Below are 113159 nucleotides of genomic sequence, written 5' to 3'. Positions count from 1 at the left end.
GAATGGTCGCGCCACCGAGGCCCGGCCGGCCGCGGGAGCCTCGGCCGCGGTCGGCATGACACCCTGCGCGTGCGATTGCGTGTGGTGGATCAACTCGTCGGCATCCTGGTGGTCGGTCGCATGATCCTGCACCGCCGTCGACGGCATGGCGTGCGCGACGGGACCCGTCGCCTCGTGCCGGCCATGGGCGAGCAGCGGCAGCACCGTCACCGCCGACAGCAGCAACGCCACGGCCATCGTCATGAGACGCCGCCCGAATGACACCCGATCCAATCTCCCCGTCGAGCCGTGGTCCGACCGACGCGTCAAATACCCTTCCCTTATCCTATCCAGGAGGATAGCATGTCAACATGGAACACGTGCACGCCTCCCACCCGGACATCGTCAAGCGCCTCAAGCGCGCACACGGCCACCTCGCCGGTGTCATCGCGATGATCGACGAGGGCCGGCCCTGCCTCGACCTCGCCCAGCAACTCCAAGCGGTCGAGAGCGCCATCGCCAACGCGAAGCGCACCCTGATCGAGGACCACATGGAGCACTGCATCGGCGACGGCGTCGCCGACGGCGGCAAAACGGCCAGGGCCGCGCTCGCCGAGTTCAAGGCGCTGGCGAAGTACCTGTGAGGGGTGCCCGATGCTGAGCGTCCTCGCAAACCGGACCTACCGCCACCTGTTCGCCGCGCAGGTCGTCGCCCTGATCGGCACCGGCCTGCTGACGGTCGCCCTCGGGCTCCTGGCCTATCGCCTCGCCAAGGCCGAGGCCGGTGCGGTGCTCGGCACGGCGCTGGCCATCAAGATGGTCGCCTACGTGCTGGTCGCGCCGGTGGCGAACGCCTTCACCGGGCAGTTGCCGCGCCGCGCCTTCCTGGTGACGACCGACCTTGTGAGGGCCGCCGTCGCCCTGATCCTGCCCTTCGTCGACCAGATCTGGCAGGTCTACGTCCTCGTCTTCGTGCTCCAGTCCTGCTCGGCCGCCTTCACCCCGACCTTCCAGGCAACCATTCCCGACATCCTGCCGGAGGAGCGCGACTACACCCGGGCGCTCTCCCTCTCGCGGCTGGCCTACGACCTGGAGAACCTGCTCAGCCCGGCGCTCGCCGCCATCCTTCTGACGGTGATCAACTTCCACTGGCTGTTCGGCGGCACGGTCGTCGGTTTCCTATGCTCGGCGGCGCTCGTCGTGTCTGTCGGCCTACCGAGCCCGAAGCCGACCGAGCGCCGCGGGATCTACGAACGGACCACCCGCGGCCTCCGCATCTACCTCGCGACGCCGCGCCTGCGGGGCCTCCTCGCCCTGAACCTCGCGGTGTCGGCGGCCGGCTCTATGGTCATCGTCAACACGGTCGTGATCGTGCAGGCCATCCTGCACCGGCCCCAGAACGACGTCGCGGTCGCGCTCGGCCTGTTCGGCGGTGGCTCGATGGTCGCGGCTCTTCTGCTGCCGCGGGTGCTCGACCGGCTGCCGGACCGGACCGTGATGCTGCCGGCGGCGGCCCTCCTCGGCGTCGTGCTGCTCGCCTTCGCCGCAACGACCTGGGGCGGCGTGATCGGCTGGCCGATGCTGCTCGCCACATGGCTGGTTCTCGGGATCGGTTACTCGGCCGCTCAGACCCCGACCGGGCGGCTCCTCCGGCGCTCGGCCACGACCGAGGACCGGCCCGCGGTGTTCGCGGCTCAGTTCGCCCTGTCGCACGTCGCCTGGCTCGTCACCTATCCGCTGGCGGGCTGGCTTGGAGCCGAGGCCGGCATGCCGGTCACGCTCGCGGTGCTGGGCGTGCTCACCCTAGCGGCCATCGCGGCGGCGGCCGTGCTGTGGCCCGCCTCGGACCCGGACGTCGTCGAGCATGCACACGCCGACCTCGGGCCAGACCATCCGCACCTGGACGGCGCCGCGGCACGGCGGCACGCCCACGCCTTCGTCATCGACGACCTGCACCAGCGCTGGCCGGCGCACCGCCCTGGATAAGGATGGCGAGGCGCCTGACCGCCCTGCTCCCGTTCGCATTTGGGTGGGGGCCGTCCGCTTATCCGACGAAGCGGCTCGGAAGCGGACCAGCCGGTCACGGCCATTTCCAGTCAATTGCCGAGCGTCTGCTTTTGTCGGACCTGCTCCCTAAACCGGAACAGCTGCAATCCACCCGATTTAGCCGTCCGATTATCGTTTGGAAGGTCCGCTGCGAAGCCGCGTATCTGACATGACAATAGCCCACCAAGGAATTCGCAAAATTTTCACATAAACGAGCCGGCCTAGTTTCTGTAGAAGCCGTGTGGAAGGTCGCTGCATAGCCAAAACAGCGTGCCGATTTCATTTTCAGGCAGTCAGTTGCCGTCGAGTATCAGATACCCGATGTGGTTCGCCGGTGCGCGCGGCCTCGGTCATTTTCTCGATGTTAATTGGTAAGATGAGACGATCAATAACGTCTTTAAGTTTGATCAAGGCCTGACCTTTGTAATAACGCTCCATTTCAGACCGTCTGGTCTTGCTCTCGTGGCCAATCACCTCCTCCACAAAGTTCGGCTGAGCACCTGCGTTTATGATGAGCGTGGTCGCCGAATGTCGAAATGAGTGGAACGTGACGTCAGCACGTACACCGTGGTACGATTTAAAGCGCTGAAACCACTTCCCGAAGGCGCTGCCGTATGGCGAGTTCTCTCCATCATTGAGAGTATCCGTCTTCTCGGCGCCAGCCTCACCCTCAGGGAGGAGCAATTCATTCTCTTCTCGTCCCTCCACCAATGCCTCAATCAACCCGAGACTCAGCAGATTCTGATGGAGAGGGACCCATCGGGCGCTTCCTCCGGCTTTCAGGTCAAGAGTCGGATCCTTGAGATTGAAATGCCAGATTCCTGTCTCCTTGTGTCGTACGACGTGTCGTACCCGGAGTTGGAATATTTCACCGCGTCGCATGCCGCTGTGGCAGCCGATGAGGATGCCCCAGTAGCGTTCGTCACGTAGGACGTGCGGACCCGGCTTCTTCCAGCTTCGGCGACTGCGAATTCCGAAAAACAAATCTGCATTCAGCACGGCCGCGAGTTCGTCACTGTTCCACGCCGGCCGCTCGTCCCGAGCGCTGTGATGCCGACCTCGGACGCGGCTCATGTTGATGTGCAGACCGTCGAAGATCGACGGCGTACCCTTGGGAACGACTTCGTTGACCTGAGCCCATGGCCAGATGCCCGACAAGGCCGCAAGGTGCCGGTTGAAGGTCTGAGGCTTCAGGCGATCGATGTCCGCCTTACCGTTGCAATGCTCGATCAGGCCGCGGATGCCGCTTCGGCGCTGAATGTCACGCCACTCAACGCACTTGTCGTATTTCCCAGGAAGGCTGAGCAGAGCACGCCTGAACTCTGCGGCATCGGCGGGTCCATAGGCCTCGAGCGGCTTGTCGCCACATATCTCGACGAAAAGACGCCCTGTCGACTGGGCTTGGCGAGCAATAGCCTCTTTCCATTCGTTGTGTCTGACGCGATCGTCGCTATAGGCGGTCCAAATCTCGCTGAACAATCTCTCAGATTGATGCGCCATCTTTTTCGTTGGCGCATCGGACCGAGTGGGCGGGTTAGGAACAATCGGACGATGGGCGACCGCGTGCAGGGGGTGATGAGGCCTGACGACGTCGCGCAGATAGGCCAGTTTCTGCTCAGCGATCGTGATTTCGGCGTCGAGTAGCGCGCGGCAGAGCGCGTATTCCTGAGTGGGGGTGTCGAGGTCGATCTCGTTGCGTAAGGCGAGTTCCTGTGCCGCGCTGCGAACGGATGTGAATTTGTTGAGTGACCGGTCGCGCTTTAGGCCGTCCAGTCGGCACTGATAGAGGAACTCCCATTCGGCCGGATCATTGAGGGTCCCCCTCGGACAGTCTCCGACGAAATCGCTGCCATCGGCTATTCCGTCTTCAAGCATCGCGCTGTCGACACCAGGAAGGTCGTCGATCTTGGGGTAGTGCCCGATAGCCGTTATGAGGCCTTCGTGCTTCAGAGATTCGGAGTCTAAGTACTGCTCCGCGAGCCGGGCGATATCGGCGCGCGTGAGCGATCGGTTGAAACGGACGAGGGTGAACAAGGTCTCTGTCCCATCCCACAAGCGTTGCGCCATCCGTCGGGCCTCGCCCGGCGTGGCTTGGCCGAGCGAGCGCAGGATCTCGCGCTGACCGAACCTCTGACGCAGGTCATGGGGGATGATACGGCGAAAAAAGACCGTTTGTCGGCGACGGCGGAGGTGGGTGCGGGGCAAGGCAGGAATCCCTGCCGTCCAGACAAGTGGACCTCCCGAGTGGACCTGGACGGAGCGGTCGGCCCGGGCGGGTCCGAAAACAGCCGGAGAATCAACGGTCGGCTGAGAATCTTGAGACTTTGGCTGGGGCGCCAGGATTCGAACCTGGGAATGGCGGTACCAAAAACCGCTGCCTTACCGCTTGGCGACGCCCCAACGCGCGGCTGGCGCTTCCATAGCCGGGTGGGGCGGTGCTGGCAACCGGTGGCTTGCGGTTCGGTGCACGGGCAGCGGTTGGAGGGGCTTTCGGGCTCGTGTATGCCGGGCCTGCGAACGGCACGAAGAGCCGCAACCATCAACGACAGGGGGAGGAGAGGCGAAATGAGCACGCAGAAGGTCGCGCTGGTGACCGGGGCCGGCTCGGGGGTGGGGCGCGCGGTGGCGCTCGGGCTCGCGGGGGCCGGCTACGACGTGGTGCTGTCGGGGCGCCGCCCCGAGCCGCTGCAGGCGGTGGCGGGGGAGATCGAGGCCAAGGGACGGCGGGCGCTGGCGCAGCCGACCGATATCGGCGACGAGGCCTCGGTGGCCGAACTCTTTCGCCGCGTCGAGGAGACGTTCGGCCGCCTCGACGTGCTGTTCAACAATGCCGGCATCGGCGCGCCACCGGTGGAGCTCGACGAACTGCCCGTCGCGACCTGGAAGGCGGTGGTCGACACCAACCTCACCGGCGCCTTCCTGTGCACCCAGGGGGCGTTCCGGCTGATGAAGAAGCAGCAGCCGCGCGGCGGGCGCATCATCAACAACGGCTCGATCTCGGCCCACGTGCCGCGGCCGTTCTCGGCGCCCTACACCGCCACCAAGCATGCCATCACGGGCCTGACCCGCTCGACCTCCCTCGACGGGCGTGCCCACGACATCGCCTGCGGTCAGGTCGACATCGGCAACGCCGCCACCGACATGACCGTGCGCATGCAAGCGGGCGTGCCCCAGCCCGACGGCTCGACCCGCCCCGAGCCGACCATGGACGCCAAGCACGTGGCCGACGCGGTCGTCTACATGGCGAGCCTGCCGCTCGACGCCAACGTGCAGTTCATGACCGTGATGGCGACCAAGATGCCGTTCATCGGCCGCGGCTGAGGGAGCTCCCTCTGGCCCTCCGGCGCTGGCTTGGGTAGAGACGGCGCGGGCGCCGACGCGGTGCCCGCGCCTCCCCATATGGGGATTGTTCTCCCTCATCGACGGACGGGCCCCGACGGACCCGCGACAGAAACCCGGGTCCGGGCTAGACACCTCCCATGCTGATGCAGACAGACGCCCCGCGCGCCCCCGCCGATCCGGTCGCCCGGCGCCGCACCTTCGCGATCATTTCGCACCCGGATGCCGGCAAGACCACGCTGACCGAGAAGCTCCTGCTGTTCGGCGGCGCGATCCAGCTCGCCGGCGAGGTCAAGGCCAAGCGCAACCGCGTCTCGACCCGCTCGGACTGGATGGGCATCGAGAAGGAGCGCGGCATCTCGGTCGTCACCTCGGTGATGACCTTCGAGTACGGCGACTGCGTCTTCAACCTGCTCGATACGCCGGGCCACGAGGACTTCTCGGAGGACACCTACCGGACGCTGACCGCGGTCGATTCCGCCGTGATGGTGATCGACGCCGCCAAGGGCATCGAGGCGCGCACCCGCAAGCTGTTCGAGGTCTGCCGCCTGCGCGACATCCCGATCGTCACCTTCGTCAACAAGCTCGACCGCGAATCCCGCGACCCGTTCGACCTCCTCGACGAGATCGAGAAGACGCTCGCCCTCGACGTCGCGCCCGTCACCTGGCCGATCGGGCGCGGCCGGAGCTTCGCCGGCACCTACGACCTCCTGCGCCGACGGGTGCGCCGCCTCGACGCGGCCGACGATGCCGGCACGGTGCCGGTCTCAGGGACCGACGATCCGCTCTTCGACACCCTGCTGCCGGAGGCCGGCGACGCGGCCACCTGGCGCGAGGAGGCGGATCTGGCCGAGGGCGGCTGCAAGCCGTTCGACCTCGAGGCCTTTCGCGAGGGCCACCTGACCCCGGTCTTCTTCGGCTCGGCGCTGCGCAATTTCGGGGTGCGCGACCTGATCGACGGGCTGGCCGAGGTGGCGCCGCCGCCGCGGGGCCAGGATGCCGACACCCGCGCGGTCTCGCCGACCGAGCCGAAGATGACCGGCTTCGTGTTCAAGATCCAGGCGAACATGGACCCGAACCACCGGGACCGCATCGCCTTCATGCGGGTCTGCTCGGGCAAGCTCAGCCGCGGCATGAAAGCGAAGCTCGTGCGCACCGGCAAGCCGATCTCGCTCTCGGCGCCGCAATTCTTCTTCGCCCAGGACCGCGCCATCGCCGACGAAGCCTATGCGGGCGACGTGGTCGGCATTCCCAACCATGGGACCCTGCGCATCGGCGACACGCTGACCGAGGGCGAGGAACTGGTCTTCCGCGGCGTACCGAGCTTCGCCCCCGAGCTCCTGCGCCGGATCAAGCTCACCGACGCGATGAAGGCCAAGAAGCTGCGCGAGGCCCTGCAGCAGATGGCGGAGGAGGGGGTGGTGCAGCTCTTCCTGCCGCAGGACGGCTCGAGCGCGATCGTCGGCGTGGTCGGGGCGCTGCAGCTCGACGTGCTGAAGGAGCGCCTCCAGGCCGAGTACGGCCTGCCGATCGACTACGAGCCGACCCGTTTCACCATCTGCCGCTGGATCGAATCGGAGGACCAGGCCGAGCTCGACAAGTTCGTCGGTTCGCACGGCTCGTCGATGGCGAGCGATCTCGACGGGGCGCCGGTCTTCATGGCGACCACCGGATTTTCGCTGCGCTACGAGGAGGAGCGGGCGCCCGCGATCCGCTTCACCGACGTCAAGGACTATCAGAAGCGGCGGGCGTAAGACCTGCGGCGACGATCCCGGGTCCGGCGCCGTGGCGGCGCCGGGCGCTAGAACTTACCGAGCAGCGGGAAATCGACGTTGAGCGCCGAGACCGGGCCGACCGGCGTCTCGCGCTTGCGCGGCCGACCGTTGAGCACCTGCTTCAGCTTGGTCTTCAACAGCGAGAGGTCGAAAGGCTTGAGGATGAAGGCGTCGGCGCCGGCGAGGTGCGCGACGTTGATGTCCTCGAAGCTGAACGAGGTCTCGGTCAGGATGAACGGCGTGTTCATCAGCGCGTCGTCGGCCCGGATCTCGCGCAGGAGCTGGATGCCGTCCATCGGCTCCATGTCGAGGTCGGAGATCACCAGGCCGTAGCGCTTGGCGCGCAACTGCTCGAGCGCCTGCGCCCCGTCGGTCACGCCCTCGACCTCCGGGAAACCGAGGCGATTCATCAGCTCGGTCACCAAGCGGACGAGTTTGACCTGGTCGTCGACGATCAGGATCGGAGGTGCTTCGCTCATCGGAACCAGCCAGGGGTTTCAAGTTTCATGACGGATCACCGGGGACTCCCGGCTGGTTCTAGGGTGGCGTCCGCTCGCGTTGCGATGGACGCCACCCTAGATCTTTGATGGTGCCGCATTTCCCGCGACGAACCAGTATCCACTTCGTCGGAAAATGCCCTACACGAACAGGTGGTCGATGCCTTGCTTGGCCATCGTGTCGGCCTGGAGCGCCTGGGCGAGGGCGTAGATCGTGCTGGCCTTCGGGGTGCCGCGCTGGAGCATCGGCCCCAGATTGGCCTTCTGGAACAGCGGGTCGTTGGTCGGCGTGCGCAGGACCGCGGCGAACGAGGTCACGAATTCGCGCTTCGCGATCTCCCGCCACTCGACGATGTGCACGTCGCGGTGCCGGCTGTCCCCGGAGATCCGCTGGAACGTCTCCTGCACCGACATCCTTTCCCCCTCGAGGACCTGGATGAAATAGCCCTGATCGACGATCAGCAGGCTGGTGATCACCGAGAACTCGTTCTTCTTCTGCGCGTGCCGGGCGATGTCGTTGATCTGCTGCATGCGGACCACCGGCTCGGCGGAGAGCTGCGCCCGCGAGAAGTAGATCAGGTGGATGAGGCTGCTTCGCTTGCTCGTGCGCATATCCTGGGGGTCCAGCGCCGGTCCAGGAGTGCAGCTAACGGCAAGAGGTTCAACACCACGTAAACGTCATCCCGCTCCGCAGGGCAGATTTTGCCGCGCGATTCCCGCCGCAACCCGGCGGGATTTGCCGCTCCGGTTGGCCGGCCACCAGCAAAATCAAGGACTTGGCCCTGGCACGCGGTTTGCGGACCTCAATCCCGAATGATCCGGTTCGAGATGGAGTCCCAGGGAAGATGGACGTTTTCAGCGCGCTGCAGACCTCGGTCTCGGGTCTCAAGGCCCAGGCCTTCAGCCTCGAGAACATCTCGGGCAACATCGCGAACTCGCAGACCGTCGGCTACAAGCGGATCGACACCGACTTCGTCGACATGCTGGCCGAGCAGCCGGCCAAGCAGCAGCCGGCCGGCGGAGTCGCGGCCTTCTCGCAGCTGACCAACAGCCTGCAGGGCAACGTCGCGGCGACCGGTATCGCCACGAACATGGCACTCAGCGGCAACGGCTTCTTCACGGTACAGACCAAGGGGGGCGACAGCGGCGGCGCTCCGGTCTTCTCGGGCACCAACCTCTATACCCGTCGCGGCGACTTCTCGGTCGACCGGGACGGCTACCTCGTCAACGGTGCGGGCGCCTACCTCACCGGGCAGAGCCTCGACCCGGTCTCCGGCCAGACGACCGGATCCGGGCCGATCAAGGTCTCCGCCGCAACACTGCCGGCGAAGCCCACGACCAGCATCTCCTACGCGGCGAACCTGCCGAGCAGCCCGATCACCGCCTCGGGGACGACGCTCCTCGGTACGCTTCCCGGGGGCGATGCCCGGGTACTCTCCGGCACCGCGACGCCTCCCCCGGCGGTGGCGGCCGCCGATTCGACCGCCTTCGGCAATGCCAGCGTCGCCGGCGGCGAGCTCACGGCCTATTCGGGCACCGGTACGCCGGTGAGCGTGCAGCTGCGCTGGGCCAAGGTGGCGAACGCGGATGCCGCCGCCGACACCAAGGACACCTGGAACCTGTTCTACGCCAACCAGACCGCCACCGGGACCTCGGCGGCGACCTGGCAGAATGTCGGCACTGCCTTCACCTTCAACGGCAGCGGCCAGCTCACCGCGCCGACCGGCACCAGCCTCAGCCTCCCGAATGTGACGGTGAACGGGACCGATCTCGGGGCGATCGCCCTGAACATCGGTCCCGGCGGCCTGACCCAGTACGGCTCGTCCGGCGGCCAGGTCACCACCACCACGCTGCAGCAGAACGGCTTCGCCGCCGGCAGCCTCAACTCGCTCGCCGTGACGAATGACGGCAAGCTCACCGGTACCTATTCCAACGGCAACAGCGTCGCCCTGGCCCAGGTCGGCGTGGCGCGGTTCAACGCGCCCGACGCGCTCAAGGCGGTCTCGGGCGGCAACTACGCCCAGACGGCGGAATCCGGCGAGCCGCTCGCCGGCCTCTCCGGCGGCACGATCATCGGCGGCAACATCGAGCAGTCGAACACCGATACGGCCGGCGAGTTCTCGAAGCTCATCGTCACCCAGCAGGCCTACTCGGCCAATACGCGGGTGATGTCGACCGCCCAGCAGATGATGTCCGACCTCATCAACGTGATCCGCTAGCGGATCGCGCCGTCCGGGACCGGTCCGCCGACAGACGGCGGACCGGTCCCGGCCCATCCCGAGACGCCTGAGCGCGACGCGGCCCTTGGACGGGCGCGGCAGCACGGCCCTCACCCGCCTCACCCGGATCCGCCCGATGTCCCTCAACGCCCTCAACACCGCGACCGCCGGCCTGCAGGTGACGCAGGCGGCGATCGGCCTCGTCTCGCAGAACGTCGCCAATGCGGGCAGCGCCGGCTACGTCAAGCGCGTCCTCACCCCGGTGGCGCAGCTCGGCAATTCGGGAGTCGCGACCGGCACGATCACCCGGACCCTCGACGCGGTCTCGCTCAAGCAATTGCGGCTCGAGACGGCGGGCGCGTCCTATACCGGGCTCACCGCCAAGGTGCAGGGCCAGCTCGATGCGCTCTACGGCAATCCGGGCAGCGCGTCCGCCCTCGACGGGGTGATGAACGGCTTCACCCAGGCGCTGCAGGGGCTGACGAGCGACCCGACCTCCGCCGCCTCGCGGGCGAGCGCGGTGAGCGCGGCCCGGACCGTCGCCACGACGATCTCCGGCATCGCGAACGGCGTGCAGACCCTGCGCACCGGCCTCGAAGCGCAGCTCGGCAGCGACGTGACCTCGGCCAGCACGCTCCTGTCGCAGATCGCCGCGCTCAACACCAAGGTCGTCGGCGCCACCGGCAATTCGAGCGGCGATACCCGCGTGGCCGAGCTCCTCGACCAGCGCGACCAGGCGATCAACACGCTGTCGCACTATCTCGACGTCCAGGTGAGCGAGCAGCATGACGGCTCGGTCACCCTGCTCACCGCCTCGGGCGCGACGCTGGTCGACCACGGCGCGGCGGCGAGCCTCGCCTTCGACGGCCGCGGCGCCCTGAACGCTGCGGTGCAGTACACGACCGACCCGGACACCCGCGGCGTCGGCACGGTGACGGCGACGACGCCGGCCGGCGCCAGGATCGACCTGATCGCCACCGGGGCGATCCGCTCGGGCTCGATCGCCGCCGCGGTGAGCTTGCGCGACGACACCCTGGTCCAGGCGCAGCGCCAGCTCGACGACCTCGCGTCCGGCCTGTCGCGGGCGATCAGCGACCGCCCGGCGACCGGCACCGCGGCCTCGGCGAACGGGCTCGCCGGGTTCGACATCGACCTCACCGGGCTCCAGGCCGGCAACGCTGTGACGCTCGGCGTGCGCAACGCCGCGGGCGCCGGGCGCAACCTGATCCTGATGCCGACGAACGGGGCGGCGCCGAACCCGATCGACCCTGCGCTCACCGACGACCCGACCGCCCTCGTGGTGCCGATCGACATCTCGGGCGGGCCCTCGACCTTCGCGGGCAAGATCGGCGCGGCGCTCGGCGCCGGCTTCACCGTCTCGGCGACGCCGAACGGGGCGGCGGGCGCGGTGCGGCTCCTGACCGATCCCGCGACCCTGGCGCTCACCGGCGCCTCCGCCTCGGTCACCGTGCCGACGGGCGCCGCCGACACCCAGACCGGCAGCGGCCCGCTCGCGCTGTTCGTCGATGGCGGGAACGGCAACGCCGTGTTCACCGGCTCGTTCGAGGGCGGCTCGCACCTGACGGGCTTCTCCCAGCGCCTCGCCGTCAACCCGGCGGTGATCGCCGACACGACGGCCCTGGTGACCTACGCCGCCGGGACCGAATCCGGCGACACCGCCCGGCCGCGCTTCCTCACCGACGCGCTCACCGGCCGCACCCTGACCTTCTCGGCGGGCAGCGGCATCGGCGGCGTCAGCGCGCCCCGCTCCGCCACGGTGATCGGCTTTGCCCAGTCGGTGATCGACGCGCGCGGCGCGGCGAGCGCCGAGGCGCAGCAGCTCGACGAGGGCCAGAGCATCGCCCTGTCCTCGGCCCAGAGCCGGTTCGGCCAGGAATCCGGCGTCAGCGTGGACGAGGAGATGTCCAAGCTGATCCAGCTCCAGACCGCCTACAGCGCCAATGCCCGGGTGCTGACCGCCGCCCGCGACATGCTCGACACCCTCCTGAGGCTTTGAGAGGACCGCCCGCGATGACCATCGCCCCCTGGGCGGCCGGGACGGCCGCGTTCGCGGCAGGAACCGCCGCCGCCGACCTGAACACCCGCCGCCTCGTCGACATGAAGGCGACGCTCGGCACGCTCTCGAACCAGATCGCCAGCGGCCGCACCGCCGACACCTATGGCGGCCTCGGCGCCGGGCGCACTCAGAGCCTCGCCGCGCACGCCCAGATCAGCGCGCTGGACGGCTGGATCGCGGCGGCCGGCACCGGCACGACCCGGGTGACGCTGGCCTCGGCCAGCGTGCAGCAGGTCGCGACCCTGTCCTCCTCGGCCTGGGGCAGCCTCGTCAGCGCCCGCACCGGCACCGGCACCCTCGCCCGCTCCACCCTGCAGCAGGGCGCGGTGGGCCAGCTCGGCGGTGCGATCGATGCCCTCAACCAGAGCACCGGCGGCCAGTACATCCTGGGCGGCCGGGTGACCGACCGGGCGCCGGTGGAGACCATCGACCGCATCCTCGACGGCGATCCCGCCTCCGGCCTCGACGGGGTGCGCAGCGTGATCGCCGAGCGCCAGGCCGCCGATCTCGGCATCGCGACGCCGCGGACCGGACGGCTCGACCTCGCGGCCTCGGGTGCGGGCGTCAGCCTGTCGGAGAGCGCGTCGCCCGGCGTGCGGGCGAATTTCGGCTTCACGATCGCCAACGCCGTCAGCTCGAACCCGGCCGGCCTCGCGGTCGCGTTCCAGGCCGGCACGCCGCCCGCCGCCACCCCGTCCTTTGCCAGCCCGCCGAAGGACGGCGACATCGTACGGGTGACGGTGCAGAATTCCGACGGCAGCCAGGGCTTCGTCGACCTCACCGCCCGGAATGCGGGGACCGGCGGGACCGGCACCTTCGCGATCGGCGCCGACGCGGCGGCGAGCGCGCAGAACCTCACCGCCGCGCTCGCGGGCAAGACCGTGCTCGGCGTCCAGAGCGCGAGCCCGCCCGGCGCGACGGCGACGCTCGCCGGCGGCAATCCGGCGTCCATGGCCGTGACGGTCGGGGCGGGGCTCGCCGCCGGCGACAGCCTTCAGGTCACGGTGGGCCTGCGCGACGGCACCAGCAAGACCCTGAGCCTGAAGGCCGCCGCGGACGGAAAGACCGCCGGCACCTTCGCGATCGGCGCGAGCCCGGCCGAGACCGCCGCCAACCTGAGAAACGCCCTCGCGACGGCGCTCGACACCACCGCCTCCACCGACCTCGCGGCGAGCTCCGCCGTGAGAGCGGCAAGCGACTTTTTCGCGGGCTCGTCGTCGCCGGGGCTGAGCCCACGCCGGGTCGCCAGTGATGCGAGCGGCAACGCCACCGGCTACGTCGCCGACCCGGGCGGCCGCACCCTGATCTGGTACCGGGGCGACGACACCTCCGCCGACCCGCGCCAGACCGCGACCGTGCCGGTCTCCCGCGATCAGTCGGTGGCGATCGGCGTCCAGGCCAACGAGACGCCGTTCCGGGCGGTGCTGAGCGGCCTCGCGGTCCTCGCCGCGACGCCGTTCGACGCCACGGATACCGACAGCACCCGCTTCGACGCCTATTCGAGCCGGATCCAGACCCTGCTGAAGCCCGCCGACGGCCAGCCCTCGGTGCAGGGCGTCGCCGCCGAGCTCAGCCTCGCCTCGGCCCAGATCGCCACGCAGAAGAGCCAGAACACCGCCACCAAGGCGATGCTCCAGAAGACGGTCGACGGCGTCGAAACGGTCTCGACCGAGGAGGCGGCGGCCAAGCTGCTGACCCTTCAGAACCAGTTGCAGGCGAGCTACCAGACGACCTCGATGCTCTCGAAGCTGTCGCTGACGAACTACATGTGATCGCGGCGCGCACCGGCGCGCTCACTCTCCGCCGCCCCGCACCCGCGCCAGCACCAGATCCGTGAAGATCCGCGCATGCGGCATCTCCGGGGCCGGATGGCGCACCAGGGTCATCGGGGCGACCGGGGCCGGGCCGCCGATCTCGCGGTAGCGCACGCCCTCGGTGGCGAGCCGCGCCATCGAGCGCGGCACGATGGCGAGCGCGATGCCGGTGGCGACGAGGTTGACCACCGAGGCGAGCTGCGGCGCGTTCTGGGCGATGTGGGGCGAGAACCCGGCCGCCGCGCAGGCCGCCATGATGCCGTCGTAGAGCGCCCGCCCGTTGCGGCGCGGATAGACGATGAAACCCTCGTCCGAGAGGGCGGCGAGGCCCACCGGCCCCGCCTCGGCGGCCAGGCGGTGGGTGGCCGGCAGCGCCACCACCATCGGCTCGTCGAACAGGTGGCGGGCCCACAGGTCGTCGACCTCGCCCTCGTCCGGGCGCATGAAGGCGACGTCGACCCGGCCGGCCCGGAAGGCGGCGAGAAGGCTCGCGGTCGTCTCTTCGAGAAGCTCGACCTGCACGTCCGGATAGGCGCTGCGGTAGTCGCGGATCGCCCCGGTCACCAGGGGGTGGAACGAGGCCGAGGAGGTGAAGCCGATGCGGATCTGGCCGACATCGCCGGTCGCGATGCGCCGGGCCCGGCTCTTGGCTGCATCGACCGCGGCGAGCACGGCGCGGGCATCGTCCGCGAAGGCGCGGCCCGGCTCGGTCAGCGCCACCCCGCGCGACAGGCGCTGGAGCAGGGCGGTGCCGACCTCGGTCTCCAGGCTCTTGATCTGGTGGCTGAGCGCCGGCTGCGCGATGTTCAGCCGCTCCGCCGCCCGCGTGATGCTGAGATCGTCGGCCACCGCGACGAAGTAACGAAGATGGCGAAGCTCCATCGCGCCGGTTCCCCCTGATCCCCGGCCTTCGCCGCAACCGCCGGATCCATGTCCGTCAGCCCTACGATAGCCGAGGTTCGGGGGGAGCGCATGGCTGCGATGGGGGAGGGCTTATCCGCGCGGCACGGTGTCCCGCACCGAGGGGCGATCCGCCTGCGCGTCGCGGAAGGCCGCGACCGTCGGGCAGAGGCTTCGCCAGTCGTGGTCGGGGAAGCGGAACACCAGGTAGTCCAATGCCGTGACCGCGGCGATGGCCGGCAGGCCGAAGGGCTCCTGAACGAAGGGCTCGCCGACGACGGGCTTCCGGACTTGTGCGAACGCCGCGTCGAGGCGGCGCAGGCCCTCCCGCATGGTGCGGAACCGCTTGGTGCCGACGAGGCCGGTATCGAAGCCGGGCGCCGACTTGCGGCCGATGATGACCGCAACCGCGGCGTCGAACACCCCGATCGCGATCCCGGCGGCCGAGAGCGCGGCGGGCCCGCCCGCCAGCACCGCCGGCGTCGACCCGGTCGCGTCGAGGTGGCTGAGGATCAGCAGCGCTTCCGTCAGCCGCACGCCGTCGTCGGTGACCAGCGTCGGCACGCGGCCGGCCGGGTTGGCGTCGAGGAAGGCCGGGTCGTCGGCCCAGGCATCGACGAAGGCGGTGTCGACGCTCTCGTTCAGGCCCTTCTCGATCAGGGCCATGCGGACGATGCGCACGAAGGGCGAGGTCGGGTTGGCGAAGAGCTTCATCAGGCGGGCTCCGGTTCAGCCGGCGGTGGTCAGGGGGCAGCCGCTCTTGTCGGCGGGGGTGAACAGCGTGGCGCCCGGGATCGTTTCGATGACGCGGTAGAGATCGGCCTTGCCCTTCGACTCCTTCGGGCTCCTCACCTCGACCAGCATCATGTCCATCACCACCCGGCCGTTCGCCTGGATGCGAGGGTTGCCGTAGAAGCCGTCGTCGATGGGCAGGTCCTTCATCGCCTTGTTGACGGCGCCGGCCTCGTCGGTGCCGGCCTTCTCGACGGCCCGCAGGTAGTGGCGCACCGAGGAATAGGCGGCGGCATGGCCCATGGTCGGGACGACGTTGCCGTTGCGGGCCATCAGGCGCCGGGCCCAGGCGCGGCTGGCGTCGTTGGCGTCCCAGTAGAAGTTCACCGCCATGCGGATGCCCTGCGCGGCATCGAGGCCGAGCGCCACGGTGTTGTTGGTGAAGACCAGCATCGCCACCACCTTCGAGGTGATGCCGAATTCCCGCGCCTGCTTGATGGTGTTGACGAGGTCCGGCCCGGCATTGGCGAGCCCGATCACGTCGGCGCCCGAGGACTGGGCCTGGATCAGCTGCGACGAGATGTCGGTGGCCCCCAACGGATGGCGGATCTCGCCGACCACCGTGCCGCCGGCGGCCTTCACGGCCTTGCCGGCATCCGCCGCCAGCCCGTGGCCGAACACGTAGTCGGCGGTGATGAAATACCACGTCTTGCCGCCGCCCTGCACCACGGCGCCCGCCACCGCGTTGGCGAGCTCGCCGGTCGAGGGCACCCATTGCGTGCCGTAGGGCGAGCAGCCGGGGCCGGAGAACTGCGAGGCGTAGCCGCCGGTCACCATCGTGGTGATCTTGCGCTCCCTGGCGTAGGCCTGCACGCCCAGGCCCACCGAGCTGGCGCCGCCGAGCACGAAGGCGGTGACGCCGCGCTGGTCGACGAGCTGGCGCGCCAGTCCCGAGCCGATATCGGGCTTGTTCTGATGGTCGACGCCGATCACCTCGATCGGCCGGCCCAGCACCTTGCCGCCGAAATCCTCCGCCGCCATCGTGGCGGCCAGCACCATGTTCGGCCCGCCATTGCCGGAATACATCCCCGACAGGTCCTCGATCACGCCGATGCGCAAGGGCGTCTCGGCGGCGAAGGCGGAAGCGGTCAGCGTCGTGGCGAGCAGGCCGGCGACGGCGGCGCGTCGCGTCCAGGCGGTGCGGGACATGGGCGTTTCCTCGGAATCGGCACCGGCCTTTCCCGCGCCCGTTCTCGGGCGTCGTGGCGATGCGTGACGGGTGCGATGGTATTGCGGAACCCACCAATCGCCGTCCAATAGTTTGCGCGGGGCTCCGTCATCGTTTCCCGGTATGGCAGCCGGGCGCTTCCGGCTGCGGCGCCCCGCCATCGTCGCCGGCTATGGCTCGCGCCCGATCTTTGTATTGGACGGTGCGCCTGTCACCGGGCGACACCGCCGGCACGATCGCGAGGGCCCGACGAGACAGGCGCCCCGCTCCCCGAGGAGATGCCCGCATGATCACCAGCTTCTACATGCCGACCCGGATCGTCGCGGGCGCCGGCGCCCTCGCCACCATCGGCACGCTCGCCCGCGACCTCAAGATGACCCGGGTGCTGGTGGTGTCCGATCCGGTGATCTCGGCGCAGGGGTTCCACGCCGACGCGCTGGCGGTCCTCGCCGACGCCGGGATCGCGGTCTCGCGCTTCGACGAGTGCGGGATCGACGCCCGCTGCTCGCACATCGACGACCAGGGCGACCGGGTGCGCCGCGACGGGCTCGACGGCGTGGTGTGCATCGGCGGCGGCTCGGTGATGTGCACCGGCAAGGGCATCGCCATCGTGGCGACGAACCACAAGCCGATGGTGGACTGCACCGGCGTCGGCCGGTTCGACCGCAAGGCGCTGCCGATGATCATGGTGCCGACCACCGCCGGGTCCGGCTCGGAGGTCTCGCAATGGACCATCGTCAAGGACGAGGTGCGCCACCTCAAGCTCCTGGGCGGCGGGCCCTTGAGCTTCCCCGACGCGGCGATCCTCGATCCCGTCACCCTGCGCTCGCTGCCGATGCACGTCGCGGCCCTGCCGGCGGTCGACGCGCTGACCCACGGCGTCGAGGCCTATCTGAGCGGCATCGCCTCGCCGCTCACCGACGCGGTGGCCCTCGCCGCCGTGCGCCTCCAGGCCGCGTCCTTACGCGCCTCGATCAATTCCGACGACGACCGTGCGCGGGAGGACAACCTCGTCGCCTCCTGCATGGCCAACATCGCCTGCGGCAATGCCCGCCTCGGCCACGGCCATGCCCTGTCGCTGCCGCTCGAAGGCCATCTCGACCTGCCCCACCCCTACGGCGTCGGGGTGCTGCTGCCGCACGTCGTCGCGTTCAACCTCGCGGTGCTGCCCGCCAAGGTGAAGCCGCTGGCCGACGCGCTGGAGGTCGAGACGGCCGGGCTGTCGCGCCAGGAGACGATCGCGGCGTGCGCCGACGCCGTCCGGGCGCTCTACGCCGATATCGGCTTTCCCGCCCGCTTCACCCCCGAGCAATTGCCCCGCGAGCGCGTGCGCGAGATGGCGCTCCGGGCCGTGCCCGGCCTCTATGCCGGCATCGCCGCCAAGGACTTCGACCCAGCCACCGCCAACGACCGCACGATCATCGCGAGCCCCGCGGCGCGCAGGATGACGGTCAGGCAGGCGGAGGAGATCTTCGAGCGGTGCCTGGGGTGAGGCGTCCGCCGAGGCGCATTCTGTAAAGGAGCGCGCGGGATCCCTCCTTTTCCCCCACGGGGAGAGGGGAACGCCCGCGCTGCATCTGGCGACGTTCCTGCTGCGTCCCGCGCGAGATCGCGCGAAACCCCGTCCCCCACGCCCTGGCGCTCCCGCCCCCGCCATGCTTCTCTCGACACCCGAAGAGGAGGGCCGGCCTTGCGCACGACATCGATGATCCTGGCGGCTGCCGCCCTGCTCGCTGCTCTGCCGGCCCACGCCCTCGACGTCCGCGACCTTCCCATCGCCAGGGCGCCCGAGACCTGCCCGCACGAGGGGCCGGGCTTCGTCCGCTTCACGCCCGGCGGGCCCTGCACGCGGATCAGCGGCCGGGTGCGGGCCGAGGCCGGCACGCCGGTCCCCGCCCGGCCCGGGGCTTCGCTCGACGGGGCGGCGCGGGGCGTGGTCAGCGGCTCCGGCCGGGTCGCGATCGATACCCGGACGCAGACCGAGTACGGACCGGCCCGGGCCTATATCCGGCTCGGCACCGGGCACTGAGCTACAGGCTGCGCGACAGCACCAGCGGCGCGCTGCGGCGCTGGCCGTAGGGGGAGGGGGCCGGGCGGCCGCCGTAGCCGGTGCCGTAGCCTTTGGGCTCGGCGCTGCGGGTGATCTCCGCCGAGAGGCTGCGCAGCAGCCCTTCCGAGACCGACCGGGCGGTCGCCAGCACCGCCTGGTTGGCGGCGACCGCTTCCGAGAAGCGGCCATGGGCCTCGCGGAGCGCCGCGATCCCCTCGGGGGCGAAGCGGGCGAGCGCCACGGCATTCGCCTTCACCGCCTGCAGGCCCTGCAGGTAGGCGCCGGCGAGCGCGGTCTTCTGCGGTGCCTCGGCCAGGCCCTCGGCGAGACGCCCGACCCGGATGTGGTCGCTCTCGCGCCCGAGCAGGGCCTCGAGGTCGCGCATGGTGGTCAGGGTCTCGGCGACCAGGCGCTCGGCGGCGTCGGCATCCGCGACCGGGGCGGGGCGGACGACCTCAGCCATTGGCGCCTCCCTGGAGCCGCAGCATCTCGCGCATCACCTGATCGCCGATGCCGACGCCGCCGCTCTGCACGATCGACTGGGCGTATTCCTTGTTGAGCATCGAGCGGTAGACGCCGCCGCCGGTACCGTTCTCGCCGAGCGGCCCGTCGGTGCCTTCCGAGCGGTTGAGCACGTCGAGGCTCTGCTCCAGGAACATCGATTCGAAGTCCTTGGCGGTCTTCTGCATCTTGGCCTTGTCGGCGCTCGCCGGGCCGGACGAGACTGCCCCGGCGAGGGCCTGGCCGACCGCCAGGCCGGCGGAGGCCGCGAGGGAAGCGAGGGGAAGCATCGGCGTGGACCTCGTAACGGGGGAAGGGCAGGGAAGAGGGGGGCGAGCCGGGCTCACATCACCTCGATGTCGGCCTGGAGCGCACCGGCGGTCTTGATCGCCTGGAGGATCGAGATCAGGTCGCGCGGGCCGATGCCGAGCGCGTTGAGCCCGTCGACCAGCTCGCGCAGGGTCACGCCCTCCTTGACCAGGGCGAGCTTGTTCTTCTCGCCGGCATCGACCTTGAGGGCGGTGCGCGGCACCACCACGGTCTCGCCGTTGGAGAGCGGCGCCGGCTGGCTCACCTGCGGCTGCTCGGTGATGGTGACGGTGAGGTTGCCCTGCGCCACCGCCACGGTGGAGACCCGCACGTCGCGGCCCATCACGATGATGCCGGAGCGCTCGTCGATCACCACCCGGGCGGTCTGGTCGGGCTCGACCTTCAGCTGCTCGATCTCGGTGAGCAGCCGGATCATGTTGCCCTGGTAGCGCGGCGGCACCTGCAGCGTGACGGTGGAGGGATCGGTCGGCTCGGCGGTGTCGGCGCCCATGAAGTCGTTGATCGCCGCGGCGATCCGCTTCGAGGTGGTGAAGTCCGGGTTGCGCAGGGACAGGCGCAGGCACTTCTGCTCGTTGAGCTTGAAGGCGATCTCGCGCTCGATCACCGCGCCGTTGGCGATGCGGCCGTTGGTCGGCACGCCGCGGGTGATCTTGGCCGCGTCGCCCTCGGCCTGGAAGCCCGCGATGGCGAGCGAGCCCTGCGCCACCGCGTAGGCCTCGCCGTCGGCGCCGAGCAGCGGCGTCACGAGCAGCGTGCCGCCCTGGAGCGACTTGGCGTCGCCCAGCGACGACACCGTGACGTCGATCCGGGTCCCTTGCGCGGCGAAGGGGGGCAAGTTCGCCGTCACCATCACGGCGGCGAGGTTGGCGGTACGCATGGTGGCGCCGCGGGTGTTGACCCCGAGGCGCTCCAGCATCGCCTGCACCGACTGCTTGGTGAAGGGCGCGTTGTTCAGCGTGTCGCCGGTGCCGTTGAGCCCGACCACGATGCCGTAGCCGATGAGCTGGTTGGTCCGCATCCCCTCGACGCTGGCGAGATCCTTCACCCGCGACAGGGCGAGGGCCGGGGAGGCGGAGAGGAAGGCCAGAAAGGCCGAGCAGCAGGCGAGGACGAGGAGGCGAAGGCGCATGACGGGGTCCCGAAACTCAAGGGACCGGTGTGCCAGGACCGTGCCAGCCCGTCCGACCGGCGTAAGTCTCTGGTAAGGTTACCGCTTCGTTTCAGGGCCGGGGATGGGCGGGGCGAACCGGGCCCGGTCGTTTTCGCCCCGCGGCAAGTTCTGCCGCCTCGTTTACGACGCATTCACCATACTCGGGCGAGGTTGTCAGGGCGAACAGCGAACCCTGTGACCCGGACCCGATCCCATGCGCGTCGACACCCGCCTCGCGGCCACCCCCCTGTCGGGGGCCGGACCGCGCTCCCTGCCGGCAGGCGGCGTGTTCACCCTGGGGACCGAGGCGGCGCGCGGGCCGGTGAGCGCCGGCAGCGCGATGCCGCTCGCGAATCTGAGCGCGATCCTCACCCTCCAGAGCCAGGACGAGATCTCCGCCGATCGCCGCCGCCGGGCGACCAAGCGCGGCCACGACCTCCTCGACGCCCTCGACCGCCTCAAGGCCGCACTCCTCGGCGGCCGCGTTGCCGCGAGCGAACTGAAGGCCATCGCCGGCCGCCTCGCCGAGCGCAACGGCAGCACCGGCGACCCGCGCCTCGACGATCTCCTCGGCCATATCGAGCTGCGGGCGCAGGTGGAGCTGGCAAAGCTCGGGATGGCGGGGGCCGCGCACGGGGCCCATTCCTGAGCGCCCGTTCGACGTGCCGTGGCCGATTACTTGCCATGACCGATTACTTGCTATGGGCGATTGCTTGCCATGGCCGAGTGGCACCCTCCCGGTCGATCCGGGGCCGCGCGGCGGAGCCCGGGATCCAGACGTTCGGCTCGTGAAGAACGAGGCGGAACGCAGTTCGCCTCCCTCTCGAAACACCCGCGTGCCTGGATCCCGGGCTCTCGCCTCCGGCGAGCCCCGGGACGACCCTGCGACGCCTATTGCGTCAGCGGGCAGCCGCTCGCCTTGGCCGACAGGAACGCCTTGTCGCCCGGAATCGTGGCGAGCAGCTTGTAATAGTCCCACGGCGCCTTCGACTCGGCCGGCGACTTGACCTGGAACAGGTACATGTCGTGGACCATGCGGCCGTTGGCCTGCACCTTGCCGCCGCGGCCGAAGAAGTCGTCGACCGGGAGTTCGCGCATCTTGGCCGCCACCGCGTCGGTGTCGTCGGTGCCGGCGGCCTTCACGGCCTTGAGGTATTGCAGCACCGACGAGTAGGTGCCGGCCTGGATCATGTTCGGCATCTTGCCGGTGCGGGCCATGTAGCGCTTGGCGAAAGCCCGGGCCTGGTCGTCGAGGTCCCAGTAATAGCCTTCGGTCAGCACGATGCCCTGCGCCGCCTTGAGGCCGAGGCCGTGCACTTCCGCCAGCGTGAACAGCAGGGCCGCGAGGCGCTGGCCGCCCTGGACGATGCCGAATTCCGCCGCCTGCTTGATCGCGTTCGCGGTGTCGAGCCCGGCATTGGCCAGCCCGATGATCTTGGCGCCCGAGCCTTGCGCCTGGAGCAGGAACGAGGAGAAGTCCTGGGCGCTCAGGGGGTGGCGCACCGCGCCCACGACCTTGCCGCCCTTCTGGGTGACATATTGCGTCACGTCGGCCTGGAGCGCCGAGCCGAAGGCGTAGTCGGCGGTGAGGAAGAACCAGGTGTCGCCGCCGGTCTCGACCAGCGAGCCGCCGGTGCCGACCGCGAGCGCGTGGGTGTCGTAGGCCCAGTGGAAGCCGTACGGCGTGCACTGCTTGCCGGTGAGGTCCGAGGTCGCGGCCCCGTCGACGATGGTGATCTTGCGCTTCTCCTTCGACAGGCCCTGCACGGCGAGCGCCACCGAGGAGGTGGTCAGCTCCATGATCGCGTCGACCTTGTCGGTGTCGTACCATTGCCGGGCGATGTTCGAGGCGATGTCCGGCTTGTTCTGGTGGTCGGCGTCGACGATCTGCACCGGCGCGTCGAGGACCTTGCCCCCGAAATCCTCGACCGCCATCTTCGCCGCCTCGACCGAGCCGCGGCCGCCGAAATCGGCGTAGACGCCGGACTGGTCGTTGAGGATGCCGATCTTCACCACGCCGTCGGACGCGCCCTTCTGGGCGGTCTGGGCTTGGGCTGCCACCGCGAGGCAGAGGCCGGCGGCAAGCGCGGTGGTGCGGGCGAGCGCCCGGCTCAAACGTGTCATGGTGTTCCTCCCCGGCCGACGTTGCGGCCGCATCCCGAATGCCCGGCCAGATGCCTGGACCGAACGGCAGCACGGCAGCTAGGGCGGTGCCGGGGCGGGAATCAAGCGGCGGCGGCGCGCCCTGCCCCCCGTCTTTCGCCGCACGGCCAAGTTTGGGCTGGCGCGCCCGCTGCCTTTTGGGTGCACGGCTCCCTATATGGGCCTATAAGGCGCCCGCGGCGCGCGCCACTACCGCTACGATCGATCGCAGGTTCACGATGCTGGGTTCCCTTGCCAAGAAGATCTTCGGGTCGTCCAACGACCGCCGGGTGAAGGGATACCGACCCCGCGTCCAGGCCATCAACGCCCTCGAGCCCGAACTGGCGGCCCTGTCCGACGACGCGCTCCGCGCCCGCACCGACATGCTCAAGGCCGAGCTCGCCGCCGGCAAGACCCTCGACGACATCCTGGTCCCGGCCTTCGCCACGGTACGCGAGGCGGCCAAGCGCGTGCTCGGCCAGCGCCACTTCGACGTGCAGATGATCGGCGGCATGGTGCTGCACGAGAGCGGCATCGCCGAGATGAAGACCGGCGAGGGCAAGACCCTGGTGGCGACGCTCGCCACCTACCTCAACGCCCTGTCGGGCAAGGGCGTCCACGTCGTCACGGTCAACGACTACCTCGCCCGCCGCGACGCGGAGTGGATGGGCCGGGTCTACCGCTTCCTCGGCCTGACCACCGGCATCATCGTCCACGGCCTCGACGACGTCGAGCGCAAGGCGGCCTATGCCTGCGATATCACCTACGGCACCAACAACGAGTACGGCTTCGACTACCTGCGCGACAACATGAAGTACGAGCTGGGCCAGATGGTCCAGCGCGGCCACAACTTCGCGATCGTCGACGAGGTCGACTCGATCCTGATCGACGAGGCGCGCACGCCGCTCATCATCTCCGGCCCGATCGACGACCGCTCCGACCTCTACGTCTCCATCGACGCGGTGATGCCGCGCCTGGTGCGCGAGGATTACGATCTCGACGAGAAGCAGCGCACCGTCTCGCTGACCGAGGCCGGCAACGAGCACATCGAGGAGGTGCTGCGCGAGGCCGGCATCCTCAAGGAGGGCGACCTCTACGACGCCCACAACGTGACGCTGGTCCACCACGTCAACCAGGCGCTCCGGGCCCATACCCTGTTCACCCGCGACAAGGACTACATCGTCCGCAACGACGAGGTGGTGATCATCGACGAGTTCACCGGCCGCATGATGCCCGGCCGGCGCTACTCGGAAGGCCTGCACCAGGCGCTCGAGGCCAAGGAGCGAGTCGAGATCCAGCCCGAGAACCAGACGCTGGCCTCGATTACCTTCCAGAACTACTTCCGCCTCTACAAGAAGCTCGCCGGCATGACCGGCACCGCCTCGACCGAGGCCGACGAGTTCCAGGAGATCTACAACCTCGAAGTGGTCGAGATCCCGACCAACAAGGAGGTCGAGCGCGTCGACGAGGACGACGAGGTCTACCGCACCGTCGACGAGAAATACGCCGCGATCATCAAGGAGATCGATCGGGCGCATTCGCGCCTGCAGCCGGTGCTGGTCGGCACCGGGTCGATCGAGCGCTCGGAGCACCTCGCCGGCCTCCTCGTCAAGCACGGCTACAAGCCGCTCGACTACAGCGACCCGTCGGCGCTGGAGGACGTCTACGCGGCGGCGCGCGAGGGCCGGGTGACCAAGCGCTTCGCGGTGCTGAACGCCCGCTTCCACGAGCAGGAGGCCTACATCGTCGCCGAGGCGGGCGTGCCGGGCGCGATCACCATCGCCACCAACATGGCCGGCCGCGGTACCGACATCAAGCTCGGCGGCAACCTCGACATGCGCATCGAGCAGGAGCTCGCCAACGTCCCCGAGGGGCCGGAGCGCGACGCCCGCATCGCGACGCTGAAGGCCGAGATCGAGCAGAACCGCGCGCGTGTGCTGGCCTCGGGCGAGCCCGCCGATCCGGCGGCCGGACGCAAGCATGCGCTGCCCGGCGGCCTCTACATCGTCGGCACCGAGCGCAACGAGAGCCGGCGCATCGACAACCAGCTGCGCGGCCGCTCCGGCCGCCAGGGCGATCCCGGCCGCTCGAAGTTCTACCTCTCGCTTCAGGACGACCTGATGCGGATCTTCGGCTCCGACCGCATGGACGGCATGCTCCAGCGCCTCGGGCTCGAGGAGGGCGAGGCGATCATCCATCCCTGGATCAACAAGGCGATCGCCAAGGCGCAGCAGAAGGTCGAAGCGCGCAACTTCGACATGCGCAAGAACGTGCTCAAGTACGACAACGTTATGAACGACCAGCGCAAGGTCGTGTTCGAGCAGCGCCGCGAGTTCATGGCGCAGGACAGCGTGCGCGAGACCGTCGACGAGATGCGCCAGGGCGTGATCGACGACGTGGTGGCGCGCCACGTGCCGGAGGATGCCTATCCGGAGCAGTGGGACATCGCCGGGCTTCGCGAGAGCGTGACCCGCGACCTCAACCTCGACGTGCCGGTCGAGGAGTGGGCGAAGGAAGAGGGCATCGCCGACGAGGAGATCCGCGAGCGCCTGCGCAAGGCCGCCGACGAGGCCTATGCCGAGCGCACCGCGCGCAACACCCCCGAGGTGATGGCCTATGTCGAGAAGCAGGTGCTGCTCCAGAGCCTCGACCATCTCTGGCGCGAGCACCTCGTCACCCTCGACCACCTGCGCCAGGTGATCGGCTGGCGCGGCATCGCCCAGCGCGATCCGCTCAACGAGTACAAGTCGGAGGCGTTCGACCTGTTCAACAGCCTCGTGGGTTCCCTGCGTGAGCAGGTGACCGGCCAGCTGATGCGGGTCGAGATCATGTACCAGGAGCCGGAGCCCCAGGGCCTGCCGCCGATGTTCGCCCAGCACCTCGACCCCGTCACCGGCGAGAACGAGTTCGCCTATGCGGAGGGGGCGGCCGGGGGAGGGGGCGGCGCCTACGAGTTCGCCGGCCAGGCGCTCGACCCCGACGCCCCCGTGCTGGAGCGCAACCCCGACGACGCCGCCACCTGGGGCCGCGTCGGCCGCAATGAGCCCTGCCCCTGCGGCTCGGGCAAGAAGTACAAGCACTGCCACGGGCGGTTCGCGGCGGACGATGCGACGTCCGCTTGAGGCGTTCGAATAAGGATACGGCGCGCCTCCCCTCTCTCACACCTTGCAGCGATACCGGGCAAGCCCGGCATCGCCTGGAGAAGGGATCCCGCGCTGATCGGTCGTCGAAACGAACCCGGCGAGGACCGGGATCAGTCTGCCACCCCGCGCCGAACGAGAAAGGGGAGGCCGTTTGGCCTCCCCTTTCTCGTTCCCGTAAAATAAGGCTGCCGGCCTCGGCAGAACGGTCGGCTCCCCCTCACGCCGTCCGGCGCAGCGGGTAGGCCGGCATCGCGACCGCGGCGGCGGCCCGATCCTGGGCCACGATGACCTCCGGCACGCCGGCCGCCTCGGCGGTGTCGAACAGGCCGACGAGGCGCGGGTCGTCGGCTTCGGCGTTCGAGGCGATCACCACCGCGTCCATCCAGGCCGAGAGCGCGCTCACCAGCGGCCGGGTCCCGGCATCGAAGCCGTCGCCAAGGCAGGTGATGACCCAGTCATAGGCCTCGCCGAGAGCGTCGAAGGTGAGCCCGAGGGCATCGCCCCCGGCGATCAGCGTCGCCGGCGCGCCGTGGCCGCGGTCGATCAGGTTCAGGCGCGGGCCGGCATCGGCCTGGATCACCGTGGTGAAGTCGGCATTGCCGGCGACGAGGTCGGTCAGGCCCGGACGCGATCCCTGAGGGCCGTCGAGGCGCACCATCAGGGCGCGGCCGTGAAGGGCGGCGGCGCGGCCGAGGCTGCGGGCGAGGCCGTCGAGATCCGTCGCATCGCCGGTGCCGATCAGCAGGACCCGCCGGCCGCCCCCCGCGGTCTCGACCGCGTCGAGCCGCGCCACCAGCACGTCGAGATCGTAGCGGGACGCCGCCGGTGCCGCCGCGACCGGATTCGCCACGATCGCTTCGGCGACGGCCGGCTCATGAAGCACAGGCTCGGCCTCGGCGGCGGGCGGCGCGGGGGGCGCCACCGCCGGCTCGGCCGCGCTCGCGGCGGAGGCGGCGACCGGCAGGGGAGCCGAGGCCGCGGGCGCCGCCACGAAGGGCGAGGTCGCCGCCGGCTCGCTGTCCGGCCGACGCAGGGGCGGGCGGCCCCGGCCGCGGCCGGGCGGGTCGCCGGCGAGCAGCGCCTTCGCCACCACGGCGCCGATGGCGAACAGGAAGGCGATGACGGTCGCGAAGAGGACGATCGGCAGCTTCTTGGGGAAGGACGGCAGGTCGGGCACCACCGCCCGCGACACCACGCGGGCATCGGCCGGCGCGGCGCTCGCCGCATCCCGGGCCGCCGCCTCGCGGAAGCGGCCGAGATAGGATTCGAGCTGCTCGCGCTGCGCCTTCGCCTCGCGCTCGAGCGCCCGCAGCTCGACCTCGTCGCCGTTGGCCTTCGCGACGACGCCGCGCTGCCCGTCCACCGCCGCCTGCAGGCTCTCGACCCGGCTGCCGGCGATGCGGGCATCGTTCTCCAGCGTCCGCACCGCGCGGTCGGCGGCGGCGCGGATCTGCGTTTCCAGGCCCTCGAGCTGGGCACGCAGCTCCTTCATGCGGGGATGCTGCGGCAGAAGCGTGCGCGCCTCCAGGGCGAGCTGGGCCCTGAGCCCGATGCGCTGCTCGACGAGGCGGCGGATCAGCTCGTTGTTGGCGACGTCCGGGATCTCGAAGCCGCGGCCGTCCCGCAGCATCTCGCGGATCAGCTTGGCCTTGGCGCCGGCATCGGCCTGGGCGGCGCGGGCCTGGGTCAGCTGGGTCGACAGCTCGGCGAGCTGCTGGGCGGCGAGCGGCTGGTTGGCGGTGCCGCCGCTGCCGATCAGCCCGTTGCGGGCGCGGAAGGCCTCGACCTTCGCCTCCGCTTCCGAGACCCGGCTGCGCAGGCTCTCGATGTTCGAGCCGAGCCAGGTCGAGGCGTAGCGCGCGGTGTCGACCTTCACGGCGGCGAGCGACGACAGGTAGAGATCCGAGATCAGGTTGGCGGCCTTCGCCGCCAGCTCCGGGTCCTTCGAGCGGAACTCGACCGTCAGGATGCGCGACTTGCCGGCCGGGTAGACCAGGAGCCGCTCGTAGTACTTCTCCAGCACCCGGTCGACGGGCTCGCGGTCGAGGGGGTTCTGGGCCAGCCCGAGCATCACCAGCACCTGCTGGAGCCCGCCGACGCCCTGGACCATGGGATCGAATTCGGGGTTGCCGACGAGGCCGAGCTGCTTGATCGCCTCGCGGGCGAGGTCGCGCGACATCACCACCTGGACTTGGCTCGCCACCGCCTGCTCGTCGATCGGCAGGGGCAACTCGCCGCGGTCCTGCTGCAGCCGCGTGAGCGCGCTGTCGCGACTCTCCAGGAGCAGCTTGGCCTCGGCGGTATAGCGCGGCGTGACCACCTGCACGAAGGCCACCGAGAGCCCGAAGGCGGCCAGTGTCGGCAGCAGGATGACGGCCCAGCGCCGCCGCAGCAGCCGGCCGACATCGCCGAGGCTCAGGCCGTCCTCGGACATCCGCTCCCGACCCGAATCGGGTCGGACGGTGCGGGCGCCCTTGCGGCCCTTGCCGGCGATGCGGTCGGGCAGGCGGGCATGCGACCGCTCGGCGAAGGGGAAGACGCGGGGCATGGGGGACCGTCGGTCGGGACGCGGGAGAGAGCGGGCCCGGACGAGGCCCTGCCGCGAGAACATCCGATTAAGGTTGCGGGCGAGTTAAGGGTCCGCCGCGACTGACGCGCCGCGTCAGGACGGGCGACGACGGGTGAGAAATCCTTAACCATGACGGTCTAGAGCTGGGGACAACCAGGGGACGACACCCCGCCGCGACACTCTGGACTGGCCGGAAGCGATGAACCGACGCGCCCTCCTCACAGGCATGGCGACGACCGTGGCGACGACGTTCGCCCTCGGAGGCTGCCTGCGGCCGGAATACCGCACCGCGCTTCTCGACGAGACTGCCAGCACCGGCTCGATCGGCGGCGCCTACTCGCTCGCCGCCGGCGACAAGCTGCGGGTGATCGTGTTCGGGCAGGACAACCTGTCGAACATTTACGCGGTGGACGGCGCCGGGCGCATCGCCATGCCGCTGATCGGCCCGGTCAAGGTCGCCGGCGGCTCAACCGCGCAGGCCGCCCGCGCCATCGAGGCGCGCCTGCGCGAGGGCTACGTCCGCGAGCCCCACGTCACGGTCGAGGTCGAGGTCTACCGGCCGTTCTTCATCCTCGGCGAGGTCACCACCTCGGGCCAGTACCCCTTCGTGAGCGGCATGACGGTCGAGACGGCGGTGGCCATCGCGGCCGGCTTCGGCCCCCGCGCCGCCCGCGACTACGCCGTGCTCACCCGCGAGGGTCCGACCGGCCTCGTCTCCGGCATCGTGCCGATGACCTATCCGGTCCGGCCCGGCGACACGATCGTCGTCAAGGAGCGCTGGTTCTGACGCCGGTCCTCGACTTGCGCTGACCGGCGGTTAACCACGCGATCAGCGCGTCCGGCCCGGACTGGACTTCGATCCCGGCCCTTAACCTCCCGGCCACGGGCTCGAGGCGAGATGGTGGCGGCCGCACGACGCGGCGCCGTCATCCGCCTTGAGGATCAAGCCCGTGGCCGCCTCCCAGCTCCGCCTCGCCGCAGACCCCGCGCCGCCGGACGACGCCCCTGCGTCCCGGCCGGCGGACGCCCCGCGCGAGCGGATCCTGCACGTGTTCCGCGCGCCCGTCGGCGGCCTGTTCCGCCACGTCCTCGACGTCGCGCGCCTGCAGGCGGCGGCCGGCCACGCGGTCGGGCTGTTCTGCGACGCGAGCACCGGCGGCGCCCGGGCGGAGGCGACCCTCGCCGAGCTGGCGCCGCACCTGTCCCTCGGCATCACCCGGCTGCCGATGCGCCGCAACCCGCATCCGAGCGACCTCGCGGCCCTGTCCGCCCTGTCCGCCCTGGTGAGCCGCACCGGCCCGACCGTGCTGCACGGGCACGGCTCGAAGGGCGGCCTGTTCGCCCGGCTTGCGCCCACGGGCAAGCGCGCCCGTCCGGTGCGGGCCTACACGCCGCATGGCGGCAGCTTCAACTACCGGCCCGGGACGCCGCTGCACCGCCTCTACATGCGGGCGGAGGGCCTGCTGACCCACCGTACCGACGTCTTCCTGTTCGAGAGCGAGTACATCGCCGGGCGCTATCGCGCCTATGTCGGGCCGACCGACCGGCTGACGCGGGTGGTCCACAACGGCATCGGTGCCGAGGAATTCGCCCCGATCATGCCGGCCGCCGACCCGCTCGACCTCGTCTATATCGGCGAGTTGCGCGAGGCGAAGGGCGTGCCGGTGCTGTTCGAGGCGCTGGCGCGCCTGCGCCGGGAGCACGGGCGGCGCCTGACCCTGCTGGTGGTCGGATCGGGCCCGGACGAGGCCGCCCTGCGCGAGCGCGTGGCCGCCCTCGGCCTGGCGCAGGACGTGCAGTTCGAGCCGCCCCAGCCGATCCGGGCCGCGTTGAGCCGCGCCACCGTGATGGTGGTCCCCTCCCTCGCCGAGTCGCTGCCCTACGTGATCCTCGAGGCGGCGGCGGGCGCCCAGCCCCTGGTCTCGACCGATGTCGGCGGCATCCCGGAGATCTTCGGCCCCGCCGCTCCCGCCCTGGTGCCGCCGCGCGACGCCGCGGTGCTCGCCGCCGCGATCCTGCGCAAGGTCGACCAGGATCCTGCCGAGCGCCGCGGCGAGGCGGCGGCGCTCAGCGCCTTCGTCCGCTGCCGCTTCTCCATGACCAAGATGGCCGAGGACGGGCTCGCCGGCTACGCCGCCGCGCGGGACAAGCGCGATCGGGCCCGAGGCTGAGCCGCGTCGGGCGCCCCGGGCGCCCGGATGCGGTCGATTTTCGACAATCCTGTCGGGGTCGCCTTAAGCCTTCCCTCAAGGCTCCCGGGCAGGCTCGCGACCCCACCCTCGACCGACGCGGTGCCCCCCCGCGAACCGAGACCGGAAGCCGTGCCCATGAGTGCGTTCGACGTCCGCGACATCCTGAAGACCGTGGCGGCCGACCCGCGGGGTCGCGAGGCCGTGCCCCCCGCCGAGACGGTGGCGCCGGTGCGGCCGGACCCCGGCGTCTCGCCGGTGGTGTTCACCGGCTGCGTCCGGGCGGTCGAGTTCACCCTCGTGGCGCTCGCCGGCCTGTGCGCGCAGCGCTGGCTGCTCGCCGGGGTGGTGCCGCTGCATCTCGGCTACATCGCGGCGATCCTCGGTCTGGCCGCCCTCACCGTGCTGGTGCTGCAGGCGCTCGGCGCCTACGGCATCCGGGCGTTCCGGGCCTTCTTCAGCGTCGGCGCCCGGGTCGTGCTCGGCTGGTCGCTGGTGATGCTGCTGGCCGCGACGGCCCTGTTCCTCGCCAAGCTCGGTGACAACTACTCGCGGCTGTGGCTGGTCAGCGTCTATGGCGGCGGCCTCGCCCTGCTGATGGTCGAGCGACTGGTCCTGTCGCTGGTGGTGAGCGCGCAGATGCGGCGCGGCCGCTTCGACCGGCGCGTCGCCGTCGTCGGCGGGGGCGAGCCGGCCGAGGCGCTGATCCGGGCGATCGAGGCGCAGAGCGATTCCGGCCTCAAGGTCGTGGGCCTGTTCGACGACCGCAACGACGGCCGCTCGGCCGACGTGGTCGCCGGCTACCCGAAGCTCGGCACCGTCAGCGACCTCGTCACCTTCGCCCGGCGCACCAAGGTCGACCTGATCGTGTTCACCCTGCCGATCTCGGCGGAGGCGCGCATCCTGCAGATGCTGGCCAAGCTCTGGGTGCTGCCGGTCGACATCCGCCTCTCGGCCCACGCCTCGAAGCTGCGCCTGCGTCCGCGCAGCTACTCCTATCTCGGCTCGGTGCCGGTGCTCGACGTGTTCGACCGGCCGATCGCCGACTGGGACGTGGTGGTGAAGGGCGTGTTCGACCGCGTCGTCGGCGCCGTGCTGCTGGTGCTGCTCTCGCCGGTGATGCTGGCCGTCGGCCTCGCCGTGAAGCTCACCTCGCCGGGCCCGGTCTTCTTCCGCCAGAAGCGCCACGGCTTCAACAACGAGGTGATCGACGTCTACAAGTTCCGGTCGATGTATACCGACCAATGCGACTACACCGCCGCCAAGGTGGTCACGAAGGGCGACCCGCGGGTGACCCCGGTCGGCCGCTTCATCCGCAAGAGTTCGCTCGACGAGCTGCCCCAGCTCATCAACGTGGTGAAGGGCGACCTCTCCCTCGTGGGGCCGCGCCCGCACGCCCTGCAGGCCAAGGCCGCCAACACTCTCTACGATCAGGTCGTCGACGGCTATTTCGCCCGCCACAAGGTGAAGCCCGGCATCACCGGCTGGGCCCAGATCAACGGCTGGCGCGGCGAGACCGACACCAACGAGAAGATCCAGCGCCGCGTCGAGCACGACCTGTACTACATCGAGAACTGGTCGGTGTTCTTCGACCTGCAGATCCTGGCGATGACCCCGCTGGCCCTGTTCAAGACCGAGAACGCGTATTGAGCGGCGGGATCGGGGGAGGGGCCGCCTTTCCGCCTTCGAGGCCCCGGTCGGCCTTCTGAATCCACGCGGGATCGGCCGGGGTCAGCCGATATGGGGTCAGCCGATATACGGCCACGCGCGTAAGGGGCAGGTGCTCCCGGGAGAGGGGGCGGCATTCGCGACGTCGCTCGCCCGGTCGATCGGCACGATGTGGGCCGGCCGGGCCGGCGACAGGTGGCTCCCGCCGACCAGGATGATCCCCGCGCACACAATGCGAATGACGCTCGGCATCCTCGTTCCTCCACTTCGGCCGCATCGAGCCGTCGTTGGAGGGGCGTTTAGGCCGTAGCGATTGCAGCGTGATTGCGTGCCGTGTTGCGAGCGGGGCCGTCGCTCGATGCTGTCCCCACGGCCTCGCCGTGAAAGGCCGCCCGGCTGTTCTCGACGGGACCGACCCCCGCAACCGCCTCCCGGGTCGCGCTGCGAGCGAGAACCCGGGATGACGGGAGGTCTGCGGGCCAGCCCCACAGCCTACGAGACGAGGCGATCCGCCCCTCGTACGATCTCCGCGTCACTCCGCGGTCGCGTCCACCGTCAGGCGGTCGAAGATCTTGCCCGGGCTGGGGGCGGTGCTGAAATCCATCAGGCCGAGCCCGCCGGGATCCTTGGCGGCGGCGCTGACCGAGAGGCGGCCGGGCTTGACGACGAAGCGCGACACCGCCTGACCCAAAGCCTTGGCGGAGGGCGAGCCGCCGAGCACGGCCGGAATTCCCAGCATCGCGGCGGTGCCGTATTCGCGCTGCAACTCCTCGGGCTTCAGGCTCTGGGCCTTGGCCTGCTGGTCGACGAAGCGCTGGAACAGCCCGCCATTGTCCAAGGTGAGGCCTAAGGACTTGGCGCTGGCGCCGAGCAGCGCCAGGGACGAGACCATCGGCTCGGGGTCGAACACCTCCTTGCCGATCCCGCCGATCGTCCCGGTGATCCGGGCGGTGCCCATGTCCTTGCCGGAGAGCGTCACGTCGCGGAAGGTCACCTCCCGGGCCGCCTCGTCCCAGCGGGCATCGACCACGCCGGAGAGGTCGAGAGTGGTGTAGCCGAGGCCCGCGAGGTCGGACAGGACGGGCGCCGTGGTGCCGGGCGGCACCGCGCAGGTGAAGCCGTCGACGGCGAGGCGCGAGGCGGTCGGCACGCCATCGCGCGGCTCGCTCATCGTGAGCGTGCCGCTGCGCACGGCGAAGCGCAGCGGGCCCGAGGCTTGGAGCGGGTCTTGGAGCGGGTCCGGACCCGGGCCTTGCGCCGGCAGGTCGACATCGAGGCTCTGCACCGCGATCGTGCCGAGGGACGGGGCGTAGCGGCGCATTTCGGCCGGGTCGAGCGGCCCGGCGGCGGCGCGGCGCAGGCCCTCCAGCACCGGCTTGAGCGACAGGCCGGACAGGGACAGCTCCTTGAGGGCGACGCGGCCGGCCGGGGACGCGACCACCAGGCCTTCGGCCTTCATCTGGCCTTCCGCCTTACCCTGGCCGTCGGGCGCGTAGGTCACGCGGGCGAGGCTCGCCTGGACCGGGGTCGGCTTCGGCCCGCCGCCGGGCGCCGCCAGGGTGATGCCGCTGATCTCGAGCCCGCCGAGGCTGATCCCGTCGAGGAGGTCGGCGGCGAGGCCCGCCATCCGCGCCCGCTCCGGCCCCTCGGCTCTGGCCCCCCCCTTGGCGCCAGGCCCGGCTCCCTGCGCCAGAGCCCGCACCGTCTCGCCCCACGGGATCGTGGTCGGCCGGCCCGACAGGTCGCGGGCATCGATGCGGGCGATGCGGAGGGCCGCTCCGTCGGGGCCGGTCAGCGCGATGTCCTCGGCGGTGATGCCGCCATAGAGCCGGATCGGCGCCGCATCCGGGCCGCCGGCCTCGGTGAACAGGCGGGCGAGACCGGGCAGGTCGATCTCGCGGGCGCTCAGGCGGCCATAGGCGCCGGCGGCGTCCGGACCCGGCCCCTCGACCGTCAGGGTGGCGCCGCCGGCCTCCAGTGTGCCGATCCGGCCCGCCGTCACGTCCCGGGCGACCACGTCGTGATAGACCGCGACCTGGATGCGGTCGCCGGCCGGCTGCTCGACGCGCAGGACCGGGATCACGATCTCGCGGGCGGAGAGCGTGTCCAGGCGGGTCCGCCACGGGGCGGGGCCGGCCGGATCGAGGATTGCCCGCGCCTCGTCCCGGGACAGGCCGGTGCCGCGCAATTCGAGCTTCGGCGCCTTCAGGGTCACCGGACCCAGCGGCACCACCACGTCGTCGAGGGCGACCGTCGCGTCTTGGGCGGGAGACCCTTGCGCAAGAGGTCCCTGGCTCAGAGGTCTTTGGCTCAGAGATCCTTGGGCCAGCGCCGGTCCGGCGAGGAGCGGCACGGCCGCCGGCAGGCCGGCGGCGACCGTCGCGCAGGCGAAGACACCGAGCGCGGCCCGGGCCACGCCCGTTGGGAGTGAGCGGGTCATGGCGGAACGTCCCGGGATAGAGAGAGGCAGAAAAAAGTGCCTAGGCAGACTTGCGTTGGCGGGCCACCGCTTCGTCCGCTCAGACTCTCGTGCTGTCGCAGATTTTTGTCGCAAAACCGGCAGCCACTTTTGCGACATCCGCCTAGAGGGAGAACGAGGTGCCGCAGCCGCAGGAGGCGGTGGCCTGCGGGTTCTCGATCTTGAACGACTGGCCGATGAGGTCGTTGACGAAGTCGATCGTCGCGCCTTCCATGTACGGCAGCGAGGTCGGGTCGACCAGCACCGTGGCGCCGTCCTGCTCCACCGCCAGGTCGTCCGCGGCGCGGTCCTGCGCGATGTCGAAGGCGTACTGGAACCCGGAGCAGCCGCCGCCATTCACGCTGATGCGCAGCATCGAGCCGGGCGGCTCGGAGCCCATGATCTCGGTGATGCGGCGGGCGGCGCGGGACGTCAGGGTGATCGGGGTCATCGACGGCTTCTCGGGTGGGGGTCCGGCGTGCGATGGCAACATAAGAATTGAGGCCGTGCACCGCAACAGCGGCGCACGAATGGCAGGGACGCCCTGCGCCGCACCCGCGGCGCAGGCATGCAGGCGGGGGGCCGGAACGTGAGACGGACAGGCGAGCGCTGGCGGGCCCCCTACGGCAGCGACCCGTTCGCGTCGCGCGGGCGGCTGATCCCCGAGGCGGCCTCGCCGACCCGCACCGATTTCCAGCGCGACCGCGACCGGATCGTGCATTCCGCCGCCTTCCGGCGGCTCAAGCACAAGACGCAGGTCTTCGTCCACCACGAGGGCGACCATTATCGCACCCGCCTGACCCACACCCTGGAGGTGAGCCAGATCGCCCGCGCGCTCGCCCGGGCGCTCGGCCTCGACGAGGACCTGGCCGAGGCCCTGGCCCTGGCCCACGACCTCGGCCATACCTGCTTCGGCCATACCGGCGAGGACGCGCTGCATGCCTGCATGGCCCGGCATGGCGGCTTCGACCACAACGCCCAGGCCCTGCGCCTGGTGACCCGGCTGGAGCGCCGCTACGCCACCTTCGACGGGCTCAACCTGACCTGGGAGACCCTCGAAGGCCTCGTCAAGCATAACGGCCCGCTCCTGACGCAGGGTGGTGCGCCGACGCCGCATTACGCGACGAGCGGCATCCCGGTGGCGATCACCGAGTACAACGCGGTCAACGACCTCGAACTCGCGACCTTCGCCGGACCCGAGGCCCAGGTCGCGGCGCTCGCCGACGACATTGCCTACGACGCCCACGACCTCGACGACGGGTTGCGCGCCGATCTTTTCTCCCTCGACGATCTGACGGAGGTGCCGTTCCTCGCCGGCCTCCTCGACGAGATCCGCCGCACCTATCCGGGGCTCGAGCGCTCGCGGGTGGTGCACGAGCTCGCCCGCCGGGTCATCACCCGCTTCGTCGAGGACGTGATCGCCGAGGCCGAGCGGCGCCTCGCCGCCCTGCAGCCGGCCGACGCCGCGGCGATCCGCCATGCCTCGGCCCCGGTCATCGCCTTCTCGGAGCCGATCGCGACGGCCGACCGGGACATCAAGACCTTCCTGTTCGCCCGGATGTACCGCCATCCCGGCGTGATGGCCGTGCGCCGCCGCGCCGCCGCGATCGTCGAGGACCTGTTCGCCGCCTTCCGCCAGGACCCGACCCGGATGCCCGAAGAGTGGAGCGCCGGCCTCACCGGCCCCGACGATCCCCGCACCCCGCGCCGCGTCGCCGACTTCATCGCCGGCATGACCGACAATTACGCGGTGAGCCAGCACCGCCGGCTGTTCGCGCAGACGCCGGACCTGCACTGGGTGATCTGGCCGGGCGGGGAGGGGTGAGGGCCGTGTCGCCGCTTCGTCGACGGCCACGACGGGCCTGATACCCACCCTGTCGTCCTGGGTTTCGCTGCGCGGCCCCAGGATGACGCGGCGTGTGATTGACCGAGGCGGTGATAAGATCTTCCTCGACGGCGGCCTCGATCACGATCCCGTCGAGATCACCTTCTGCAGGCACACGGCCGTCGTGTCGCGATAGCCCAAGTGATCGTAGAACCCGAGCACCCCTTCGTTCTCCCGCCGCACCAGCAGCTGAACCTTCCACACGCCCCGCGCGGCAAGCCAGGCCTCCCCCGCCTCGACCATCCTGCGCCCGAGCCCGCCGCCCTGATGCGCCGGGTCCACCGCCACGTAGTAGAGCCAGCCGCGATGCCCGTCCTCGCCGGCCATGGCGCTCGCGACGACGCGGCCCTCGAGCTCCGCCACCAGCACGGTCCCGTGCGGTCCGCGTCGGGCGAAGGCGATGTCGGTGGCCGGGTCGTTCCAGGGCCGCGCCACCCCGGCGGCATGCCACAGGGCGATCACCGCCGGCACGTCGGCATCCTCGATTTCGCGAATCGTCGGCGTCATGGTGGGCTCTCGTGTCCTGGCTCTGATGCCTTGGCTCTGATGTCCTGGCTCTCGCGTCCTGGCCGGCCGGCTTGCCAGGGCCGTCCGGCGGGGCGATTCAGGCCGCTATACCAATCGAAGGAGCCACCGGAATGCCCCGATTGATCGACCTCTCGATCGCGATCGAGAACGACGTTCCGGCGGATCCGCCGTTCCAGCGCCCGACCGTCACCTACATGGACCACGCCGCCTCGGCCCCGATGGTGGCCGGACTGTTCCCGGGCCTGAAGCCCGAGGAGCTGCCGGACGGCCAGGGCTGGGCGGTCGAGAGCGTGCAGCTCACCACCCATAACGGCACCCATCTCGACGCGCCCTGGCACTACCACCCGACCATGGATGGCGGTGCCCGGGCGATCACCATCGACGAGGTGCCCCTCGACTGGTGCTACCGTCCGGGCGTGAAGCTCGATTTCCGCCACCTGCCGGATGGTCACGTGGTGATGCCGGACGAGATCGACCGGGAGCTCGCCCGGATCGGCCACGTGCTCCAGCCCCTCGACATCGTGCTGGTCAACACCCGGGCCGGCTCCCGCTACGGGCAGGCCGACTACGTCGATACCGGCTGCGGCATGGGCCGGGCCGCGACCCTGCACCTGACGGGCCAGGGCGTGAAGATCGTCGGCACCGATGCCTGGAGCTGGGACGCGCCGTTCTCCCACACCGCCCGGCGCTACGCCGAGACCCGCGATGCCAGCCTGATCTGGGAGGGCCACAAGGCCGGCGCCGAGGCCGGCTATTGCCAGATCGAGAAGCTCGCCAATCTCGAGGCCCTGCCGGCGACCGGCTTCACGGTCGCGTGCTTCCCGGTGAAGATTAAGGCCGCCTCGGCGGGCTGGACCCGGGCGGTGGCGATCCTGCCCGACTGACCCTCGTCACCCGGCGGCGAGGCGCTTGCGCTGCACCTTGCCGTTCGGCGTGCGCGGCAGCGCCTCCACGAACACGATCTCCCGCGGGCACTTGTAGGCGGCCAGCCGCTCGCCGCACCAGGCGATGAGCGCGTCCCGCGCCGGCTCCGCGCCGGCCTTCGGCACCACGAAGGCGGCGATGACGCGCACGTCGTCGCGGACCGGCAGCTCGGTCACCGCCACCTCCTGCACGTCGGGATGGGCGATCAGCGCGCTCTCGACCTCGTTCGGCGAGACCCGGTAGCCGAAGGCGTTCATGATGTCGTCGTTGCGGCCTTCGAACCAGACGTAGCCGTCGGCATCGAGGGCGGCGAGGTCGCCGCCGACGAACCAGTCGCCGCGCATCACCGCAGCCTCCTCCTCGGGCCGGTTCCAGTAGCCGAGCATCAGGGCCGGGTCCGAGCGGTGGATGGCGAGAAGCCCGACCTCGCCCGCCGGCAGCGGCTCCGGCTCGCCCTCGACGGGCAGGATCGCGACCCGCCGTCCCGGCTGCGGCTTGCCGGGCGAGCCGGGCTTGATGGCGACGCGCGGGCTCGTCGAGATGTAGGTCGAGATCTCGCTCATCCCGAGCGCCTCGTAGAGCGGCGTCCCGGTGGCCACCCGCCACTCGGCCAGCAGCTGAGGCGACAGGGCCTCGCCCGCCGTGATGCCGTGGCGCAGGGACGAGAGGTCATGAGCCGGGAGATCGGCGTATTTGAGGATCTGCCGGTAGAGGCTCGGCACCGCGGCGAACAGGGTGGCACGGTAGCGGGCGATCAGCGCCGGCCACAGGGCCGGATCCCGCCGACCATTATACAGCACCGTGGTGGCGCCCCGGGCCCAGGGATCCTGGATGCCGACGCCGAGGGTGTAGGTCCAGTTCATGGTGCCGGCATGCAGCACCACGTCGTCCTCGCGCAGGCCGAGCCAGTCATCGTGCATCGGCCGCCGGCCCCAGATGGTGCGGTGGGCGTGCAGCACTCCCTTCGGCCGGCTGGTGGTGCCGGAGGTGTAGACCAGCGTCGCCGGGTCGTCGGCGGCGGTGTCGGCATATGCCTCGATCGGCGGTCCGGCCCGCAGGCGGGCGACGTCGTCGCGGCGCAGCACGATCCGGCCGCGGCAGGCCTCCGGATCGAGGGGACATTCGTCGGCCGCCGCGATCACCGCAGCGTCGGAATCCTGCATCAGGAACGCCGCCTCGGCCGTCGTGAGCTGCGGCGAGGAGGGCTGGGCCACGAGTCCGGCGGCGAGCGCCGCGAAGTAGGTGACGACGTAATCCGCATCGTTGCCCATGCGGATCATCACCCGGGCCCCCGCCGGGAGGCCGAGATCGCGCAATCCCGCCGCGACGCCGCGCACCGCCCGGTCGACCTCGGCGAAGGTCATGACGTCGGTCCGGCCGTGATCGCCGACCATGATCAGCGCCGGCTTGTCGCCGCGCTCCCGGGCATTGGCCTCCAGGCAGTAGCGGGCGCCGTTGAAGCGGGGCGGCGGCTGGCGGTCGTCGAGCAAGGCGCAGGCTCCGAGGAAGGGGAGGGAGCCTGTGCTAGCGCGGGGGTGGGGGCGTGGCCAGGGGTGCCCTCTCGCTTCCCGGGCGATCCTGGAAGTGTCCCGGTCGCCGGGGAAGGGGGGAGAGTGCTGGAGGCGATTTATGCCAGCGCTGGCTGTCGTCGATTCGTATCCTGAGGGCCTGTTCGACCTGGTCGACAGTATTTACACCCTCCTCGTCGTTCCGGAGCTGCGTAGCGGAGCCCAGAAGCCAGAATCGCGGATGCTTTGGAACAAAGCGGCTCTCCTGCCGCTCCATCTTCTACCAATTGAATATCTGAATTTCGGGCTTCGCTGCGCGGCCCCGAAATGACACGGTGAATTGAATATATTTAAAGATCAATCACACAGGCTCTCAGGCTCTGCATCGCCGCAAGGAAGAGCGGCCGCGCGTCGGGCCTGTGGGGTGACCTTTTCGCGTTGCCGCCCCGCATCGGCGGCACGGCGATCGAGGCCGCCAAGCTGGCCTCCGCGGTGATCGTGCTGTTCGCCATCCCGGCTGTGGTCGGCCCGATGCGCGGCCCGCGTCCCGCGCGTCCAATGTAGTCCTTTTCCCCCAAGCAGCAGGATCGGTCCAATGAGCGGCGCTGCCGACAAGATCAAGGGCCTCGCCAACGAGACGGTCGGCAACGTCAAGCAAGGCATCGGCAGCGCGACCGGTCCGCAAAGCTGCAAGCCGGGGGCGAGGCACAGAAGGCCACCGGCGACGTCGAGGACGGCATCGAGATTGCTCCGACATGGTGAAGAGCAGGCTTCAAACCTCACCCTGGGACGGTATCGGGCAGACCGCCCCGCGCGGTGAGGCTGTGTCGTGGAATAACTCTCCGGGCCCCATCTCCACGTGCTCGCTGGGCGACGCCACTGAGAGACGGTGCAGGATCGTGAAATTATTGGCCTGCATGTCAGAATAAAGACAATCCGGATCTTGGGAAAACATGCCCGGACAATGTCTCCCGAGCTGTCGGTCCAGTTGGCGCCGGCTGCTCGACCCTGCACGGATTTTGCTGACCGGAGCGCGGTTCTCCCGTATGGCATGAGCTGACGAAGCTCATGATCCATGCCTCCTGCTCCACTTCCCGTTCTCGTCACTGACCCCAGGCGGCTGGCTGCGTTGGCCAGCTACGCGATTCTCGACACACCGGCTGAGGCGGGGTTTGATGGCATCGTGCAGCTGGCCTGTCGGCTCTGTCGCGTCCCGGTCGCGCTGGTCAGCCTGGTTGCCGGCGACCGGCAGTGGTTCAAGGCTCGTCAGGGCTTCCCGCCGTGCCAGACCGACCTCAACAGCTCGGTCTGCGCCTACGCCGTGGACCATCCCGGCCAGCTGCTCATCATCCCGGACCTAGCCGCCGACCCCCGCACCAGCGCCAACCCCCTGGTCACCGGCGAACCCTTCATCCGCTTCTATGCCGGCGCGCCGCTGGTTTCGCCGGAAGGCCACGTGCTCGGCTCGCTCTGCGTGATCGATCACGCCCCCCGGCCCGACGGACTCACGCCGCAGCAGCAGGACGACCTGCGCGCGCTCGCCCACCAGGTGGTCAGCCAGCTCGAGCTGCGCCGGGCCATCGTGTTCCGCGACGCGGTGCGCGCCGATGAAGGCCGGGCCTATCGGGCGCGCGACGCCTTGCGGGACACCCAGGCCGCGCTGACCGGTGCGAACACCGACCTGTCTGTCGCCCTTCGTGCCGTGGTACTCGGAGCGATGCAGGCCATCCCGGCGGCCGAAGGGGGAACGGTCGAGGTGTTGGTCGGCGACCATCTCGAATACCAAGCCGTTGCCGGCACCCTGGCGGCTCATGCCGGCCTGCGCATGCCGCTGGCCGGCAGCTGCGCGGGTTACTGCGCGCAGACCAGCAAGCCGTACCGGATGACCGATGCGGCCACCGATCCGTACGTGAAGCGTGATCTCATCGCCCATCTGCAGCTCAGCTCGGCCATCTTCGCGCCGATCCTGCACGATGGCGCCGTGCTCGGCGTGCTCAAGCTGCAATCCGCACGGCCGGATGTGTTCAGCAGCGACGACCTCACGCTGCTCAACCTGTTTGCCGGCGCGACCACTGCCAGCCTGGCTGCCGCCGAAACCCGCTCGGTGCTGCGCGCCAAGGACGATTATTGGCGGGGTCTGTTCAATCGCCTGAGCGAGGGCTTCACCATCGGCGAGGTCATCCGCGACGCCGAGGGTCGGATCGCCGACTGGCGCTACGTCGAAGTCAACCCGGCCTGGGGGGCGCTGGTGGGCGTCGATGCGGCGACGGTTGCCGGACGGACCATCCGCGAGGTGTTTCCCGGCATCGAGGATGCGTGGGTGACGGATTTCGCCAGCGTCGTCGAAACCGGCCAAGCCAGTTCGTTCACCCGGCAGATCGGCGTCCTGCGGCGCTGGTACGAGGGCCGCGCATTCCCGCTGGGCGGCGACCGCTTCGGGGTGATCGTCCTCGAAGTGACCGACCGGATCGAAGCCGAGGCACGTCGCAACGCTCTGCTGCAACTCGGCGACGGCCTTCGCGACGTCACCAGCGTCGGCGCGATGACCAGGGTCGCGGCCGAGATCGTCGGCCGGACCCTGAATGCGACCCGGGCGGGGTTCGGGCGCATCATCGGCGACGCCGAGCACGTCGACGTCGAGCCCGACTGGACCGCACCGGGGCAGGTCAGCATCGCCGGACGCCACCGCCTCGCCCGCTACGGCAATATCGGTGCCGGCCTCGCTCTCGGGGAGGCACTCGTCATCGACGATGTGACCACCGATCCGCGCACCGGGGCCGATCCCCACCCGCTGCTGGCAATCGGCGTCGCAGCGCTGGTCAACATGCCGGTGCGCGAGCGCGATCGCGCCGTCGCGGTGCTCATCGTCCACGATGTCCGGCCGCGCGTCTGGACGGTGGAGGAGCTCGAATTCCTGCGCAACGTCGCCGACCGGCTCGAGGCCGGGGTGGCCCGCGTCCGCGCCGAGGAGCTTCAGGCGGTCCTCAACCACGAGCTCGCTCACCGGCTCAAGAACACCCTCGCGATCGTCCAGTCCATCGCCACCCAGACCCTTCGCGGCGTGACCGAGCGCGATCTAGTCGATGTCTTCGAGCGCCGGGTGCTGGCGTTGTCGCGCGCCCACGACGTCTTGATGCAGAAGAGCTGGTCGGCCGCCAAGCTGCGCGCAGTGATGGAGAGCGTGTTGAGCATGCAGGTCGATCTGGGCCGGTTCGCTCTCGACGGTGCTGACATGGACATCAATCCACAGGCCGCGCTGTCGCTCTCGCTGCTGCTGCACGAGCTGGCGACCAACGCGCTCAAGTACGGTGCGCTGTCGGCCGAGGCCGGCACGGTGCGGATGGCCTGGCGTACGGAAGCCGACGGCATGCCGACCCTGGTGCTCGACTGGACCGAGAGCGGCGGCCCGGCGGTGACCCCGCCGCGCGGCAGGGGCGGATTCGGATCCAGGCTCATCCGCATGGGCCTGCTCGGAACCCGCAGCGCCGCCCTCGATTACCAGCCGTCGGGTCTCAGAGCCGAGTTCCGCGCCCCACTCGCCGACGTCCAGGTTCAGGTCCACTAATCCGATGGGTCAGGTTCAGCCCCCCGTGCTGCCGTGCGTGCTCGTCGTCGAGGATGATCCGATTCTCATGATGGCGCTGGTCGAATTCGTCGAGAATGCCGGTGGCGAAGCGGTCGAGGTCACCAGCATTCCCGAGGCGATCCAGATCCTGGAAACCCGCACGGACATCCGCACGGTTTTCACCGACCTCGACATGCGCGGCTCGACTGCCGGGATGGAGCTGGCTCTGCTGATCCGCGACCGTTGGCCGCCGATCGAGCTCCTGATGATCTCATCGCATCCGTGGGACGAAGCCCAGATCCCGGCGCGTGGGATCGTGCTCGGCAAACCGTTCGACCGTCGCAGGATCGAAGCGGCTCTCAGGCGCTTCACGTCCTGATGGACGGGGCCGTCGCTCGATCGCCATCGAGGGCGACGCGCGCGTGGCTCGAGCCACGACGCCGGCGATATCCGGGCGTCGAACGCCCACGTCGGCGCGGTCCCATGCGCCGTCGTGGATGTCGCGGCAGCGATCCTGCCGTCAATCGGCGTGCCGATGCCGCTTCGCCGCCCGCACCGGCGCAAGAGCATCTTACGCCGGCTCAACCAGCCACGTGGTCGTCAAGGTGAGAGTCGCCGCGAAGAGGTTGTGTCCCGCCGAGTCGCGCATCAGCACCGACACCTCCCGGCTCTGACCGGTGCCCATATGGACCCGCGCGATGTCCGGGAGAACCCTGATCGCAGCATCGCGGGCCGCACGAGCGTTCGGAAATTCGCTGCCCACATCATCGACGATCAAGTGGCCGTCTTGGATGTCGAAGTAAAAACATGCCATTGCGCGATCCACAACGTGTGCCGGGAGCGCGCATGTCTCACAAGCGCCGACGGGCGTGAATCGGTGCCGACGATCCTGCGTTGGTAGGCTGACAAGGGGCGAGGCGCAACACCATTGCTCGGGATCCATCGATCCGCCTCACGCTCGGGGCCTTTCGTTCAGGCTCGAACGGGCAGGGCGGTCGCGACGCGCTCTACGCCGGCCGTCCCGGCTGCGACCTCGAGCCCTTGCAGGTCCGCATGGGCTCTGGGCCGACATTCGCCAGGGCGCTACGCTCACGCCGGCTCTCGGCGCCGTGGGTGAGCGGCGCGGTCGAGCAGGCCTTCAGCTTCCTGCCGTTCGCCCGGATATCCCTGCCGGCGACGCGGGCCCGGCCCTGACGAGTGGTCGAGGCCGAACCGATCCCGATGGGAGGGCGGCTTGCGACAACCTCGGGGCGGCATGCCATTTCTTCACGCATGCAGCGGAGCGTGTTCGCTGAGGCACGGACCTTGAGAGCGACGTCATGCCCGTCGGCACGCAGGCGGGCAGACTCCGCTCGAACGCCCTTCGCCGCGTCGATGGCCTCCTGGACTCGCTGGAGAAGCGCGGAAGTGTGGTTGTCGGCGTACATATTGCTCAGCTTCGACGACCGGCAGCTTTAGGGTCTGGGACATTCTCGCGGCTCACAATTCCATCGAACGCGCCGCAAATTTCTCGAGTATTTTCGGATTCGAGTTGCTATCCGCTCATCGCGAGCCATATACGTATAAGTGTCGTGGCGATGGGCCGGGACTACACCGGAGGGCGCCATGCCCACCGATCTTCCTTCTCGCCGACAGTATTCCCAAGCTTACGGTTTATCGACCCTGCGTGTCGCCATCAACGGCCTGCGGCTGCGCCTGCTCGGCTGGCGCATCGAGCAGGCCCTCGAGGAACGCGACCACATCAAGTTCCTGCGGTATCTGAATGCCTGGGCCGAGCTGCATCGTCGCGCTTCCGAAGGATCAGGTCCTGGAGCATTCCCAAGCGCGACTGAAACAAGCGCGACCGAAGGCAGAAACCTGTTCTGCGATCGCGCCCGTGACATCGTGTCGAAGATTGCGCGCGAGGAGCGACGTCTTGCCAGGATCGTCGGCCGGTTGAAACTGGCACGCCTGCGAGGAAGCCGGCGCGATTACGAGCGGTCCTATGCTGTCGGCCAAAAATCCTATGATCGCACGCTGCGACTTTGGCAGCATATTTCGCTGTCGTTTCAGTCCAGGAGATAGTCGTGTCCTACGCTGCAGAGATTATTGAACAAATCGAGCAGGATCATAGACGGATCGGTCGCCTGCTCCAAGCCATCGACAACGGCCGCTGGTGGAGTGCCGACGAGCCTGGACGAGCCAACCTCGAGACGATCAGAGGCGCGGCACTCCAGATCAGTGAATCGACGATGCTGATCGAGCGTCTGGTCGGCGGCATCGGCACACGCTTCCCGCGCCACCAGAACGCCTTGGCATCGTCGCCGGCAGCCATGGCCACTCCCGACCCTTGATCCTCGTTCGCTCCGAGGAACGAGAGGTTCGTGGCTCCGGTGCCGTGCTCATCGCGGTGTCCGAGCAACGGCTTCCTTCGCCGGTTCCGTCGGATGCTGTCCAAGATGGCACCTGAGGGCGCCGGCAAGTCGTAGGCGGGCGGCGAAGAGCCGCGACGGACGCGTTCAAGACGAGCCGGCAACGCGACAGCGCAGAATGGAAGGTTGGCTGGATGAAGGACCGCCCGATCGAGCTGGACGAACGGCGCGGCATGGCCGCTCAGAAGGCGACGAAGGTGCGCCGCAGGCGAGCTGCCGTGAAAGCGCAACATGCCGGGCTCGTCGCGCGTCAGCACGACCTGGAGGCGCACCTCTTCGCGGCCGAAGCGGCGACGTGGCCGGAGGCCGCCGACAAGGCGCGGTACCTGCTCGAGAGGTTCGCCGCGACGCTCTCCTGCGACGATCCTCGCTTGCAGAACATGGTCGCCGCCGTGCTGTCCGACTTCGCGCGTCTGTCGAAGCCGACCAGGCCCGAGGCGCGAGACTCGCAAACTCCCAACGTCTGATCGGAGAAATCCAGATGGGCAGCGATCGAACTCGGGGAAATCGTGAAGCCAAGAAGCCGAAGAAGGAGACGCCGAAAGTCATCGCTGCCGCACCGAGCACGAAGGGCCAAGTCGTGGCGAGCGGCAAGCCCGGCGTGAAACGGTAGCCCGCTCGGGTTCGAGCGATGTGCGGAGCGCCTCGCCGTCCCGGTACGCCTGGAGCCAGCAGGCGGCCGGGGCCCGATAGCAGGCGTGCGAGCCGGTTCGTGCATGGCCGCTGCGCTGCCATCGGGGCTGCGACGCCGGCTCCGTCGGGCGGCGTTCCGGCCGAAGGTCGCCGCAGGCTCGCAAATCTGCAGGGTCACGAAGCGCCCTATCGGCGGGCGGGGACGTCCCGCCCCTGGATCGTGCGCTGCGGGCTCGGGACTTGAATGCGTCCGAGCGAGCCGGGGTCATCGGCGCCGATCCATCCTGCGACGCAAGGGGCGTCTCGGTCGGGTCTCCGTGCCTGCCTCGCCCGGCCGTGTGCATGATGACGGACCGCGATCCGGCATTCAGCGTCGTTGCGGTTTCGACCTGCCGTTGGTGCTCGGCTCGCCTCCGGTCGGGTCGAACGGAACGATGGGGCCGCCGCAGCCCGTGCAGATCGAGTTCCCAAGCTTGTTCATGCGCGCGTCGCGCTTCCGGTCGGCATCCCTTCTTTGTCTCGCATTCTCCTCGATTTTCGCGGGATCCAATTTGGCCTTGGACGCGGCCCCATCGACGGATCGCTCGGCGGATGGCTCCAAACCAGTCCTGGCGCCTGCCGGGCGCGCTTCGACGCCCGACCAGACGCCGGAGAGAAAAGTCGTGCAGATCAGCGTGGTCAGAAGCAGCACTGCATTCTTTTGGCGGTTCATTGGGTGACCTTCTAAAAAGCCACCGTATCATATTTCCAGACCGTAGGGTGCCGGCCGGGCGAACTCGCCAAGCCGAAATGTCCGGGATGAACGCTCGTCTCTTGTCGCTAGGAGCGACCGGCTGCGGCCCTGTCGAGGGCCGGTGGCCGCTTCGGACGCCGCGCTCCGGCGCGGCGAACGGGAGAACTCCCGGTTCGTGCTGTAACGGATGCCCATTCGTGTCATGAATCGTTCGAGTGAGGCCACGTGAACCGGAAACGCGACACGACCCGCGTTCAGGGGGAGCGCGACCCTGCCGTCCCCCCGGAGAAGTGCAATGCGCATCCACGTCGGCTGTGAAATGATCTACGACTTCGTGCAGGACACGCCGGTCGTCACGATGCTCAACGTCCACGCGTCGCGTTTCTCCGATCTCGAGAGACCGGATAACGTGTTGACGGTGCCGGCCGTGCCCCTGGAGGGATACCGGGATACGTTCGGGAACTGGTGCAACCGGCTCGTCGCGCCGGCCGGGCGTTTCACGCTACGGACCGACACGGTCGTCCGCGACCATGGCAACTGGGACATGACCGACACCGGCGCACGACAGGAGGAGGTGCGCAGCCTGCCCGTGGAGACGTTGCTCTACCTGCTCGGAAGCCGGTACTGCGAGACCGATCGCCTGTCGCAGACTGCCTGGGACCTGTTCGGAGCCATGGAGCCGGGATGGGCGCGGGTTCAGGCGATCTGCGACTACGTGCACGATCGCATCACCTTCGGCTACGAGCATTCCCGGCCCACGCGCACGGCGCTGGAGGCCTTCGAGGAGCGTCGTGGCGTCTGCCGCGATTACGCCCACCTGGCGATCTCGTTCTGCCGCTGCCTCAACATTCCGGCCCGCTATTGCACCGGTTACGTCAGCGACATCGGTCTGCCGCTGCCGCATGCTCCGGGAGATTTCGCGGCGTGGATGGAAGTCTTCCTGGGCGGCCGCTGGCACACCTTTGATCCGCGCAACAACAGTCCGCGCATCGGCAGGATCCTGATCGCCTACGGACGCGACGCTGCCGATGTGCCCCTGACGCTCACCTTCGGGCCGAACACCCTCGTGGGCTTCCGGGTGACGACCGAGGAGGCGATGCCGCTCACGGCGTGAGATGATCCAGTCCTGCCCGTCGGCTCGCGCGGGCACGCGGGCCGTCCCCGGTCATGGGGCAGCCTGCAGGGCTGCGCTGCGTTTCGGAGCCGGATCAATCCACGGTCGCGGCGAGTTGACCTCGTGCCGCATCTGCCGCGGTGCGGAGCGAAACATGGTCAACCTTTTCCTGTCCTCGATGATGCTCGCGATCGAAGCCCAGAAGGTCGTCGAACTGCGAATGATCCGGCTGGCCTGGGGAGGTCGCGAGGGGTGGGCCGAGGCTCAGTCCATGGTGACGGAGAAGGTCTCGGCGGCCGGCGAGGCGATGGTGACGCTCTCGTTCGGCGGGTCGCCCGAGACGGTGATCGCTCGCTACCGCGAGCATGTGGCGGCGAACACCAAGCGGCTCGCGGCGCCATGACCGCTTCAGGGACGACCGCTTCAGGGGTGACCGCGTCGGGCGTCGCGGTGAACGCGCAGTGCCTGATCGAGACCGAGCACCGACTGGCTCTGGCCGATCGCGCGTGGAGGGCCGAGGTGCGGCGCCTCCACGGGCCCGACGGTGTCCTGCTGCATGGCTACGGCCCTCTCGGCATGGGCGAGCCGGGGACGCGGCAGCGCACGGCGTACGAGGTCCGCCGTGTCGCCATCGCGGCCTGGCGACAGGTGAGAACCCGCGGGATGACCGCGGCGTGATTGCCATACGGTCGCGGGGCTTCCCCCTCCCACCGGCGTCCGTCGCCGCGCGAAGAGTTGGGCACGGTCGCTCGCAGACCGGTCGGGCAGCCAGGCCGTCAGGGGGGCGGCCGCCGGATGGTCGTGCGCGTGAATTCCGGGGCTGATGGGCGGCAACCGATCGGCCTGTCCGAGCCGCCGGATGGCGCAGGGCGGCATTGCTGCCCGGCGGAAATTCGTGGGAACCTCACCCGGCGGAGGTCGCGTTCTCCGATATTCCCGACATGCCGTCCGCTAGCGCCAATACGGGTCGGGGGGGACCGCTACCGTACCGGGCGACGGGGCCTACCCCACCACAAGGAGCCTGGACTTTCCCCGATGACCGACACCGCAATGAGCCGGACGACCGGCAAGGAGCCCCGGATCTCGACCGGCGTGCCCGGTCTCGACGACGTTCTCTGCGGCGGCCTCACCCCGAGCCGGCTCTATCTGCTCGAGGGCACCCCGGGCACCGGCAAGACCACCATCGCGCTCCAGTTCCTTCGCGAGGGGGCGGCCCGTGGTGAACGGACGCTCTACGTCACCTTGTCCGAGACCGCGGACGAACTCCGCGCCGCCGCCGCGACGCATGGATGGTCGCTCGACGGCATCGACGTCTACGAACTCGTCGACGAGATGGGCCTCGATCCCGACAGCGAGCAATCGATCCTGCATCCCTCCGAGCTCGAGCTGGGCGAGACCGTCAAGGACGTCATCGCCCGCGTCGGCGATACGAAGCCCGACCGGGTGGTGTTCGACAGCCTCTCGGAATTGCGCCTGCTCGCCCAGAACCCGCTGCGCTACCGGCGTCAGATCCTGGCGCTCAAGCGTTTCTTCGCCAGGCGCGCCTGCACCGTGCTGATGCTCGACGACAAGACCTCGGAGACGGGGGACGTCCAGCTCCACAGCATCGCGCACGGCGTGATCTCCCTGGATCAGATGGCGCGCGAGTACGGATCCGAGCGCCGACGGCTGCGCATCGTGAAGATGCGCGGCATCAAGTTCAGCGGCGGCCACCACGACTTCGCCCTGGAGACCGGCGGCATCCGGGTCTTCCCGCGCCTGATCGCCTCCGAGCACCATGCGGCCTTCGAGCCGGTGGCCAAGTCCACCGGCTCGGCCGAGCTCGACCTGCTGCTCGGCGGCGGCCTCGTGCCCGGGACCAACATGCTCCTGCTCGGGCCCTCCGGCGTCGGCAAGACCACGACCGCAATCCGCTGCATGGAGGCGGCGCTGGAGCGAGGCGAGAGCGCGACCTACTACCTGTTCGACGAAGGCCTCGCGACCCTGCTGACCCGGGCGGCCACGCTCGGCATGGACCTGAGACCGCACGTTGAATCCGGGCGGCTGACCATCAAGCAGATCGACCCCGCCGAAGTCTCGCCGGGCGAGTTCGCCGCCATGGCGAGGGAGGCGGTGGAGGAGCGTGGCTCGACGGTCGTCGTCATCGACAGCCTCAACGCCTACCTGCACGCGATGCCGGGCGAGGAGTTCCTGATCCTGCAGATGCACGAGTTGCTGAGCTACCTGAACCAGCAGGGCGTCACCACCCTGCTGGTCCTCGGCCAGCACGGCGTCGTCGGCGAGGTCCGCACGGATATCGACCTGAGCTATCTCAGCGACGGCATCCTGCTGTTCCGGTTCTTCGAGGCCCAGGGCATGGTCCGCACCGCCCTCTCGGTGGTGAAGAGCCGAGTCAACGCACACGAACGCACCATCCGCGAACTGAAGCTGTCCGAGGGCGGCGTGCAGGTCGGCCAGGCGCTCGACGACTTCGAGGGCGTGCTCACGGGCCTGCCGGCCTACCGGGGGAGGGTGGCCATGCTGACCGGCCAGGCACCGGCTGGTGGCAGGGCATGAGCCTCCCGGCGCACGAGGAGCGCATCCTGATCCTGGCGCCGCGGGGGCGCGATGCTGCGGTGTCCGGGCAGGTGCTCGCCGGGGCCGGCACGCCCGCGCAAGCCTGTCCCGACCTGGCGGGTTGGCTCGACGGCCTCCGGGCCGGCGCCGGTGCCGCCCTCGTCACCGAGGAGGCGCTGGAAGGCGACCTCGCCGACCTGTTCGCGTGGCTCGACGCACAGCCGGCCTGGTCGGATTTCCCCTTCATCGTGCTGGCGACCCGCCAGGCCGGCCGCCGCTCCGAGCGCGCATCGCACCGGCTCGCGCGGCTCGGCAACGTCGTCCTGCTGGAGCGCCCCGTGAACGCCGAGACGCTCGTCAGCGCCGCGGCCTCCGCCCTGCGGGCGCGCCGCCGCCAGTACCAGGCCCGCGGACACCTCCTCGAGCGCGAGCGGGCTCAAGAGCAGCTCCGGCTCGCCAACGAGGATCTCGAGCGGCGCGTGGTCGAGCGCACGCGGGAGGTCGAAACCGCGCACGAGACCCTCGCTTTCGCCCTCGACGCCGCCGGCATGGCATCCTGGGACATCGATTACCGCACCGGTGCGTCGCGGCGCTCGCCCCGCTTCGACGCCGTCTTCGGGTACGGGGAGGCGGGCCCGGGCTGGGATCGGGACAGCCTGATCGCGCACGTCGTCGAGGAGGACCGCGACATCGCCGAGCGCGCCTTCGCGACGACCTGCGAGACCGGCTCGCTCGACCTCGAATGCCGCATCCGGCGCACCGACGGGCAGGTGCGCTGGATCGCGCTCAGGGGCCGGATCCGGTACGAGGGGGATGCCGCCATGCGGATCGCCGGCATCCTGATGGACCGCACCGACCAGCGCTTCACCGAGGAGGCCCTGCGCCAGGCCCAGAAGATGGAGGCGATCGGGCAGCTCACCGGCGGCGTGGCGCACGATTTCAACAACCTGCTCACCGTCATCGTCGGCGGGCTCGACATGATGCTGCGCCGGCCCGAGCAGGTCGAGCGCGTGAAACGCCTGGCCGAGGCGGCCATGGGTGCAGCGAGGCGCGGCGAGCAACTGACCCAGCAGCTCCTCGCCTTCTCCCGTCGCCAGATGCTGCGGCCGCAGACGCTCAACCCGAACCGGCTGCTCCTGGACTTCAGGCCCCTCGCCGAGCGGGCGGCCGGCGGCGCCGTCGAGCTGGCCTTCGACCTCGATCCCGCCATCGACCCGATCCGCATCGACCCGGCCCAGTTCGAGGCGGCGGTGCTCAACCTCGTCGTGAACGCGCGCGACGCGATGGAGGGGCGGGACGGCCACGCCCGCATCGCGGTGACGACCCGGAACGTCCATCTCGGCACCGCCGCCGTCGCCGACAAGGGAGTGCCGCCCGGTCCCTACGTGATGGTGTCGGTCACCGATACCGGCAGCGGCATCCCGTCCGACAAGCTCCCGCGCGTGTTCGAGCCCTTCTTCACGACGAAGGAAGTCGGCAAGGGAACGGGACTGGGCTTGAGCCAGGTCTACGGCTTCACGCGCAGCGCCAACGGCTTCGCGCGCATCGACTCCGAGGTCGGGCGGGGCACGACGGTCAGCCTGTGCGTCCCGCGCTCGGCCGACCCGGCCGGCGAGGAGCCCGGGACCGGGCCGGTCGGAGCCATTCCGTTGCGCCGGGCCGGCGCGGGTGAGACGGTGCTGCTCGTGGAGGACGACGAGCCGGTGCTCGCCATGGCTGTCGAGAGCCTGGAGGAGCTGCGCTACCGGGTGGTCGTCGCCCACAACGCCGCGGAGGCGCTGGAGCATCTCAGGGGGGTGGAGCGCATCGACATCCTGTTCTCGGACGTGGTGATGCCGGGCGGCATGAACGGCTCGCAGCTCGCCGTCGAGGCGCAGCGGCTCCGACCCGGCATCAAGGTGCTGCTCACCTCGGGCTACGTCGCGAATCTCGACGAGGGACAGGTGATCGGGCGCGGCGAGCTGCCGGTGCTGAACAAGCCCTACCGCCGCGACGAACTCGCCCGCTCGCTCCGGCTGGTGCTCGGCGGCGAAGGACGCTGAAGGCGTCGCCGGCGACGGTCCGACGTCGGCCTCGGAAGACGGCGTCCGGGCCGTGGCCTCACGCGGCCGCCGCGCCGCTCGCGTCCTGCATGGAGGCGAGCGGCGCCTCCAGGCGGCAGGTGAGGCCCGTCGGGGCGTAGGTCAGCCTGACCTCGCCGCCGACCTCTGCCGCGAAGCTACGCTCGATCAGGCGTGAGCCGAAGCCGCGGCGGACCGGCTGGGCCAGGATCGGCGGGCCCCCCTGCTCGGACCAGGCAAGGCAGAAGCATGGGGCGTCACCCTCATGGACCACATGCCAGCGCAGATCGACGCTGCCCGTCTCGTTCGAGAGGCTGCCGTACTTGGCCGCGTTGGTCGCGAGCTCGTGGAGCGCCAATGCCAGCGCCAGGGCCGGCTTGGCGGCCAGGCGCACCTCCGGGCCGCCGGACCGGATGCGCGACGCTGCGGCACCACGGTGCACGGCCAGGGCACCGTCGACGACCTGCGCGATGGGTGCGTCGGTCCAGCTCGCTTGCGTCAGGATGTCGTGCGCCCGCCCGAGCGAGATCAGGCGCGCGACGAACGCCTCGCGGGCCGCCTCCATGTCGACGGCATTGCGGAACGTCTGGACGGCGATGGCCTGGACCATGGCCAGCGTGTTCTTGACCCGGTGCTGCAGCTCGCCCGTGAGCAGACGCTGATGCTCCTCGGCCCGCTTGCGCTCGCTGATGTCGAACATGGCGCCGATCATCCGCGTCGCCCGTCCCTGTGCGTCGCGGATGATCGAGCCGCGGTCGAGGATGTCGGCGTAGGAGCCGTCCGCCCGCTGGAAGCGGTACTCGTCGCTCCAGGCGGTCTCCGCCCCGTCGATGACGGCATGGATCGACACGTCGATGCGGGCGCGGTCGTCGGGATGGATGTGGTCGATCCACCAGTCGCCGGTCGTCTCGACCGCTTCCGGCGCGTAGCCGTAGGCTGCCGTCAGCGCCTCGTTCCAGAGCACGTGGTTGGTGGCGAGGTTCCAGTCCCAGATCGCGTCGTTGGTGGCGCGGGCGGCGAGACGGTAGCGTTCCTCGGTCTCGCGCAGGGCCTGCTCGGCGCGCCGGCTCTCGGTGACCTCGCGGGCGAAGCCGATGAGGCGGACCGGCCGGCCGTCCTCGAACAGCGTCCGGCCCTTGGCCGACACCCAGCGCTCGACCCCGTCCTCCGGCGCCACCGTGCGGTACGTGATGTCGTAGATGCCGGCACCCGCCGGGTCGATGGCGTCGGCGACCGCCTGGTCCGCGCGTTCGCGGTCGTCCGGATGCAGGCGGGCGAGATAGACATCCAGGTTCACGGGAGCGTCCGGGCCGAGGCCGAAGAAGGCGCGGGTGCGCGCATCCCATTTCAACTCGTCCGAGACGAGGTCGTAATCGAAAACGCCGGTGCCGGCGGCCTCGACCGCGAGGCGCAGCTGCTCCTGTGCGCCCCGCAGCGCCACCTCGGCCTGACGTCGGTCGTGGATGTCGCTGTTGCTGCCGAGCCAGCCGACGACGGTGCCGCCGGCGTCCCGGAGCGGCTCGGCCCGGATCAGGAACCAGCGGTAGGCCCCATCGTGGCGCCGCAGCCGGGCCTCGGTGTCGTAGACGGTCTCCTGCCGGCGCGCCGTCTCCCAGGCCAGCACGAGGGCCGGGAGGTCGTCCGGATGGATCGGCGCGTCCCATCCCATCGGCAGCGCCTGCGCGGGCGTCTGACCGGTATAGGCGTACCACCGGTCATTCAGGTAGCTGAGGCTCCCGTCGGGATTGCCGAACCAGATGATGGCCGGGGCAAGCTCGGTGAGCATCGCGAAGCGTTCCTCGGCGACCTTGCGCTCGTGGATGTCGAGCGAGGTGCCGATCCAGCTGCGCAGGGTCCCGTCACGGTCGCGCACCGGATGGGCGCGCGACAGGAACCAGCGGTACTGGCCGTCGGTCCGGCGCAGCGGGAACTCGACCTCGTAGGGCTGCCCCGTCGATGCGGCCGCGAGCCACGTCCGGCGCGTGGCTTCGCGATGATCGGGATGGATCACGCCCATCCAGCTCGCTTCGCCGGTTTCTCCGGCGGGCAGGCCGGTATAATCGTACCAATAGGCGTTGCAGTAGGTGACCTCGCCCGCCGCGCTGCCGAACCAGACCACCTGAGGGCTCACCTCGACGAGGGAGCGGTAGCGCAGCTCGCTCGCCTCCAGCGCCGCACCGGCGGCCCGCTCGACCGTGCGGTCGCGCAGGATCTTGAGGAACCCCAGGATCTCGATGTCCCCAGGGCCTCCGTCCTCCGCCCGCAACGGCATCATCTCGCCGGACGCCCAGAAGCGGGCGCCGTCCCGGCGCAGGTGCCAGCGCTCGTCCGAGACGCGGCCGTGCGCCACGGCCAGCGCCATCTCGGTCCGGGGCCTGCCGGCGGCGCGATCCTCGGGCGTGAAGACGGCGTCGATCGGGCGGCCCAGCATCTCCGCCTCCGACCAGCCCAGGATGCGCACGGCGCCCGCGTTCCAGCGCGTGACGCGTCCGGACGGATCGGTGGCGACGATGGCGTAGTCCGTGGCGCTGTCGAGGATGCGCTCGTGCAGGAGGCGTTGCTCGGCCTGCTCGCGCAAGGCGCGGCGCAGCTCCATCTGCGCCATGGCCTGGCGGGCGAGCCGCAGCAATCCCCGGCGCTGCCGCTCCGTGATCTCGTGCGGTTTGGTATCGAGGACGCAGACGGTGCCGATGGGGTGTCCCTCGGCGGTCTTCAGGAGCGCACCGGCGTAGAAGCGCAGGCCGGGCTCGCCGTGGACGAGCGGGTTGCCGTCGAACCGCGGGTCGCGGGTGGCGTCTGGGATGGAGAGGAAGTCCTCCTCCAGCAGCGCTTGCCGGCAGAACGAGCTTTCGAGCGGCGTCTCGCGCACGCCGAGGCCGACCTCGGCCTTGAAGAACTGGCGACCGTCGCCGATCAGATTCACCACCGCGATGGGAACGTCGTACAGCTCGGCCGCGGCCTCCGCGATCTCGTCGAAATCCTGCTCGCGCGGGGTATCGAGCATATGGAATGTGGCGAGGGCGCGAAGGCGAGCGGCCTCGCTGTCGCTGGTGCAGGCGCGGTCCATGGAAAGGTAGGCGTGGAGGGCGGATCTGGTTCCACCCGATGCGGAGTCCCATGGCCGGAACCAGGCCGATCCCGATCCTCGGTCGCGCTCCGTCCGGCTCCCTGAGGGCCTCACCCTCGCGCCGTCCTGAAGCTCATTGCCGCACGATGGGAAACCGCCCGCCGGTGAACCTCGTTAGGGGTGTGTATGCCCGATAGTGTCGTGGGACGTACGGCCGCGCGTCCATGCGAGAGGTGATGGGTCCATCATGCCCGCCAGGTTCCGTCCCCGCTTGATCCGGACCGTCGTCGCGGGTGGCGAGGGCACGCTCATGCACATGGCGGCCGGCGTTTCCGGACACGCGGGCTGCATCGCGGGTGGTTGACGCGTTTTCCTTCCTCCCGGCCGGAGGGCTGACCGGCGCGGAGATCCGCGCCCGCGACTGGTCGGCGACGCCGCTCGGGCCGCCGCAGGCCTGGCCGCCCGCTCTACGTCATGCGCTGTCGCTGATGCTCGCCTGCCCGACGGCGATGTTCCTCGCCTGGGGGCCGGACCTGCACTGCTTCTACAACGACGCCTACAGGCCGATGCTCGGCTATCGCCTGGAGACCGCCCTGGGAAGACCCTTCCGAGAGGTCTGGGCGAGCATCTGGGACGAGATCGGCCCGCTCGTGGACGCCACGCTGGCCGGCGAGAGCCAGACGCTCACCGACGTCATGCTCGACCTCTCGCGCGAGGGCGTGCCCGAGCGCGGCTGGTGGACCTTCACCTACTCGCCCGTGCTGGACGACGACGGCCGGATCAACGGCCTGTTCTGCGTCACCAGCGAGACGACCGACCGGGTTCTCGGCGAAGCCGCCTTGCGCGAGAGCGAGGACCATTTCCGGCACACGGTCGAGCTCAACCCGCAGGTGCCCTGGACCTGCGACCCGGACGGCAACGTCACGTCCTACTCGAATCGGTGGCTGGAACTCACCGGGCAGGCCGCCGGCGAGCCGGACGGCTCCGGCTGGGCGAAGGCGCTGCACCCGGACGACCTGCCGGCGACCATGACGGCCTTCGCGGCCTCCCTGTCCTCGGGCGATCCGGTGGATGTCGACTATCGCATCGTCATCGCCCGCACGTCTGAGTACCGCTGGATGCGGGCGCGGGCCTGGCCCCGGCGCAACGAGAGCGGCGGGATCGTGCGATGGTACGGGGTCGTGGAGGACGTCCACGATCGCAAGCTCGCCGAGGACGCGCTGCGAGAGGCGAACGAGACGCTGGAGCGTCGCGCCGAGGCGGCCCTGGCCCAGCGCAAGCTCTGGGCCGACGTGTTCGAGACGACCGGCGCCCTCGTCGCCGCCCTCGACCGGGACTACCGGTTCCTCGCCGTGAACCGGGCCTATGCCGACGCGTTCGCCGCGATCTACGGCGTCCGGCCGCGGATCGGCGACAACCTTCTCGACCTGCTGCAGGGCCGCCCCGAGCACCTCGCCGCGGCGCGTGCCGCCTGGAGCCGCGCCCTCTCCGGCGAAGAGTTCACGCGGGTCGAGGAGTTCGGCGACCCGGGCCGCCGGCGGACGCTCTACGAATCGCGGTTTACGACGCTCAAAGACGCGACCGGACGACGGATCGGCGCCTTCCAGTACGCCCACGACGTCACCGAGAGGCTGCACAGCCAGGAGCGGCTCGCCCGTGCGGAAGAGGCTCTGCGCCACGCCCAGAAGATGGAGGCGGTCGGACAGCTGACGGGCGGCGTCGCCCACGACTTCAACAACCTGCTCACCATTATCCGTTCCTCGGTCGAGTTCCTGCGTCGGCCGAATCTGCCCGAGGAGCGCCGCACCCGCTATCTCGAAGCCGTGGCGGATACGGTCGACCGCGCCGCCAAGCTGACGAGCCAGCTCCTCGCCTTCGCCCGGCGCCAGCCTCTGCAGCCCGAGGTGTTCGACGCCGGCGCACGCATCGGCGACATCGCCCAGATGCTGAACGCGGTGACGGGTGCCCGCATCCGGATCGCCACCGAGGTCCCGGACGCTCCATGTCACGTGCGGGTCGATCCGAGCCAGTTCGAGACCGCCCTGGTCAACTTGGCGGTGAACGCCCGCGACGCCATGGGCGGCGAGGGCACGCTCTCGCTCCGGCTGTCCCGCCGGGAGGCGCTGCCCTCGATCCGTGGTCATGCCGGCGCGGGCGGCGCCTTCGTGGCCGTCTCGGTCGTCGATGAGGGCGCCGGCATCCCGCCCGAGCTGCTGACGCGGATCTTCGAGCCCTTCTTCACCACCAAGGAGGTCGGGAAGGGGACGGGGTTGGGCTTGAGCCAGGTCATCGGCTTCGCCAAGCAATCCGGCGGTGATGTCGACGTGGCCAGTGAAGTCGACCGCGGCACGACCTTCACGCTCTATCTGCCTCACGTCGATCCGCCCCGTCAGGTCGAGAAGACCCGCGACACGATCGCCGAGGAAAACCTTGGTGAGCGGACGTTGCGCGTGCTGGTTGTGGAAGACAATCTTGTTGTCGGCCGCTTCTGCACCCAGCTCCTGGAGGATCTCGGCCATACAACCGTGTGGGCGCATCATGCCGAGGCCGCTCTCGCCGAGATGGAACGCGCACCGTTCCGATTCGACGCGGTCTTCTCGGACGTGGTGATGCCCGGGATGGGTGGCGTGGAACTCGCGCGAAAGCTGCGATCGCAACATCCGACCCTGCCGGTGATCCTGACGACCGGCTACAGCGACGTGCTCGCTCGCGACGACGCGCACGGCTTCGATCTGGTGCGCAAGCCGTATTCGGCAGAACAGGTCGCGCAGGCGTTGCGCGCCGCCTTGAATAGACAGCGACGACAAGCGGTGACGGATCTGTAATATCGAGACAGGTCGAGCCAGGATCGACCATGCGCCTTGCCGCCCTGGCCTGTTTCAATGCAGCGCCGGCGTGATTCGACGGGCAGACCTGCCGAAGAATAACCTTTCGGCTTGCCACGGCATATGCCGGCGTTCTGGACAGGCGTTGTGGAGAGCGCTGACCAGGAAGCGACCGAGGAAAGTTCCGTCATACCAACGGCCCAGGATGCTTGACGCATCGGCGTCGCTGTCGAGGGGGCGGCCCATTGCGCGCCGTGCGTCGCGTGGGTCCGCCGCGCACTGGCGGAACGTGGTGGCCTTCGCCGTCTCGAAGCGGGCTGCATCATCGCGAGCGCGCCGAACTTCAATCGGGCCCAGGCCCTCGGCCAGCGGCTCGCGGGCGCCTGCTATGGCTTCGGCGAGCGTGAAAGTTGAGGCGAATGCGCTGTTCCGACAATGCTTGAGGATGCAGCGGCGAATGGCCACGAACAGGGTCGTGGCGGAGACGGAGGGATTCGAACCCTCGAAGCCCCTTTCGGGGCTTGCTCATTTAGCAAACGAGTGCCTTCAGCCGCTCGGCCACGTCTCCGGTGGCCAACGCTCTACGGATTCGGCGTGGCGCGGTCAACCGGTTTCGTCGAAGCGCGGCGGCGATCCGCGCCGCTTGACCCTCGGGCCCCGCAGGTTGTCAGATGGCGGAAGGCAGCGGGGAGAGTCCGGCGTGGCGAAAGAGATCTTCGTGTCCTACGGCGTCGACGTCGACGCGGTGGCGGGCTGGCTCGGGTCCTATGGCGGCGAGGACAGCCCCTGCGACATCTCCCGCGGCGTGTTCGCCGGCAAGGTCGGGGCGCCGCGGCTCCTGCGGATGTTCGCCCGCTGGGGCATCCAGACGACCTGGTTCATCCCCGGCCACTCGATCGAAACCTTTCCCCAGGAGATGAAGGCCGTGGCGGCGGCCGGCCACGAGATCGGGATGCACGGCTACAGCCACGAGAACCCGATCGCGATGACGCCCGAGCAGGAGGAGGCGATCTTCGACAAGTGCGTCGGGCTGATCGCCGACCTCGCCGGCCAGCCGCCCCGGGGCTACGTCGCGCCCTGGTGGGAGTTCGGGCCAAAGACCAACGAGCTCCTGCAGAAGAAGGGCATCCGCTACGACCATTCGCTGATGCACAACGACCACCACCCCTACTACGTGCGGGTGGACGAATCCTGGACCAAGATCGACTACGCGCAGCACCCCTCGACCTGGATGCGGCCGTTCGAGCACGGCACCGAGACCCGGCTGATCGAGATCCCGGCCTCCTGGACCCTCGACGACCTGCCGCCGATGATGTTCGTCAAGGCGGCGCCGAACAGCCACGGCTTCGTCAACCCGCGCGACATCGAGCAGATGTGGCGCGATCAGTTCGACTGGGTCTACGACAATTACGACTACGCCGTCTTTCCGATCACCATCCACCCCGACGTCTCGGGCAAGCCGCACGTGCTGCAGATGCACGAGCGCCTGTTCCAGCACTTCAAGGCCCATGACGGCGTGCGCTTCGTGACGATGGAGACGATCGCCGAGGACTTCGCGAAGCGCTTCCCGTTCGAGGGCACGGCGCGGCCGGAATCCTGAGCGCCCCGATGTGCAGCCTGTGCGGCGCCTTCGGGGCGCCCGATCACTGGAGCGACGGCCTCGCCCGCACGGTCCCGCCCGAGGCCGAGCGGCGGGCCCGGGCGACCGCCGCCAACCGGGTGCTCGGCCTCTACGGGTTGCGCCTCGCCGCCTGGGGCGGCCGCTACACGCTGTCGGGCCGCACCGGGCGGAGCGCGGTGATCGACCATCTCGGCGCCTTGTGGCCGGCGGCGGAGCGCCTGTCCGGGCGGTCGTGCGATCCCCTCGATCCCGCGACCATCGCCGCCCTGGAGGCGCGGTGACCCCCGTCACCCTGCTCACCGGCTTTCTCGGCGCTGGCAAGACCGCTCTGCTTTCGCGCCTGCTGCGCTGGCCGGACCTGCGCGACACGGCGGTGCTCATCAACGAGTTCGGCGAGGTCGGGCTCGACCACCTGCTGGTCGAGCCGTTGCAGGGCGAGGTGGCCTTGCTGCGCGGCGGCTGCGTCTGTTGCAGCATCCGCGGCGACCTGAAGGCGGCCCTCATCGACCTGCACGACCGCCGCCGCCGCGGCCTGGTGCCGGATTTCCGCCGGGTGGTGATCGAGACCACCGGCCTCGCCGATCCCGGACCGGCGGTGGCCACCCTGGTGGCCGATCCGGTCCTGCGCCACGCCTTCGCGGTGGGCGCCATCGTCACGGTCGTCGATGCGGTGAACGGCGCCCGCACCCTCGACACTCACGAGGAGGCCGTGCGGCAGGCCGCCTGCGCCGACCGGCTGGTCCTGTCGAAGACCGACCTGGCGACGCCCGAGGCAGCCGCTTCCTTGCGGGCGCGGCTCGCCGCCCTCAACCCGATGGCGCCGGTCACCGATCTTGCCCTCGACGACGCGCCGGAGGCCGCCCTCCTCACCGACGACCCGACGGGGGCCGCGAGCGCCCGGCGCTGGCTATGCACCGAGATCCCGGCGCCGCACGGAACGGTCGGGGCGGTGCTGATCGAGAGCGGGCCGGTGGACTGGACCCGGTTCGGCCTCTGGCTCGGCATGCTGCTCAACCGGCACGGCACCCGGATCCTGCGCCTCAAGGGCCTGGTGGCGGTCGAGGGCGCCGAGACGCCGGTGGTGATCCAGGGCGTGCAGCACCTCGTCCATCCGCCGCGGCACCTGCCCGCCTGGCCGGAGGGCGAGGCCCGCACCCGCCTGGTGCTGATCGGCCACGGCCTCGACGGCGACGTCCTGCGCCGCTCCTATGGCGCCTTCACGGGCGCCCCGGACGTCCCGGGTCCATCCGCTCCTCCAGCGCGGGCGGCAGCCGATCGTTAACCCTGTGGGTCCTACATCTCCCCTCTGTCCGGCAGACGGGAGGGTGAGGCGTGAACGCACTGGTGCCGAAGGAACTCGCCGCGAAGCTGAGCGCCCTGCCGCGCCGCCCCTGCGCGCTGGGCGAGGCCGGGCACGAGCCGCACAAGCCCGTCTTCGCCGAGATCCTCGATCGGTCCGGCCACGGCACCGGGCACTTCGTCCGCCTGCCGCAGAGCATGGTGGAGATGATCACCCGCGAGGCGAAGGCGCCCGAGCCGGTCCCCGAGCCCGAGCCCGAGGCGGCCGCCGAGCCGGCGGCAAAGCCCCGCCGCAAGCCTGCGGCCATTTCCCCGGCTAAGTCCTCGGCCAAGCGCGCGCCCCGCGAGGCGGACTAAGCTCTGGGCCGGCCCGGTTCGCCCCGTGAGCTTCCCTCACGAAGGGGGGCCTGGCTACGATCCGCGCATGACGACGGCCCGCACGGCGCCGGCTTCCGCCGGCCCCATCATCCTGTTCGACGCCGAGTGCGTGCTGTGCTCGGCCCTTGCGCGCTTCGTGCTGGAACGGGATCGCGCCGCACGGTTCCGCCTCGCCGCGATGCAGGGCGAGGTCGGCCGCGCCCTCTGTCGTCGGCACGGCATGGATCCGGGCGATCCTGCGACCCTGCTCGTGCTCGAGGGGGACCGGATGCGCCGGGACAGCGACGCGGTCCTCCACATCTGGGAGACGCTCGGATGTCCCTGGAGCCTGGCCCGAATCGCCCGGATCGTGCCGGCCGCCTTGCGCGATCCCGTCTACCGGTTCGTCGCGCGCAACCGCTACCGCCTGTTCGGCCGGCGCGAGACCTGCTGGGTCGCCCCCGATCGTTTCTCGGATCGCATCCTGTAAGACCGACGGTCGTTGGAAACGACCGCTGGCTCCACTCCCGATCCTCGACCAAGTCCGGAGGCAGGAAGTCCGGTCCGGCTCGACCGTGTACCGTCAGCGCCCGCCGCGCCCTCCATCCGCGCCGAGGCTCCAGCGCTCCAGCAGCGCCTCGGCCACGAAGGCCAGCACCGTGGCCGACGTTCGCACCAGGCGGCTCATGGTCAGGATGCCGTGGGTCTGGTCGGAGAGGTGCAGCGCGGTGACCGGCACGCCCTCGCGCTCCAGGCGGTGGGCGTAGAGGCGCCCCTCTTCGCAGAGCGGATCGTGGCCGCAGGTCAGCACCAGGGCCGGCGCCGTGCCGGCGAGGCTCGCGGCGCGCGCCGGGGAGGCGCGCCAGTCGGTCCGGTCGCCGGCCTCGGGGGCGTAGTGGTCGACGAAGTAGCGCATCGTGCCGGCGGTGAGCGGCTGGCCCGCGGTGATGCGCTCGAAGCCCTCGCTGGTCAGCCCGAGATCGAGGGAGGGGTAGAGCAGCACCTGCATCGCCGTCTGCGGCACGGTGCCGTCGCGGCCCATCAGGGCCAGCACCGCCGCGAGGTTGCCGCCCGCGCTGTCGCCGCCGACCGCGAGGCGCGCCGGATCGACGCTCAAGCCCTCCGCCCGCTCGGCCACGAAGGCGAGCGCCGCAGCCGCGTCCTCGACGGCCGCCGGGAAGGGATGCTCGGGGGCCAGCCGATAATCGACCGAGATCACGCAGGCTTTCGTCAGGTTGGCCAGCCGCCGGCAGACCCAGTCGTGCGAGTCGACGTTGCCGAGCACCCAGCCGCCGCCATGCAGGTAGAGGAGGCAGGGCAGGGCCGCCTCCGGCGCCGTGCCCTCGCCGCGATAGAGCCTGAGCGGCACCGGCCCGGCGGGGGAGGGCGCCGCGAGGTCGCGGATCTGCGCCACCGGATCCGGCGGCGGCTGCAGGGCCCGGCGCCCGGCCATGTAGCTGCGCCGCGCCGCCTCGGGCGGCAGCGATTCGAGGGGCTGCGCATCGGCGGCGCGCAGCATCGCCAGCAGGGCCTGGACGTCGGGATGGAGGGCGGGCATCGGCAGCTCGAACGAGGTCTCGGGGCCGAGAGCCTTAGCAGGTCTCCGCCGGAACGGTTCTCAGGCCTTGGAACTCGAATCCCGGGGCCGCATACGAGTTCGACTGATTGCTTCGCAATGCGGAAATCGGCTTCGCTCAGGCGCCGCGCGGGCTGGTGATACGAGACCCGGAAGATTACTTCCGGATTTCGTATCACGCCTCGGCGGTCGGCCAGGCGAAGAAGCCGCGCCCCTCCGATTCGAGGTGGCGGTTCAGCACCATGCGGTGGACCTCGTCGGCGCCGTCGACCAGCCGCGCCTGGCGGGCGTAGCGGTAGATCCATTCCAGCACCGTGTCCTTGGAATAGCCGCGGGCGCCGTTGATCTGGATGCCGATATCGGCCGCCCGGTGAAGGGTGTTGGCGACGTGGACCTTCGCCATCGACACTTCCTTGCGGGCGAAGCGGCCCTGGTCGAGCTCCCAGGCGGCGCGCATCACCAGGAGCCGGCCGATCTCGATGTCCATCGCGAGGCCGCCGAGCATCAGCTGCACGCTCTCGCGGTCGGCGAGCCGCACGCCGAAGCCCTCGCGCTTGGCCGCATAGTCCTGGGCGATCTCGACGCAACGGCCGGCGAGCCCGAGCCAGCGCATGCAATGGGTCAGGCGCGCCGGGCCGAGGCGGACCTGCGTCACCTTCAGGCCCTTGCCCTCGCCGCCGAGCACGTCCTCGGGCTTGATGGTCAGCCCGTCGAAGGCGAGCTCGCAATGGCCGCCATGCTCCTCCGGCCCCATGATCGGGATGCGCCGGACGATCTCCCAGCCCGGCTGGTCGCGGTGGAACAGGAAGGCGGTGAGCCCGTGGCGCGGATCGTCCGAGGTGCGGGCGATCAGGATGAAGTGGGCCGCGTCCTCGGCACCGGTGATGTACCACTTGCGGCCGGTGATCCGCCACGAGCCGTCCGGCTGGCGCTCGGCCTTCGTGCGGATCATCGACGGGTCGGAGCCGCCGCCGGGATGCGGCTCGGTCATGGCGAAGGCCGAGCGCACGGCGCCCGAGACGATGGGCTCCAGCCAGCGCGCCTTCTGCTCCGGCGTGCCGAGCGCTTCCAGCACCATCATGTTGCCGTCGTCGGGGGCGGCGGAGTTGAACACGACCGGCCCGAAGATCGAGCGGTTCATCTCGGGATAGCAGGCCGCCATGCCGACCCTGCCGAGGCCCTGGCCGCCGGTCTCGGGCTTGAGCTGGAGGCACCACAGCCCGGCGGCCTTCGCCTTGGCGCGCAACGCCGCCAGGGCCTCGGGGCCGATATTCTCGTGCTCGTCCCAGGTGCTGCGATCGGCCTCGACGGGCAGGATCTCGCTCTCGACGAAGGCCGCGATGCGGGCGCGGTACTCCTCGATGCGCGGGGAGAGCGTGAAGTCCATCGGCGATTCCTCCGGTGCGGAACTATATTTCCATACGCTTGCGCCGCCCGGAGGCCCGCGGTCAAGCGCGGACCGGCGTCCTGTCCGCCGCCGGTTCGCTTGCTCAGGTCATTTGCCCTTCGGCGGCCCGGTCGGGACCAGGAGGGCGATGCGGTAGGTGCCGCCCTCGCGACCGACCAGGAATACGCTGGCGGGGGGCGCGTCGCCCTCGACCGGCGGCTCGTCGAACACCACCCGCAACCGCTCGGTCACCGGCATGTTGGCCCTGAGGGTGCCGCGCGAGGTCGCCTCCGCCAGGCCGTCCCCCGGCATCGGCTCGAGGCTCGCCTGCCGGATCGGCCGGCCGAAGCCGGAGCGGATCTGGTAGAGCGTGAGGCGCTTCCGCTGCGCCCGGGTGCCGGTCCAGTTCACCAGCCGCTCGAAGGCGGGCAGGTCGTGGTCGTTCAGGGCCTTCGTCACGTAGGCGACGAGGGCGTCGGGCTGCGAGGGGAGGGGGCGCTCGGCCCCCTCCTGCGATGTCGTCGGCTGCGGCGCCTGCGCGCCGGCCGGTCCGGGCAGGGCCGCCGCCGCGAGGGCGGCGGCGAACCCGAGGCACGTCCCGAGCGCCGTCAGGCCCGGCCTCATTTGGCCGCCGCCTCCTCGCCCATGACCCGGAACACCCAGATCACCCCGCCCTGCGGCAGGACGCTGACCCGGCGCTCCTCCGGGATCAGGGCGTTGATGCCGGTCAGCATGCGCTCGGCATCGACGCCCCAGCCCGCCTGGACCGCGACGTACTGGATCCCGTCGATCATGTAGCTCGACGGCACGCCGGTGACGCCGGAATTGAGCCGGGTCTCCCACAGCACCTTGCCGGTGGTGCCGTCGAGCGCCCGGAACTTCCGGTCGCTGGTGCCGCCGGCGAAGATCAGCCCGCTGCCGGTGGTGAGCAGCGGCCCCCAGTTCGCCGAATCCTGGAAGTCGTGCTGCCACACGCGCTTGCCGGTCTTCGGATCCCAGGCCTGGATCGCCCCGATGGCGAACGGCTTCGACGTGTCGACGCCGTCGCGCAGGCGCAGCGAGTTCAGCACCTCGTCGATCGGGATGCCGATATAGAGCTCACCCGGCTTGCGCGTGCCGGCCTGGGCGCCGGCCAACTCCGAGCACAGGTTGTCGTTCGAGGGGATGTAGAACAGCCCGGTCTTCGGGTTGTAGGCCTCCGGCGGCCAGTCCTTGCCGCCCCACAGGCCGGGGCAGAACGCGGCGCGACGGTTGATGCCCGGAATCTTGGACTGGTCGTAAGCGGGCCGCCCGGTCTTCGGGTCGAGGGACGAGAAGACGTTCTGATAGACGAACGGCTTGCCGTCGACGAAGCTCAACGGCCCGTCCTTGCTGCGCTCCAGGGTCCAGAGGTAGCCGTTGCGGCCGGCATGGATGGCGGCGGGGATCTTCTTGCCGTCGCGCTCGATGTCGATGAGCACGGGCGCCGAGACCTCGTCCCAGTCCCAGGCGTCGTTCCAGTGATACTGGTGATGGCCCTTGATCTTGCCGGTATCGAGGTCGAGGGCGACCACCGACGAGGTGTAGAGGTTGTCGCCCGGGCGCGCGTCCGGCGTCCACGGGCCGCCGTTGCCGGTGCCGAAATAGGCGAGGTTCGCCGCCGGGTCGTAGCTGCCCTGGATCCAGACCGAGCCGCCGCCGGTCTTCCAGGCGTCGCCCTTCCAGGTATCGGCCGCCGGGTCGCCGGGGCCGGCCACGGTGTAGGTCTTCCAGGCTTCCTTGCCGGTCTCGGCATCCAGCGCCGTGATGAAGCCGCGCACGCCGTACTCGCCGCCGGAGACGCCGACCACGACCTTGCCCTTCGCCACCAGCGGCGAGAGCGTCATGTAGTAGCCGTCCTTCCAGGGGGCGACGCACTGCTCCCACTTCACCTTGCCGGTCGTGGCGCCCAGCGCGACGACGCAGGAATCGGTGGTGGTCATGTAGACGTTGTCGCCGTAGAGGCCGACGCCGCGATTGGTCGGGTGCAGCTGCGACAGCTCCGGCGGCAGCTCCTTCTGGTAGCGCCACAGGATCTCGCCGGTGCGGGCGTTGATCGCCATCACCTGCGCCTGCGGGGTGGTGACGAACATCACGCCGTTATTGACGATCGGCGGGGCCTGGTGGCCCTCGCTCACGCCGGTCGACAGGCTCCAGGCCGGGACGAGCTTGGTGACGTTCTTCGCGGTGATCTGGTCGAGGGGGGAATAGCCCCAGCTCTGGTAGTTGCCCCGGTATTGCAGCCAGTTCTCGGGCTCGGGATTGGCGAGCCGCTGGTCGGTGACCGGCTTGTAATCGACCTTTCCGTCGGCGGCCTTTCCGTCGGCGGCCTTTCCGTCGGCTTGGCCGGCCTGGACCGGTGCGGCCGCGAGCGCCAGGGCCATCGCACAGGGCGCGACCGCGGCGAGCCAGCCCCTGGCTCGAACGAGACGTGACATGCTGCTCTCCTCGAAGGCGGTGGGCCGGCGCGAGCCGGCCCGGCATTTCCTCAGACCCTGGTGTCGTTGTCCGGCCCCGCGTCGTTGCTGCGCGGGTCTCGGGGTCGGAACGGCGGCGCAGCAGCGCTGCCGTTCTTTTCGGCGCGGCAGGGCGGCAGCGCTGCGGTCGTGCTCGAAGGCGTGACGGCGCGGGTCGTGCCGCCATCCCCTCGGGTCCCGTTCAGGCGGGGCCCGGTCCCGGCTTGCCGACGAAGCCGCCGGCGACCATCAGCGCGCCGCCCTCGCCCTTGGCGAGGGGCAGCACCGGCAGGCGCTTGCGCGCCGGCCCTTTCGCCACCCGGCCGCCCTGGGCGGGCAGGAATTCGGAATGGTGGCAGAAGCAGCTCAGGCGCCCGGTCTCGTGGCTCCAGCCCGAGATGGTGCAGCCCTGGTGGGTGCAGATGGCCGAGAGCGCGATCACACCGTCGACCGCGTGGGCGCGCTGGTCCTCGGCGACCTGATCGGGCGGGACCCGCACCAGGAGGATCTTGGCGAAGCGCGACCCCTCGCGCTTGACCCCTTGGGGATCGACCGCCACCGCCTCGACGAGGTCGCCGCCGACCGGCAGCTCGTCCAGGGTGACCGGTCGCCCCGCCTTCGCCCCGTCGCCGAGCACCAGTCTGTCGCCCTTCTGCGGCAGCATATCCTCGGGCCCCGCCCAGGCGGCGCCCCCCGCCGCGCAGCACACCACGGCCCCCAACACCACGCTGCGCCGGTCGAGCCCGTGCTCGGCCCTCGGCGCGCGCCGTTCTGCGCGATCCATCGTTCCTCCCGGTGGAAACGTTCTTAGTTCTTATGATTTTCTCTATGAGTAGCCGAGACGCCCGCGCCGTCAACCCGCTTCGTGCAGCAGAGAGGGCAGCTCACGGCCTCCTGATGTCGCGTCTGCTTGGTGCGATGCAAAATTGATCGTGCGATGCAGCAAGATGTTGCCAAAACAGCCTACGGAGACAGGGCGGCCCGCAACGTCGCGGCGAGGGCATCCGGCGTGATCGCGTTCGGCAGCCGGGCGAGCAGGTTGCCCGCCGGGCCGACCAGGAACAGGTCGGTCGGATGATCGACGACGCCGTCATGGCGCCGGATCGTGGCACCAAACGTGGCCGCGAGGCCGTCGATGGCCGCGACCGGGCCGGTGACCGCCACGATGGCCGGGTGGAAGGTGTCGAGATAGCGGGCGAGCACCCCCGGGCCGTCATGCTCCGGGTCGGCGGCGACCAGCACCGGCACCAGCCGGGCGAGCAGGACGGGCGGGAGCTCGTCGAGGGCCTGAGTGATCGTCATCAGCGCCGTCGGGCAGAGGTCCGGGCAGCGCGTGTAGCCGAAATAGACCAGGCGCAGCCGACCGGCGAAGCGAGCCTCGTCGAGCGGGGCGCCGCTCTGGTCGACGAGGCCGCGCGCCGCCGGCCAGATGTGCGGGGACCAAGACGGCTGCGGGGACCGGACCGGGGATCTCGGCGGTGCGCGGTCCGCCGCGGAGGACATCGCCGCCGCGCCGCCGGACAGGAGGGCCGCCATCGCCAGTCCCCGGCCCAGGCGCCGCAACCGAGACGAGACCGCACCCATACTTCAACCTCACGCCGCAGCGCGATCTAAGCGTGTCGGTCCTCCAACGCCAACAGAAAGCGGAAGGAATCCCCACAACTCGCACGCTTTTGACGGGCGTCGGCGCACCGCACCGTCCCCTATTGGCTGATCGCAGGCCCGGCGAGAATCCCTTAACTGTTTCTGGCGTGTTTCGGCGCATGCCGACCACTTCGAAGCATCGCCGCAGCCTTCTGTTAAGGGCGGGCGGTTCGTCTATCGGGCATCGCGAACAGGGCGCGGTGACCGGCCGCTGTCAATCCGGGGGATAATCTTGGCTATCATCAAGCAGCTCATCACCTCGTCCGGTCCGCTCCTCGCCTACATGGGAGCCATGCCCCTCGCCCGGATGGTGCCGTTCCTGCGGCGCCCTGGGCGGCCCCGCTTCGACGGGCCGGTCCAGACGACCGTCGACTTCCCGGCCGTGCAACCCCCGGCGGAGCGCTACTCGGTGCTGCACTCGGAGATCCTGTCGGGTGATCCGGTCCAGACCGTTACCTATGTTTACACGAGCCCCGACAACCTGTTCGCCGCCGGCATCTGGACCTGCGAGATCGGCAAGTTCCACATCGATTTCGGCCGGGCCGAATTCATCCAGATCCTGAAGGGCGTGGTGATCGTCACCGACGCCGAAGGCTCCTCGAAGACCTACCGCGCCGGCGACGCCTTCGTGACCCCGAAGGGCTTTTCGGGCACCTGGGACGTGATCGAGCCGATCAAGAAGCACTTCACCTGGTACGGCTCGGGGGAGTGAGCGGGAAGCGGTTCCGCTTTCACGCCCCGGCGGAGACCGCCGGCCTGATGCGTCGGCATCCTGGGCCGGTGGTCTCGATGATGTCGCGTCGATCGAACCGATGTCGCGGACATATTACAGATCGAAGTTCGTCGGCATCATCACCACGTCGCGAATAGTCATGCCGCGCGGGCGCGTGAGCATGAACATCACCACCTCGGCCACCTCCGCCGGCTCGAGCAGGCTGCCGGAGGCGCGGGCCTCCTCCAGCTTCTCGGCCGGCCAGTCGGCGAGGAGCGCGGTGACGACCGGACCCGGCGAGATCGCCCCGACCCGGATGCCGTGCTTGAACACCTGCCGCCGGGTCGTCTGGACGAAGCAGTTGATCGCCCATTTCGACGAGGCGTAGACCGGCTCCCACGGCGTCGGGTAGTGGGCGGCGAGCGAGCTCGTCACGATGATGTCGCCGGAGCGCTGCGCGATCATGTGCGGCAGCACGTCGTGCACGTTCTTCATCACGACGTTGACGTTGAGGTTCAGCATCCGGTCGATCGCGGCGCTGTCCGCATCGACGAGGTCGCCGCCGACGTAAGTGCCGGCATTGGCGTGCAGGATGTCGAGGCGGCCGGCCGCGCCGAGGATGCGCGGCAGCAGCCCGGCGCAGGCGGCCGGGTCGAGGAGATCGAGGGCGAGCGGGATCGCGGCCTCGCCGAGCCGCGCGCGCAAGGTTGCGAGGGCTTGCTCGTCCCGGTCGACCAGGACCACCCGGGCCCCTGCCGCGAGCATCGCCTCGGTGCTGGCGAGGCCGATGCCGGAGGCCGCGCCGGTGACCGCCGCGACCTTGCCCTCGAGTTGTCCCGCCAAGGCCGTGCCTCCATGAGAAGATTTTCCCGACGAAGTGAGCGTCGGGGCGTCGCAGACAATGCGGCAAAATCAACGATCGGGCGGTGCTCTAGCGCAGCGCCAGCGTCGGCACCGCCGGCTCGCCGTCGCGCGGCAGGGTCGACTGCCAGACCCCGCCGCTGCTGCCCTTCTGGAAGCCGTCGTCGTAGAGCCGGCGCATATAGCCGGTGTCGAAGCCCTGCGAGGCCGGCACCTCGGGGATGCGCCGGTCGATATAGGTCAGGTTGAAGCCCATCCCGTTGCGTCGGGCGAAGGCCTGGGTGCTGGCCAGGGTCGCCCGGGCGCGGGAGCGCCCGACGGTCGAGAGCGAGCGCACCGCGATCGGCAGGGTGCCGTTCGGCACCACGTCGAAGCTCGGCTCGATGCGGCCGTTGATGATGACGTAGATGTTGGGCTTGCCGCGGCTCGCGGCGATGCGCCCGTCCTGGGTCAGGAACGCCTCGGGCAGGGTGAAGACCGGGGTCACCACCGAGCCGTCGACATGCATCTCCTGGAAGGCGTGGTTGCCGGCCTGGGCGTCGATCAGCATCGGTGGGAAGACCGCCGGCACGCTAGCCGAGGCGGTGAGCACGTCGCGGAACAGGTCGCGGGCGTTGGGCTGCCCGCTCGCCGCGATGGCGCCCATGTCCCAGATCACGGCGCGCTGCGAATCGAGGTTGGTGGTGACGACGAGGAGCCGCCGGCCTTTGCGGTGCTCCTCGGCCACCGCCGCCAGCAGGTCGGGCGTGACGTAGCGCCCGACGAGGTCGCGCAGCCGCGCGTCGCCGAACAGGCCGTCGCCGATCAGCACGTTCAGGGGGTTGGGCGAGCGCACCAGCGTCGCCGCCTCGCCGCTGGTGTAGATCTCGCGCAGGTACCCGTCATAGGCGGGCCCCAGGAAGGCGAAGGGCGCGATCAGCGCGCCGGTCGAGACGCCCGAGACCATGGTGAAGTTCGGCCGCCGGCCGGTCTCGCTCCAGCCGTTGAGCACGCCGGCGCCGTAGGTCCCGTCGCCGCCGCCGCCCGAGAGGGCGAGGTAGCTGAACGGCTCGCGCGAGGCCTTCACCTGGTCGGCGACTGCGGCGAAGCTGCGGGCCGAGCCGTCGGCCCAGAAGCGTACGTCGGGGGCCTGGCCCGGCACGGTGGCGGCGGCCGCCTCGGCCGCCGTGTAGGGCGTGCGCGGCAGCGACGCGCAGGCCGCGGCTTGCGCCCCGATGAGGGCCACCGCCAGCCCGCTCGCCCACTTGCCGCGCATCCAGTTCGATCGATGGGACACGATCATCACACCACGAGTTTCGCCGAATCGCGAGTTTCGCCAGGCCGCCTCGCCGGGGAGTATCCGACGAAGACGACGAAACGGCAACGCTTATGGCAAAGCTTGAGACGCCGGACGGTTCCCGCCCGGCAAGGGCCTACTCGGCCGCCTTCGGCCCGCCGCTGCGGCGGCCGAAATCCGGCTCGGCGGTCTCCTGGCCCATGGCGACGATGCCGCGGCGGATCGCCCGGGTGCGGGTGAACAGGGCGTGCAGCGCCTCGCCGTCGTCCCAGCGGATGGCGCGGGCGAGCGCCGCCAGGTCCTCGTTGAAGCGGCCCAGCATCTCCAGCACCGCGTCCTTGTTGGTGAGGAAGATGTCGCGCCACATCGTCGGGTCGGAGGCGGCGATGCGGGTGAAATCGCGAAAGCCGCCGGCCGAGAACTTGATCACCTCGGACTGGGTCACCGTCTCGAGGTCGGCGGCGGTGCCGACGATGTTGTAGGCGATGAGGTGCGGCACGTGGCTGGTGATCGCCAGCACCAGGTCGTGATGGGCCGGCGTCATGGTCTCGACGACCGAGCCGAGGCCCTCCCAGAATCCCCGCACCCGCGCCACCGCGGCGGGGTCGGTGCCCTCCGGCGGGGTCAGGATGCACCAGCGGCCGTGGAACAGGGTGGCGAAGCCCGCATCCGGCCCCGAATGCTCGGTGCCGGCGACCGGGTGGGCGGGCACGAAGCTGACGCTCGCCGGCAGATGCGGGCTCGCCGCCGCCACCACCGCCGCCTTGACCGAGCCGACATCGGACAGGATCGCGCCGGGCGCCAGGCCCCCGGCGATCTCCGCCGCCACCGCCCCGATGGCGCCGACCGGCACGCACAGGATCACGAGGTCGGCGCCCTGCACGCCCGCCGCGAGGTCGGTCGTGGCCTCGTCGGCGAGCGCCAGCGCCCGCACCCGCTCGATCACGGCCGGATCGCGGTCGATGGCGACGATGCTGTCGGCGAGCCCGGCGGCCCGGGCGCCGCGGGCGAGCGACGAGCCGATCAGGCCGAGGCCGACCAGCGCCAGGCGCCGGAACGCCTCAGCCACGCGCGGCGCCCTTCCGAGAAGCCGGACCTTGCATGAATTCGGTCAGGGCCGCCACCGCCGCCTCGTTGGCCTCGGCGGTGCCGATCGTCATGCGCAGCGCGTTCGGCAGGCCGTAGGCGCCGACCCGGCGCAGGATCAGCCCGCGGGCGGTGAGGTAGGCGTCGGCCTCCGCCGCCGTGCGGCCGGCTTCCTCGGGGAAGTGGATCAGCACGAAGTTGCCGACGCTCGGCGTCACGGTGAGCCCGAGGCCTTCGAGCGCCGTCGTCACCTTCGGCAGCCACGCGTCGTTATGGGTCACGGCCTTGGCGATGTGGGCGTCGTCCGCCATCGCGGCGGCGCCGGCGGCGATCGCCGCGGCGCCCAGGTTGAACGGCCCCCGGATGCGGTTGACCGCGTCGGCGATCGCCGCCGGGGCCACCATCCAGCCGATGCGGAGTGCGGCGAGCCCGTACACCTTCGAGAAGGTGCGGGTCATCACGACGTTCTCGGCTTCGGCCACCAACTCCAGGCCGGCGGCGTAGTCGTTGCGCCGGACGTACTCGGCATAGGCCGCGTCGAGGACCAGCAGCGTGGTCTTCGGCAGGCCGGCATGGAGGCGGCGCACCTCGTCGAAGGGCAGGTAGGTGCCGGTCGGGTTGTTGGGGTTGGCGAGGTAGACGATCCGGGTCTTGTCCGTCACCGACGCCAGCAGGGCGTCGACGTCGGTGGTGCAGTCGCGCTCCGGCGCCACCACGGGCGTGCCGCCCGCCGCCAGAATCGCGATGCGGTAGACCAGGAAGCCGTACTGGGAATAGAGCCCCTCGTCGCCCGGGCCCATATAGGCGTAGGTCAGGAGCGACAGCAGCTCGTCCGACCCGGCGCCGCAGACGATGCGCGCGGGGTCGAGCCCGTATTTCTGCGCGATCGCCTGGCGCAGCTGGGTGGCCGCGCCGTCGGGATAGAGTTCGAGATGCGCCGCCGTCTCCTGCATCGCCGCGATCGCCGCGGGGCTCGGGCCGAGCGGCGTCTCGTTGGAGGAGAGCTTGTGCAGCGTCACGCCGGCCGGCGCCGCGCTCTTGCCCGGGACATAGGCCTCGATCTCGAGGACACCGGGGCGCGGGACGGGGCGGAGGGCGGCGGCGGACATGGGCGAACCTGGGATCGGGAGAACCTGACGCCGTCTAGAGCAAGTCGCGGGGTTTGGGAAACGGCGTCGATCGCGCGGGTGCCCTGCATCCCGCAGCACCGCGATTCGCCGGTTCACCGTGGCGGGCGCCCGGTAGCGCCGGCGGGCGCGGGGCGATACATCGGAACTTCCAAGGCCGCCCGTCCCGGCGCGGCCGCGACCCGACGGATTCATGCGCCGCCAGCCCCGGATCTCCGCCCCGATCGTCATCCCATGCGCCGCCTGATCGTCGAGGAACCCGTCACCCGGGCGGCGCCCTGGGCCCTGCGCCTCGCCTGGTTCGCCCTCGCGGTGGTCGGGATCGCCCTCCTGCTGGTGCGCGACCCGCGGGCGGAGACCGACGCGGCGCTGGCCGTCCTCGGCTCCGGGGTCGGGGTCGCGGTACTGGCGGTGCTGCTCGCCCTGGCGGCCTTCGTGCGGATCTGGCGCGAGGGCGCCCGCGGCCTCGGCGTCGCGGTCGGCGGCCTGCTGCTCGCCGTCCTGGTGCTGGCCTACCCGGCCTACATGACGGTGCGCGGCCTCATGCTGCCGCCGCTCACCGACGTCTCGACCGACGTCGAGACCCCGCCGGCCTTCTCGCGCTCCCGCGCCGCCTGGGAGGCCCGCGGCTGGCGGATGCCGCGCGAGTCCGGTCCCGCTGCCCGGTCCCTGCAGCGCGAGGCCTACCCGCAGATCGCGCCGCTCACCCTCGATCTCGGCCCCGACGAGGCCTTCGCCCTCGCCATGAAGGCGGCGCAGAACCGCAAGTGGCAGGTTGTGGAATCCTACAGGCCCGGCGGCCGGGCCGGGAACGGCCGCATCGAGGCGGTGGTGCGCTCGCGCCTGCTCGGCCTGCCCTACGACGTCACGGTGCGGCTGCACCCGCGGGCCGACGGCACCCGGATCGACGTGCGCTCCGCCACCCGCTTCGGCGACCGCGATTTCGGGCAGAATGCGGATCACATCCGCGCCTATCTCGACGAGATCGGCAACCTGGCGCTGGCGGTGAAGTAGAGCCGATATCAAGAGCCTGTTTGATTCGACCCCACAGGGATGACAACCTGGATGTCATTCCGAGGCCGCGCAGCGGAGCCCGGGACGACGCGAAGGGTGTCGTCAGAGCCGAAAGCCAAACGTGCCGTCAGGCCGCCCGGTATTCCGCATCGAGCGCCGGCAGTCCGTCCGTGACCACCCGCCCGCGCTCCACCAGATCCTCCAGGTGCGCGAAGACCGAGAGCGCCGCGGCGGGACGCAGCATCGGGTCGAGGCCGGAATAGAGCGCGGCGACGAGGCCCGGGATGGTGCGCTCGCCGGTGCGCAGCCGCTCCAGGATGCCGGCCTCGCGGGCGCGGCGATGGCTCAGGAGGCCGCGCACGAAGCGCTGCGGCTCGCGCACCGGGCCGCCATGGCCGGGCCAGTACACAGCCTCGGACCGGCCGCGCAGGCGGTCCAGGGAGGCCATGTAGGGACCCATCGCCCCGTCCGGCGGGGCCACGATGCTGGTCGACCAGGCCATGACGTGGTCGCCCGAGAACAGGGCGTTCTCCTCCGCGAAGGCGAAGGCGAGATGGTTCATGGTGTGGCCGGGGGTGGCCAGCGCCGTCAGGGTCCAGCCCGGGCCGGCGACGCTCTCGCCGTCGGCCAGTTCCCGGTCCGGCCGGTGGTCGGCATCGCCCGCCGCGTCGAGCCGGCCCTGCTCGGCCCCGCGCACCGCGCGGGCGGGCCGGTGCGGGCCGCAGCCGACGATCCTTGCGCCGGTCGCGGCGCTCAGCGGCCGGGCGCCGGGCGAGTGGTCGCGGTGGGTGTGGGTGACGAGGACCGCCTCGATGCTCTCGCCGTCGAGGGCGGCGAGGAGCGCCGCCCGGTGCTCCGGATGGTCCGGCCCGGGATCGATCACCGCGACGCGGCCGTGCCCGACGATGTAGGTGCAGGTGCCGCTCTGGGTGAAGGGCCCGGCATTCGGGCAGACCAGCCGCCGGACCAGGGGCGAGACCGCCTCGACCCGGCCGCTCGCCGGGGCCTCGCGCAGGAAGACCGGCGCCGCCTCAGATTCGCTCAACCGACCGGCCTCCCGACGGGATGAAAAGACCCGTCCGGGTTAACGGCCGGGCTCCGCCCTGTCGAGGCCCGGCTCACGCCCTTTCCGGTCGATCGCTTCGCGATGCGGAAAGCGGCTCCGCTCGAGCGTGTGGAGCAAGGCTCCGCCGTCGCGGGCTGGCGAGGCACTCTCCGGAAGAGCTCTTCCGGAGGGAATCTCACCCCGCCATGAAGGCCCAGGCCAGCAACCCTGCGAAGAACAGCCCCGAACTCACGAAGACGGCCACGACTTCGCGATAGGGCAGCAGACGATTCTCGAGCGCGGGCGACATGGCGGGCGACAGTATGTGAGGGGGATCCGGGCGAGGGCCGGGAACGCGGTCAGTTTCGTCACGCCGGCCTGTGAATCGCAAGCGCCGCGAGCGCGCAAGGTAGTGGAAGGCCGCCCCTGTCTCCGGTCCGCAACAGACCGGTGCAGGAGGTCGATCAAGGAGGCCGGTCGATCAAGGAGGCCGGTCGATTGAGGCACCGCTCGGGGCCGGATCAACGGAACGGGGAGGGCGACACCGTCCGGACCGGCAGGAAGCCCGCCTCGCTGGCGACCTCGACGAAGCCTCCGGCATGCGCGGCGTAGCGCAGGCGGCCGGATTCTCGGCTCTGTGCTGCCAGGGACCGGCGGAACTCGGTCCGGGCGCGCTCCAGGCGCGTCACGTCGAGGGTGCGGTCGAGCTCGCGCCTCGCATCCGAGGACAGCACCGTCGCGCGGCGGAAATCGACGAAGCGGGCCGCGCCGGCGCGGTCGCGGCCGGTGAAGACCTGCCCGCCGGACCCGTCCGCCACCGCGTCGCCGGGCTGCAGGGTCGCGTCGTGCAGCAGCAGGCGGGAGTATCCGCCCTTGCCCGGGTTGCACGAGCAGCCCGGGGCCACCTTCGTCCGGTAGGCGAAAGCCGCCGCGAGGCTGCGATAGGGCCGGCCCTCGGGGCCGACCGCCCGGTCGAGCTCCTGGCCCGCCCGCACCGTGTAGAGGGCGGTCTCCGCCCCCGGGCAGGCGGCGGCGCAGGCCTGCGCATGAGCGCGCGGGGCGCCGCGCCCGTCGATGTTGCCCAGGGGGAACAGGTAACCGTCGCAGGTGCGCACGCAGACCGTGCGGCCGTGGCGGCCGGCCAAGGCGGCGGGCTCGCGGACCGCCCGGTCGGCCGCGGGGCTCGCCGGGGCGGCGTGCGGGCGCGGGGCCGGGTCGCGCCAGCGCGGCCGCTCGATCGCGGCCGTCGCCGGCCGGCTGGTCCAGCGCACCCGCCGCTCGCGCAACCCGGGCTCCGGCCGCGGCGGCCGCGCCGGCAGGCCGAGGCTGCGCGGCAGATCGCCGAGCACGAAATCGAGCACCCCGGCGTCGTCCGCCGCCTGCACCAGGGTGGTGCCGGCGCCCACGCTCCCGACGCCGAGCAGTGCCCCCAGCGCCAGCGTGCGGACGAGAGCGCGCGTCCGGGCGCGTCCGGGCGGGATCGCGGTCGAGGGGAAGTTCACGAGGTGCCTCACCAAAGGTCAAGGCCAGTTAACGGTTCGCCGCGGACTCGTGCAACTGCGGAAAAGCGCGGAGATAACAGATTCATGACTCGTCACCGGCCGGGGGGCGATCCGGCGTCCGCGCACCCTGCATGTCGCCCCCGCACCATCCGCACGGCGGGTCGGAGCCCTTTTTGCCGGCCCGCGCGTTGAGGCGGAACAGGGCGGCCGCGTCCGGACGGGCCGCCGGCAAGGAGATCGCGATGGATTCCGACCGAATCATCGGCGCCGGCAAGGAGCTCGGCGGCAAGGTGCAGCAGCGGCTGGGCGAGTGGACGGGCGAGACCGGCACCCAGGCGCAGGGCCTCGCCGACCAGGCGGCGGGGGTGGCCCGCAACGTCTACGGCCAGGCCAAGGACGCGGTGCGCGACCTCGCCGATGCCGCGCCGGATTACGCCGACACGGCCCGCGAGACCGGTCGCCAATATTACGAGCGCGGCAACCGCGCCGTCGCCCGCCAGGTCGGCGACCAGCACCTCGCCGCCCTGCTGGTCGCGGGCGGGATCGGCTACCTGTTCGGCTGGCTGATCCACGGCCGGCACTGAGCGCAGCGCGGAGCGCCCGCGGGTCAGCCCGCGGGCGTCGAGCCGGGCGTGATGCCGGGCGGAGGCGCGCCGTCGTCGGCGGCCATCGTCCGGGGGACGAGGCCGTTCCATCGGCCGAACCCGTGTCCCCTGCGTCACTCCGGGCGCCGCGCCGCGGCCCCGGATCGGTCGGGCGGGTATCAATGCCGGCGGAACGGGCCGCTCAGACGCCCTCGCCCATGGCCGACTGCATCATGCGGTCGCCGGTGAGGTCGTCGTCGCCGTAGCCGAGAAGCTCTGCCAGGCGGTTGCGGGCGCGGTTGACGCGGCTCTTGATCGTGCCGATCGCCACCCCGCAGATGCCCGCCACCTCCTCGTAGGACAGGCCCTCGGCGCCGACGAGGATCAGCGCCTCGCGCTGGTCCGGCGGCAGCTTGGCGAGGCCGGCGCGCAGGTCCTGCACGTCGAGGCGGTGGCCCTGGTCGGGGGCGGTGAAGAGGCGCGCGGCGTAGGAGCCGTCCTCGTCCTGGACCTCGCGCATCCGCTTGCGCTGCTCGGAATAGAAGGCGTTGCGCAGGATGGTGAACAGCCAGGCGTTCAGGTTGGTGCCGGGCTGGAAGCGGTGCTGGTTCTGCCAGGCGCGCAGGATCGTGTCCTGCACGAGGTCGTCGGCCCGGGCGGCGTTGTTGGTGAGCGAGAGCGCGAAGGCGCGCAAGGAGGAGAGGGCGGCCAGCATGCCCTCGCGGAATTCCGGCTCGACCGCGCGCCCTTGCGCCGCGAGCGCCGCCTCGAGCTTCTCGATCAGTGCGAGGAAGATCTCCGGGGTCGCCGCGGTCTCGAGGGGGGCGTAGGCCGCGCGCAGCTGGCGGCCGAGATGAACCTGGACGGTCGGGGGCAGGCCGGGCTTGGTGTCGGTGCTGAGGATGGGATTGTCGGTGGACGCCATGCGACTCTCACGTTCTGAAGCGGGGGAGGGCGGCGGCCGCCGGGACGCTATCTGCGGGGCCGCGCGAGTGGGTACTCCGCCGGAGCTTCTTCAGGAGGGAAACTGGGGCGCGCCGCGGATCTGTCGACGCGCGCTTCGCCGCGGGCGGCTCAGCAGCGCCGCATCCGGTCCTGCATGGCACCCTCGACCGTCCCCGTCTCGCGCTGCATCGTCACCGCTCCCGTCGCTTCGCAGGCCGCGCGAACGCGGCCGCGCCCGGACCGGCGGCCCGGGTCGCGGGGGCAACGGTTTCGTACTGCCGAGGTTCCGGGCGATATCGAGGAACGTCGATGGCGTGGACCGTGCCCGGACCCTACCAGGTCCGGGCGCCCGGCTGGCTGCGATACTCGGCGGCGCGGATGCGGGTCATGATGCGGTCGAGCTCGGCCAGCAGGGCGGCCTCCTCGGCCTGGGCGGCGCCGGCGCCCGGCTCGTCGAGGTAGAGGCGTTCCTGCCCGGCGCGGGCGAGGCGCTGCTCCAGGGACGCCCGCTCGGCGTGGAGCGCCATCAGCTCCCGACGTTCCGGATCGTCCTCGGAGCGGGCCGCGTCCGGATGCCCGTCGGTCGTCGTGTCGAGGTTGTGCACGGGCCTGTGTCCTGTCGCCGTCATCCCGGGTAAGCTGTCCGGGGCTGTCCCCATCGATTCTCGTCCCCTCAACGCGCGAGGAGGCCGAACCGTCGCATCCGGACGGTCCCTGTCATCCCAGTGTCATGGGATCGTCATAGGGCCGGCGTCGCACGAGGCTTATCCCTCGCGCCGCCGCGGGGGGCCCGGCAACGATCGGGACACGATCCGGCGCAGTCCGGGGAGACCGGTCACGTCCCCACCGGCAGTCGACGCGCAAGGCGCGGGGTACCGAACCCGGTCCCCGCACCGTGCCGGACCGATCCGAACACGGAGATACTCAGTGAAGCCCTTCTCCTACGCGCTCGCCATCGGGCTCGCGACCGCCCAGATCGCCACCTCTGCGCTGGCCCTCGACATCACCGGCGCCGGCGCCACCTTCCCGTTCCCGGTCTACTCGAAGTGGGCCGAGGCCTACCGCAAGGAGACCGGCAACGGCCTCAACTACCAGTCGATCGGCTCGGGCGGCGGCATCAAGCAGATCCAGGCCAAGACGGTCGATTTCGGCGCCACCGACGCGCCGCTGAAGGGCGAGACCCTGACCAAGGACGGCCTGGTCCAGTTCCCGACCGTGATGGGCGGCGTCGTCCCGGTGGTGAACATCGCCGGCGTCAAGTCCGGCGAGGTCAAGCTGACCGGCGAGGTGCTGGCCGAGATCTACCAGGGCAAGATCAAGAAGTGGTCGGACCCGAAGATCGCCAAGCTCAATGAGGGCGTGAAGCTCCCCGACGCGCCGATCACCCCGGTCTACCGGTCGGACGCCTCCGGCACCACCAACATCTTCACCACCTACCTGTCGGACGTGTCGCCGGCCTGGAAGTCCGAGTTCGGCGCCTCGACCACGGTCAGCTGGCCGGCCGGCCAGGGCGGCAAGGGCAACGAGGGCGTCACGGCCGTCGTCAAGCAGGTCCCGAACGCCATCGGCTACGTCGAGTACGCCTACGCCAAGCAGAACAACCTGCCGGTCGCGCTGATCCAGAACAAGGACGGCCAGTACCCGATGCCGGGCGACGAGTCGTTCCAGGCCGCCGCCGCCAATGCCGACTGGAAGGCCGCCCCGGGCTTCGGCATCTCGCTGACCAACCAGCCCGGGCCGAAGGCCTGGCCGATCACCGCCGCGACCTTCATCCTGGTCCACAAGAACCCGGCCGATGCGGCCCGCACCGCCGAGGTGCTGAAGTTCTTCCGCTGGGCCTACAAGAACGGCGACAAGATGGCCACCGACCTCGACTACGTGCCGCTGCCCGACAAGGTCGTGACCCAGGTCGAGGACGAGTGGAAGACCGTGACGAAGGACGGCAAGCCCGTCCTCAGCAACTGAGACCCCGGCATCGAGCCTGAAACCCGGGAGGGCCGGACCGGTCCCGCCCTCCCACCTTCGCCGGCCCGATCCTGCGCCCGCGCGGCGCTTGCGCGACGCCGAGATCCCGCCGCCGGCCGGCCGCCGGATCGCGTCCGACTCGCCTCGATCCGCCGAGCGCGCTAAGGCCGCTCACTCCAAGGGAAACCCGGATGGTCGCGTTGTCTGAGAACGTTGCTTTGGCGGCGAGAGTCGCCGTCGCCCGCCGCAGCCCCAGCCCCGTGGGCGACCGGATCTTCCGCGTCGCCGCCCTCGCCTCGGCGCTGCTGGTGCTCGCGGTGCTCGCCGGCATCCTGGCCTCGATCGCCTATGGCGGCTGGCCCGCCTTCCGGGAATTCGGCCCCGGCTTCCTGACCTCGAGCGCCTGGAACGTCGGCCGCGAGCAGTACGGCGCGCTCGTCGCCATCATCGGCACCCTGGTCTCGGCGCTGCTCGCCCTCGTCATCGGCGTGCCGATCTCGCTCGGCATCGCGATCTACCTGACCCAGCTCTGCCCCGGCTGGGCCCGCCGCCCGGTCGCCATGACGATCGAGCTGCTCGCCGCCGTGCCGAGCATCATCTACGGCATGTGGGGCCTGTTCGTGTTCGCGCCGCTCTTCGCGCGCTTCGTGCAGATCCCAGTCTCGAACCTGGTCGAGGGGATGCCGATCGTCGGCACCCTGTTCTACGCCCAGGTGCCGTCCGGCGTCGGCGTGCTCACCGCCGGCATCATCCTGGCGATCATGATCGTGCCCTTCGTCGCCTCGATCACCCGCGACATGCTCGACCAGATCCCGACGGTGCTGCGCGAGAGCGCCTACGGCATCGGCTGCACCACCTGGGAGGTCGTGCGCCACGTCCTGATCCCGCAGGCCTCGGTCTCGATCATCGGGGCGATCATGCTGGGCCTCGGCCGGGCGCTCGGCGAGACGATGGCGGTCACCTTCGTGATCGGCAACGCCAACCGCCTCTCGCCCTCGATCTTCGATCCGGGCTCGACCATCGCCTCGCGCATCGCCAACGAGTTCAACGAGGCCGACGGCATGCAGCTCCACGCCCTGATGGCGCTCGGCTGCATCCTGTTCGTCGTCACCTTCATCGTGCTCATCATCGCCCGGCTGCTGGTGCGCCGCGCGAAGGTGGCCTGACCCCCGTAGCCCGCAGGACGCTTCCCGATGAACGCCTCCCCCGCCGCGGTCGCAGGCTCCACCCCGACCGCCCCCGCACGGTCTCCGTCCTCCCCGCCCGCTTGGGGCCGGGTCCGCGCGGGCCGCCGTTCCGCCGACAAGCTCCTGATCGTCGCCTGCACGGGGGCCACCGTGCTCGGCGCGGTGGTGCTCGGCTCGATCCTGCTCATGTTGATCATCCAGGGCGTGCAGGGCTTCTCGCCGGCCCTGTTCACCCAGGTCACGCCCGGCCCCGGCTCCGTGGGCGGCGGCATCGCCAACGCGATCCTCGGCAGCCTGGTGATGACGGCCCTCGGCATCGTGGTGGCCACCCCGGTCGGCGTGCTCGCCGGCACCTACCTCGCCGAGTACGGCCGCACCTCGCACCTCGCCAACCTGATCCGCTTCCTCAACGACATCCTGCTCTCGGCACCCTCGATCCTGATCGGCCTGTTCGTCTACACCCTGATGGTGCGGCCGATGGGCGGCTATTCGGGCTGGGCCGGCGGCGTCGCGCTCGCCATCATCGCCACCCCGGTGATCGTGCGCACCACCGAGGACATGCTGCGCCTGGTGCCCGGCACCCTGCGCGAGGCCGGCGCGGCCCTCGGCGCGCCGCTGTCGATCGTCATCCGCAGCGTGACCTGGCGGGCGGCACAATCCGGCATCGTCACCGGCGTGCTCCTGGCGCTGGCCCGCATCGCCGGCGAGACCGCGCCTTTGCTCTTCACCGCGCTCAACAACAATTCCTGGTTCAGCCCCGACCTGATGGGCGGCGTCGCGAACCTGCCGGTGATGATCTACCAGTTCGCGCTCTCGCCCTACGACAACTGGCGCCAGCTGGCCTGGGCCGGCGCGCTCCTCATCACCGTCACCATCCTGGGCCTGTCGATCGTGGCCCGCCTCGTCCTGAGCGGCCCGAAGGGGCGCTGACCGCAACCGAGCCCGGAGAACACCGATGAGCGCCACCGCCACCGCCGTGCCGGTCGTGGGCCAGAGCACGGCCGACGAGGCCGCCGCGATCCGCCTCGCCGTCAAGGATCTCAACTTCTACTACGGCGACTTCAAGGGCCTGAAGAACATCAACCTCAACTTCCTCGACCGCCAGGTCACGGCGCTGATCGGGCCGTCGGGCTGCGGCAAGTCGACGTTGTTGCGCACCTTCAACCGGATCTACAGCCTCTATCCGGAGCAGCGCGCGGAAGGCGAGATCCTGCTCGACGGCCGCAACATCCTGGACCCCTCGATCGACCTCAACGAGCTGCGCGCCCGGGTCGGCATGGTGTTCCAGAAGCCGACCCCGTTCCCGATGTCGATCTACGACAACATCGCCTTCGGCATCCGGCTCTACGAGCGCCTCGGCAAGGCCGACCTCGACATCCGCGTCGAGGAGGCCCTGCGCAAGGCCGCCCTGTGGGACGAGGTGAAGGACAAGCTCAAGCAATCCGGCATGGGCCTGTCGGGCGGCCAGCAGCAGCGCCTCTGCATCGCCCGCACGGTGGCGCAGCGCCCGGAGGTGATCCTGTTCGACGAGCCGACCTCGGCCCTCGACCCGATCTCGACCGGCCGCATCGAGGAGCTGATCGAGCAGCTGCGGACCGAGTTCACCATCGCCATCGTCACCCACAACATGCAGCAGGCGGCCCGCATCTCGCAGTTCACCGCCTTCATGTATCTCGGCGAGCTGGTCGAGTTCGGGCCGACCAACCGGCTGTTCATGAACCCGTCGAAGCGCCAGACCCAGGACTACATCACCGGCCGCTTCGGCTGAAGCCTGACGCGACCATCTGCCGGCCCGGCCTGCCGGGCCGGCGAACGCCTACGCTCCACCTCCGCGCGAGGAGCCAGATCCCATGTCGAGCCACATCGTCACGTCCTACGACCAGGAGTTGCAGAACCTGCGGCGCAGCATCTCCGAGATGGGCGGCATCGCCGAGAAGATGGTGGCCGATTCCGGCCAGGCGCTGCTGCGCCGCGATGCCGGCCTCGCCCAGGCGGTGATCGCCGTCGACCAGCGCCTCGACGGATTGCAGCGCGAGATCGAGGAGAAGGCGATCCTGCTGATCGCCCGCCGCCAGCCGATGGCGATCGACCTGCGCGAGACGATCTCGGCGATCCGCGTCTCGGGCGACCTCGAGCGCATCGGCGACCTCGCCAAGAACGTCGCCAAGCGCGTCGTCGCGATCAGCGATCAGGTCCAGCTGCAGAAGATCGTCGTCGGCGTGGAGCATATGAACGAGCTGGTCCAGGAGCAGCTCAAGGACGTGCTCGACGCCTACGCCACGCAGGACACCGTCGCGGCCCTCGACGTCTGGGCCCGGGACGGCGCCATCGACGCGCTCTACACCTCGCTGTTCCGCGAGCTCCTGACCTACATGATGGAGGATCCGCGCAACATCACGTTCTGCACGCACCTCCTGTTCTGCGCCAAGAACGTCGAGCGCATCGGCGACCACACCACCAACATCGCCGAGACGATCCACTACCTCGCCACCGGCGAGACCCTGCCGACCGAGCGTCCGAAGAACGACCGGTCGAGCTTCGCCACCCTCGACACCCCGCCCGAGGCCTGAGGGCCGATGCCCGTCCGGGCTCGGGCCCGGCGGGCTCTCACCTCCGCGGCCCCCGCCTGAAGTGCCCCCGATGAGTACCCGCATCCTGATCGTCGAGGACGAGGAAGCCCTCACCCTCCTCCTGCGCTACAACCTCGAGGCCGAGGGCTTCGAGGTCGACGCCGTCGCCCGGGGCGACGAGGCGGACATCCGCCTGCGCGAGCAGGTGCCCGACCTCGTCCTCCTCGACTGGATGATGCCCGGCCTGTCCGGCATCGAATTGTGCCGGCGCATCCGCGCCCGCCGCGAGACCGAGCGGCTGCCGGTCATCATGCTCACGGCGCGGGGCGAGGAGGGCGACCGGGTGCGGGGCCTCGCCACCGGCGCCGACGACTACATCGTCAAGCCGTTCTCGGTGCCGGAGCTGCTGGCGCGGGTGCGGGCGCTCCTGCGCCGCTCCAAGCCCGCCCACGTCGCAGACCTTCTGGTCGCCGGCGACATCGAGCTCGACCGGGTCAGCCATCGCGTCCGCCGCGACGGCCGCGAGCTGCATCTCGGCCCGACCGAGTTCAAGCTGCTCGAATTCCTGATGCAGAGCCCCGGGCGGGTCTTCTCCCGCGAGCAGCTCCTCGACGGCGTCTGGGGCCACGACGTCTACATCGACGAGCGCACCGTCGACGTGCATATCGGCCGCCTGCGCAAGGCGATCAACCGCGGCCGCGACAGCGACCCGATCCGCACCGTGCGCGGTTCGGGCTATTCCTTCGACGAGATGTTCGCGCCGGACGCGTGAGGCGGCGGAACTCGGCCCTCAGACCCGACCCCTCCATCGGCATTCCGAAGTCTCGGCTGCGCCGAGCCTCAAGACGAGGGAGAGGGCCGGCGGCGTCGCCGCGAGGCGACCGGCCCGCCATGCGAAATCCGACTGATGGCTCGGCGATCGCCGCGCAATCGCGTTCGCGATGCGGTTTTCGGCTTCGCTCGGACGCCCGGGCTCCGCGCAGATGCGACCGCCGCTACCGGACAGGAATCGTTAGGATTTGAGCGATATCGTCCATCCATCGAAAGCGGCTCGACGCCGCTTTCGGGGCGTGACGCTATCGGAACCCGACGACCTTCCGGTCGCGCTTGCGCTCGGCCGCGGGCTGGTAGGCGATGCGGCTGTGGTGGGTGCAATAGGGCAGGCCGGTGATCGCGCGGTCACCGCAGAAACGGAAATCCGGCGTCGACGGGTCGCCCATCGGCCAGCGGCACATGAAGTCCCGCAGCTCCATGATGGTGACGCGGGCGCTCTCCGGCAGGGCGATCGTGTCGGCGGTCGGGCCGGTCTGAGACGGGACCAGGGCCAGGGCCGGCGGCGCGGGCGCCAGCATGGACGGGCTCTCGGCGAGAGAGGCGCCCGGCGCATCGACCTCGCTCCGGGCACGGCGACCGGCAGGCGGCGCGGCGCCATTGGCCTTCAGGACCCGGCCGGCCAGGCCGAGGCGGTGGACCTTGCCGATGACCGCGTTGCGGGACACGCCGCCCATCTCGGCGGCGATCTGGCTGGCGCTCCGGCCGTCGCTCCACAGCCGCTTGAGAAGCTCGACACGCTCCTTTGTCCAGCCCGGGCCCGCATCCGTCATCGCCGCCTCCACTCCCCCGACATCACCCCTGGAAACGGCATACGGACGCGAGCGGTCCGCCGTTCGACCGCGCGTTCAGTCCGTCCGATCCTGCTGGTGATCGCCGCCACGCCTTGGGCCGTGGCGACGGGGTGAACCTACAGGACGGCCTAACACCCGCGCAAGAGTCAGGCTCCCGCCGAGTCGGTTTTTCCCCGCGGTGGAACGGTCGTCGAAGCCCGCCTTGGTTGTATCGACGATTGGTTCCACGGGCCGCCCGGCGATGCGAAAAATCGGAAAATATTCATATTTTTTAGCGTCTTGCCCTCAGGGCCCGGAGCCGTCGCCGCTCCGCGACGCCCGCCGTCCCCCACCTGAGGCCGCGCCCGGAGGTGGAGCAACTGCGGGTTGATCGTGCGGTGTTTGGACAAGCGTGGCCTTATCGCCACGGCCCGGTCGATCCCGGCGCCGGTGGCACGTTGCCGGGCGCCGGGGCGGGACCTATCTTGAGGCAGCCAACAGGGCCGACGCGACCACGGACGGCCGCCCCGGGAGACTTCATGCGACCCTTCCTCGCGTGCGTCCTGCTCGCGTTCTCGCCGCCCGCCCTGGCGGCCGAGGCCGTGCACCTCGCGCCCCATCGCGCCGTCTACGACTTGTCGCTGTCCGGCAGCTCCGGCACCCGCGCGGTCGAAGGCGCCCGCGGCCGGATCGTGTTCGATTTCTCCGGCGATTCCTGCAAGGGCTTCGCGCTGCAGTACCGGCAGGTGACGGTGCTGGAGAGCTCGGAGAGCGGCAGCCGCACCTCCGACCTGCGCAACACCACCTTCGAGAGCGGCGACGGGCGCAGCTTCCGCTTCCGCACCCAGTCCGACCTCAACGGCAAGGCCGCCGCGCCGGTCGACGGCAATGCCGAGCGTGGCGACAAGGGCGTCGACATCACCCTCAAGCAGCCCAAGCGCGGCGAGATGGCGGTGGCCGGGGAGGTGCTGTTTCCCGCCGCCCATATGCGGCGGCTGATCGAGGCGGCGCGGGCCGGGCAATCCACCGTCGCCGTCAAGGTGTTCGACGGCTCGGATGACGGCCGCAAGGTCTACGACACCCTGGCGGTGATCGGCCCGCAGCGCGCCGTCGCCACCCAGGCGGACAAGCCCGGGACCGACAAGCCGGACGCGCCCAAGCCCGCCGCCGTGCCGGCCGACGCGCCCTTGCGCCAGGGGCCGATGGCGACGATGCCCCACTGGCCGGTGACGCTGAGCTACTTCTCGCCGGGGGAGGGGGAGCGGACCCCGGTCTACGTCCTGGCCTTCGACCTCTACGAGAACGGCGTCAGCGGGGCGCTGCGCCTCGATTACGGCGAGTTCTCGCTCAAGGGCGAGCTGTCGCGCATCGACCTCACGCCCGAGAGCAAGGATTGCAAGTAGGCCGGGCAGGGGAGGGCGGCGGTCAGCGCGGGTCGCGTTTCGGCGGGCCTTTCCCCGCCGCTCCCGCCCCTGCCGCATCCTGGCTCGCTCGTCCCTCGCCCCGCGGCGCGAAGCCGAGCCCGCGCTGCACGGCGGCGGCGCCGAAGCGCTCGCGCAGGGACTCGATCGCCGCCGCCCGGCTGGCCTCGCGGACCGCCGAGACGTCGGCGAGGTCGCCCCGGTCGGCATGGGCCGCGTCGCACAGATCGCCGGCCCCGATCCCGATCAGCCGGTAGGCGGTGCCGTCGCAGGCCTCGCGCAGCAGCGCCTCGGCAGGGCGGAACAGCCGCTCAGCGACCTGCGTCGGGGCGAGGCCCGAGCGCGTGCGGGTGCGCAGGCGGAAATCCCGGTCCTTCAGCTTCAGCGTGACGCTTCCGGCGGCGAGCTCCCCCCGCTTCAGGCGCCGCGCCACCTTCTCGCAGAGCTGCCACAGCACCGGCCGCAGGGCCTCGAAGGCGCGCAGGTCCTCCGCGAAGGTGGTCTCGCCCGAGATGCTCTTCGTCTCGCGGGTCGGCTGCACCCGGCGCAGGTCCTCGCCGCGGGCGAGCGCGCGCAGGCGGGCGGCGTCACGCCCGAGGCCGGCCTGCAGCCGCTCCGGCGCCACCCGGCCGAGATCGCCGATCCGGTGGATGCCGAGGGAAGCGAGGCGCTCGGCCGCGGCCTGGCCGATGCCGGGCAGGATCCGCACCGGCCGCGGCGCCAGGAAGGCCTCGGCCTCGTTCCGGCCGATGATCGAGAAGCCGCGCGGCTTCTCGAGATCGGAGGCGATCTTGGCCAGGAACTTGTTGGGGGCGAGTCCGACCGAGACGGTGATGCCGACCTCCGCCTCGACCCGCCGGGCGAAGTGCGCCAGCGTCACGGCGGGCGAAGCCCCGTGCAGCCGCTCGGTGCCCGAGAGGTCGAGGAAGGCCTCGTCGATCGAGACCGGCTCGACGAGCGGCGTCAGGTCCTGCATCATCGCCCGCACCTGCCGGCCGACCCGGGCGTATTTCTCCATGTCGGGCCGCAGCACCACCGCGTCCGGGCACGCCTCGAGCGCGCGGTACATCGGCATCGCCGAGTGCACGCCGCGGATCCGCGCGATGTAGCAGGCGGTCGCCACCACCCCGCGCCTGCCCCCGCCGATGATCAGCGGCCGGTCGCGCAAGGACGGGTCGTCGCGCTTCTCGACGGCGGCGTAGAACGCGTCGCAATCGACGTGGGCGATGGCGAGCGCGTCGCGCTCCGGATGGACGAGCAGGCGCGGCGAACCGCAGGCCCGGCAACGCGGGGCACCGGCCCCGCCGCGCGACTCCGGCCCGGTGCAGGACTCGGGCCCGATGAGAGACTCGGGCCCGGCCGGCGAGGTCGCGCCGCAATCGCGGCAGAACCCGGCCTGCGTCGCGCTCACGCGCCGAACTCGTCCGGCTCGGGCGGTCCGAGGCGGCGCCAGGCCTGGGTGATCCGCTCCGGCGGCACGTCGAGGTCGCGCGCGCAGGCCACGAGCAGTTCCTCGTCCGCCACCACGTGGTCGAGGAGGCCGGCGATCAGCTCCGGGCCGTTCGCCGCCTGCCGCAGCGCATCCGGCGACAGGCCGGCGCTGTCCATGAACCGGAGCAATCGGCCCGGATCGCCGGTGACGTAGGCGAAGACGCGGGCCCCTAGGGCCTCCGCGGCGGATTCACTCAGCACTCCACCACGGGGATCGGACCCCCTGGCAAAACCGTCGGATTTGCGTTTCATCAACATGTGCCGCTTAACAGTGTTGCGGTTCCGGTTTGCTGCCGGGGTGTGACGCGGGCCGCTGGAGCGCCGGAGACAGTGAGCCATGACGAAGACGGTGCTCATCGTCGAGGACAACGAGCTGAACATGAAGCTTTTCAACGACCTGTTGGAAGCTCATGGCTACTCGACCCTCAAGACGGCCAACGGGATCGAGGCGATCGAGCTGGCGCGCCGGCATCGGCCGGACCTGATCCTGATGGACATTCAGCTCCCCGAGGTCTCGGGCCTCGAGGTCACTAAATGGCTCAAGGAGGACGACGAGCTCAAGAGCATCCCGGTGATCGCCATCACGGCCTTCGCCATGAAGGGTGACGAGGAGCGCATCCGCGAGGGAGGCTGCGAGGCCTACCTGTCGAAGCCCATCTCGGTCGCGAAGTTCCTCGCGACGGTCCGGACCTATGTCGGCGACGAGCGCAAAAGTTGATCGAGAGCGGATTCTGAAAGCGCTGATCCAGAGCTGAGAGGCCTGACTTTCCCATGTCGGCACGCGTCCTCATCGTCGACGACCTGTTTCCGAATATCAAGCTGCTCGAGACGAAGCTGACCATCGAGTATTTCGATGTCGTCTCGGCGATGAACGGGCCCGACGCACTCGCGGTGTGCGAGAAGGGCCTGTGCGACATCGTGCTGCTCGACGTGATGATGCCCGGCATGGACGGATTCGAGGTCTGCCGCCGAATCAAGTCGACGCCGACGACCGCCCACCTGCCGGTGGTGATGGTGACCGCTCTCGACCAGCCGGGCGACCGCCTGCGCGGTCTCGATGCGGGCGCCGACGATTTCCTCACCAAGCCGATCGACGACACCGCCCTGATGGCCCGGGTGCGCAGCCTGGTGCGCCTGAAGGCGGTGACCGACGAGCTGCGCAGCCGCGCCATGGCGTCCCGGGTCGGCGATCCCCTGGCGGCGGCCACCGCCGAGACCGGGCACAATGCCAACGTGCTCCTCGTCGAGGACCGCCGCGCCTCGGCCGAGCGGATGGCCGCGGCGCTCGGACAGTATCACTGCGTGGAGACCGTGGCCTCCCCGCAGGAGGCCCTGGAGCGGGTCAAGGCCGGCGATTTCGACGTGGTTCTGGTGAGCCTCGACCTGCAGGACCATGACGGCCTGCGCCTGTGCAGCCAGCTCCGCTCCCTCGACCGCACCCGCACCGTGCCGGTGGTGATGCTGGCCGATGCCGGCGACCGCACCCGGATCATGCGCGGCCTCGATCTCGGCGTGCACGATTACCTGGTCCGTCCGATCGACCGCAACGAGCTGGTCGCGCGGGTGCGCACGCAGGTGAAGCGCAAGCGGTTCTCGCATTCGTTGCGCGAATCGGTCCAGGCCTCGATGGACCTCGCCGTCACCGACGGGCTCACCGGCCTGCACAACCGGCGCTACCTGGACAGCTACCTCGCCGGGCTCTTCTCCGAGCCGTCCCTACGGGACCGCACGGTCGCGCTGCTGATCCTCGACATCGACCGCTTCAAGTCGATCAACGACCGCTTCGGCCACGATGCCGGCGACGAGGTGCTGAAGGAATTCGCCACCCGCATCCGCGCCCAAACCCGCGGCATCGACGTGGTGGCGCGCTACGGCGGCGAGGAGATCGTCGTGGTGGTGCCCGATACCGGGCTCGACGCCGCCCGCCAGGTCGCCGAGCGCATCCGCGAGCGGATCGAGGCGGCGAGCTTCCAGGTCCAGCGCGGGACCTGCGCCATCGACGTGACGGTCTCGATCGGCGTCGCCGCCCGCCAGCCCGGCGACGAGGCCGCCCTGATCCTCAAGCGCGCCGACCTCGCGCTCTACCGGGCCAAGCAGGACGGCCGGAACCGGGTGGTCGCCGCGGCGGCGTGAGGGGGCGACCCCGTCCCGATCGCTCGCCCCTCCGATCCCCTCCCGGTCCTCCCGGGCTCCGCTTTCGCGGCTCCGGGATCGGCGCGCAGAGCCGGCGCCCGCCGCCGCCTGCTATCGCCGTCCCGGACCCTCCAGCACCTCCCGCAGCACCGCCGGCATCAGCTCCGGCAGATCCTCCGAGATCAGCCCCGGCCCGTGCCGGCCCCCGGCCGCGGCGTGGAGCCAGACCGCGGCGGCCGCGGCCTCGAACGGCTCCATCCCCTGCGCGAGCAGCCCGCCGGCGAAGCCGCACAGCACGTCGCCGCTGCCGGCGGTGCCGAGCCAGGGCGTGCCGTTGGGATTGATGGCGGCGCGGCCGTCGGGGGCGGCGATCACCGTGTCGGCGCCCTTCAGCACCACGACCGCGTCCAGGAAGGCGGCGGCGGCCCGGGCCCGCGCCAGCTTCGAGCCCTCCGCCGGCACCGCCGCCACGCCCCGGAACAGGCGGGCGAACTCGCCCTCGTGCGGGGTCGCGACGGCCCGCGCCCCGCCGCCCGCGATCATCTCGGCGAGCTCGTCGGCCTTCCCCGAAAAACTCGTCAGCGCGTCGGCGTCGAGGACGAGGGCGCGGCCGGCCTCCGTGGCGACCCGCACCAGGTCGCGGGTCGGGCCGCCGGTGCCGAGGCCGGGACCGGCGACGATCGCGTTCAGGCGCTCGTCGGTGAGCGTGTCGTCGAGGTCGTCGGCGCCGTCGCAAGGGTGCAGCATGATCGCCGTGAGGTGGGCGGCGTTCTCCGGCAGCGCCGAGGTCGGCGACAGGACCGTGACGAGGCCGGCGCCGATGCGAAGCGCCCCGCGGGCGGCGAGGCGCGCCGCGCCGGTGCGGTGGGCCGGTCCCGACAGCACGACCGCGTGGCCGCGCGTGTATTTGTGGCTGTCCGGCGCGAGCTGCGGGAAGGCGGCGCCCCACAGGTCCGGCCCGTTGACGTGGGCCTGCGCGCCGATGCCCGCCACCTCCGCATCCGGGATGCCGATATCCGCCAGCGTGACCGGCCCGCACAGGCGCCGGCCGGGCAGCAGCAGATGGCCGGGCTTGCGCCGCACGAAGGTCACGGTCTCGGTCGCGGTGACGACGGCGCCGCGCGGCGCCCCGGTATCGCCGTCGAGGCCCGACGGCACGTCGACCGCGAGCACCGGCACCCCGGCCCCGTTGACCCGCGCGACGAGGTCGGCCGCCGCGCCCTCGATCGGGCGGGCGAGGCCGGCCCCGAACAGGGCATCGATCACCAGGGTGACGCCCGCCGGATCGGCGCCGGCCGCCTCCGTCACCGGGCCGGTCCATTCCTCCGCGGCCGCGGCGGCGTCGCCCTTGAGCGCGTCGCGTGCGCCGAGCAAGGCCACCTCGACGGTGAGGCCCGCTCCGGCCAGCAGCCGCGCGGCGACGAAGCCGTCGCCGCCGTTGTTGCCCGGCCCGCACAGGACCAGGACCGGCCCGTCGCCGGCGAGCGCCCGGGCGCGCTCCGCCACCGCGGCGCCGGCGCGGTGCATCAGCGTCAGGCCGGGCGTGCCGGCGCGGATCGCTGCGGCATCGGCCCGCCGCATCTCGTCGGTGGTGAGAAGCTCGGTCCCGGCCATCGCGTCATACTCCGAGAAGCGCCCGGGGGCCGGCGGCTTCGCCGCGGCACCGGGCTTGAGAACGGCGAGTTGCGCAACAAACGCGCAGCAATTGCTTATCGATTAGGCATTCCCGGTCCGCTCGCGGGAAATCCCCCGTGGCGGTCGGCGCGGCGCGATGCTAGGAATGCCGCCGGAACCGTTGCAGACCAGGCCCGCCCGGCATGAAGAAGATCGAAGCGATCATCAAGCCCTTCAAGCTCGACGAGGTGAAGGAGGCCCTGCAGGAGGTCGGCCTCCAGGGCATCACGGTGATCGAGGCCAAGGGCTTCGGCCGCCAGAAGGGCCACACGGAGCTCTATCGGGGCGCCGAGTACGTGGTCGACTTCCTGCCCAAGGTGAAGCTCGAGATCGTGCTGCCCGACACGCTGGTGGACGGCGCCGTCGAGGCGATCCGCAAGTCGGCCCAGACCGGCCGCATCGGCGACGGCAAGATCTTCGTCTCCTCGATCGAGGAAGCGATCCGCATCCGTACCGGCGAGACCGGCCAGGACGCGATCTGACCGAGGCGCGATCCGACGCTCCGCCTTCTCTGCAGCGACGAAAACCGCGGCCTGACCCCCAGGACCGCGGCTTCATGGCGGCTAGGACGCCGTTCTAGGAAGGGATCAAACGAGAATGTCTAAGACCGCGACGGACGTCCTCAAGGAAATCAAGGAAAACGACGTCAAGTACGTCGATTTCCGCTTCACCGATCCGCGGGGCAAGTGGCAGCACGTCACGTTCGACGTGTCCCTGGTCGACGAGGACATCTTCGCCGAGGGCACGATGTTCGACGGCTCGTCGATTGCCGGCTGGAAGGCGATCAACGAATCCGACATGCTGCTGATGCCGGACCCGGCGACCGCGTGCATGGATCCGTTCTTCTCGGCCTCGACGATGTCGATCGTCTGCGACGTGCTCGAGCCCTCGACCGGCGAGCCCTACAGCCGCGACCCGCGCGGCATCGCCAAGAAGGCCGAGGCCTTCGTGAAGGCCAGCGGCATCGGCGACACCATCTTCGTCGGCCCCGAGGCCGAGTTCTTCGTCTTCGACGACGTCCGCTTCTCCGCCGACCCGTACCACACCGGCTTCAAGCTGGACTCCGTCGAGCTGCCGATCAACGGCCAGACCGAGTACGAGGGCGGCAACCTCGGCCACCGCGTCCAGATCAAGGGTGGCTACTTCCCGGTTCCGCCGCAGGATTCGGCCCAGGACATGCGCGGCGAGATGCTGGCCGCCATGCAGTCGATGGGCGTCAAGGTCGAGAAGCACCATCACGAGGTCGCCTCGGCCCAGCACGAGCTGGGCATGAAGTTCGACACGCTGACCCTGATGGCCGACCAGATGCAGATCTACAAGTACTGCATCCACAACGTCGCCCAGAGCTACGGCAAGACCGCGACCTTCATGCCGAAGCCGGTCTACGGCGACAACGGGTCGGGCATGCACGTCCACCAGTCGATCTGGAAGGACGGCAAGCCGGTCTTCGCCGGCAACAAGTACGCCGACCTGTCCCAGGAATGCCTGTGGTACATCGGCGGCGTCATCAAGCACGCCAAGGCGCTCAACGCCTTCACCAACCCATCGACCAACTCCTACAAGCGCCTGGTCCCGGGCTACGAGGCGCCGGTGCTGCTGGCCTACTCGGCCCGCAACCGCTCGGCCTCGTGCCGGATTCCGTGGACGACCTCGCCGAAGGCCAAGCGCGTCGAGGTCCGCTTCCCCGACCCGATGGCGAACCCCTACCTCGCCTTCGCGGCCCTGCTGATGGCCGGCCTCGACGGCATCGTGAACAAGATCGATCCCGGTCCGGCCATGGACAAGGACCTCTACGACCTGCCTCCGGCGGAGCTCAAGGAGATCCCGACCGTGTGCGGCTCGCTCCGTGAGGCGCTCAACAGCCTCGACGCCGACCGCGAGTTCCTCAAGGCCGGCGGCGTGTTCAACGACGACTTCATCGACTCGTTCATCGAGCTGAAGATGACCGAGGTGATGCGGTACGAGATGACCCCGCACCCGATCGAGTTCGTAAACTACTACTCGCTCTGATCCGGCATCGGTTCAGTCAGGACGGGGGTGGGGCCGGAGCGATCCGGCCCCTTCTCTTTTGGCGCTGGGCGCGCGGCGGGCTCCGGCCGTTCCGAAAGCCGCAGGGCCGTCCCGGGGCCGCGCGGCGGAGCCCGGGATCCGGAACCGCCGACGCCGCGAGAAGACGCGGAACGCCCGCCGCCTGGTCCCTCCACCGCCGGGATCGTCCCGGGTTCCCGCCTGCGGCGAGCCCCGGGATGATTCTGAGGGGTATCAGCGTCGGCGTGCGACGCGCCGTGCCGAGAGGCCGCCGCTCACGCCGGCGCCTTGAGGGGAATACTCTGCAGGAAGTTGAACACGTTGTCCGGGTCGTACTGGCGCTTGACGGCACAGAGCCGGTCGACATTGCTGCCGTAATAGGCCTTGAGCCAGTTCGGCAGGTCGCGGCTCGGGAAGTTGACGTAGGATTGCGGCTTCACGAATTTCTGCATCGCCGCGAAGTACTCGGTGAGCCAGGCCTGCTGCCGGGTGACCGTCTCGGGCGTGTCGAGTGGGCTCCACGACGCTTCCATCTCCACGATGAAGTCGCAGTCGCGGTGGACGTAGGCCGTCGCGTCGGCGCGTACGTCCTTCACCTTGCCGCCGGCCGCGAACAGGATGCCCATGTTGTCCTGCCGCAGCGAGCCGCCGGGCCACTTCGCCATGTGCCTGATCATCGTCTCGATCGCGTCGCCGCCGAGTGCGCCGGCGACGTAGCTCGAGCGGATGTCGTAGGGGCCGGCCGGATCGTCGGTGACGAGGTAATCGCGGGCGCTCCAGTAGTTCATGCCGTTGATCTCGGCGACGATCGGCTTCGAGCGCGACAGGGGCCGGTCGAGGAGCGCCCGAAGCTGGTCGGGGGGGCCGAAGAACTGGCCGAGGGTCTGCACCTGCAACTGGTCGCGCTGGGTCGAGCGGGCGGTTTTCGGCGCGAGCTTGCTGCGGGTCGAGATCAGGTGCGGATTCCGGAGCTGGATGTCCTGGAGGTCCAGCATCAGCTCGATCTGGTGCCGGGCCGGCCAGACGATGTTGAAGACCGTCACGTCGTAGACCGGGTGCGCCTCGAAGGTGAACGAGGTGTGCACCGCGAAATTGCCGCCGCCGCCGCCGCGGGCGGCCCAGAACAGCGCCTCGTCGTCGCCGGTCGCCGCAATGCCGCGGTGGAGCCTGCCATCCGCCGTCACGGCATCGGTGGCCCGCAGGGCGTCGCAGGTCAGGCCGTTGCGCGTCGCCGAGAAGCCCCAGCCGCCGCCGAGCGTCAGCCCGCTGATGCCGACCGTCGGGCAGCGTCCGGACGGGACCGCGAGGCCGGTCGCCCGGAAGGCGTCGGCCATGTCCTGGTTGCTGGCGCCCGCCCCGATCGTCACGAGGCCGGTCTTCGGGTCGACCATGATGTCGGCCATCGGCTTCACGTCGATCAGCAGGCCGCGCGTGGTCGAGAAGCCGGCATAGTTGTGCCCGCCGCAGCGCACCGCGAAGGCCTGTCGCTCCTGGCGCGCCCAGTTGATGCAGAGGCGTACCGCCTCGTCGCTGGCGCACATCGCGACCGCCAGCGGCAGCACGTCGGCCCAGCGGCCGTTATTCGGCCAAGCGGCGACCAGGAAATCGTAGTTGCCCGGGAGAATCAGCCGGCTGCCCAGGGCGCGCAGGTCGCGTGCGAGGGCTTCGAGCCCCCGCAGCTGCGGTCCCGGCATCGGTGGTCCGTCCAGGGCCGCCGCGCCGGGGATCCGGCTTCCGAGGGCGGCCCCCGCGATCACGGCGCCCGACTGGAACAGCCGGCGCCGGCTGACGGCGGTAGAGATTTGTTTCCTAGAAGTCTTGATCGTCGAAAATTCGGTCATGATGTGTGCATCGTCCGGGCCGATTCGGCGCGAACCAATCAGTCTGCGTCACTCCTGCTACGTCAACGGCACGTTGATGGAAAATCTGTTCCAGGAATTTGGGGTTGACACCGATCCGGTCGTGAGATCGCGTCCTCTGACGATTCGGCATTCCGGTTCGCCCCTCGGAGGGGACGCAGGAAGCCTGAAAACGGCGCCGTCTCGGTACATTCCGATACCGCTGCGCCTCGGTTCTGGCCGATTGCGCTTCCGGATCCGGGGCTGAATTTCAATCTCCTGCCGGCGGTCGATCCCGGGACGACGTCCGGAAGCTGCGAGACGGGCGTCGTCCGGCCTGGATGGTCTGCGGTTTGCCCGGGCTGTACGACCGGACCTCGTGGCGGCCGGGGAGCCCGCCCTCCTCCCACCGCAACGTTGCCCTGCGGCCGCACTCATCCCATATTTCGGGCTTGCGGCCGCGGCCTGCCCGCCGGGGAGCCGTCGCGTCCCGCCGCCTGGATCGACCTGTTGGCCAAACGAATTCACCCCCAGGGACTCCATCCCAAGGCCCCGAAGCCGGCCTCCGCCGTCCTGCCCAGCCGCGAGGCGGTACTCGCCTTCATCGACGAGTCGCCGGAGAAGGTCGGCAAGCGCGAGATCGCCCAGGCTTTCGGCATCAAGGGCTCGGACAAGATCGAGCTGAAGCGCCTGCTCAAGGACCTCCAGGAAGAGGGCGTGATCGAGAAGGACCGGTCCGGCCTGCGCAAGGCCGGCCGCCTGCCGCCGGTGGTCGTCGCCGACATCGACAGCCGCCGCGACCGCGACGGCGAGCTGGTGGCGCGCCCGGCGCAATGGGATCCGGACGCGGGTCCTGTGCCCGTCATCACCGTGCTGATGCCGCGCGGGCGCCGCACCAACGGCCCGGCCCCCGGCACCGGTGATCGGGCGCTCCTCAAGATCGAGCCCGACGGCGACACGCCCAACCGCTATCTCGGGCGGGTCATCAAGGTCATCGGCCGCAACCGGGCCGAGACGCTCGGCGTCTACCGCGCCCTGCCGACGGGGGGCGGGCGCATCGTGCCCGTCGACAAGAAGGCGCAGGGCCGCGAGATCGCGGTGCCGGCCGGAGGGGAGGGGGAGGCCCTCGACGGCGACCTCGTCACCGTGACCCTCGGGCGCGAGGACCGGTTCGGGCTGACGCAGGGGCGGGTCAAGGAGCGCCTGGGCAGCCTCTCCTCGGAGAAGGCGGTCAGCCTGATCGCGATCCACGCCCACGACATCCCGCACGTCTTCCCGCGCGAGGTGCTGGCGGAGGCCGAAGCCGCCCGCGAGGTCGGGCTGGAGGGCCGCGACGACTGGCGCGAGCTGCCCCTCGTCACCATCGACCCGCCGGACGCCAAGGACCACGACGACGCCGTGATGGCCCTGCCCGATCCCGATCCGGCCAATCCGGGCGGCTTCGTGGTCACGGTGGCGATCGCCGACGTCGCGGCCTATGTCCGGCCCGGCACGCCCCTCGACCGCGAGGCGCTGCTGCGCGGCAACTCGGTCTACTTCCCCGACCGGGTGGTGCCGATGCTGCCGGAGCGGATCTCGAACGATCTCTGCTCCCTCCGCCCCGGCCAGGACCGGCCGGCTCTGGCCGTGCGGATGATCGTGACGGCGGAGGGCCGCAAGCTCCGCCACAGCTTCCATCGCGTCATGATGCGCTCCCGCGCGAAGCTCGCCTATGCCCAGGCGCAAGCCGCCATCGACGGCCGGCCCGACGAGATCACCGGGCCGCTCCTCGACGGCGTGCTGCGCCCGCTCTGGGCCGCCTACGACGCCCTCGCGGCGGCCCGCGACGCCCGCGGACCGCTGGCGCTGGATCTGCCGGAGCGCAAGGTGATCCTCAACCCCGAGGGCGGGGTCGACCGGGTGATCGTGCCGGAGCGCCTGGCCGCGCACCGGCTGATCGAGGAGTTCATGATCCAGGCCAACGTCGCGGCGGCCGAGATCCTGGAATCCGCCGGCCAGCCGCTGATCTACCGCGTCCACGACGAGCCCTCCCTCGAGAAGATGCGGGCGCTCGGCGAGGTGATGGCCTCGATCGGCCTCAAGCTGCCGAAGGAGGCGAACCTCCGGCCCGCCCTGTTCAACCGCATCCTCGGCATGGTGGAGGGCAGCGAGCACCAGCTGTTCCTCAACGAAGTGGTGCTCCGCTCGCAGGCCCAGGCCGTCTACGCCGCCGAGAATGCGGGCCATTTCGGTCTGTCGCTGCGCCGCTACGCCCACTTCACCTCGCCGATCCGGCGCTACGCCGACCTGATCGTGCACCGCGCCCTGATCCGGGCCCTGCGGCTCGGCTCCGACGGGCTGCCGGCGGGCATGGAGACCGGCGACCTCGCCGAGATCGGCCAGCAGATCTCGGCCGCCGAGCGCCGGGCCATGGCGGCGGAGCGCGAGACCATCGACCGCCTGATCGCCCACCACCTCGCCGACCGGGTCGGCGCCACCTTCTCGGGCCAGGTCTCGGGCGTGACTCGCTCGGGGCTCTTCATCAAGCTCGACGAGACCGGGGCGGACGGCTTCATCCCCATCTCGACGCTCGGCGCCGATTACTTCCGTCACGAGGAGGGCCGCCACGCCCTCGTCGGCGAGCGCACCCGCGAGACCTTCCGCCTCGGCGACAAGGTCGAGGTGCGGCTGATGGAGGCCGCGCCGGTGGCCGGCGCCCTGCGGTTCGAGATCGCCGGCGGCGGGCGCTCCGCCTCGCCGGGGCCCGCCCGGGGTGGGCCGCACAAAGGACCGCGCAAAGGCCGCCCGGCCCCGCCGAGCCGCGACAGCCTGACCAAGCGCCGCGGGAGGCGGGCATGATCGAGATTCACGCCGGACCGGCCGAGACGCTGCCCGACAAGAGGCCGCCCGAACCACCCGTCATGCGGGCGGGTACCGATCCGCACTGGATGCTGGCGATGGCGCGCGGCTTCCGCAACCGCTGCCCGCATTGCGGCGAAGGCCGGGTGTTCGGCCGGTTCCTCAAGGTGCGGGCGTCCTGTGAGGCCTGCGGGCTGGAGCTGCACCACCACCGCGCCGACGACCTGCCGCCCTATCTGGTGATCTTCGTCGTCGGCCATCTCGTGGGCCTGGGCGTCCTCGAGACCGAGATGCGCCTCGACGTGCCGTTCTGGTTCCAGATGACGTTCTGGCCGGCGCTCGCCCTCGTCGCCTCGCTGCTCCTGCTCCAGCCGACCAAGGGGGCGGTGGTCGGCCTGCAATACGCGCTTGGCATGCATGGCTTTTCCGCGATACGCCGCGCCGGGGCCCGGGCCGCGAACGGCGTGGGCCTGCACGAGACGGAGATGCGGGATGGCGGCAGGACCGACGGACGGAACGACGGCTCCGGCCGCCCCTGAACGGAAGGCGAGGCCGCTGCGGATCCGCAACGCCGCGACGCTGATCATCCTCGACCGCACCGGCGACGCGCCGAAGGTGCTGATGGGCCGGCGCCACGCCGGCCACAAGTTCATGCCGGGCTTGTTCGTCTTCCCCGGCGGCCGGATCGAGCTGGGCGACCGCTCGATGCCCGTGGCCGGCACCCTCAACGACCGGGCGGAAGCGGCTCTGGCCGAGCGGGTCCACCCGCCGCTGTTCCATCTCGGCCGGGTGCTGGCCCTCGCGGCGATCCGCGAGACCTACGAGGAGACCGGGCTGATGATCGGTACGACCGATTACGGCCCGCCCGAGACGGCGCCGCCCGGCGCCTGGTCGGCCTTTCGCGAGGCCGGGGTGATGCCGGACCTCGAACTCCTGGAATTCGTCGCCCGGGCGATCACCCCGCCCTCGCGTCCGAAGCGCTTCGATACCCGCTTCTTCGCCGTCGACCGCGAGGCGGTGGTGGCCGAGACGCCCGGCATCGTCGGCCCCGATTCGGAGCTGACCGAGCTCGCCTGGGTCAACCTCGCGGAGGCCCGCAAGCTGGAGCTGCCGCGCATCACCGCCATCGTGCTCGACGAGCTGGAGGCCCGGCTCGCGGCCGGGTTCAGCCCGATGCTGCCGGTGCCGTTCTTCCGGGACGTGGACGGCGAGCATACGAGGGAAGAGCTGTAGGGCCGAAATAGGCCGTCCCGGGGTGGCCTTCTCCGACCGGCCGGCCCATATGGGCCCCCCCGACGGCCAGCCCCCATCATGACCACCCTCACCACCGAGCCGGAGTTCGGGCCCGCGCGCCTCGCCGCCATCGCCGCCGCCATCACCTGCGTGGCGGTGGTCGGGATCGGGCTCAGCCTGTCGATTCCGCTCCTCTCCCTTGAGATGGAGCGGATGGGCCTGTCCAACACCTGGATCGGGGTCAACACGGCGATCGCCGGGGTGGCGAGCATCGTCGTGCTGCCCTTCGTGCCGCGGGTGGCGGCACGCCTGGGGGTCATGCCGCTGCTTCTCGGCGCCATCGCGGTCGGGGCGCTGGCGCTCCTCGGGTTCCGGGCGATCCACGACTTCGCCTGGTGGTTCCCGCTGCGCTTCGTGTTCTCGGCCGCCCTCGGGGTGCTGTTCGTCCTCTCCGAGTTCTGGATCAACCAGGCGGCGCCCCCGGCCCGGCGCGGGCTGGTGATGGGGGTCTACGCCACGGTGCTGGCCCTCGGCTTCGCCATCGGCCCGGGGCTCCTGCGCCTGCTCGGCACCACGGGCTGGCCGCCCTACCTCGCGGGGGCCGCCCTGTTCTGCGCCGGGGCCCTGCCCCTCGTCATGGCCCGCGGGCTGTCGCCGGAGATCCCGCACAAGGGCGGGCGCGGCTTCCTCGGCTACCTGAGGGTCGCGCCCTCGGCGACGCTCGCGGCCCTGGTCTACGGCGCGGTCGAGACCGGGGGCTTCGCGATCCTGCCGATCTACGGCCTGCGCCTCGGCCTCACGGCGGAGCAGGCGGCGGGCCTCGTCAGCCTGGCGGCGCTCGGCAACGTGCTGTTCCAGATCCCGGTCGGTTTCCTCGCCGACAAGGTCGACAAGCGCCGGGTGCTGCTCGCCGCCGCCTTCCTGGGCGCGATCGGCGCGGCCGCCCTGCCGCTCGGGGCGGAGGATGGGCGGCTGCTCGCCCTCATCCTGTTCCTGTGGGGCGGCATCGCCGGCACGCTCTACACGGTGGGCCTCGCCCATCTCGGCGCCCGGTTCGACGGGGCGGCGCTCGCCGGCGCCAATGCCGCCTTCCTGGTGCTCTACAACATCGGCCTGGTGCTGGGACCGCCGCTCGTCGGCGGCGGCATGGACCTGGCCTCGCCGCACGGCTTCGCCTGGTCGCTGACGCTCCTGTTCGTGGCCTACCTGGCGGTGGTGGGCGGGCGGATGATCCGGGCCGCGCCGTGACGCCGGCCGCGCGGCCGACGGTCGCCCGGGCTTGACGCCCGGAGGGTGATGGGGCAGGAAGGCGCCGCGTTCTGGCCGGGCCTGCCCGGCCGTTTTGCGTTTCGGTCTTCCGGGCGCAACACCCCATAGCCAACAGAGGTCGCGCCATGGCCAAGGCCGTCACCGTCAAGATCAAGCTGCTCTCGACCGCCGATACCGGCTTCTTCTACGTTACCAAGAAGAACTCCCGTACCAAGACCGACAAGCTGTCGTTCCGCAAGTACGACCCCGTCGCGCGCAAGCACGTCGAGTTCAAGGAGACCAAGATCAAGTAATCCTTGATCTTGTTGAGTGCCGCCGCCTCGCGCGGCATGAAAAAGGCCGCCCGCGAGGGCGGCCTTTTTCCGTTGAGGGCGTTACGTCAGCCGAACAGGTACATCGCGCCCGGCAGGGCGACGAAGCCGGCGGCGCAGCCATAGGCGAGCCACAGGCCCGGCCGGCGGGCGGCGAGGCGGCGCAGGCGCTTGGCGGTCGGCCCGGCCTTGACGGTGCGCCCGTTCACGCAGGAGCACAGCAGGTGGTGGGCCTCGCCGGTGCTCATGTCGAAGAACGCGCGGGCCTCCCCGAACGTGTCGCCGGTCAGCCCGCTCGCCCGCAGCACCGGATCGGCATAGGCGAAGGAGAGCGGCGAGTTGTCGGTCCGGATCCCCGCCCGCAACTTGCGGGGCACGAACTCGATCTCCTCAAGGGTCATGAAGGTGCGGCCGGGATCGCGTTCGAGGATCTCGGCGAAGCGCTCGAGCCGGGCCCGGCGGCCTTCCAGGAGAGGCGGAATGGCTCCGGCGTCGGCAATGTCGACATGGGCAATGTCGCGGAGGTGGCGAAGCGGCTGATGTTCCATGCTGGGCATCCTCGTCGATGCGCTGCAGACCGTTGCACGCTGCTGCTGCGCCAGCATGCGACAAGCACCCCGCCGATGCATTCGCCCAGGTTAACACGTTTTCTTGAGCGCTAGACCGGCGTATCAGAAACAAATCCCGTAAAACCGCGAGCATCAAGGGCTTAATGCTCGCGTCTAAGCTTGGCGGATCGGCGTCGGCGGCTGTCCTGCGACTGCCGGACGCAGATCCCGGGTCGTCCGTCAGCTCACCTCGAACCAGCCCCACAGGCCGGTATCGAACCGCTCGAGCGCGGTGGCGCTGACGAGCCAGCGGCCCGGATTGTCGGCCAGGAAGGCGATGCGGGCGGTGCGGCCTTCGAGCAGCTGGAACGTGTCGAGCCAGTAGGGCTCCCAGCCGTCGTCGAGGGGGTGCAGCAGCCGGAAGACGTGGCCGTGCAGGTGCAGCGATTGCGGGAAGGCGGTGGTGTTGGTGAGCGCCAGCACCACCGCGGTGTTGCGCTTGACCGTGAACAGCGGCGGAGTCTCCGCCCGGCCGGCGGCGCCGTTGAGCGTCCAGATCCGGGTCGGGTCGCCGGTGAAGGTCGGGGCGGCCTCGGGTTTCGCCTTGTCGAGCACCGCACCGCCCGCGATGGCGATGTCGCGCCGGAAGGCGTTCTGGAGCTTGATCTCCGGCGGCAGCAGCTTGTTCTCACCGATCGGCGCCACCGGCGGCCGGGCCGCGACGGGCTCGCCCTTCTGGACGATGCGGGCGAGCGGCATCCCCTGGCCGATCAGCGCGACCACGGCGCCGGCCGGCTCGGCGGCGGCCGGCACGTCGAGCAGGATGTCGTAGCGGGTGCCGGGCGGGAAGGGGAGGGTGGCCCGCAGGGGCTCGAACGTGTCCGTCGGCTGGCCGTCCACAGCCGCCACCCAGGCCTTGAGCCCGTCGAAGCGGATCCGGGTCGCCCGCGCGTTGCAGGCGTTGGCGAGCCGCAGGCGCAGGCGCGTGCCCGGCGCCGCCTCGATCGTCTCGGGCGCCGGCTTGCCGTTGACCGTCAGCGCGTTGCCGAGCCGGCCCGAGCTCGCCGCGAAGGCGACCTGACCGAACGGCGCCAGGGTCCCGTCCTGCTCCAGGCGCCAATCCTGGAGGAGCAGCGGCACGTCGCGGTCGACGACCGGGGGCGTCCTCTCCTCGACGACCAGCATGCCGGCGAGCCCGCGGCCGGACGGCTCGCTCGCCCCGCCGACGACCAGGGGACGGATCAGCGAGGTGCCGGCATCCGGCGGGGTGAACTCGTAGACGAAGCTCTCGCCCGGGGCGACCGGCGGCTGCGTCACCCCGCCGACCCCGTCCATGGCGTTGCGGTTGCGCACCCCGTGCCAGTGCAGCGACAGCGGCCGCTCGGTCCTGTTCTCGAGCGTGAGCCTGACCGCCTCGCCGAGCTTCACCCGCAGCACCGGCGGCGCGGCGGTTCCGTCGAAAGCCCAGACCGGGGTCTCGGGCGCCGGCTCCGGCTTGATCCGCGCCCGCGCCGGCGCCGCCGTCAGGGATTTGGCCGGGGATTTGGCCGAGGATCTGGCATCGGGGGATTTGGGCTCCACGGCCCCCGGCCCCGGCTGGGGGCCGCCGCCCTGCGCCCGGAGGAGGGAGGGGGCGAGGGACATCGCGGCGCCGGCGAGCAGCGCGCGGCGCGAGGGCGGCAAGGACGACGGCATGGCACCTCGCTTCAGAGCGGAGTTGTCGGAGGCCGGGCGCCGGTCGGGCTTGCCCGGCGTCGGAGGCCGCCTTGTAGCCGGGGCCGGAGCCGGGGGCGAGGCGGCCCCCAAAATTCTTGCTGCGTGACCGATCCACCATGCTATAGAGCCGCGCCCGGGTGCGTCAGGCCTCGGGCGCGAGCGTCGCGGGCGTGGCGGAATTGGTAGACGCGCTGGATTTAGGTTCCAGTGACGAGAGTCGTGGGGGTTCGAGCCCCTCCGCCCGCACCACCTCCGCCAGGCGACACGACGGATTGGGTTCAAGCAGCAGTGCCGGCCCCTTGTCCTGACGGTCCCGTCGCACGGCGTCGTTCACAGCGCCGTCCGGGCCCGCAGCCAGGCCGGATTCGAAGGTGCAAGGCGGAATGACGACGATGCAGGTGACCGAGACCAAGTCCGAGGGGCTGAAGCGCGAATACCAGGTGGTCCTGCCCGCTTCCGAGCTGGAAACCCGGCTCGCGACCGAGCTCGACGGGATCAAGGGCAAGGTGCAGCTCAAGGGCTTCCGCCCGGGCAAGGTGCCGGTGGCCCACCTGCGCAAGGTCTACGGCCGCTCCGTGATGGCCGACGTCGTCCAGAACGCCGTCAACGAGGCCAACCAGAAGATCGTCGAGGACAACAAGCTCAAGCTCGCCCTCGAGCCTCAGGTCCAGATGCCCGAGGACAAGGACGAGATCGAGAAGGCGCTCGACGCCAAGGCCGACCTCGCCTTCAAGATCGCCCTCGAGGTGATGCCGACCTTCGACCTCGTCGACCTGTCGGACGTGAGCCTGACCAAGCAGGTTGTCACTCCCTCCGACGAGGAGATCAACGAGACGATCGAGCGGATGGCCTCGGCCAACCGCCCGTTCGAGGACCGGCCCGAGGGCCAGTACGCCGAATCGGGCGACCGGCTCACCATCAACTTCACCGGCCGCATCGACGGTACCCCGTTCGAGGGCGGCACCGGCGAGGACATCAACCTCGATCTCGGCTCGAACACCTTCATCCCGGGCTTCGAGGATCAGCTGCTCGGTGCCAGGGTCGGCGACGAGCGCCTGGTCAAGGTGACGTTCCCGGAGACCTACGGCGCCGAGCACCTCGCCGGCAAGGAGGCCGAGTTCGACGTCACCGTGAAGGCCATCAAGGTCCCGGGTGAGCTCAAGATCGACGACGAGCTCGCCAAGACCTTCGGCATGGACTCGCTCGACGCCCTCAAGGACGCCGTGCGCACCACCATGGGCCGCGAGTACGAGGCGGCCTCGCGCCAGAAGCTGAAGAAGGGGCTCCTCGACGCCCTCGACAGCCGCTACTCCTTCGAGCTGCCCCCGAGCCTCGTCCTCCAGGAATTCGCCGCCGTGTGGGCGCAGGTCGAGCAGGACCTGAAGAACCGCGGCAAGACCTTCGAGGACGAGGACACCACGGAGGAGAAGGCCCGCGAGGAGTACCGCCGGATCGCCGAGCGCCGCGTGCGCCTCGGCCTGGTGCTTGCGCAGGCCGGCGAGAGCGCCGATATCAAGGTCTCGGACGACGAGGTGAATCAGGCCCTGATCGCCCGCGTCCGGCAGTTCCCGGGCCAGGAGCAGCAGGTCTGGGATTTCTACCGCAAGACCCCGCAGGCGCTGGCCGAGCTGCGCGCCCCGCTGTTCGAGGAGAAGGTGGTTGACCACGTCCTCGGTCAGGTCAAACTGGTCGAGGAGCCCGTCTCCAAGGAGGCGCTGTTCGCCGACGAGGACGACGCCGAGGAGTCCAAGGCCGACAAGGCCAAGGACGACGCGGCCGAGGCCGCTCCCGCGGGTGAGTCCAACCCGGCCTGATCCTCGTCCGGCCCCGAACGGGTGGCGGGGACGGGGCCTGCGAGGTCGTACGTTTCCGCCGCTACCCCGGCCGCCCCGAGGCGGCCGGGTTCCGTTCAGAGGGCCAGTGAGATGAGAGATCCGGTCGAGTATTACAACAGCGCGCTCGTGCCCATGGTGGTCGAGCAGTCGAGCCGCGGCGAGCGCGCCTTCGACATCTACTCGCGCCTCCTGCGCGAGCGCATCATCTTCCTGACCGGCCCGGTCGAGGACTACTCCGCGTCGCTGATCGTGGCGCAGCTGCTGTTCCTCGAGGCGGAGAACCCGAAGAAGGAAATCTCCTTCTACATCAACTCGCCGGGCGGCGTGGTCACCTCCGGCCTGTCGATCTACGACACGATGCAGTTCATCCGTTGCCCGGTCGCCACGCTCTGCGTCGGCCAGGCCGCCTCGATGGGTTCGCTCCTGCTCGCCGCCGGCGAGGCCGGCCACCGCTTTGCCCTGCCCAACGCCCGGATCATGGTGCACCAGCCCTCCGGCGGCTTCCAGGGCCAGGCCACCGACATCCTGATCCATGCCCGCGAGATCGAGGCCCTGAAGCGGCGCCTCAACGAGATCTACGTGAAGCATACCGGTCGCGAGTACGAGGCGATCGAGCAGGGCCTGGAGCGCGACAACTTCATGACCGCCGATGCGGCCAAGGAGTGGGGCCTGATCGACGAGGTGCTCCAGAAGCGCGCCGAGGCTCCGGCCCAGGCCTGACGAATTGCGGCGGCAGGCCGCCCCGTCCCGGGGATCCCCCTCGGAACCGGGCGGCCTGCCCCAAAAGGACAGGGGCCGCTCTCGAAGTCAGGCCCGGCGATGCGGCCATTTGGCGAGAGTCTGTCGCATCGGTGGGATTGATCCCGCGGTGGCTGCGTGTTTGCATCGCGATTCTGCACCGGGCGCCCGGCGGCGCGGGGGCGGTGACTGTTTCTTTAGCCGGGCGCCACTATCTAAAAGCGATGCGGTCGCGTCCCCGGGGCGGGACCGGTCGGGGACTTGGAGACCCATATGAGCAAGGCTGGCGGCAACGACTCGAAGAGCACGCTGTACTGCTCGTTCTGCGGCAAGAGCCAGCACGAGGTTCGCAAGCTGATCGCGGGCCCGACCGTCTTCATCTGCGATGAGTGCGTCGAGCTGTGCATGGACATCATTCGCGAGGAATCGAAGTCCTCGTTGGTGAAGTCGCGGGACGGCGTACCGACCCCGAAGGAAATTCGGCGGGTCCTCGATGATTACGTCATCGGGCAGGACTTTGCCAAGAAGGTCCTGTCGGTGGCCGTGCACAACCATTACAAGCGCCTGGCGCACGCGACCAAGCATAACGACGTCGAGCTGGCGAAGTCCAACATCCTGCTGATCGGCCCGACCGGGTCGGGCAAGACCCTGTTGGCCCAGACCCTGGCCCGCATCCTCGACGTGCCGTTCACGATGGCCGATGCGACGACGCTGACCGAGGCCGGCTACGTCGGCGAGGACGTCGAGAACATCATCCTCAAGCTGCTCCAGGCCTCCGACTACAACGTCGAGCGGGCGCAGCGCGGCATCGTCTACATCGACGAGATCGATAAGATCTCTCGCAAGTCCGACAACCCGTCGATCACCCGCGACGTGTCGGGCGAGGGTGTGCAGCAGGCCCTCCTGAAGATCATGGAGGGTACGGTCGCCAGCGTGCCGCCGCAGGGCGGTCGCAAGCACCCGCAGCAGGAGTTCCTCCAGGTCGATACGACCAACATCCTGTTCATCTGCGGCGGCGCCTTCGCGGGGCTGGAGCGAATCATCTCGGCCCGCGGCAAGGGCACCTCGATCGGCTTCGGCGCCACCGTCCAGGCGCCGGACGACCGCCGCACCGGCGAGATCTTCCGCAACGTCGAGCCCGAGGACCTGCTGAAGTTCGGCCTCATCCCCGAATTCGTCGGCCGTCTCCCGGTTCTGGCGACGCTCGAGGACCTCGACGAGACCGCGCTGAAGCGGATCCTGCAGGAGCCGAAGAACGCGCTCGTCAAGCAGTACCAGCGCCTGTTCGAGATGGAGAACGTCGACCTGACGTTCCAGGAGGAGGCCTTGAGCCTCGTCGCCCGCAAGGCGATCGAGCGCAAGACCGGCGCCCGCGGCCTGCGCTCGATCCTGGAGAGCATCCTGCTCGAGACGATGTACGACCTGCCCGGCCTCGATTCGGTCGAGCAGGTGGTGATCGGGCCGGAGGTCGTCGACGGCAAGTCGCGGCCCCTCTACATCCATGGCGACCGTGGCAAGGACGCGCCGGCGAGCGCCAGCGCCTGACGACGTGACCAGGGAGGCCGCCGTGACGAACGGCGGCCTCTCTTGCGAGAGCTGCCCGGATCGCGGCTTCCGGGAGCCCCTCCGCCTCAAGTGGCACGGTGCTTGAAAGCGGCATTCCGAGGGGCCACCTGAAAGTCGACGCGACGGCCGCATGCTCACCGAAACGAGGTGCGGTGCCGCGAACCGGCCGCTCTCCTCGTTTCCGACCCCCGCGGCCCGGTCGGCCCCCACCGTTCCTCCTGCTTGTCCCCGTGAGGGGAGGGACCTGGGCGTCACCACACAAGGAAGTCAGTCAATGACCCAGCCGAAATCGCGCCAGCCCGTCGTCCCCGGCTCGACCGGGACCTATGCGGTCCTGCCGCTGCGCGACATCGTGGTCTTCCCGCACATGATCGTGCCGCTCTTCGTCGGCCGCGAGAAGTCGATCCGCGCGCTGGAGGAGGCGGTCCGCACCGATCGGCACATCCTGCTCGCGACCCAGGTCAACGCCACCGACGACGACCCGGCCACCGACGCGATCTACACCATCGGCACGCTCGCCAGCGTCCTCCAGCTGCTCAAGCTCCCCGACGGCACCGTGAAGGTGTTGGTGGAAGGTGGCGGCCGCGCCAAGATCCAGGATTTCGTCCGCTCGGACGAGTACTACGCCGCCGATGCTGAGGTGCTGCCGAACGATCTCGGCGACAAGATCGAGGCCGAGGCGCTCGCCCGCTCGGTGATCTCGGAGTTCGAGAACTACGTCAAGCTCAACAAGAAGATCTCGCCCGAGGTAGTCTCGGCGGTGATCCAGATCGACGAGCCCTCGAAGCTTGCCGACACCGTCGCCTCGCACCTCGCCGTCAAGATCTCCGACAAGCAGGCGATCCTCGAGATCCCGACCGTCGCCCAGCGGCTGGAGCGTGTGCTCTCGCTGATGGAGAGCGAGATCTCGGTGCTTCAGGTCGAGAAGCGCATCCGCACCCGCGTCAAGCGGCAGATGGAGAAGACGCAGCGCGAGTACTACCTGAATGAGCAGATGAAGGCCATTCAGAAGGAACTCGGCGACGAGGACGGCCGCGACGAGCTGGCCGAGCTCGAGGACAAGATCGAGAAGACCAAGCTGTCCAAGGAGGCGCGGGACAAGGCGCTGGCCGAGCTGAAGAAGCTGCGCCAGATGTCACCGATGTCGGCCGAGGCGACGGTCGTGCGCAACTACCTCGACTGGATGCTCGGCATCCCGTGGGGCAAGCGCTCGAAGATCAAGAAGGACCTGCCCGGCGCGCAGGCGATGCTCGATTCCGATCATTTCGGCCTCGACAAGGTCAAGGAACGGATCGTCGAGTATCTGGCGGTGCAGCAGCGCGCCAACAAGCTGACCGGCCCGATCCTGTGCCTCGTCGGCCCTCCCGGCGTCGGCAAGACCTCGCTCGGCAAGTCGATCGCCAAGGCGACGGGCCGCGAATTCGTCCGCATGTCGCTCGGCGGCGTGCGCGACGAAGCTGAGATCCGCGGCCACCGGCGGACCTATATCGGCTCGATGCCCGGCAAGATCGTGCAGTCGATGCGCAAGGCCAAGACCTCGAACCCGCTCATCCTGCTCGACGAGATCGACAAGATGGGCATGGATTTCCGCGGCGACCCGTCCGCGGCGCTCCTCGAGGTGCTGGATCCCGAGCAGAATGCGACCTTCAACGACCATTACCTCGAGGTCGATTACGACCTGTCGCACGTGATGTTCGTGACCACGGCCAACACCCTCAACATCCCTCCGGCCCTCCTGGACCGGATGGAGGTGATCCGCATCGCCGGCTACACCGAGGAGGAAAAGGTCGAGATCGCGCGCAAGCACCTGATGCCGGGCGCGTTGAGGAAGCACGGCCTTGATACCAAAGAGTGGTCGATCACCGATGACGGCCTGATGCTCCTGATCCGCCGCTATACCCGCGAGGCTGGCGTGCGGAATCTGGAGCGCGAGATCTCGAACCTGATCCGCAAGGCGGTGAAGGAGATCCTGATGTCGGGGGTGAAGAGCGTGACGGTCTCGGCCGACAATCTCGACACCTTCCTCGGCCCGGCGAAGTTCCGCTACGGCGAGGTCGAAACCGACGATCAGGTCGGCGTCGTCACCGGCCTGGCCTGGACCGAGGTCGGCGGCGAGTTGCTCACGATCGAAGGCGTCATGATGCCCGGTAAGGGCAAGATGACGGTGACGGGCAACCTGCGCGACGTGATGAAGGAATCGATCTCGGCGGCGGCATCCTATGTCCGTTCGCGGGCCGTCGATTTCGGCGTCGAGCCGCCGCTGTTCGAGCGCCGGGACATCCACGTCCACGTGCCGGAGGGGGCGACCCCGAAGGACGGGCCGTCGGCCGGCATCGCCATGGCGACGGCGATCGTCTCGGTCATCACCGGCATCCCGGTGCGCCGCGACATCGCCATGACCGGCGAGGTCACCTTGCGCGGGCGGGTGCTGCCGATCGGCGGTCTCAAGGAGAAGCTGCTGGCCGCCCTGCGCGGCGGTATCAAGATCGTGCTGATCCCGGAGGAGAATGCCAAGGACCTCGTGGAGATTCCCGACAGCGTGAAGAACGGCCTCGAGATCTTCCCCGTCTCGCGCATGGACCAGGTCCTCGAGCGGGCGCTGATCCGCATGCCGGTGGCGATCGACTGGGACGAGCCGTTGCCGAAGGCGACTCCGGCGCGTTCCGAGGACGACGCTTCGGGTGTCGTGGCGCACTAAGCGGCACCGTGCTGAACCAGTGATGTGAGAAGGCCCCCGGACCGGAAGGTCCGGGGGCCTTTTTCGCTTCGGAGGGGCGGCCGCACGCCGAGCGGTCGCCCGCCGTGATCAGGCGCTGCGGCGGCGGCCCAGGCCGCTGTTCTTCGCGAGCTCGGAACGCTGGGCTGCGTAGTTCGACGCGACCATCGGGTAGTCGTGTGGCAGGCCCCACTTGCGGCGATACTCCTCGGGGGTGAGCCCGCGGGTCGACAGGTGGCGCTTCAGCGATTTGTACTGCTTCCCGTCCTCGAGACTGATCAGGTAGTCCGGGGTCACCGTCTTCTTGATCGGCATCAGCGGCATCGGTTTCTCGGCTTCGACCGGCTCCGCGCCGCCGAGCCGGCTCAGCGATTGGTGCACCGCATTGATCAGCGTCGGCAGCTCGGCGAGCGGCACGGAGTTGTTGGACACGTAGGCCGACACGATGTCGGCCGCGCGTTCAATCAGGTTGGTTTCTTGATCTTGGTCCAGCATTCAATCGGCTCCGATGGCAGAGTGGCTGCCCCATGCGGCTTCGAACGACGCGGGTCAATATTTCTTTTTGAGAATGCGACAGAATTACGCTCAGGAAACAAAATTGTGCACGACTGGTGTCGTGGTTCTGCGAGTGCCGAGGGTGCACGTCTGCCCATGCGTCTATGTAATACATGGAATGCGTGTTCGTTCGATCCAGCCGCTGCGGAGGTCGGCACATGCAGCGCGCTGCGATCCGCCAAGCGCGCGAGGGGAGGGGAGGGACAGAGCCCTGTCGCGAGAGTTTCACAAACGAGTTGACGGGCCGGGAAACGGGGCCTATACGACCACCCATCGGCGCCGGCCGCGACAGCGGACCGGGCGCTGAGCCATCTTCGAGACAGTCCGGGCCGGCGAGCCTGACCTTGGTCAGGCGCTGGTCCCGTCGTCGCCGATGATACCCCGGTTTTCAGCCGGGTCGCTCTTTGACAAGTTCATACGAGAAAGAGAAGCGTGGACGGCGTCGTCCCTGCGGATCCTGCCTCCGGGTGGGATCGTGAGTAGGATGATGCTGGTCTTAACGTTTCGGTGCTCACACGATTGGTGGAAACGCCGATCGGTCGTGAGCCTCCGTTTATGTTGTGATCAGCTTTGATCAGCTCTTCAACTTGAGAGTTTGATCCTGGCTCAGAGCGAACGCTGGCGGCAGGCTTAACACATGCAAGTCGAGCGGGCATCCTTGTGGTGTCAGCGGCAGACGGGTGAGTAACGCGTGGGAACGTGCCCTTCGGTTCGGAATAACTCAGGGAAACTTGAGCTAATACCGGATACGTGCGAGAGCAGAAAGGTTTATCTGCCGAAGGATCGGCCCGCGTCTGA

At 70.2% G+C, this 113159-nt stretch carries 99 protein-coding genes, 3 tRNA genes and 1 rRNA gene (1 of these 103 running past the window's edge); 58 read left to right on the top strand and 45 right to left on the bottom strand.

Annotated features, from left to right (window positions below; all coding sequences use genetic code 11):
• Positions 1-243: the 5' portion of a hypothetical protein gene (locus G4G93_RS28415; protein WP_024830176.1), read on the bottom strand. It extends 69 nt beyond the left edge of the window; 243 of the gene's 312 nt are visible here — the first part of the coding sequence; the start codon lies at positions 241-243; its stop codon lies off the left edge, out of view.
• Positions 244-350: 107 nt separating this feature from the next.
• Between G4G93_RS28415 and G4G93_RS28410 the strand changes: the two genes are divergently transcribed.
• Together G4G93_RS28410 and G4G93_RS28405 are read left to right on the top strand one after the other, a co-directional pair.
• On the top strand, positions 351-623 hold the full coding sequence (locus G4G93_RS28410) for a metal-sensing transcriptional repressor (RefSeq protein ID WP_024830175.1): 273 nt from the start codon (positions 351-353) through the stop codon (positions 621-623).
• A 10-nt stretch (positions 624-633) separates the two neighbouring features.
• The gene (locus G4G93_RS28405; protein ID WP_024830174.1) at positions 634-1965 is read left to right on the top strand and encodes an MFS transporter; all 1332 of its coding nucleotides are present in this window, start codon (positions 634-636) and stop codon (positions 1963-1965) included.
• A 345-nt stretch (positions 1966-2310) separates the two neighbouring features.
• On the opposite strand, the gene G4G93_RS28400 is transcribed toward G4G93_RS28405, so the two are convergent.
• Positions 2311-4230, bottom strand: a complete 1920-nt coding sequence (locus tag G4G93_RS28400; protein ID WP_123834326.1) for a DUF6538 domain-containing protein — start codon at positions 4228-4230, stop codon at positions 2311-2313.
• A 120-nt stretch (positions 4231-4350) separates the two neighbouring features.
• Positions 4351-4425, bottom strand: a tRNA-Gln gene (locus G4G93_RS28395).
• 165 nt (positions 4426-4590) lie between these two features.
• Between G4G93_RS28395 and G4G93_RS28390 the strand changes: the two genes are divergently transcribed.
• Positions 4591-5346 carry an SDR family oxidoreductase gene (locus G4G93_RS28390; RefSeq protein ID WP_165089552.1) on the top strand — a complete coding sequence of 252 codons (756 nt, stop codon included), beginning with the start codon at positions 4591-4593 and terminating at the stop codon, positions 5344-5346.
• Between the two features lie 158 nt (positions 5347-5504).
• Positions 5505-7118, top strand: a complete 1614-nt coding sequence (locus G4G93_RS28385) for a peptide chain release factor 3 (RefSeq protein WP_165089550.1) — start codon at positions 5505-5507, stop codon at positions 7116-7118.
• Between the two features lie 47 nt (positions 7119-7165).
• On the opposite strand, the gene G4G93_RS28380 is transcribed toward G4G93_RS28385, so the two are convergent.
• Entirely contained in the window at positions 7166-7618 is a 453-nt protein-coding gene (locus G4G93_RS28380) for a response regulator (RefSeq protein ID WP_165089547.1), read from the bottom strand.
• A gap of 159 nt (positions 7619-7777) precedes the next feature.
• Positions 7778-8248, bottom strand: a complete 471-nt coding sequence (locus tag G4G93_RS28375; protein WP_165089545.1) for a BLUF domain-containing protein — start codon at positions 8246-8248, stop codon at positions 7778-7780.
• Positions 8249-8481: 233 nt separating this feature from the next.
• Between G4G93_RS28375 and G4G93_RS28370 the strand changes: the two genes are divergently transcribed.
• The 3 genes from G4G93_RS28370 (at position 8482) to G4G93_RS28360 (ending at position 13704) form a co-directional block, all read left to right on the top strand.
• Positions 8482-9855: a flagellar hook protein FlgE gene (locus G4G93_RS28370; RefSeq protein WP_165089542.1), complete on the top strand. Its 1374-nt coding sequence runs from the start codon at positions 8482-8484 to the stop codon at positions 9853-9855.
• 136 nt (positions 9856-9991) lie between these two features.
• On the top strand, positions 9992-11872 hold the full coding sequence (gene flgK, locus G4G93_RS28365; RefSeq protein WP_165089539.1) for a flagellar hook-associated protein FlgK: 1881 nt from the start codon (positions 9992-9994) through the stop codon (positions 11870-11872).
• 14 nt (positions 11873-11886) lie between these two features.
• Positions 11887-13704 (top strand): hypothetical protein, encoded by a 1818-nt coding sequence (locus G4G93_RS28360; protein ID WP_165089536.1) that lies wholly within the window; start codon positions 11887-11889, stop codon positions 13702-13704.
• A 21-nt stretch (positions 13705-13725) separates the two neighbouring features.
• Here the strand turns inward: G4G93_RS28360 and G4G93_RS28355 are convergent, their stop codons facing one another.
• The 3 genes from G4G93_RS28355 to G4G93_RS28345 form a co-directional block, all read right to left on the bottom strand.
• Positions 13726-14628 (bottom strand): LysR substrate-binding domain-containing protein, encoded by a 903-nt coding sequence (locus tag G4G93_RS28355; protein ID WP_165089533.1) that lies wholly within the window; start codon positions 14626-14628, stop codon positions 13726-13728.
• A 111-nt stretch (positions 14629-14739) separates the two neighbouring features.
• Positions 14740-15360, bottom strand: a complete 621-nt coding sequence (locus tag G4G93_RS28350) for a glutathione S-transferase family protein (RefSeq protein WP_165089530.1) — start codon at positions 15358-15360, stop codon at positions 14740-14742.
• 15 nt (positions 15361-15375) lie between these two features.
• Complete coding sequence (locus G4G93_RS28345) at positions 15376-16587, bottom strand: ABC transporter substrate-binding protein (RefSeq protein WP_165089527.1); 1212 nt, start codon at positions 16585-16587, stop codon at positions 15376-15378.
• 305 nt (positions 16588-16892) lie between these two features.
• Here G4G93_RS28345 and G4G93_RS28340 point away from each other — a divergent pair, with 305 nt between their 5' ends.
• Together G4G93_RS28340 and G4G93_RS28335 are read left to right on the top strand one after the other, a co-directional pair.
• Entirely contained in the window at positions 16893-18098 is a 1206-nt protein-coding gene (locus tag G4G93_RS28340) for an iron-containing alcohol dehydrogenase (protein WP_165089525.1), read from the top strand.
• Between the two features lie 198 nt (positions 18099-18296).
• Complete coding sequence (locus G4G93_RS28335) at positions 18297-18635, top strand: porin (RefSeq protein ID WP_246737074.1); 339 nt, start codon at positions 18297-18299, stop codon at positions 18633-18635.
• A 1-nt stretch (position 18636) separates the two neighbouring features.
• Here G4G93_RS28335 and G4G93_RS28330 read toward each other — a convergent pair whose 3' ends face one another.
• From G4G93_RS28330 to G4G93_RS28320, 3 genes are read right to left on the bottom strand one after another with little or no spacing between them, the layout of a single operon-like run.
• Complete coding sequence (locus tag G4G93_RS28330) at positions 18637-19119, bottom strand: hypothetical protein (RefSeq protein WP_165089522.1); 483 nt, start codon at positions 19117-19119, stop codon at positions 18637-18639.
• A complete protein-coding gene (locus G4G93_RS28325; RefSeq protein ID WP_165089519.1) occupies positions 19112-19447 on the bottom strand; it encodes a rod-binding protein in 336 nt (111 codons plus the stop codon). Before G4G93_RS28325 ends, G4G93_RS28330 begins: the two co-directional genes overlap by 8 nt.
• A 53-nt stretch (positions 19448-19500) precedes the next feature.
• Positions 19501-20616, bottom strand: coding sequence for a flagellar basal body P-ring protein FlgI (locus G4G93_RS28320; RefSeq protein ID WP_165089517.1), 1116 nt, complete (start codon positions 20614-20616; stop codon positions 19501-19503).
• Positions 20617-20851: 235 nt separating this feature from the next.
• Between G4G93_RS28320 and G4G93_RS28315 the strand changes: the two genes are divergently transcribed.
• Positions 20852-21286, top strand: coding sequence for a flagellar assembly protein FliX (locus G4G93_RS28315; protein WP_165089514.1), 435 nt, complete (start codon positions 20852-20854; stop codon positions 21284-21286).
• A gap of 242 nt (positions 21287-21528) precedes the next feature.
• On the opposite strand, the gene G4G93_RS28310 is transcribed toward G4G93_RS28315, so the two are convergent.
• Positions 21529-22761 (bottom strand): ABC transporter substrate-binding protein, encoded by a 1233-nt coding sequence (locus G4G93_RS28310; protein WP_165089512.1) that lies wholly within the window; start codon positions 22759-22761, stop codon positions 21529-21531.
• Positions 22762-23018: 257 nt separating this feature from the next.
• Between G4G93_RS28310 and secA the strand changes: the two genes are divergently transcribed.
• Entirely contained in the window at positions 23019-25901 is a 2883-nt protein-coding gene (gene secA, locus G4G93_RS28305) for a preprotein translocase subunit SecA (RefSeq protein WP_165089509.1), read from the top strand.
• Between the two features lie 238 nt (positions 25902-26139).
• Here the strand turns inward: secA and G4G93_RS28295 are convergent, their stop codons facing one another.
• On the bottom strand, positions 26140-28356 hold the full coding sequence (locus G4G93_RS28295) for a GumC family protein (protein WP_395413594.1): 2217 nt from the start codon (positions 28354-28356) through the stop codon (positions 26140-26142).
• 334 nt (positions 28357-28690) lie between these two features.
• Here G4G93_RS28295 and G4G93_RS28290 point away from each other — a divergent pair, with 334 nt between their 5' ends.
• From G4G93_RS28290 to G4G93_RS28280, 3 genes are all read left to right on the top strand, one after another.
• The gene (locus tag G4G93_RS28290; protein WP_165089505.1) at positions 28691-29278 is read left to right on the top strand and encodes a polysaccharide biosynthesis/export family protein; all 588 of its coding nucleotides are present in this window, start codon (positions 28691-28693) and stop codon (positions 29276-29278) included.
• Between the two features lie 163 nt (positions 29279-29441).
• Positions 29442-30662, top strand: a complete 1221-nt coding sequence (locus tag G4G93_RS28285) for a glycosyltransferase family 4 protein (protein WP_165089503.1) — start codon at positions 29442-29444, stop codon at positions 30660-30662.
• A gap of 156 nt (positions 30663-30818) precedes the next feature.
• The gene (locus G4G93_RS28280; RefSeq protein ID WP_165089500.1) at positions 30819-32330 is read left to right on the top strand and encodes an undecaprenyl-phosphate glucose phosphotransferase; all 1512 of its coding nucleotides are present in this window, start codon (positions 30819-30821) and stop codon (positions 32328-32330) included.
• Between the two features lie 96 nt (positions 32331-32426).
• Here G4G93_RS28280 and G4G93_RS28275 read toward each other — a convergent pair whose 3' ends face one another.
• The 3 genes from G4G93_RS28275 to G4G93_RS28265 all read right to left on the bottom strand — a co-directional run bounded on the left by G4G93_RS28275 (position 32427) and on the right by G4G93_RS28265 (position 35257).
• Positions 32427-32600, bottom strand: coding sequence for a hypothetical protein (locus G4G93_RS28275; protein WP_165089497.1), 174 nt, complete (start codon positions 32598-32600; stop codon positions 32427-32429).
• Positions 32601-32880: 280 nt separating this feature from the next.
• Positions 32881-34788, bottom strand: a complete 1908-nt coding sequence (locus G4G93_RS28270; RefSeq protein ID WP_165089495.1) for a hypothetical protein — start codon at positions 34786-34788, stop codon at positions 32881-32883.
• A gap of 142 nt (positions 34789-34930) precedes the next feature.
• Positions 34931-35257 (bottom strand): HesB/IscA family protein, encoded by a 327-nt coding sequence (locus G4G93_RS28265; protein WP_165089492.1) that lies wholly within the window; start codon positions 35255-35257, stop codon positions 34931-34933.
• Positions 35258-35374: 117 nt separating this feature from the next.
• On the opposite strand from G4G93_RS28265, the gene G4G93_RS28260 reads away from it, so the two are divergent.
• Positions 35375-36631, top strand: coding sequence for a deoxyguanosinetriphosphate triphosphohydrolase (locus G4G93_RS28260; RefSeq protein ID WP_165089489.1), 1257 nt, complete (start codon positions 35375-35377; stop codon positions 36629-36631).
• Positions 36632-36772: 141 nt separating this feature from the next.
• Here the strand turns inward: G4G93_RS28260 and G4G93_RS28255 are convergent, their stop codons facing one another.
• Positions 36773-37198, bottom strand: a complete 426-nt coding sequence (locus G4G93_RS28255) for a GNAT family acetyltransferase (protein WP_165089485.1) — start codon at positions 37196-37198, stop codon at positions 36773-36775.
• A 131-nt stretch (positions 37199-37329) separates the two neighbouring features.
• Here G4G93_RS28255 and G4G93_RS28250 point away from each other — a divergent pair, with 131 nt between their 5' ends.
• A complete protein-coding gene (locus tag G4G93_RS28250; RefSeq protein WP_165089482.1) occupies positions 37330-38103 on the top strand; it encodes a cyclase family protein in 774 nt (257 codons plus the stop codon).
• Between the two features lie 6 nt (positions 38104-38109).
• Here the strand turns inward: G4G93_RS28250 and G4G93_RS28245 are convergent, their stop codons facing one another.
• On the bottom strand, positions 38110-39633 hold the full coding sequence (locus G4G93_RS28245; protein WP_165089479.1) for an acyl-CoA synthetase: 1524 nt from the start codon (positions 39631-39633) through the stop codon (positions 38110-38112).
• Positions 39634-39772: 139 nt separating this feature from the next.
• Here G4G93_RS28245 and G4G93_RS28240 point away from each other — a divergent pair, with 139 nt between their 5' ends.
• The 3 genes from G4G93_RS28240 to G4G93_RS28230 all read left to right on the top strand — a co-directional run bounded on the left by G4G93_RS28240 (position 39773) and on the right by G4G93_RS28230 (position 43595).
• The gene (locus G4G93_RS28240) at positions 39773-39982 is read left to right on the top strand and encodes a hypothetical protein (protein WP_165089476.1); all 210 of its coding nucleotides are present in this window, start codon (positions 39773-39775) and stop codon (positions 39980-39982) included.
• A 798-nt stretch (positions 39983-40780) separates the two neighbouring features.
• Positions 40781-43216: a GAF domain-containing protein gene (locus G4G93_RS28235; RefSeq protein WP_246737073.1), complete on the top strand. Its 2436-nt coding sequence runs from the start codon at positions 40781-40783 to the stop codon at positions 43214-43216.
• A 4-nt stretch (positions 43217-43220) separates the two neighbouring features.
• A complete protein-coding gene (locus G4G93_RS28230; RefSeq protein WP_165089470.1) occupies positions 43221-43595 on the top strand; it encodes a response regulator in 375 nt (124 codons plus the stop codon).
• A 192-nt stretch (positions 43596-43787) separates the two neighbouring features.
• Here the strand turns inward: G4G93_RS28230 and G4G93_RS28225 are convergent, their stop codons facing one another.
• Entirely contained in the window at positions 43788-44030 is a 243-nt protein-coding gene (locus tag G4G93_RS28225; RefSeq protein WP_165089468.1) for a DUF6894 family protein, read from the bottom strand.
• A 791-nt stretch (positions 44031-44821) separates the two neighbouring features.
• On the opposite strand from G4G93_RS28225, the gene G4G93_RS28220 reads away from it, so the two are divergent.
• From G4G93_RS28220 to G4G93_RS28210, 3 genes are all read left to right on the top strand, one after another.
• Positions 44822-45280, top strand: a complete 459-nt coding sequence (locus tag G4G93_RS28220) for a hypothetical protein (protein ID WP_165089466.1) — start codon at positions 44822-44824, stop codon at positions 45278-45280.
• A 2-nt stretch (positions 45281-45282) separates the two neighbouring features.
• Entirely contained in the window at positions 45283-45549 is a 267-nt protein-coding gene (locus tag G4G93_RS28215) for a hypothetical protein (protein ID WP_165089463.1), read from the top strand.
• A gap of 212 nt (positions 45550-45761) precedes the next feature.
• Positions 45762-46094, top strand: coding sequence for a hypothetical protein (locus G4G93_RS28210; protein ID WP_165089460.1), 333 nt, complete (start codon positions 45762-45764; stop codon positions 46092-46094).
• A gap of 533 nt (positions 46095-46627) precedes the next feature.
• On the opposite strand, the gene G4G93_RS28205 is transcribed toward G4G93_RS28210, so the two are convergent.
• On the bottom strand, positions 46628-46972 hold the full coding sequence (locus G4G93_RS28205) for a hypothetical protein (RefSeq protein WP_165089458.1): 345 nt from the start codon (positions 46970-46972) through the stop codon (positions 46628-46630).
• A 316-nt stretch (positions 46973-47288) separates the two neighbouring features.
• Here G4G93_RS28205 and G4G93_RS28200 point away from each other — a divergent pair, with 316 nt between their 5' ends.
• The 5 genes from G4G93_RS28200 to G4G93_RS28180 all read left to right on the top strand — a co-directional run bounded on the left by G4G93_RS28200 (position 47289) and on the right by G4G93_RS28180 (position 52705).
• Positions 47289-48107, top strand: coding sequence for a transglutaminase family protein (locus G4G93_RS28200; RefSeq protein WP_165089455.1), 819 nt, complete (start codon positions 47289-47291; stop codon positions 48105-48107).
• Between the two features lie 154 nt (positions 48108-48261).
• On the top strand, positions 48262-48510 hold the full coding sequence (locus G4G93_RS28195) for a hypothetical protein (RefSeq protein ID WP_165089453.1): 249 nt from the start codon (positions 48262-48264) through the stop codon (positions 48508-48510).
• 26 nt (positions 48511-48536) lie between these two features.
• Positions 48537-48785, top strand: coding sequence for a hypothetical protein (locus tag G4G93_RS28190; protein WP_312892283.1), 249 nt, complete (start codon positions 48537-48539; stop codon positions 48783-48785).
• 357 nt (positions 48786-49142) lie between these two features.
• Entirely contained in the window at positions 49143-50663 is a 1521-nt protein-coding gene (locus G4G93_RS28185; protein ID WP_165089450.1) for an ATPase domain-containing protein, read from the top strand.
• Positions 50660-52705, top strand: a complete 2046-nt coding sequence (locus tag G4G93_RS28180) for an ATP-binding protein (protein ID WP_165089447.1) — start codon at positions 50660-50662, stop codon at positions 52703-52705. The genes G4G93_RS28185 and G4G93_RS28180 overlap by 4 nt, the downstream gene beginning before the upstream one ends.
• Positions 52706-52763: 58 nt before the next feature.
• Here the strand turns inward: G4G93_RS28180 and G4G93_RS28175 are convergent, their stop codons facing one another.
• Positions 52764-55790, bottom strand: a complete 3027-nt coding sequence (locus tag G4G93_RS28175) for a PAS domain-containing protein (RefSeq protein ID WP_165089445.1) — start codon at positions 55788-55790, stop codon at positions 52764-52766.
• Positions 55791-56146: 356 nt separating this feature from the next.
• Here G4G93_RS28175 and G4G93_RS28170 point away from each other — a divergent pair, with 356 nt between their 5' ends.
• Positions 56147-58615, top strand: coding sequence for a PAS domain-containing protein (locus G4G93_RS28170; RefSeq protein WP_165089442.1), 2469 nt, complete (start codon positions 56147-56149; stop codon positions 58613-58615).
• A 54-nt stretch (positions 58616-58669) separates the two neighbouring features.
• On the opposite strand, the gene G4G93_RS28165 is transcribed toward G4G93_RS28170, so the two are convergent.
• Together G4G93_RS28165 and G4G93_RS28160 are read right to left on the bottom strand one after the other, a co-directional pair.
• Positions 58670-59080 (bottom strand): hypothetical protein, encoded by a 411-nt coding sequence (locus G4G93_RS28165; RefSeq protein WP_165089440.1) that lies wholly within the window; start codon positions 59078-59080, stop codon positions 58670-58672.
• Between the two features lie 11 nt (positions 59081-59091).
• Positions 59092-59183 (bottom strand) — tRNA-Ser (locus tag G4G93_RS28160).
• A gap of 132 nt (positions 59184-59315) precedes the next feature.
• On the opposite strand from G4G93_RS28160, the gene G4G93_RS28155 reads away from it, so the two are divergent.
• The 5 genes from G4G93_RS28155 (at position 59316) to G4G93_RS28135 (ending at position 62382) form a co-directional block, all read left to right on the top strand.
• Positions 59316-60215 carry a polysaccharide deacetylase gene (locus tag G4G93_RS28155; RefSeq protein ID WP_165089438.1) on the top strand — a complete coding sequence of 300 codons (900 nt, stop codon included), beginning with the start codon at positions 59316-59318 and terminating at the stop codon, positions 60213-60215.
• A gap of 8 nt (positions 60216-60223) precedes the next feature.
• Positions 60224-60517: a hypothetical protein gene (locus G4G93_RS28150; protein ID WP_165089435.1), complete on the top strand. Its 294-nt coding sequence runs from the start codon at positions 60224-60226 to the stop codon at positions 60515-60517.
• A complete protein-coding gene (locus G4G93_RS28145; protein ID WP_165089433.1) occupies positions 60514-61518 on the top strand; it encodes a GTP-binding protein in 1005 nt (334 codons plus the stop codon). The genes G4G93_RS28150 and G4G93_RS28145 overlap by 4 nt, the downstream gene beginning before the upstream one ends.
• 50 nt (positions 61519-61568) lie before the next feature.
• On the top strand, positions 61569-61892 hold the full coding sequence (locus tag G4G93_RS36180; RefSeq protein WP_312892282.1) for a hypothetical protein: 324 nt from the start codon (positions 61569-61571) through the stop codon (positions 61890-61892).
• Between the two features lie 67 nt (positions 61893-61959).
• Entirely contained in the window at positions 61960-62382 is a 423-nt protein-coding gene (locus G4G93_RS28135; protein WP_165089430.1) for a thiol-disulfide oxidoreductase DCC family protein, read from the top strand.
• 93 nt (positions 62383-62475) lie between these two features.
• On the opposite strand, the gene G4G93_RS28130 is transcribed toward G4G93_RS28135, so the two are convergent.
• The 6 genes from G4G93_RS28130 to G4G93_RS28105 all read right to left on the bottom strand — a co-directional run bounded on the left by G4G93_RS28130 (position 62476) and on the right by G4G93_RS28105 (position 68865).
• Positions 62476-63450, bottom strand: a complete 975-nt coding sequence (locus tag G4G93_RS28130) for an alpha/beta hydrolase (RefSeq protein WP_165089428.1) — start codon at positions 63448-63450, stop codon at positions 62476-62478.
• A gap of 193 nt (positions 63451-63643) precedes the next feature.
• The gene (locus G4G93_RS28125; RefSeq protein WP_165089425.1) at positions 63644-64855 is read right to left on the bottom strand and encodes an acyl-CoA dehydrogenase family protein; all 1212 of its coding nucleotides are present in this window, start codon (positions 64853-64855) and stop codon (positions 63644-63646) included.
• 108 nt (positions 64856-64963) lie between these two features.
• The gene (locus tag G4G93_RS28120) at positions 64964-65479 is read right to left on the bottom strand and encodes a hypothetical protein (protein WP_165089423.1); all 516 of its coding nucleotides are present in this window, start codon (positions 65477-65479) and stop codon (positions 64964-64966) included.
• Positions 65476-67311, bottom strand: coding sequence for a PQQ-dependent dehydrogenase, methanol/ethanol family (locus tag G4G93_RS28115; protein WP_246737072.1), 1836 nt, complete (start codon positions 67309-67311; stop codon positions 65476-65478). The genes G4G93_RS28120 and G4G93_RS28115 overlap by 4 nt, the downstream gene beginning before the upstream one ends.
• 220 nt (positions 67312-67531) lie before the next feature.
• Positions 67532-68113 carry a ubiquinol-cytochrome c reductase iron-sulfur subunit gene (locus tag G4G93_RS28110; protein WP_165089420.1) on the bottom strand — a complete coding sequence of 194 codons (582 nt, stop codon included), beginning with the start codon at positions 68111-68113 and terminating at the stop codon, positions 67532-67534.
• Positions 68114-68292: 179 nt separating this feature from the next.
• A complete protein-coding gene (locus G4G93_RS28105) occupies positions 68293-68865 on the bottom strand; it encodes an SCO family protein (protein ID WP_165089417.1) in 573 nt (190 codons plus the stop codon).
• Positions 68866-69205: 340 nt separating this feature from the next.
• Here G4G93_RS28105 and G4G93_RS28100 point away from each other — a divergent pair, with 340 nt between their 5' ends.
• Positions 69206-69685, top strand: coding sequence for a cupin domain-containing protein (locus tag G4G93_RS28100; protein WP_246737071.1), 480 nt, complete (start codon positions 69206-69208; stop codon positions 69683-69685).
• 114 nt (positions 69686-69799) lie between these two features.
• On the opposite strand, the gene G4G93_RS28095 is transcribed toward G4G93_RS28100, so the two are convergent.
• The 4 genes from G4G93_RS28095 to hisC form a co-directional block, all read right to left on the bottom strand.
• Positions 69800-70528 carry an SDR family oxidoreductase gene (locus G4G93_RS28095; RefSeq protein WP_165089415.1) on the bottom strand — a complete coding sequence of 243 codons (729 nt, stop codon included), beginning with the start codon at positions 70526-70528 and terminating at the stop codon, positions 69800-69802.
• A gap of 88 nt (positions 70529-70616) precedes the next feature.
• On the bottom strand, positions 70617-71828 hold the full coding sequence (locus G4G93_RS28090; protein ID WP_206290069.1) for a patatin-like phospholipase family protein: 1212 nt from the start codon (positions 71826-71828) through the stop codon (positions 70617-70619).
• Positions 71829-71958: 130 nt separating this feature from the next.
• Entirely contained in the window at positions 71959-72891 is a 933-nt protein-coding gene (locus G4G93_RS28085) for a prephenate/arogenate dehydrogenase family protein (RefSeq protein WP_165089412.1), read from the bottom strand.
• The gene (hisC, locus tag G4G93_RS28080; RefSeq protein WP_165089409.1) at positions 72884-74017 is read right to left on the bottom strand and encodes a histidinol-phosphate transaminase; all 1134 of its coding nucleotides are present in this window, start codon (positions 74015-74017) and stop codon (positions 72884-72886) included. The genes G4G93_RS28085 and hisC overlap by 8 nt, the downstream gene beginning before the upstream one ends.
• Before the next feature lie 252 nt (positions 74018-74269).
• Here hisC and G4G93_RS28075 point away from each other — a divergent pair, with 252 nt between their 5' ends.
• A complete protein-coding gene (locus tag G4G93_RS28075; RefSeq protein WP_165089406.1) occupies positions 74270-75049 on the top strand; it encodes a DUF1499 domain-containing protein in 780 nt (259 codons plus the stop codon).
• Between the two features lie 127 nt (positions 75050-75176).
• Here G4G93_RS28075 and G4G93_RS28070 read toward each other — a convergent pair whose 3' ends face one another.
• Positions 75177-76094, bottom strand: a complete 918-nt coding sequence (locus G4G93_RS28070; RefSeq protein WP_165089405.1) for an MBL fold metallo-hydrolase — start codon at positions 76092-76094, stop codon at positions 75177-75179.
• A gap of 521 nt (positions 76095-76615) precedes the next feature.
• Positions 76616-77596: a DUF2865 domain-containing protein gene (locus G4G93_RS28065; protein ID WP_312892281.1), complete on the bottom strand. Its 981-nt coding sequence runs from the start codon at positions 77594-77596 to the stop codon at positions 76616-76618.
• A 242-nt stretch (positions 77597-77838) separates the two neighbouring features.
• Between G4G93_RS28065 and G4G93_RS28060 the strand changes: the two genes are divergently transcribed.
• Positions 77839-78180: a CsbD family protein gene (locus G4G93_RS28060; RefSeq protein WP_165089402.1), complete on the top strand. Its 342-nt coding sequence runs from the start codon at positions 77839-77841 to the stop codon at positions 78178-78180.
• Positions 78181-78382: 202 nt separating this feature from the next.
• Here G4G93_RS28060 and G4G93_RS28055 read toward each other — a convergent pair whose 3' ends face one another.
• Positions 78383-79105, bottom strand: coding sequence for a sigma-70 family RNA polymerase sigma factor (locus G4G93_RS28055; protein WP_165089399.1), 723 nt, complete (start codon positions 79103-79105; stop codon positions 78383-78385).
• 352 nt (positions 79106-79457) lie between these two features.
• The gene (locus G4G93_RS28050; RefSeq protein WP_312892280.1) at positions 79458-79730 is read right to left on the bottom strand and encodes a hypothetical protein; all 273 of its coding nucleotides are present in this window, start codon (positions 79728-79730) and stop codon (positions 79458-79460) included.
• 322 nt (positions 79731-80052) lie between these two features.
• Between G4G93_RS28050 and pstS the strand changes: the two genes are divergently transcribed.
• From pstS to phoB, 6 genes are all read left to right on the top strand, one after another.
• Positions 80053-81090, top strand: a complete 1038-nt coding sequence (gene pstS, locus G4G93_RS28045; RefSeq protein WP_165089397.1) for a phosphate ABC transporter substrate-binding protein PstS — start codon at positions 80053-80055, stop codon at positions 81088-81090.
• 191 nt (positions 81091-81281) lie between these two features.
• Positions 81282-82256, top strand: a complete 975-nt coding sequence (gene pstC / locus G4G93_RS28040; protein WP_165089394.1) for a phosphate ABC transporter permease subunit PstC — start codon at positions 81282-81284, stop codon at positions 82254-82256.
• 27 nt (positions 82257-82283) lie between these two features.
• Positions 82284-83207: a phosphate ABC transporter permease PstA gene (gene pstA / locus G4G93_RS28035; RefSeq protein ID WP_165089392.1), complete on the top strand. Its 924-nt coding sequence runs from the start codon at positions 82284-82286 to the stop codon at positions 83205-83207.
• A gap of 25 nt (positions 83208-83232) precedes the next feature.
• Positions 83233-84045 carry a phosphate ABC transporter ATP-binding protein PstB gene (gene pstB, locus G4G93_RS28030; RefSeq protein WP_165089389.1) on the top strand — a complete coding sequence of 271 codons (813 nt, stop codon included), beginning with the start codon at positions 83233-83235 and terminating at the stop codon, positions 84043-84045.
• Positions 84046-84127: 82 nt separating this feature from the next.
• Entirely contained in the window at positions 84128-84847 is a 720-nt protein-coding gene (gene phoU / locus G4G93_RS28025) for a phosphate signaling complex protein PhoU (protein ID WP_165089386.1), read from the top strand.
• 70 nt (positions 84848-84917) lie between these two features.
• The gene (gene phoB / locus G4G93_RS28020) at positions 84918-85619 is read left to right on the top strand and encodes a phosphate regulon transcriptional regulator PhoB (protein ID WP_165089383.1); all 702 of its coding nucleotides are present in this window, start codon (positions 84918-84920) and stop codon (positions 85617-85619) included.
• A 304-nt stretch (positions 85620-85923) separates the two neighbouring features.
• Here the strand turns inward: phoB and G4G93_RS28015 are convergent, their stop codons facing one another.
• On the bottom strand, positions 85924-86451 hold the full coding sequence (locus G4G93_RS28015; RefSeq protein WP_165089380.1) for a GcrA family cell cycle regulator: 528 nt from the start codon (positions 86449-86451) through the stop codon (positions 85924-85926).
• Positions 86452-86990: 539 nt separating this feature from the next.
• Between G4G93_RS28015 and G4G93_RS28010 the strand changes: the two genes are divergently transcribed.
• On the top strand, positions 86991-87854 hold the full coding sequence (locus tag G4G93_RS28010) for a cell envelope integrity EipB family protein (protein WP_165089378.1): 864 nt from the start codon (positions 86991-86993) through the stop codon (positions 87852-87854).
• Between the two features lie 22 nt (positions 87855-87876).
• Here the strand turns inward: G4G93_RS28010 and G4G93_RS28005 are convergent, their stop codons facing one another.
• Together G4G93_RS28005 and G4G93_RS28000 are read right to left on the bottom strand one after the other, a co-directional pair.
• Complete coding sequence (locus G4G93_RS28005) at positions 87877-89283, bottom strand: DNA polymerase IV (protein WP_395409907.1); 1407 nt, start codon at positions 89281-89283, stop codon at positions 87877-87879.
• Positions 89280-89564: a DUF3572 domain-containing protein gene (locus tag G4G93_RS28000; protein WP_312892279.1), complete on the bottom strand. Its 285-nt coding sequence runs from the start codon at positions 89562-89564 to the stop codon at positions 89280-89282. Before G4G93_RS28000 ends, G4G93_RS28005 begins: the two co-directional genes overlap by 4 nt.
• 136 nt (positions 89565-89700) lie before the next feature.
• Between G4G93_RS28000 and G4G93_RS27995 the strand changes: the two genes are divergently transcribed.
• Positions 89701-90081 (top strand): response regulator, encoded by a 381-nt coding sequence (locus tag G4G93_RS27995; protein ID WP_139039529.1) that lies wholly within the window; start codon positions 89701-89703, stop codon positions 90079-90081.
• 53 nt (positions 90082-90134) lie between these two features.
• The gene (locus G4G93_RS27990) at positions 90135-91496 is read left to right on the top strand and encodes a PleD family two-component system response regulator (RefSeq protein WP_165089372.1); all 1362 of its coding nucleotides are present in this window, start codon (positions 90135-90137) and stop codon (positions 91494-91496) included.
• 111 nt (positions 91497-91607) lie between these two features.
• On the opposite strand, the gene G4G93_RS27985 is transcribed toward G4G93_RS27990, so the two are convergent.
• A complete protein-coding gene (locus tag G4G93_RS27985) occupies positions 91608-93110 on the bottom strand; it encodes an NAD(P)H-hydrate dehydratase (protein WP_165089370.1) in 1503 nt (500 codons plus the stop codon).
• A gap of 203 nt (positions 93111-93313) precedes the next feature.
• Between G4G93_RS27985 and G4G93_RS27980 the strand changes: the two genes are divergently transcribed.
• Positions 93314-93652 (top strand): P-II family nitrogen regulator, encoded by a 339-nt coding sequence (locus tag G4G93_RS27980; protein ID WP_060845473.1) that lies wholly within the window; start codon positions 93314-93316, stop codon positions 93650-93652.
• Positions 93653-93767: 115 nt separating this feature from the next.
• Positions 93768-95180 (top strand): type I glutamate--ammonia ligase, encoded by a 1413-nt coding sequence (gene glnA, locus G4G93_RS27975; protein ID WP_139039523.1) that lies wholly within the window; start codon positions 93768-93770, stop codon positions 95178-95180.
• 293 nt (positions 95181-95473) lie between these two features.
• Here the strand turns inward: glnA and G4G93_RS27970 are convergent, their stop codons facing one another.
• Positions 95474-97039 carry an FAD-binding oxidoreductase gene (locus G4G93_RS27970; RefSeq protein WP_165089367.1) on the bottom strand — a complete coding sequence of 522 codons (1566 nt, stop codon included), beginning with the start codon at positions 97037-97039 and terminating at the stop codon, positions 95474-95476.
• 507 nt (positions 97040-97546) lie between these two features.
• Between G4G93_RS27970 and rnr the strand changes: the two genes are divergently transcribed.
• The 5 genes from rnr (at position 97547) to rpmG (ending at position 102669) form a co-directional block, all read left to right on the top strand.
• A complete protein-coding gene (gene rnr, locus G4G93_RS27965) occupies positions 97547-99874 on the top strand; it encodes a ribonuclease R (RefSeq protein WP_165089364.1) in 2328 nt (775 codons plus the stop codon).
• Between the two features lie 62 nt (positions 99875-99936).
• Entirely contained in the window at positions 99937-100413 is a 477-nt protein-coding gene (locus G4G93_RS27960) for a DUF983 domain-containing protein (RefSeq protein WP_165089558.1), read from the top strand.
• On the top strand, positions 100367-101107 hold the full coding sequence (locus G4G93_RS27955; protein WP_165089362.1) for an NUDIX hydrolase: 741 nt from the start codon (positions 100367-100369) through the stop codon (positions 101105-101107). Before G4G93_RS27960 ends, G4G93_RS27955 begins: the two co-directional genes overlap by 47 nt.
• Before the next feature lie 78 nt (positions 101108-101185).
• The gene (locus G4G93_RS27950) at positions 101186-102355 is read left to right on the top strand and encodes an MFS transporter (RefSeq protein WP_165089359.1); all 1170 of its coding nucleotides are present in this window, start codon (positions 101186-101188) and stop codon (positions 102353-102355) included.
• A 146-nt stretch (positions 102356-102501) separates the two neighbouring features.
• Positions 102502-102669, top strand: coding sequence for a 50S ribosomal protein L33 (gene rpmG / locus G4G93_RS27945; RefSeq protein ID WP_048432233.1), 168 nt, complete (start codon positions 102502-102504; stop codon positions 102667-102669).
• Positions 102670-102755: 86 nt separating this feature from the next.
• Here the strand turns inward: rpmG and G4G93_RS27940 are convergent, their stop codons facing one another.
• Both G4G93_RS27940 and G4G93_RS27935 read right to left on the bottom strand, forming a co-directional pair.
• Positions 102756-103235, bottom strand: coding sequence for a hypothetical protein (locus tag G4G93_RS27940; protein WP_165089357.1), 480 nt, complete (start codon positions 103233-103235; stop codon positions 102756-102758).
• A 240-nt stretch (positions 103236-103475) separates the two neighbouring features.
• A complete protein-coding gene (locus G4G93_RS27935) occupies positions 103476-104930 on the bottom strand; it encodes a multicopper oxidase family protein (RefSeq protein WP_165089354.1) in 1455 nt (484 codons plus the stop codon).
• A 185-nt stretch (positions 104931-105115) separates the two neighbouring features.
• Here G4G93_RS27935 and G4G93_RS27930 point away from each other — a divergent pair.
• From G4G93_RS27930 to lon, 5 genes are all read left to right on the top strand, one after another.
• Positions 105116-105200, top strand: a tRNA-Leu gene (locus G4G93_RS27930).
• A gap of 143 nt (positions 105201-105343) precedes the next feature.
• Complete coding sequence (gene tig, locus G4G93_RS27925) at positions 105344-106765, top strand: trigger factor (RefSeq protein WP_165089555.1); 1422 nt, start codon at positions 105344-105346, stop codon at positions 106763-106765.
• 111 nt (positions 106766-106876) lie between these two features.
• Positions 106877-107506 carry an ATP-dependent Clp protease proteolytic subunit gene (locus G4G93_RS27920; protein WP_139039508.1) on the top strand — a complete coding sequence of 210 codons (630 nt, stop codon included), beginning with the start codon at positions 106877-106879 and terminating at the stop codon, positions 107504-107506.
• A 291-nt stretch (positions 107507-107797) separates the two neighbouring features.
• On the top strand, positions 107798-109069 hold the full coding sequence (gene clpX / locus G4G93_RS27915; RefSeq protein ID WP_048445376.1) for an ATP-dependent Clp protease ATP-binding subunit ClpX: 1272 nt from the start codon (positions 107798-107800) through the stop codon (positions 109067-109069).
• A gap of 295 nt (positions 109070-109364) precedes the next feature.
• Complete coding sequence (gene lon / locus G4G93_RS27910) at positions 109365-111788, top strand: endopeptidase La (RefSeq protein ID WP_165089352.1); 2424 nt, start codon at positions 109365-109367, stop codon at positions 111786-111788.
• A gap of 108 nt (positions 111789-111896) precedes the next feature.
• On the opposite strand, the gene G4G93_RS27905 is transcribed toward lon, so the two are convergent.
• Positions 111897-112301 carry a MucR family transcriptional regulator gene (locus G4G93_RS27905; protein WP_165089349.1) on the bottom strand — a complete coding sequence of 135 codons (405 nt, stop codon included), beginning with the start codon at positions 112299-112301 and terminating at the stop codon, positions 111897-111899.
• A gap of 643 nt (positions 112302-112944) precedes the next feature.
• Between G4G93_RS27905 and G4G93_RS27900 the strand changes: the two genes are divergently transcribed.
• A 16S ribosomal RNA gene (locus tag G4G93_RS27900) occupies positions 112945-113159 on the top strand; the annotation flags it as partial.

Source organism: Methylobacterium sp. DB0501 (genome assembly GCF_011043735.1).
Classification (GTDB): Bacteria; Pseudomonadota; Alphaproteobacteria; order Rhizobiales; family Beijerinckiaceae; genus Methylobacterium; species Methylobacterium alsaeris.
This window is presented reverse-complemented; position numbering and strand designations above follow the sequence as displayed.

Excerpts from the sequence above, each read along its gene's own strand:
- G4G93_RS28410 (WP_024830175.1), top strand. The coding sequence starts at position 351 with ATGGAACACGTGCACGCCTCCCACCCGGACATCGTCAAGCGCCTCAAG.
- G4G93_RS28405 (WP_024830174.1), top strand. The coding sequence starts at position 634 with ATGCTGAGCGTCCTCGCAAACCGGACCTACCGCCACCTGTTCGCCGCG.
- G4G93_RS28390 (WP_165089552.1), top strand. The coding sequence starts at position 4,591 with ATGAGCACGCAGAAGGTCGCGCTGGTGACCGGGGCCGGCTCGGGGGTG.
- G4G93_RS28385 (WP_165089550.1), top strand. The coding sequence starts at position 5,505 with ATGCTGATGCAGACAGACGCCCCGCGCGCCCCCGCCGATCCGGTCGCC.
- G4G93_RS28380 (WP_165089547.1), bottom strand. The coding sequence starts at position 7,618 with ATGAGCGAAGCACCTCCGATCCTGATCGTCGACGACCAGGTCAAACTC.
- G4G93_RS28375 (WP_165089545.1), bottom strand. The coding sequence starts at position 8,248 with ATGCGCACGAGCAAGCGAAGCAGCCTCATCCACCTGATCTACTTCTCG.
- G4G93_RS28370 (WP_165089542.1), top strand. The coding sequence starts at position 8,482 with ATGGACGTTTTCAGCGCGCTGCAGACCTCGGTCTCGGGTCTCAAGGCC.
- flgK (WP_165089539.1), top strand. The coding sequence starts at position 9,992 with ATGTCCCTCAACGCCCTCAACACCGCGACCGCCGGCCTGCAGGTGACG.
- G4G93_RS28360 (WP_165089536.1), top strand. The coding sequence starts at position 11,887 with ATGACCATCGCCCCCTGGGCGGCCGGGACGGCCGCGTTCGCGGCAGGA.
- G4G93_RS28355 (WP_165089533.1), bottom strand. The coding sequence starts at position 14,628 with ATGGAGCTTCGCCATCTTCGTTACTTCGTCGCGGTGGCCGACGATCTC.
- G4G93_RS28350 (WP_165089530.1), bottom strand. The coding sequence starts at position 15,360 with ATGAAGCTCTTCGCCAACCCGACCTCGCCCTTCGTGCGCATCGTCCGC.
- G4G93_RS28345 (WP_165089527.1), bottom strand. The coding sequence starts at position 16,587 with ATGTCCCGCACCGCCTGGACGCGACGCGCCGCCGTCGCCGGCCTGCTC.
- G4G93_RS28340 (WP_165089525.1), top strand. The coding sequence starts at position 16,893 with ATGATCACCAGCTTCTACATGCCGACCCGGATCGTCGCGGGCGCCGGC.
- G4G93_RS28330 (WP_165089522.1), bottom strand. The coding sequence starts at position 19,119 with ATGGCTGAGGTCGTCCGCCCCGCCCCGGTCGCGGATGCCGACGCCGCC.
- G4G93_RS28325 (WP_165089519.1), bottom strand. The coding sequence starts at position 19,447 with ATGCTTCCCCTCGCTTCCCTCGCGGCCTCCGCCGGCCTGGCGGTCGGC.
- G4G93_RS28320 (WP_165089517.1), bottom strand. The coding sequence starts at position 20,616 with ATGCGCCTTCGCCTCCTCGTCCTCGCCTGCTGCTCGGCCTTTCTGGCC.
- G4G93_RS28315 (WP_165089514.1), top strand. The coding sequence starts at position 20,852 with ATGCGCGTCGACACCCGCCTCGCGGCCACCCCCCTGTCGGGGGCCGGA.
- G4G93_RS28310 (WP_165089512.1), bottom strand. The coding sequence starts at position 22,761 with ATGACACGTTTGAGCCGGGCGCTCGCCCGCACCACCGCGCTTGCCGCC.
- secA (WP_165089509.1), top strand. The coding sequence starts at position 23,019 with ATGCTGGGTTCCCTTGCCAAGAAGATCTTCGGGTCGTCCAACGACCGC.
- G4G93_RS28295 (WP_395413594.1), bottom strand. The coding sequence starts at position 28,356 with ATGTCCGAGGACGGCCTGAGCCTCGGCGATGTCGGCCGGCTGCTGCGG.
- G4G93_RS28290 (WP_165089505.1), top strand. The coding sequence starts at position 28,691 with ATGAACCGACGCGCCCTCCTCACAGGCATGGCGACGACCGTGGCGACG.
- G4G93_RS28280 (WP_165089500.1), top strand. The coding sequence starts at position 30,819 with ATGAGTGCGTTCGACGTCCGCGACATCCTGAAGACCGTGGCGGCCGAC.
- G4G93_RS28275 (WP_165089497.1), bottom strand. The coding sequence starts at position 32,600 with ATGCCGAGCGTCATTCGCATTGTGTGCGCGGGGATCATCCTGGTCGGC.
- G4G93_RS28270 (WP_165089495.1), bottom strand. The coding sequence starts at position 34,788 with ATGACCCGCTCACTCCCAACGGGCGTGGCCCGGGCCGCGCTCGGTGTC.
- G4G93_RS28265 (WP_165089492.1), bottom strand. The coding sequence starts at position 35,257 with ATGACCCCGATCACCCTGACGTCCCGCGCCGCCCGCCGCATCACCGAG.
- G4G93_RS28260 (WP_165089489.1), top strand. The coding sequence starts at position 35,375 with ATGCAGGCGGGGGGCCGGAACGTGAGACGGACAGGCGAGCGCTGGCGG.
- G4G93_RS28255 (WP_165089485.1), bottom strand. The coding sequence starts at position 37,198 with ATGACGCCGACGATTCGCGAAATCGAGGATGCCGACGTGCCGGCGGTG.
- G4G93_RS28250 (WP_165089482.1), top strand. The coding sequence starts at position 37,330 with ATGCCCCGATTGATCGACCTCTCGATCGCGATCGAGAACGACGTTCCG.
- G4G93_RS28240 (WP_165089476.1), top strand. The coding sequence starts at position 39,773 with ATGCCAGCGCTGGCTGTCGTCGATTCGTATCCTGAGGGCCTGTTCGAC.
- G4G93_RS28230 (WP_165089470.1), top strand. The coding sequence starts at position 43,221 with ATGGGTCAGGTTCAGCCCCCCGTGCTGCCGTGCGTGCTCGTCGTCGAG.
- G4G93_RS28225 (WP_165089468.1), bottom strand. The coding sequence starts at position 44,030 with ATGGCATGTTTTTACTTCGACATCCAAGACGGCCACTTGATCGTCGAT.
- G4G93_RS28220 (WP_165089466.1), top strand. The coding sequence starts at position 44,822 with ATGCCCACCGATCTTCCTTCTCGCCGACAGTATTCCCAAGCTTACGGT.
- G4G93_RS28210 (WP_165089460.1), top strand. The coding sequence starts at position 45,762 with ATGAAGGACCGCCCGATCGAGCTGGACGAACGGCGCGGCATGGCCGCT.
- G4G93_RS28205 (WP_165089458.1), bottom strand. The coding sequence starts at position 46,972 with ATGAACCGCCAAAAGAATGCAGTGCTGCTTCTGACCACGCTGATCTGC.
- G4G93_RS28200 (WP_165089455.1), top strand. The coding sequence starts at position 47,289 with ATGCGCATCCACGTCGGCTGTGAAATGATCTACGACTTCGTGCAGGAC.
- G4G93_RS28195 (WP_165089453.1), top strand. The coding sequence starts at position 48,262 with ATGGTCAACCTTTTCCTGTCCTCGATGATGCTCGCGATCGAAGCCCAG.
- G4G93_RS28185 (WP_165089450.1), top strand. The coding sequence starts at position 49,143 with ATGACCGACACCGCAATGAGCCGGACGACCGGCAAGGAGCCCCGGATC.
- G4G93_RS28180 (WP_165089447.1), top strand. The coding sequence starts at position 50,660 with ATGAGCCTCCCGGCGCACGAGGAGCGCATCCTGATCCTGGCGCCGCGG.
- G4G93_RS28175 (WP_165089445.1), bottom strand. The coding sequence starts at position 55,790 with ATGGACCGCGCCTGCACCAGCGACAGCGAGGCCGCTCGCCTTCGCGCC.
- G4G93_RS28150 (WP_165089435.1), top strand. The coding sequence starts at position 60,224 with ATGTGCAGCCTGTGCGGCGCCTTCGGGGCGCCCGATCACTGGAGCGAC.
- G4G93_RS28135 (WP_165089430.1), top strand. The coding sequence starts at position 61,960 with ATGACGACGGCCCGCACGGCGCCGGCTTCCGCCGGCCCCATCATCCTG.
- G4G93_RS28130 (WP_165089428.1), bottom strand. The coding sequence starts at position 63,450 with ATGCCCGCCCTCCATCCCGACGTCCAGGCCCTGCTGGCGATGCTGCGC.
- G4G93_RS28125 (WP_165089425.1), bottom strand. The coding sequence starts at position 64,855 with ATGGACTTCACGCTCTCCCCGCGCATCGAGGAGTACCGCGCCCGCATC.
- G4G93_RS28120 (WP_165089423.1), bottom strand. The coding sequence starts at position 65,479 with ATGAGGCCGGGCCTGACGGCGCTCGGGACGTGCCTCGGGTTCGCCGCC.
- G4G93_RS28115 (WP_246737072.1), bottom strand. The coding sequence starts at position 67,311 with ATGTCACGTCTCGTTCGAGCCAGGGGCTGGCTCGCCGCGGTCGCGCCC.
- G4G93_RS28110 (WP_165089420.1), bottom strand. The coding sequence starts at position 68,113 with ATGGATCGCGCAGAACGGCGCGCGCCGAGGGCCGAGCACGGGCTCGAC.
- G4G93_RS28105 (WP_165089417.1), bottom strand. The coding sequence starts at position 68,865 with ATGGCGGCCCTCCTGTCCGGCGGCGCGGCGGCGATGTCCTCCGCGGCG.
- G4G93_RS28090 (WP_206290069.1), bottom strand. The coding sequence starts at position 71,828 with ATGATCGTGTCCCATCGATCGAACTGGATGCGCGGCAAGTGGGCGAGC.
- hisC (WP_165089409.1), bottom strand. The coding sequence starts at position 74,017 with ATGTCCGCCGCCGCCCTCCGCCCCGTCCCGCGCCCCGGTGTCCTCGAG.
- G4G93_RS28075 (WP_165089406.1), top strand. The coding sequence starts at position 74,270 with ATGCGCCGCCTGATCGTCGAGGAACCCGTCACCCGGGCGGCGCCCTGG.
- G4G93_RS28060 (WP_165089402.1), top strand. The coding sequence starts at position 77,839 with ATGGATTCCGACCGAATCATCGGCGCCGGCAAGGAGCTCGGCGGCAAG.
- G4G93_RS28055 (WP_165089399.1), bottom strand. The coding sequence starts at position 79,105 with ATGGCGTCCACCGACAATCCCATCCTCAGCACCGACACCAAGCCCGGC.
- pstC (WP_165089394.1), top strand. The coding sequence starts at position 81,282 with ATGGTCGCGTTGTCTGAGAACGTTGCTTTGGCGGCGAGAGTCGCCGTC.
- pstA (WP_165089392.1), top strand. The coding sequence starts at position 82,284 with ATGAACGCCTCCCCCGCCGCGGTCGCAGGCTCCACCCCGACCGCCCCC.
- pstB (WP_165089389.1), top strand. The coding sequence starts at position 83,233 with ATGAGCGCCACCGCCACCGCCGTGCCGGTCGTGGGCCAGAGCACGGCC.
- phoU (WP_165089386.1), top strand. The coding sequence starts at position 84,128 with ATGTCGAGCCACATCGTCACGTCCTACGACCAGGAGTTGCAGAACCTG.
- phoB (WP_165089383.1), top strand. The coding sequence starts at position 84,918 with ATGAGTACCCGCATCCTGATCGTCGAGGACGAGGAAGCCCTCACCCTC.
- G4G93_RS28015 (WP_165089380.1), bottom strand. The coding sequence starts at position 86,451 with ATGACGGATGCGGGCCCGGGCTGGACAAAGGAGCGTGTCGAGCTTCTC.
- G4G93_RS28010 (WP_165089378.1), top strand. The coding sequence starts at position 86,991 with ATGCGACCCTTCCTCGCGTGCGTCCTGCTCGCGTTCTCGCCGCCCGCC.
- G4G93_RS27995 (WP_139039529.1), top strand. The coding sequence starts at position 89,701 with ATGACGAAGACGGTGCTCATCGTCGAGGACAACGAGCTGAACATGAAG.
- G4G93_RS27990 (WP_165089372.1), top strand. The coding sequence starts at position 90,135 with ATGTCGGCACGCGTCCTCATCGTCGACGACCTGTTTCCGAATATCAAG.
- G4G93_RS27985 (WP_165089370.1), bottom strand. The coding sequence starts at position 93,110 with ATGGCCGGGACCGAGCTTCTCACCACCGACGAGATGCGGCGGGCCGAT.
- G4G93_RS27980 (WP_060845473.1), top strand. The coding sequence starts at position 93,314 with ATGAAGAAGATCGAAGCGATCATCAAGCCCTTCAAGCTCGACGAGGTG.
- glnA (WP_139039523.1), top strand. The coding sequence starts at position 93,768 with ATGTCTAAGACCGCGACGGACGTCCTCAAGGAAATCAAGGAAAACGAC.
- G4G93_RS27970 (WP_165089367.1), bottom strand. The coding sequence starts at position 97,039 with ATGACCGAATTTTCGACGATCAAGACTTCTAGGAAACAAATCTCTACC.
- G4G93_RS27960 (WP_165089558.1), top strand. The coding sequence starts at position 99,937 with ATGCGGGCGGGTACCGATCCGCACTGGATGCTGGCGATGGCGCGCGGC.
- G4G93_RS27955 (WP_165089362.1), top strand. The coding sequence starts at position 100,367 with ATGGCGGCAGGACCGACGGACGGAACGACGGCTCCGGCCGCCCCTGAA.
- G4G93_RS27950 (WP_165089359.1), top strand. The coding sequence starts at position 101,186 with ATGACCACCCTCACCACCGAGCCGGAGTTCGGGCCCGCGCGCCTCGCC.
- rpmG (WP_048432233.1), top strand. The coding sequence starts at position 102,502 with ATGGCCAAGGCCGTCACCGTCAAGATCAAGCTGCTCTCGACCGCCGAT.
- G4G93_RS27940 (WP_165089357.1), bottom strand. The coding sequence starts at position 103,235 with ATGGAACATCAGCCGCTTCGCCACCTCCGCGACATTGCCCATGTCGAC.
- G4G93_RS27935 (WP_165089354.1), bottom strand. The coding sequence starts at position 104,930 with ATGCCGTCGTCCTTGCCGCCCTCGCGCCGCGCGCTGCTCGCCGGCGCC.
- tig (WP_165089555.1), top strand. The coding sequence starts at position 105,344 with ATGCAGGTGACCGAGACCAAGTCCGAGGGGCTGAAGCGCGAATACCAG.
- G4G93_RS27920 (WP_139039508.1), top strand. The coding sequence starts at position 106,877 with ATGAGAGATCCGGTCGAGTATTACAACAGCGCGCTCGTGCCCATGGTG.
- clpX (WP_048445376.1), top strand. The coding sequence starts at position 107,798 with ATGAGCAAGGCTGGCGGCAACGACTCGAAGAGCACGCTGTACTGCTCG.
- lon (WP_165089352.1), top strand. The coding sequence starts at position 109,365 with ATGACCCAGCCGAAATCGCGCCAGCCCGTCGTCCCCGGCTCGACCGGG.
- G4G93_RS27905 (WP_165089349.1), bottom strand. The coding sequence starts at position 112,301 with ATGCTGGACCAAGATCAAGAAACCAACCTGATTGAACGCGCGGCCGAC.